Here is a 112610-nt window from a genome sequence, read left to right on the forward strand (position 1 = left end):
CACGAGCGTGTCCGAGCCCGGCCAGATGGTGCCCTCCGGGAGCCCTTCGGGCTCGCTGAGCGTGATCGGGGCGGGGGATGTCATCGGATGTCGAGCTCTCTGTTCAGCAGGCGATCGGCGAGTTTGTGTTCGGCTGGCCCGGCCGCCTTGCGGGCGTCCTCGACGGCAGTTTCATCGGCCTGGTCCAGCAGGTCGGCCAGCTGCGCGTGTGGGCCGGCGAACCGGCCGGCCCACTGCAGGGGGTCCATCTGCTCGCGTCGCTCGGCAAGCCGGTCGTGGACGAGGACCTGCAGGGGAAGGTGGCGGGGCAGGGCCCTGGCGCATTCGCAGTCCAGGCAGAGCAGGAACGAGGCCCGGCAGGGCTCCCCCGGGTTGTAGGCGCCGCCGGTGTTGTCGGTGCAGGCTCCCAGCACGGTGTCCAGCTCTCCCGCGAGCATCCGCTTGAGCACGGCCGGCTCCAGTCCCATCTCGGCGGCAGTCTCCTCGAGGTTCGCCTGGGCGTCGGCCACCTGCTCGGCGGTCATCGTGATGATCTTGGAGCGGGCCCTGGCCTTGGCGACCTCGGAGGTCAAAGTCGCGGCGACGACCTTGCGGTATTCGTTGATGTTGCCGCGGTTGCGGACCAGGTAGCGGGTCGCGGCCGTCCGCTCAGTGTGGGCGACGGGCTTTTGGTGGAGCTCGATGTAGGTGATCCGCAGCGTCTCCAGCCTCAGCGGCTGCATCGGTAGCGGAGTGTCCTCGTCGTCCGTCTCGTCCGAGGGCAGGTTCCAGGTCCTGCCGAGCTTGCTGATCAAGGCTCCGTCCGTCGGGATCGGGCGCCAGCCCCGGCCCTTGCCGCTGCGGCCTCCGCCGCTGGACATGTAGGCGACCAGGAGCCGGTTGCCGCCGGCGAAGCGCCGGGCCTGTGCCGTCAGGTCGTGGACCAGGACGTAGAGGCCGAAGGGGGTGTGCAGGATGTCCCGGGTGGCCAGCTCGTCCGGCTTCTCCGGGATGCTGATCCAGTCCGGGACCTCCGACAACGCCACATCCATGTAGGCCCGGCTCTGCCGACGTGGCTTGCGCAGGCCGACGATCGCGGTGCCCGGTCCGACACCGCCGTCGGCCCGGTGGTGGGCGGCCGTCATCTTCAAGATCGGCTCCGGGTTCTGGCCGGTCATGACGCCGAACAGCACCGCCGCGGCCGCGATCTCCTCCGGCTTGAGATAGAGCCATCCGACGACGTCCGGGATCGTGCCCTTCGACATCACCCAGGTCTCAGGGGCGAACTGAACCCTGCCGGCGGTCTTGCGCATCCGGCGGGGGACGTCACCAGCACGGTCGAGATGGTCGAGGATCTGCAGGCGTCGCCGCAGATGGATGTCGTCGCTGACGTCGAGGTCTCCCGCGCGGAACTGGGCCAGCAGTTCGCGGTTGCCGCGGATGCGGGCCTCCGCGGCCCGCAACGCGGTCCGTGCTGCCTGCGCGATCCTCTTCAGCTCGTCCCGGCTGTAGCTGTGAGACGGCTCGCTGTCGGGTCTTGACGGCATCGCGCCGGCCAGTCGGCCCGCCAGAGCGTCGCTGATGCCCGCGGTTCGCAGCAGTAGCTGCCGCACCTCCACCAGTTCATGGCGGGCGGTCTTGATGCCTTCCGCCTTGCGGTGGTCGTAGAACCCGTCGAACTGCTTGGGAGCGATCTCGGCTGCACTCTGCGGCGCCGTCTCCAGAGCCGTGAGGTAGCGGTCGAACTCCACCAGGGACCGGTAGGACTTGTTGAAGGAGTGGTGAGAGGTCAGTCCCTCGCCGGGAGTGGTGCGGGCGACCAGAGCGGCGATCATCGCCTCGCGCAGGGGCCCGGGCATGGCCAACTTCGACACGTCGTAGTCAGCGCGCTCCTCCCCGTCCTGGCTGTAGCAGCGGACGATCCGGCGGCCGTCCTCGGCTGTCATCAGGCCGTGGCGGGTCCTGATCCCCTTCGGCAGGGATGCCTTCCGTCCCCGCCGGCTCATTTGGCCACCGCCAGCGGATCGGTGCGGACCCAGGGGTGCTCGGCGAACACATTGGCCATGAACGAGGCGACCGGGAAGTCGTCAGCGTGGGCCAGCAGGACCTCCACCTCCAGTGTCTTGAAGGGCCCGAGATAGACGTTCTTGGTCGTCTCGACGCTGCGGTGCCCGAGCATCGTCTGGACCAGATGCCATGTGTTGCCGACCTCCTCACGGAAGTCGCGCTGTTCGTCCTCGGTCAGGTGCCCCAGCCGCGAGTACTTGATCAGCTTGCCGACCGAGTACCACCTCAGCGCGAAGGAGTGCCGCAGCATGTGGGCGGTGCAGCTGAAGTTCTCCAGGCCGAGCGACTCGATCCGCTTGTTCGCGACGTCAAAGGTGTGCTCCCAGCCGCCGCCGTCGCGGGGCAGGCCGTCCTCGTTCAACCACAGAGCCACCGGCTCCAGCCCCTGGTCGGTCTGCTGGAACAGCAGCTTCCGGGTCTGCGGCCCGACATCGTTCCACTCCTCCTTCCGGGAACCGCCGTCAGCCGAGGACATGGTCACCGAGTGCATGCCGTGAAGAGCCAGCACCGTGCGCCGGCCGATAATCCGCTCGTAGCGGCCAGCAGCCTGCGCCCGGCGGACCGCTGCCGCCCGGGCGCCCTCGACGTAACTCAGAACCCCACGCAGGGCTGACCTGGGCATCCAGTACTTGTGCCCGTAGCCGCCCTTCGCGCAGGCCTCGGCGAGCTCGCAGGTGAAGAAGCCCCGCCTCCGGTCATAGGCGGGCAGCTCGGGCAGCACCACGCTGGCCCACTCCGAGACGCGCAGGCCGTTGCCGTAGAGGCCGTCGCAGAACGCTCGGTCCCGCTGATCGTTGCGGCCCTTCCACCACGGGTCCGGTCGGCCCTGGAGGTCGAAGCCCCGGATGCCCAGATCAACCCAACGGGCGTAACCGCCCGGGTCGAGCCACTTGACGTCCGCGTGCCGGACGATGCTGGGCGCGTCCATTTCCGCGAAAGGGTTGAGGACCCCGAACCGCGCGGCCAGCGTGTAGAACTTCTTCAGCCCGGCCAGGTCCCGGGCGAAAGTCCCCGTCTCCACCGTGTCCTCGTTCGCGGGATCCGTCACCCGCCAGAACAGGAACTCGGACGCCACCTCGTCGTCGGCATCCCACCAGCTCACGCCCACGGTGATCAGGTAGTTCAACCACACCAACAACGAGTACGCGTAGTCCCGCTGCGTGCGCCAGGCCATCCGCCGCCACTTCGCCGAGCCCAGGCACCAGTTCACCCGCAGATCAGGCCGGCCGTCAGGGCCGATCACGAACCGCTGACCGTCCTGTACGTCCGACTTTCCCGTGCGACCAGCACGGCCGGGCAAGACCTCGCCGAGCAACTCGGCCACGGCATCCGCCGTATGACTCGGGACGTACCTGTGAAGCTGCCAACACCGGGCACTCGATTCCAACTCCGCCACATGGGTGACAACGAGCATCAGCAGCTGCAGTCACAGGACCCTCGCCGCGGCTCAGATATCACGGCTGGATGGGTCCGGCAGCGAGGAACGCCCTACTCAGTCAGACCCATCTCTCGGAGGAATTGACTGGGTCCATTATGGCCGATTTTCCCTGACTGCCACTGGACAAAGCCAGAATAGAAGATGGAAGTCCTTTTCCTCGACCGAGTGACGGCGACGTAGAACTTCCTTCGGTCTTCCGCAAGGTCCTTTGAGTTATAAGTAGACAAAAAATGCGGAATTTGCCCCTGGTCGGCCCCGAGGATGAGTGTTGCATCGAATTCGAGGCCCTTGGCGGACGACATGGTGTAAACACCCACGCGACCAGTTCGGCGCCCTCGGTCGGCCAGGGTCTGCACCGTCCAGTCTGACAGCTGACCATTGTCGACGAGCTCCAGAAGATCAGAAACTGCTGCAGAGTCCTCTCCCCGCAAAGGGTCACGGAGGGCGGCATCCATACCACTCTGGAGGATCCGTTCAACAAACAGTGCAGCCCGTTCTTCGCTATTCACCGACCGTTTAATGGCATCGATGAGCGCGAGGTCTGCAGACAGATCACCAAGTTCGGAACGAAGAATAGATCGCCACTCGGACAGCAAGTCCGAGAGTCGGAACTCTCCGTCCGGTCGGTCTTGCCGAGTTGCCCATACGGCAAGCTTCTCAATCAAGCTGGTGGCGGGGGTCGACGGGTAAGGACTTGCATTAGCACTCACCGGCACACCGAGCTTTCGGAACTCCTCCACGACGAGTTCCGCATGATTGTTAGTGGGTGTTAGAACACCAATTTCGTGAGCTGGATACCCTTCGGAGATCAATCGGGCAGCCAGCTTCCCGGCCTCCTGGCATTGACTCTTGATGCCGGCACGGCAATACATGGCATCGACGAGACCGCCGTCTGAGATACCCTCGATTCCGCGCAGGCCCAGCAATCGACTGGCTCGATCGATGATCTCACGAGCCGATCGATAGTTCTTGGTCAGCTCAATTCGCGAGACCGTCGGGTGCCTACTAACCTCATCCAACAATTCAGGCCGGGTTCCGGTCCACCCGTAGATTGCTTGGTTATGGTCGCCAACCGCAAAGAGTAGGGATCGCGTCGTTCCGTCGAAACAAAGCGATCTAATAATTCGGTCCAGCCCCGGCGAAAGGTCCTGGTACTCATCGACGTAAATCGAGGGATTCTTCGCGGTGAGGAGGGTCGGGATGAAATCGAAACCCTCCACCAACTCGACCGCCGCGGTAACGAGGATCTCGAAGTCCACGAGGCCCTCGGACGCAAGCTCCCTCTCATACGCCTGAGAAACAGCTACGACCCTCGGACCAGCAAGGTTCCATTCGTCTTCACTTGCGATCATCTTCCGGTGACGCTCAACTGTGGACCGAACATTTCTCGTGTCCGAGTTCGGCGGATAGACCTGCTTGATAGCGGCCTTGAACGCAGTTGTCTTCTCTCGACTCGTCGCAATTCGACGCATTAGCAGCTCGCCGCGCCCACACACGCCCGCGAATGGGGAGAGGATCTGCCTCATCGCAAAGCTATGAACCGTACCGAGGAAGAGATTGGCTCTCGGGGGAACCCCTAGTTCGAGTACGCGCCGTCGCAATTCTGCTGCCGCAGCGTTCGTCAACGTGATTCCAGCAGCGCCCTGCGGTGGCGTGATCGCTTGAAGATCAGACGCTATCCGGGTGGACAGCAGCTTCGTTTTGCCGCTGCCGGGGGGTGCCATCACTACGCAGTTGCCCGGAGTGTTGAAGGCTTCCCACTGGCGTTCGTTTCGCTTCAATTCTTCGATTGACGCTGCCAGCCTGCTCACTGCTGCACCAGGTAGTTGATCGAGTTGAGTACGTACAAGGGTACGTCCAGCCGACGTGAGACCAGGCTATTAGCGTATCGCCCCTTACCTCCAACCTTCTTGATCATGCCCAGGTATGCGTCATATCCCGGATCGCTTTTGCCCCAACTCTCAATATCCTTACGCGTCTTGGGGTTGACGGCGATGTCAAGGAGGGCGGAAATTCCGGCATCCAGGTTACCTGATGAGGTCAGCAGCAAGTCGTATTCGAAAGTTGATTCACCGACGAAGATTCCGGATTCCTCAGGGTTTCCAGCCTCTCCAAGCGCAGTCATGTACCGCTGCGCACGGGCGGCACCAGCGGAGCGATCGTTGCCGAGTTTGTCCTTCTGGATGTCCCCGTCGGTGATCACGGCACATGGAATCCCCAGGGCCCTACAGAATTTCAAGTACGCAAGGAAATGCGTCCCGTGGATAGCGCAGACGCTGATGCCATGCTTGTCTAGGTCGATTCCTGAATGCTCGGAAAGGGCGGGAATCAAGACCTGCTCGGCGTATCCCTCCACGAGCAGTACACGCTTCGCAAAGACAATCTCCGCTCGCGTAGCGTCAATATATCTGCTGATGTCGTCCCAGTCGTTTTCACTCAGGTCAGCATTCGCGGCGGCACGCGCTACGGTTGACCCCTCGACGTCTCGAAGCAAGATCAGGTTTCGAGGACCGACAGTGCTCACTACATGAGGGGACTGTGTTGTAATGAATACCGTCTGATCGTCGCGCGCCGACGCCAGCAGCCTCTTAAAGATAAGTCGCTGCAAATGTGGGTGCAGGTGCGCTTCCGGCTCCTCAATCGCAAGGATGAAATGCGCGATTTCCTTCAAAAGCTTTTGCTGGAGGCCCAGCTCCATCAGGGCGAAGTACAGAACGTTCAACGTCCCAAGACTTGCACTGGATAGCGGGCGCTTGGAATCACCGTCGACGAAGACGCGAAGAGTTCGAATCAGCCGCAACGGGTCGGTTGATGCCACACCGAGATCCGCCTGCATCGCCTGAGAGTTTCCCACCATCTCTGACATGAGCTCAGTGATCGACGTGCTCAACTGGCGCACCGAATCGAGTTGAGCAACCTGACCGTTGGCCGCTTCAACGGACTGCGCGATCGTATCGAGCTCGGCTGCAGTGGCGGATTCGGCAGCTGCTTCAAGTAGCTGCCTCAGGGGCGACCTGCGCCACCCAGCCACATCAGTTTCCACGTCACGCAGCGCGTGAAGGAATGCCAGATACAGATAGCCTCGATGCTCCGCCGGCATCAGGCTCTCTTCGTTTTCTCCACGAAAGATAAACCAGCCGTAGACGGGCTCATCCTCGCGCCCCGGCATGACACGCGGCGCATACTTGTAGGTTAGGCGGGCCCGAATAGGGTCACGAGCGACGATCGCGTCGGCCAAGATGGCACTGACTCTTGCATCGGACTCGAATGCAACGATCTCAACTGAAATCGAGATCTCTATGCCTTCCTTCTTCGGATCCCAGTCCTTCCTTCCCTGAGCAAGACCATCCGAGAAATCTTCACGCCGGAGCTGCCGGTCGCTGCTGGACAAGGAGGGATCAAAAAGGATTCGCAGCGCATGAGCGAGATTACTCTTCCCTGCTCGGTTCTCGCCGACCACGACATTGGCGGATCCGAGCGGGATATCCACATCCATCAGGTTGCGAAAGTTTTTCACGCTGATTCTGGAAATCTGCACAGTCCCCCCAGGTACCAGAGCGGCCGCACGTGCCGCATCCTGCGGGATCACGTTGTGCCTCAGCGAGGAGCATAGGCGTCTGGCAAGCCGCCAGGTGAGTAAATGGGAGATTCCCTCGACATGCGTCTGACCTGCATGCTCGATACCCGCACCCATACCTAGCAACAACTGTCACTGGGTACAGAACGGAACCGGCTCCGGAGATGACGACCCAGCCCTGACGGGAGAGGCCGGTGGCCAGTTCGGCGGCGGTGTGGGCGCCGTACGGGGTGCAGGCACGGGCGCCGACGAGGGCGACGGAGCGGAGGGCCCAGGTGCGCAGGTCGGCGGGGCCCCGGACCCAGAGGCCGAGGGGGCGGGCGTCCGCGAGGTCGTCGAGCTGCCGGGGCCATTCGGTGTCGCCGGGGACGAGGAAGCGTCCGCCGAGGTCACGGATGGTGGCGAGGTCGCGGGTGGGGTCGGCGGCGGTGGCGCGGAGTCGCCAGGAGGCGACGCGTTTCGCTCCGGTGCCGGGGAAGGGGTCGGCGTCCCCGTCTCCCCGGGGAGCGCGGGGAGCGGGGGCGGTGTCGAGGAGCCGGTCGAGGAAGCCGGTGGCTCCGTAGCGCCGGAGCCAGCGGCCGGCGTGCTCGTCGCCGGGTTCGACGGCGCGGCTGAGCGTGGCCCGTGCCAGCCGCTCGTCGAGGGACGCGGAGCCGGTAGTGGCGGGAGTGCCGGGGGTGCCGGGGGTGCCGGGGTGGGGGTCGGGGGTGGTCATGCGCGGTCCCCCGCTCCGACGGGCACGCCGCGGGCGATGCCGGTGCGCAGTTCGAGGGCGAGGGCGATGTCCTCGCTGTCGGGGCGGTCGTGTCCGGCGAGGTCGGCGACGGTCCAGGCGACGCGGAGGACCCGGTCGAGGCCGCGGGCGGTGAGGAGTCCGCGTTCGATGTCGCGTTCGGCGGTGGCGAGGGCCCCGGGGGCCGCGAGGTAGCGGGTGCGGAGTTCGTGCCCGGGGATCTCGCTGTTGACGTTCCAGGGGGTGTCGGCGAGGCGGGCGGCGGCGCGGTCGCGGGCTTCGCGGACGCGGGCGGCGACGGCCTCGGTGCTCTCCCCGCGGCCTCCTTGGCCGAGGAGGTCGGAGCGGGTGACGGGTTCGACCTCGACGCGGAGGTCGACACGGTCGAGGAGGGGTCCGGAGAGGCGTGCCTGGTAGCGGCGGACGAGCGCGGCGGGGCATTCGCAGCCGGCACCGTGCAGGGTGTGGCGTCCGCAGGGGCAGGGGTTGGCGGCGAGGGCGAGGAGGAAGCGGGCGGGGAGGCGGACGACTCCGGCGGCGCGGGCGATGACGACGTGCCCGGATTCGAGGGGCTGGCGGAGGGCGTCGAGGGCCTTTCCGGAGAACTCCGGGGCCTCGTCCAGGAAGAGGATGCCCCGGTGGGCGAGGGAGACGGCGCCGGGCCTGGGCAGTCCGTTTCCGCCGCCGACGAGGGACTGCATGGTGGCGGAGTGATGGGGCGCGCAGTAGGGGGCGCGACGGACGAGGGGTTCGCCGGGCGGGAGGATGCCGGCGACGGAGTGGACGGCGGTGACTTCGAGGGATTCCTGCCGGGTGAGGGGCGGGAGGATGCCGGGGAGGCGCTCGGCCAGCATGGTCTTCCCGGCGCCGGGCGGTCCGGAGAGCAGGAGGTGGTGACTGCCCGCGGCGGCGACTTCGAGGGCGCGGCGGGCGCGGTGCTGGCCGGCGACGTCGGCGAGGTCGGGGCCTTCGGCGGGGTCGGCGGCGAGTCCGGTGCCGAGGCCGGCGCCGGGGACGAGGAGTCCGGCGAGCATGGCGTCGGGCCGGCCGGCCTCGGTGGGTTCCTCCTCGGGCACCGGTTCGTCGGTGAGGACGGCGATGAGCTGGCGGAGGCTGCGGACGCCGAGGACGGACACCCCGGGGACGAGGGAGGCCTCGCCGGCGGTCTGTTCGGGGACGACGACCTGGCGGTACCCGGCGTCGGCGGCGGCGAGGACGGCGGGGAGGATGCCGCGGACGGGCCGGACGCGTCCGTCGAGGCCGAGTTCGCCGATGAGGACGAGATCGGCGATGGCGCGCGGGTCGATGCGCTCGGCGGCGCCGAGCACGGCCGCCGCGACGGCGAGGTCGAAACCCGACCCGCCTTTCGGTACGGACGCGGGGCTGAGTCCGACGGTGAGCTTCTTCTGGGGCCATTCGGCGCCGGAGTTTACGACGGCGGCGCGGACCCGGTCACGGCTCTCGGTGAGGCTCTTGTCGGGGAGGCCGACGAGGGTGAAGGCGGCGACGCCGGGTTCGAGGTCGGCCTGGACCTCGACGACGACGCCTTCGACGCCGACGAGGGCGACGGAGCAGGTGCGGGCGAATCCCATCTCAGGCCACCCCCTGGGCGTGGGTGAGGAGCGCGGCGCCGCGGCGGGGCAGGACGATGCCGATGAGGTCGATGCGGACGCCGCCGAGGGGTGCCGGGACGCCGTTGCGGTCGAGCCAGCAGGCGGCGAGGCGGCGGAGCCGGTCCGCCTTGCGGGGTGTGACGGCGGCCATCGGGTGTTCGTACGCGCCGTCGCGCCGGGTCTTGACCTCGCAGATGACGAGGGTGTCGCCTTGGCGGGCGACGATGTCGATCTCGCCGGTCCGGCCGCAGCGCCAGTTGCGGGCGAGGATGTGCATGCCGGTCGCGGTGAGCAGGCGGGTGGCCAGCTCTTCTCCGTACCGTCCGAGTGCTTGGGTCCTGTTCATGCGGTACCACCTCCGTCACCGACTGTGACGGAGCGGGTGGGACCGCGTGCGGCGCTGTGGACGGCCGGGGATCTGTGGAAAACCTGCTCACCCTTGCGGGTGAGGTCGGCTCAGCTGCCGGGGAGTTCGAGGTCGCTCTTGTTGAGCTCCTCGATGTTCACGTCCTTGAAGGTGAGGACACGGACCTGCTTGACGAACCTGGCCGGTCTGTACATGTCCCAGACCCAGGCGTCGGCCATGCTGACCTCGAAGAAGACCTCGCCCTGGACCGAGTGCACCTGCATCTCGTAGTCATTGGTGAGGTAGAAGCGTCGCTCGGTCTCGATCACGTATTTGAACAGCCCGACGACATCGCGGTACTCCCGGTAGAGCTTCAGCTCCATCTCGGTCTCGTACTTCTCGAGGTCCTCGGCGCTCATGGCATGTTCCCCTTCAGCCGTGCGTCCCCCTATTGTGCGCCAGGCGGACGCGCCCCTAAACGATTTCCGGGGCGAGAACCACCGGTGCACGCGGAGGTCCCTCGTCGAGCAGCGTACGCAGCAGCTCGGCGAGTCTGGTCGGGTACACCGTCTCACGGGCCGCCGACAGTTCGGCGGAGGTCCACCATCTGAGGCCCGCGAGGCTGCGGTTCTCCAGCTCGGTGAGGGCCTGGGGCCGGGGCGCGGATTCGGTCCTCCGGGTGCGGGCGAGGTAGTACCACTCGTCCTGGTCCCAGCGGCGCCCGTCGAAGGGGAACGAGCAGTACCGCGTCCAGAGCACGGGCCCGAGGTCGATGTCGGTGATGCCGGTCTCCTCGGCGAGCTCGCGCAGGGCCGCCTCCTGCCGGGTCTCCGCGCCCTCCAGGCCGCCGCCGGGCGTGAACCACCAGGTCTGCTCGGGGTGCTCGGGCTCGTACCCGTGCAGGAGGAGGATGCGGTCGTCGGGGTCGAGCAGGACGACCCGCGCGACCCGCCGCACCTCCACCCGCGGGCCTGCACCCGGACCGCCACCGGGCTCACCGGCCGGCTCGGCGCCGGGCCCCTGCGTCCGGCGTGCGGCGGAGTCCGTCATGTACCCACCTTCTCCCGCGCCCCGGGAGACGTGCCCGCCGGTCGGCGCTTCGTCAGCCGGCCCACCCGCCGTACCACCGGCCCGTACGCTCCCCCGGCCAGGACCAGCACGGCTCCGGCCGCGATCGCGCCCAGCAGGGGCATGACGGGCCCGGGCTCCGAGATCCCGCCGGGAAGGGCGGCGAAGCCCGTGGGGCGGTCCAGGAGGCCCTTGGCGGGCCAGACCACGGCGTCGACCCTGGCGACCACGGAGGAGCGGGGCACGGAGCCCTGTCCGGCTTCCTCCATGTGCGTACGGGAGTCGAGCGAGGTGTGCCGGTCGTCGCCGAGCAGGAAGAGGTTGCCGGCCGGGACGGAGACGGAGAACTCGGTGCCGGAAGCGATGGTCCGGCCGCCCGGTCCGGGCCGCAGATAGGGCTCGTCGACGGGCTTGCCGTTGACGGTGAGGCGGCCGTCCGCGTCGCAGCAGGCGACGGTGTCGCCGCCGACGGCGGCGACACGCTTGACCATGGGCGCGTTGCCCCAGAGGGGGTCGGTGAAGACGACGACGTCTCCGCGCCGCACCTCGTCGCCGTCGACGCGCTGGGCGAGGATCTTGGACCCGACGTCGAGGGTGGGGGTCATGGAGTCGGTGGGGACGGAGTACGGCTGGTAGAGCAGGGCTCCCCAGACGAAGCCGCCGAGGAAGAGCACACAGCCGACGGCCACGGCCAGCCCCGACAGCGCGCTGCCGAGGCGGCCGTGGCCGCCCTTGGTCCGTATGTTTCCGCTCATGTGCGCACCCCGTAGGTCTGTCGGCGGACCGTTGGTCTGTCGACGGTCCGGGACGGCACCCTACCTGCGGGTCACTACTCGGCGGTATGCCGTGCGGCGACCTTCTTCCGGCGCCACAGGACCAGCGGGAGCGCTCCGGCGAGACCGGCCGCGCCGAGCGGGGCGGCGCTCAGGGCCTTGTTGAGCGCGGGGTTGTCGAAGATGTCGGGCACCGGGAGGGTGGCCCAGCGGGTGACGGGCCAGGCGATCACGACCGCGCGCCCCACGACCTCGTCGTTGGAGACGGTGCCGCCACCGGGGAGCTGCTGGTGGAAGCGGGAGTCGAGGGAGTTCTGGCGGTTGTCGCCCATGACCCAGATGCGGTTCTCGGGGACCTTGATCGGGCCGAAGGAGTCCTGGCAGGGGACGGAGCCGGGGTAGAGGTACGAGGTCTCGTCCAGCGGCACGCCGTTGAGGACGACCTTGCCGCCCTCCTTGCAGGAGACGGTGTCGCCGCCGACGGCGATGACCCGCTTGATGAGGTCCTTCTCCTCGGCGGACGGCATGAGGCCGATGAAGCTGAGGAACTTCTGCACCACGTTGGGCGTGGGCGTCTGCTGGCCCTCGAGCCAGCCGCCCGGGTCGTGGAAGACGACGACCTCGCCGCGCTCGGGCTCGGAGCCGAACCAGGGGGTCAGCTTGTCGACGAGGACGCGGTCGCCCCGCTGGAGGGTGTTCATCATCGATTCCGAGGGGATCGAGAACGCCTGCACCAGGAAGGTCTTGATCAGCAGGGCGAGGACGAGCGCGATGCCGACGAGGAGAGGCAGTTCCTTCCAGAAGGAACGCGGCTTCTTGGGGTCCCGGCCGGGGCCGCCCGTCGTCTCGTCGCCGTCGTCCGGCGTCCCACCGTCCGGTGCCCCGCCACTCGGCGGCTGCGCCTGCCCGTCATCCGTCACGTCGTCACCCGTCGTGTCATCGCCGAAGGCCCCGCCGGCCCTCTTGTCGGGCTCATCGTGTCCGGATCGTGCGCCGACGGCCAAATCCCCCACATCCACTCCTCAGTCCGTGCGATCGCCTGCCCCGGAACAGGGACAGGCCCACCACTCCCATAACGAGCAGAAGTTCCGCAGGGGTCGGGAGCCCGGGGAATCCGTTGAGATTCCGCTGGGACACACTATGCGACGGACCGAGCGCGGACTCGGAACTCGCACTGGCGTCCGGCACGGCGGCGAACGTCTGGCGTTCCTCCAGGCCGCGCCAGTGTCCGACGGGCCAGGCGATCACCACGGCACGGCCCACGACCTGCTCCTCGGAGACGGTGCCGTGGTCCTTCTCGTCGAGGTGGAAGCGGGAGTCGGCCGAGTCGGAGCGGTGGTCGCCGAGGACGAAGATCCGGCCCTGCGGGACCTTCACCTCGAAGGGGATGGTCGACGGCTCGTTGCCCGGGTGCAGGTACGGCTCGTCGAGCGGTACGCCGTTGACGGTGATCCGCCCGTCCTTGCCGCAGCAGCGGACGGTGTCGCCGCCGACGGCGACGACCCGCTTGATGAGGTCCCGGTCGTCGGCGGAGGGCAGCAGCCCGATGAAGGTGAGGGCCTGCTTGGCCTGCTTGACGCCGACCGGGTCGTCGGCGGGCGGGGTGGTCTCCTGCTGGAGCCAGTTGCCGGGGTCCTTGAAGACGACGACGTCGCCGCGCTGCGGGCGGGATCCGAACCAGGGCGTGAGCTTGTCGACGAGGACCCGGTCGGAGATGCGGATCGTCTGTTCCATGGAGCCGGAGGGAATGACGAACGCCTGGACCAGGAAGGTCTTCAGGACGAGCGCGATGAGGACGGCCACCGTGATCAGGATGGGGATCTCGCGGATCGCGGAGCGCTGCCTGCGCCGCTTGACCTTGCGGGCGAGCCGGCGCCGCTCGGCCCGGCCCGGCAGGGGCGGGGCCTGATCGGGGCCGTGATCGGGGGTGCGCCCGCCCGGCGGTCGTCCCCGGCTACCCATGGGGTGCCGTCCCGTGTCCGCCGGCCGGTGCCGCGGGCACGGCACCGAAGGCGTCGGTCTCCTGGACCGTGGACCAGCGGCCGAAGGGCCAGGCGATCCAGTCGGCGCGGCCGATGACCTTGTCGACGGGGACCATGCCGCCGCCGGGGTTGCCGAGGTGGTCGCGGGAGTCGCTGGACTGGCTGCGGTGGTCGCCCATGACCCAGAGCTTGTCCCGCGGGACGACGATGTCGAAGGGCACGCTGGACGGCTGGTCGCCGAACATCACGTAGCGCTCCTCCACGGGGACGCCGTTGACGGTGAGCCGGCCGTTCCTGTCGCAGCAGACGACCCGGTCGCCGCCGATGCCGACGACCCGCTTCACGAAGTCGGTCTCGTCGGGTGCGGCGAGCCCGAGGGCGGCCGCCCCGTCGTGCAGGAGACCGGTGACGGGATTGCCCCGGGGCTGTTCGCGTACGAAGGATCCGGTGCCGTCGAAGACGACGACGTCGCCCCGGCCCGGCCCACTGCCGAAACGGTACGCCAGCTTGTTGACCAGGATCCGGTCGCCGACCTGGAGGGTCGGTTCCATGGAGCGGCTGGGGATCAGGAAGGGCTGCATCACGAAGTGGCTCAGGAGCAGCAGGAAGGTCACGCAGGCGGCGCCCACGAAGGCCGTGCGCCGCCAGGAGGAGGTGCTCCTCGTACTCCCGGCGTCCGCCGCCGCGTCTGCCGCGTCCCCCGCGTCCTGGGCGTCGCTCGTGTCCTCGGAAACGCGCGCGGAGCGCGACCCGTCCTCCGTACCGGAAGAGGGGTCGCGCTCCGTGTGCTGTGCTTCGGTGTCCATCGGTGGCAGAGCCTATCCGGACTGCCTGTGCGAGGGCTCGGAAGCGTCGAGCGTGCCGGGAGCCTGAGCTCAGCGGTCGCGCTTCTCCTTGATCTTGGCAGCCTTGCCGCGCAGCTCACGCAGGTAGTAGAGCTTGGCGCGACGGACGTCACCGCGGGTCACGAGCTCGATCTTCTCGAAGATCGGGCTGTTCACCGGGAAGGTGCGCTCGACGCCGACGGAGAACGAGACCTTGCGGACCGTGAAGGTCTCGCTGACGCCCGAACCCTGGCGACGGATGACGACGCCCTTGAACTGCTGGATACGCGAGCGGTTGCCTTCGATGACGCGCACGTGGACGTTCACGGTGTCGCCGGGGCGGAAGGCGGGGAGGTCGGAGCGGAGCGAACCCGCGTTGACCTGGTCGAGCAGGGAGGCCATGGAGGTCTCTTTCCTCGCTGATGCCACAGGTCATCAGCGGTACGTTCGAAGTGATTCGGAAGATCGTCCGTTCCTGGCGGCGTCGTTCCCCCTGTGGCAGGGGCGCGCGCCGGACGGACGACAGCGGCCTATTCTTCCACGTCGTCGAGCTTGCGCCAAAATCGGCCGCCGGGCTCGGGCGCCCAGCCCATCATCGAGAGGATCTCGCGGTCCTTCTTGTCGAAGGCGGCCGGGTCGCAGCGCTCGATGAGATCGGGCCGGTGGGCGGCGGTACGGCGGAAGGCCTCGTCGCGCCGCCAGCGGGCGATCTTGCCGTGGTGCCCGCTGAGGAGGACGTCGGGGATGCCCCGGCCGCGCCACTCGGGGGGCTTGGTGTAGACGGGGCCTTCGAGGAGGTTGGCCATGGCGCCGGGGGCGAAGGAGTCGTCCCGGTGGGACTCGGCGTTGCCGAGGACGCCGGGCAGGAGGCGGGCGACGGCCTCGGTGACGACGAGGACGGCCGCCTCGCCGCCGGCCAGGACGTAGTCGCCGATGGAGACCTCGTAGACGGGCATCCGGGTCGCGTACTCGTCCATGACGCGGCGGTCGATGCCCTCGTAGCGGGCCGGGGTGAAGATCAGCCAGGGTCGCTCGGAGAGCTCGACGGCGAGCTCCTGGGTGAAGGGCCGGCCGCTGGGCGTCGGGACGACGATGACGGGGCCGTGGGCGCCGCTCTCGTAGCCGTCGGCGAGCGTCTGGTCGAGCGCGTCGCCCCAGGGGTCGGTCTTCATGACCATGCCGGGACCGCCGCCGTACGGGGTGTCGTCGACGGTGTTGTGCCGGTCGTACGTCCACTCCCGCAGGTCGTGGACGTGGACGTCGAGCTGTCCGCGCGCGCGGGCCTTGCCGACGAGGGAGACGTTCAGCGGTTCGAGGTACTCGGGGAAGATCGTGACGACGTCGAGCCTCATGCCGTCGCCTCGCCGGTGCCGGTCTCCTCGCCGGTGGCGGTCTCCTCGTCGGAGCCCGCCGCGTCGTCGGAGCCCGCCTCGTCGCGGGAGGAGACGATCTCGGCGCGGTCGTCGATCAGGCCGGGCGGCGGGTCGATGACGGCCCGCTGCTCCTCCAGGTCGATCTCGGTGACGATCGACTCGACGAACGGGATCATCAGCTCGGTGCCGTCGGGGCGCTCGACGATGAAGAGGTCCTGGGACGGCAGGTGGGAGATCTCGGTGATGCGGCCGATCTCGGTGCCGTCGGCGAGCACCACGTCCAGGTCCATGAGCTGGTGGTCGTAGTACTCGTCCTCCTCCTCGGGCATCTCCGTGGGGTCGACCTCGGCGATGAGGAGGATGTTGCGCAGGGCCTCGGCGGCGTTGCGGTCGCGGACGCCCTCGAAGCGCAGCAACAGACGGCCGCTGTGCACCCGGCCGGTCTCGATGGTCAGCGGCCCGGCGGAGGCCGGGTCGGTGCGCAGTACGGCACCGGGGCCGAGCCTGAGTTCGGGCTCGTCCGTGCGTACCTCGACGGTGACCTCGCCCTTGATCCCGTGGGCGCGGCCGATCCGCGCGACTACCAACTGCACTGCTCCACACTCTCCTGTCACACAGCTCGTACGACGCGAACGACAACGGGCCGGGGTGGGCTCGTAAGCCCTCCCCGGCCCGTGCCGGCACAACTAAGGTGATGCTGCCGGCCTGCTCAGCGGACCTGGTCCACGTCGACGAGGTCGACCCGGATGCCACGGCCGCCGATGGCGCCCACGACGGTACGCAGCGCGCGTGCGGTGCGGCCGTTGCGGCCGATCACCTTGCCGAGGTCGTCCGGGTGGACCCGGACCTCCAGCACGCGGCCGCGGCGCAGGGTGCGCGAGGCAACCTGCACGTCGTCGGGGTTGTCGACGATGCCCTTCACGAGGTGCTCGAGAGCCTCCTCGAGCATGATCAGGCCTCGGTCGACTCGGTGGACGCGGCCTCGGCCTCGTCAGCCTTCTTGTCGGCCTTCTTGGCCTTCGGGGTGATGGCCTCACCCTTGTCGTCGCCGCCCTCGAGGGCCTTCGCGAACTCGTCGAACGAAGCGCGCTTGGCCTCCTTCGTCGCGGGGACGAGCAGAGCCTTCTCGGGGGCCGGGAGGCCCTTGTGCTTCTGCCAGTCGCCCGTGAGCTTCAGGATGGCGAGAACCGGCTCGGTCGGCTGGGCGCCGACGGACAGCCAGTACTGCGCACGCTCGGAGTCGACCTCGATACGCGACGGGTTGTACGTCGGGTGGTAGAGGCCGATCTCCTCGATCGCGCGACCGTCGCGGCGGGTGCGCGAGTCGGCGACGACGATGCGGTAGTGCGGCTGGCGGATCTTACCGAGGCGCTTGAGCTTGATCTTGACTGCCACTGGAGTGGTGTCTCCTGGTCTTGACGTGGTTGGGCACTTTGAGATGCCACGTGGGGTTGCGGTACTCGGATGCCCGATGGACGCGTCAGCCGGAGGAGAGAGGGGTCCTGTGCGACTGTCGAGTACAGCTAGCCATTGTGCCACACACCGCGAGGTCAGCTCGCGGCGCCCACCGTCTCCGGGATGCGGAAGGGCTTGCCGCAGCCGCCGCAGACGATCGGGGCCTGGGCGAGCACCGAGGGCACCACGCGCACGTTGCGTCCGCAGTCGCACACGGCCTTGACGCGGACGCCGCCGCCCGAGGAGCCGTGCCGGGCGGCCGGTCCGCGGAAGGAGCGCTTGGTGTCGGCCGCCGTGGCGACGGTGTGGGCCTTGAGGGCGCGCTGGAGCCGCTCGATGGTGGGGCGGTAGCGCCGCCTCGCCTCGGGGTTGAGCGTGACCAGCGAGAAGCCGCTGCTGGCGTGCGGCTCCTCGGGGTGGTCGAGGCCCATCTCCTCGGCGATCGCCAGGAATCTGCGGTTGTGATAGCGGCCGGCGCGGGAGGTGTCGCGGACACCCCGGGCGGCTGCGATGCCGTGGACTGCCTCGTGGAGCAGTCGTTCGAAGGAGAGTTCGGCGCCGCAGGCGGACGAGGACTCTCCGATCAGGGACTCGGGCGCGGCAAGATCGGGCAGCTCGGGGTGGTGCCGCTGAATGTCGGCCCACGCCTGTGCCAGCTCTGCGGCGAGAACAGGTGGTGTCGTGCTCACGTCGCGTACAACGAGCCGAAGTGCCCCCGGGTTCCATTCCGGGGCATCCCAAATATTTTGCACGTACCCGTCAGTTGCCGTTGATGTGTCGTGACGAGGGCCAGTGCGCCGATCTGCGGAGGAGCCACGCAGGGGGCGTCAAGCTGGTGCGTAGTGGCGCATACGCCCCGGCGTGTAGCCGCGGTGCGCGCGCCCCTCGGGGAACGGGCTCCCGGGCGGGCCGCGAAGCGTGGCAGGGACATTACCGGGTCGCCTCTCTTCCGGACGAATCGGTGCGGTGCGAGCACTGGACGCGGCACGGGATGCGCAGTTCCCTGGCTACGGGGGGTCGTCGTCCGAGCACGGATTGGGGCACTTTTCCATGACACCTACGCTCGTCCCGCACCACCCCGCGCGTGACTGGGCCGAGATCCAGGAACGGATGCTCGTCCCGCTCTACGAGGCGGTGTACGACCGCCTCGGCGTGGGCGCCGGGACCCGGGTCCTGGGCCTCCGCTGCGGCTCCGGCCTGGCGCTTCTCATGGCGGCGGCGCGGGGCGCCCGGGTGGCCGGCGTGGACCGGGACCACGCGCGCGTGGAGCTGGCGAGGGAACGGCTCCCCGAGGGCGTGACCGTCACGGAGGAGCCCCCCGAGGGCGACACGTACGACGTGATCACGGCCTTCCACACGACGGACGCGCTCCTGCCGGAGCTGGCGGCGCTCACCCGTACGGCCCAACCGGGCGCGACGGTCGTGCTCGCCGGCTGGGGGCCGCCGGAGCGGTGTTCCACGGAGGCGGTGCTGCGGGTCGCGGCCCGGCTCGCGGACCGCAGGCCGGGCCTCCGCACGGATCTGGAGGGGCTGGTGGCCGGGGCGGGGCTGCGGCCGGCCGGTTCGGGGCGGGTGGCCTGTCCTTTCGGGTACGCCGACGAGGGCAGCGCGGTGCGCGGGCTGCTGTCGACGGGTGCGTTCGACGAGGCGGTGCGGGCGACGGAGCTCTCCCAGGTCGAGAAGGAGATCGAGGAGGCGCTCGCCCCGCACGTGCGCGCGGACGGCACGGTGTGGATGCCGAACGTCTTCCGGTACGTCGTCGCCCGGGTGCCGTAGGGGGGTGTGACCCCCGTGCCGGTGGCCTGCGCTCTCGTGACCCGTACGCCGGCGCCCCGGACCCTCGTGACCCGTACGCCGGCGCCCCGGACCCTCGTGACCCGTACGCCGGTGCCCGTACGCCGGCGCCCCGGACCCTCGTGACCCGTACGCCGGTGCCCGTACGCCGGTGCCCCGGACCCTCGTGGCCCGTACTCCGGTGGCCGTGACGCCGGCTCAGTCCTCCCGTGCCGCGCGCGTGATGCCCGCCGCGCGGTAGGCGTCGGCCTCTTCCAGGGTCTCGTTCTCCAGGAGCGCGGCGGCCAGCGCGTCCAGCTTGTCGCGGTGCTCGTGGAGCTGCCGTACGGCGCTCTCGTAGCACTCGTCGACGATGCGGCGCATCTCCGCGTCGACGGTGTCGAGGGTCGCGGGGGCCGCCGAGAGTCCGTACGCCTGCTGGGCGTCGCCGGGGATGGCGGTGAGGCGGCCGACGAGCTCGCTCATGCCCCAGCGTCCCGCCATGCCCCGGGCGATGTTGGTGACCTGCTCCAGGTCGCTCTCGGCGCCGGTGGTGACGACGCCGAAGACGACCTGTTCGGCGGCCATGCCGCCGAGGGCGCCGATGATCCGGCCGCGCAGATACTCCTCGGTGTAGGCGTACCGTTCGGCGTCGGGGGTGGAGAGGGTGACGCCGAGGGCGCGGCCCCGGGGCACGATGGTGATCTTGCGGACCGGGTCGGCGCCGGGCTGGAGCATGCCGAGGAGGGCGTGGCCGCTCTCGTGGTACGCGGTCCGGCGCCGCTCCTCCGCGGGCATCACGAGCGGCCGTTCCGCGCCGAGCTGGACCTTCTCCAGGGCGTCGGAGAGGTCCGACTGGGTGACGGCCTTCTGTTCGCGCTTCACGGCGAGGAGGGCCGCCTCGTTGGCGAGGTTGGCGAGCTCCGCACCGGTCATGCCGGGGGTGGTGCGGGCGACGTGCTCCAGGTCGACGTCCTTGGCGAGCGGGATCTCCCGGGTGTGGATCCTGAGGATGGCCTCGCGGCCGCCCCGGTCGGGCGGGTTGACGTGCACGATCCGGTCGAAGCGGCCGGGGCGGGTGAGGGCGGGGTCGAGGACGTCGGCGCGGTTGGTGGCGGCGAGGACGATGACGCCCTCGGAGCCGGTGAAGCCGTCCATCTCGGTGAGGATCTGGTTGAGGGTCTGCTCGCGCTCGTCGTGGCCACCCATCCCGGAGCCGCCGCCGCGGGCCCGGCCGATGGTGTCGATCTCGTCGATGAAGATGATCGCGGGGGCGACCTTGCGGGCCTCGGCGAACAGCTCGCGGACCCGGGAGGCGCCGACGCCCACGATCATCTCGATGAACTCGGACGCGGAGGCGGAGAAGAACGGCACCCCGGCCTCGCCCGCCACGGCGCGGGCGAGCAGGGTCTTGCCGGTGCCGGGCGGGCCGGCGAGGAGCACACCGCGCGGCATCTTGGCGCCCATCTCGCGGTAGGCCTGCGGGTTCTTGAGGAAGTCGACGACGTCGTTGAGCTCGCCCTCGACCTCGTCGATGCCGGCGACGTCGGCGAAGGTGGTGCGCTTGGCCCCGGCCTCCAGTTCGACGGGTCTGGGCGGGGCCTTGCGGCCCAGCATGCCGCCCGCGCCCCCCATGCCGGAGCTCATCCGGCGGGCGATGAAGATCCACAGCACGACGAGCAGCAGCATCGGCGCGAGCGAGATGAGCAGGTTCGCGAGGAAGCTGCGCTCCTGGACGACCGGCTCCGCGGTGACGGTGACGCCCTTCGAGGTCAGCTCGCCCCAGAGGTTGTCGTCGGCGAACGCGGGCCGCTGGGTGACGAACTTGCTGTAGTCGCCCTTGTCGCCGTTGGGCAGGGGCTGCTTGTTCTTCAGCTCCCCCTGGATGGCGTCGCCCTTGGAGTAGATCTTGGTGACGTTCCCGGAGGTCACCTGCTTGCTGAACTCGGTGTACGAGATCGTCGGCTCGTCGCCCCGGTTGAAGAACGACAGCACGAGGTTGGCGATCAGATAGACGACCAGGGCGGTGAGGATGAGCCCTCCCCAGCCGCCGGGCATCTTCTTCCTCGCGGGCGGTGGCGGCGGTGCCCCCTCCGAGCGCCAGGGCTGGTCGGTCCGGTCGCGCGGGGGTACAGGGTTGGCCACGTGGCTCTCCTCGGGGCGGCTGTGGCCCCAGTATCGAAGAGCGGGACGAACGCGGCATCGCGGACGGTCCGGAGGGATGAAAAGGGGCCCGGGGCGGTTTCGCACCGCCCCGGGCCCCTCACGCCGTCCTCGGGCGCGCGGCCCGGTCAGGTCATCGGCTCACCGGGCACGCGGCCCGGTGAAGCCGTCAGCTCGCCGGGCGCGGGGCCCGGTCGGGCCGTCAGCTCGCCGGGCGCGGGGCCCGGTCGGCTCGTCAGCTCATGAACTTCTTGAACTCGTCCGGCAGCTCGAAGTCCTTCGGGGTCTGCCCCGGCGCCGGCAGACCGAAGGCCCCGCCCTGCTGCGCCTGGTCGCGCTTCTCGGCGGCGGCCTGCTCCTCGGCCTTCCGCTTCATCGGGTTGCCGCTCTTGCGCTTGCCCTTGGCCTGCTTGACCTGCTTCTTCTGCCGGCCGGGGCCGCCTCCCATGCCGGGGATGCCCGGCATGCCGGGGAGGCCGCCGCCCTGGGCCATGCGGGACATCATCTTGCGGGCCTCGAAGAACCGCTCGACGAGGCCCTTGACCGCGCTGACCTCGACGCCGGAGCCCTTGGCGATACGGGCGCGGCGCGAGCCGTTGATGATGGTCGGGTCGTGGCGCTCGCCCGGCGTCATCGACTTGATGATGGCGGCCGTGCGGTCGACATCCTTCTCGTCGATGTTGGCGATCTGCTCCTTCATCTGGCCCATGCCCGGGAGCATGCCGAGGAGCTTGGAGATGGAGCCCATCTTGCGGACCTGCTCCATCTGCGCCAGGAAGTCGTCGAGCGTGAACTCCTGGCCCTTCTTCGACGCGAGCTTCGAGGCCATCTTGGCGGCCTCTTCCTCGTCGAAGGTCTGCTGCGCCTTCTCGATGAGGGAGAGCATGTCGCCCATGCCGAGGATGCGGGACGCCATGCGGTCCGGGTGGAACGCGTCGAACTCGTCCAGCTTCTCGCCGTTGGAGGCGAACATGATCTGCTTGCCGGTGACGTGCGCGATGGAGAGCGCGGCACCACCGCGGGCGTCGCCGTCGAGCTTCGAGAGCACGACGCCGTCGAAGCCGACGCCGTCGCGGAACGCCTCGGCGGTGTTGACCGCGTCCTGACCGATCATGGCGTCGACGACGAAGAGGACCTCGTCGGGGCTGACGGCGTCGCGGATGTCCGCGGCCTGCTGCATCAGCTCCTGGTCGATGCCGAGGCGGCCGGCGGTGTCGACGATGACGACGTCGTACATCTTGGTCCGCGCGAACTCGATCGAGTCCTTCGCGACCTGGACCGGGTCACCGACGCCGTTGCCCGGCTGCGGGCCGTAGAAGGCCACGCCCGCGCGCTCGGCGACGACACCGAGCTGGGTGACGGCGTTGGGGCGCTGGAGGTCGCAGGCGACGAGCAGCGGGGAGTGGCCCTGGCCCTTGAGCCAGAGGCCGAGCTTTCCGGCGAGGGTGGTCTTACCGGCACCCTGGAGACCGGCGAGCATGATCACGGTGGGCGCGGTCTTGGCGAACCGCAGGCGCCGGGTCTCGCCGCCGAGGATGCCGATGAGCTCCTCGTTGACGATCTTGATGACCTGCTGGGCCGGGTTCAGGGCCTGCGAGACCTCGATGCCGAGGGCGCGCTCCTTGACCTGCTTGATGAAGGACCGGACGACCGGCAGGGCGACATCCGCTTCGAGCAGCGCGATACGGATTTCGCGTGCGGTGGCGTCGATGTCCGCCTCGGACAGACGGCCCTTGCCGCGGAGGTTCTTGAAGGTCGCTGCAAGGCGGTCGGAGAGGGTATCGAACACGGCGGTCGCGGATCCTCGGTGTCGGGGGCGGTCGGACTGCCCTCCAGGGTATCGGGCCGCTCGAAGTGTGTGTCCCCGCCCGCCGGATCCGGCGGGCGGGGGCGGTGCGGACCGGGGTTCAGCGGAGCGCCGACTCCAGCGTCCGCGCCAGGTCGATCGCCTCCTCGTCGGGCAGCAGGGAGCCGTCGGGGCGGGTCACGTACAGGGTGTCGACGGCGTTGGCGCCGAGCGTCGACACGTGCGCGCTCCGTACCCGTACCGCCGCGCCCTCCAGGGCCCGGCCGATGCGGTGGAGCAGGCCGGGCGCGTCCTGGGCGCGGACCTCGATGACGGTGGCGAGGCGGGAGTCCGCGGCGGCGACGGTGACGCGGGGCGGCGGGGCGGTGAGGCCGCGCCTGCGGGGGTAGGCGGCCTCGCGCTCGGCCAGGCGGGCGGGGATGTCGAGGGAGCCGTCGAGGGCGCGGACGAGGTCGGCGCGGAGCCGGGCGGCCTCGGGCAGGGAGCCGTATTCGGCGGCGACCCGCCAGTCGAGGACGAGCACGGGTCCCGATCCGGCGCCGAGGACGGGTGGGAGCTCGACGGCGCGGAGGTCGGCGGCGCGGACGGTGAGCCGGTGCAGGGCGAGGACGCCGGCGACGGCGGGCAGGACCCCGGGCTGGTCGGGCAGGGCGATGACGAGTTCGACGCCGACCGGTTCGGGTTCCTCCGGTTCCGCGGCGACCGGTTCGGTGTGGAGGGCGAGGACGGGTTCGCCGGTGCGCAGGGCCTCGATGGCGAGCCGTTCCTGTTCGGCGCTGGGCGCGGCGGCCTCGGGGTCCGGCGGGGTCTCCCCCGCCAGGACGCCGGCGACCCGTTTGACCAGGTCGGCGACGAGCGAGGCGCGCCAGGCGGACCAGGCGGCGGGTCCGGTGGCGAGGGCGTCGGCCTCGGTGAGGGCGTGCAGGAGCTCCAGGGTGCCGACGGTGCCGACGGCGGTGGCGACGGCGCGGACGGTGGCGGGGTCGTCGAGGTCGCGGCGGGTGGCGGTCTCGACGAGGAGCAGGTGGTGGCGGACGGCGGTGGCGAGGGTGACGACGTCGGCGCGGTCGAAGCCGATACGGGTGGCGAGGTCGCGGGCGATGGTCTCGCCGGCGACGGAGTGGTCGCCGGGCCAGCCCTTGCCGATGTCGTGGAGGAGGGCGGCGACGAGGAGGAGGTCGGGGCGGCCGACGCGGCGGGTGAGCGAGGAGGCGCGGACGGCGGTCTCGACGAGGTGGCGGTCGACGGTCCAGGTGTGGACGGGGTTGCGCTGGGGGCGGCAGCGGACGCGTTCCCAGTCGGGCAGGAGCCGGGTGATGATCCCCTCGGCTTCGAGGGCCTCCCAGACGGGGACGGTGGCCTCGCCGGCGCCGAGCAGGGTGACGAGTTCCTCGCGGGCCTCGGCGGGCCAGGGCACGGGCAGCGGGGTGGCGGTGGCGGCGAGGCGGCGTACCGCGTGCAGGGAGATCGGCAGGGCGGACTGGGCGGCCGCGGCGGCGGCCCGGAGGGGCAGGACGGGGTCGCGTTCGGGCCTGGCGGTGCGGGCGAGGACGACCTCGCCGTCCATCTCGACGACGCCTTCGGCGAGCGGGGTGCGCTCGACGGGCGGTTTCCCGGTGGCGGTCCGGCCCGCGCCGCCGCGGCCGCCGAGGAGGGCGCGGAGGCGGGGCCGGGCGGAGCGGGCCTTGAGGACGCGGTTGACCTCGCGCCAGGTGACGTCGGTGGCGTACGAGATGGTCCGGGCGGCCTCGTACACCTCGCGGAGCAGGGTGTCGGCGTCGAGGAGGCCGAGTTCGGCGGCGACGGCGTCCTGTTCCTGGAGGGCGAGCCGGTCGGTGGCGCGGCCGGTGGTGAGGTGGAGGGCGTCGCGGGCGTCGAGGAGGCGGCGGCGGGCGCCGTCGAGGCCTTCGCGGGGGGCGTCGGCGAGCCAGGAGGCGGCGACGGCACGGAGGGCCTGGGCGTCCCGGAGGCCGCCCCTGGCCTCCTTGAGGTCGGGTTCGAGGAGGAACTGCAGCTCGCCCATGCGTGCGGCGCGTTCGCGGCAGAGCGCGTCGAGCTCGGGGAGGCGTTTCGGGGCCTGGTTGCGCCAGTCGGCGAGGACGGTGGTGCGCAGGGCGGCGACGAGTCCGTGGTCGCCGGCGAGGGGCCGGGCGTCGAGGAGGCCGAGGTGGACCTTGAGGTCGTCGGCGGCGGTGGCGCGGGCCTCGGCGGCGGTGCGGACGGAGTGGTCGAGGGCGAGCCCGAGGTCCCAGACGGGGTACCAGAGGCGGTCCGCGAGGGCGGCGATCGCGGCCTTGTCGGCGCTGCCGTCGTGGAGCAGGAGGAGGTCGAGGTCGCTGCGCGGGGAGAGTTCGGCGCGCCCGTAGCCGCCGACGGCGACGAGGGCGACCCCGCGGGGTGGTGCGGCGGCCGCGAAGAGGGCGGCCAGCCAGTCGTCGGTGAGCCGGGCGAGCGCGGCACGGCGCGACGGCCCGGACCGCTCCTTCTCGTGGAGAAGGAGCAGCCGGGCCGCCGCGTAACCGCCGGGTCCCGAATCTTCGGTCTCTTCGCTGACTTCGAGGCTCGTCACCCGGCGGCTCCTTCGTTGCTCACGGTGCGTCCGGACCGCTGTCTACAGGGCGTCCGGGCCGCGTTCGCCGGTGCGGACGCGTACGGCGGTCTCGACCGGCACGCTCCACACCTTGCCGTCTCCGATCTTGCCGGTTCGGGCGGCCTTCACGACGACGTCGATGAGCTGTTCGGCGTCCTCGTCCTCGACGAGGACCTCGATGCGGATCTTGGGGACCAGGTCGACCGTGTACTCGGCGCCCCGGTAGACCTCGGTGTGGCCGCGCTGGCGGCCGTAGCCGCTGGCCTCGGTGACGGTGAGGCCGTGGACGCCGAACGCCTGGAGGGCCTCCTTGATCTCGTCGAGCCGGTGCGGCTTCACGACCGCGGTGATGAGCTTCATGCGTCCACCTTCTTGTTCTCCGTGACGGCCGGGGCGAGGGCGGCGGTGGAGCGCGAGGACGCGCCGCCGCCGGCTCCGCTGAAGTCGTACGCGGTCTCGGCGTGCTCGACCTGGTCGATGCCGGAGACCTCGTCGTCCTCGCTGACCCGCATGCCCATCGTCTTGTCGATGAGGAGCGCGAGGATCGCGGAGGCGATCAGAGAGTAGGCGAGGACGGCGACGACGCCGACGGCCTGCTTGCCGAGCTGATCCAGGCCGCCGCCGTAGAAGAGGCCCTTGGCGTCGGACTGGACGCCGCCGGTGGCGAAGAGGCCGACGAGGAGGGAGCCGAGGACACCGCCGACGAGGTGGACGCCGATGACGTCGAGGGAGTCGTCGTAGCCGAACTTGTACTTGAGGCCGACGGCCATGGCGCAGAGGAGACCGGCGATGACGCCGATGGCGATCGCGCCGAGCGGGCTGACGGCGCCGCCGGACGGGGTGATGGCGACGAGGCCGGCGACCGCGCCGGAGGCGGCGCCCAGGGTGGTGAAGGAGCCGTGGCGGATCTTCTCGTACGCGAGCCAGGCGAGCATGGCGGCGGCGGTGGCGACCTGGGTGTTGACGAACATCACCGCGCCGACGCCGTCGTCGTTGCCGAGCCAGGAGCCGGCGTTGAAGCCGAACCAGCCGAACCAGAGGAGACCGGCGCCCAGCATGACCAGCGGGAGGCTGTGCGGGCGCATCGGGTCCTTCTTGAAGCCGACGCGCTTGCCGATGACGAGGATGACGCCGAGGGCCGCGGCGCCGGCGTTGATGTGGACCGCCGTGCCGCCGGCGAAGTCGATGACGCCCATCTCGAAGAGCCAGCCGCCGGCGCCCCAGACCCAGTGGGCGACGGGGAAGTAGACGACGGTGACCCAGAGGGTGATGAAGAGGGCCCAGGCGGTGAACTTGACGCGGTCGGCGAGGGCGCCGCTGATCAGGGCGGGGGTGAGGATGGCGAACATCAGCTGGAAGACGGCGAAGACGTACACCGGGATGGTGTAGCCGTCCCAGAGCTCGGTGACGCCGATGCCGCTGAGGCCGACGTAGTCGGAGGACCAGCCGATGATCGAGCCCGAGTCGGTGCCGAAGGCGAGGCTGAAGCCGAAGAGCACCCACAGGATCGTGACGATCCCGAGGCTGATGAAGCTCATCATCAGCATGTTGAGGGTGGATTTGACGCGGACCATGCCTCCGTAGAAGAAGGCGAGTGCCGGGGTCATCAGCATGACCAGGGCGGAGCAGATGAGCATGAACCCGGTGTTGGCGGCGGACAGCTCGGGGGCGTCTGCTGCCAGGGTCGTGATGGCTGGTGCCATCGGCGTCTCCTCGTCGTCGAATGCGGCCTGTGCGGGGGCGGGGCCGGCGGGCGGCTGCGGCCGTGAGGGGTGGCCGGTTATGGGCCAGAGATTCGCGCAGGGCGGTTTCCGCCGATGCCGCTCGATGTTTCGCAGCGGTGACGAAGGGGTGGGGCGTGTTACGCGACCGTGAACGGCCGGGTCACGGCCAAGTAACGCCCCGCTCCTGTGAAGCCTCACCCGTGGCTACGGCAACCATCGACGGGCGAGCCACGACGGCGAGCAGCCACGTCCGCGAGAGCGGCGCCGGTTCAGGCGCAAAAAGAGGACCGGCCGCGCCTGGCGTCCGTGTGACCTTGCGGCGGGGGAGCCGAGTCGGGCAGTACGGGACGTCCGGCGCGGCCGGAGTACGGGTGGCGCCGGGGCGCCGGGTGGGTCAGACCGCCTCGGCGGCCTCGGGGAGCAGCTGGGTGAGCCGGTCGGTGAGGTGGACGACCTCGGCGACGTCGCTGTAGTTGCGGGCGGCGTGGTCGACGGTCTTGCGAAGTCGGGTGTTGACCCGCTCGGAGCGGATGCTGCGGGCGACTCCGAGGGCCTTCTCGGCGAGGACGACGGACTGCTCGGGCTCGCGCTTGAGGAGGTGGACGGTGGCCATGCCGATGAGGTTCAGCGCGTACGACCGCTGGTGGTCGGGGTCCTTCTCGAAGAGTTCGACGGCCCGCTCCATGACGGGTTCGGCGAGCGAGGCGTACGTCGGGGAGCGTCCCGCGACGTAGGCGAGGTCGCGGTAGGAGTGGGAGTTCTCGCCGTTGAGTTCGGCCTCGGAGAAGAAGCCGATCCAGTCGGGCTCGGGCTCGCCGTCGAGGCCGACGTCGGCGAAGGTGTCCTCGGCCATCCGGACGGCCCGCTTGCACTTGGAGGGCTGCCCCATGTTGGCGTAGGCGCGGGCCTCCATCGCATACAGCATGGCCTGGGTGCGCGCGGTGGCGCAGTCCCGACTGCCGTACTGGGCGAGATGGATGAGTTCGAGGGCGTCGTCGGGCCGGCCGAGGTGGATCATCTGGCGGCTCATCGAGGACAGGATGTACGAGCCGAGGGGCTTGTCGCCGGCTTCCTTGGCGGCGTGCAGGGCGAGCACGAAGTACTTCTGGGCGGTGGGCTGGAGGCCCACGTCGTAGCTCATCCAGCCGGCGAGTTCGGCGAGTTCGGCGGCACAGGTGAAGAGGCGCTTGGCGGTGGCGGCCGGCTGGGGCTCCTGGAGGAGGTCGGTGACCTCGTGGAGCTGGCCGACGACGGCCTTGCGGCGCAGTCCCCCGCCGCACTGGGCGTCCCACTTGCGGAACATGGCGGTGGTGGATTCGAGGAGGTCGAGCTCGATCTCGGAGAGCCGGTTGGGGCGGCGGGCGTCGGCGAGCGGGTCGGGGCGCTCGAGGTCGCCCGCGGGGGTGGGGACGAGCCAGCGCTGCATCGGTTCGATGAGGGCGGGTCCCGCGGCGAGCGACAGGGAGGAGCCCAGGAAGCCGCGGCGGGCGAGCATGAGGTCGCTGCGGGAGAACTCGCCGAGCAGGGCGACCGTCTGCGGTCCGGCCCAGGGCAGGTCGACGCCGGAGACGGAGGGCGACTGGTGGGCGGTGCGCAGGCCGAGGTCCTCGATGGCGACGACGGAGCCGAAGCGCTCGGAGAACAGCTCGGAGAGGATCCGCGGGATGGGCTCGCGCGGCTGCTCGCCGTCGAGCCAGCGACGGACGCGCGAGGTGTCGGTGGAGATGTGGTGCGCGCCCATCTGGCGCGCCCGGCGGTTCACCTGGCGCGCGAGTTCGCCCTTCGACCAGCCGCTGCGCACGAACCACGAGCCCAGCTGCTCGTTCGGGCGCTTGCCGGCGGTCGCGCCGTCCGCGGGCTTGCCGGCAGTCGTACCGTCTGCGCCGTTGCCGCCCACTGGAACGCCCCCATCCACCTGATTGCCTGCCATGTGAACCCCTACCAGAATGCCGCGTCTCGCGGCACCCGTCCGGCGTTCGTACTCCTTCGAACTGGAAACCGGGTTGCCTCCGGCATACCCGCGTGCGCAAGCGACCCCGGGCTTCGAGTACCGAAAGTAATCCTACGATCACCCCTCCACGAGGGCGATTCAAGAAACGCCACCATTCGCCACCCCTTCGAATGAACTCGCCGCCCGTGGAACGCGATTCACTTGACATGCGACGAACCGGCAGTCGGCGGACGGATGCGCGGAGAGGCGCGCGCACCGGCCCGCACCACCCCGCACACGACCGCGCGCCACCCTCGGCGACGGATCGTGACGAAGGGTGACGACGGTGCTCCGGGTCGTAACCACCGGCGCGCTCGACCCGTTGGAGGGGACATGGGTTTCACGATCGGCGGCATTCGTGAGATGCGGTCCGGCGCACGCCGCCGCGTTCGCACCACGGAGTGCACAGCGGTGGCCGAGTACACAGGACTGTGGGGCTGGGACGTGGTGCCCGGGGCGCGGGCCGTCTCCGGCCAGTGCTCCTGCGGGGATCCGGCGTGCACGGCCCCGGGCGCGCACCCCCTCTCCTTCGCGGAACCGGTCCCGGCGGGCGCCGGCCTCGACGACGCGACCAAGGCGTGGTCGGAGTACCCCGGCGCGGCGCTGCTGCTCCCGGTGGGCCGGGCCTTCGACGTGATCGAGGTCGCCGAGGCCGCGGGCCGCCGGGCGCTGGTCCGGCTCGAGCGCATGGGGCTGCCGCTGGGCCCGGTCTGCGCGACGCCCACCGGCCGGGCGCGGTTCTTCGTGGCGCCCGGAGCGGCGGCGGAGCTTCCGCAGCTGCTCTACCGGATGGGCTGGGACGACGCCGATCTGGATCTGCACTGTCTGGGGCCCGGCGCCCATGTCACCGCTCCCCCGTCGGACCTGGGCGGGCTCGGTCCGGTGCGCTGGCTGCGGCCCCCGACGCTGGACACGGCGGGCGCGCCGCCGCAGGCGCGACTGCTGCTCGGCACGCTCGCGTACATCTGCCACCGCACGCACTTCTGAGCCCCGGTACGCGGAAGGGCCCTCGCCGGACGGCGAGGGCCCTTCCGCGTGTCGTTCGAGGCGTCAGTCGCCGATCAGGGCGTCGACGAAGGCGCCCGGCTCGAAGGGCGCCAGGTCGTCCGGGCCCTCGCCCAGGCCGATCAGCTTGACCGGGACGCCCAGCTCGCGCTGGACGGCCACGACGATGCCGCCCTTGGCGGTGCCGTCGAGCTTGGTGAGCACGATGCCGGTGATGTCGACCACCTCGGCGAAGACACGGGCCTGGATCAGACCGTTCTGGCCGGTGGTGGCGTCGAGGACGAGCAGGATCTCGTCGAGCGGGCCGTGCTTCTCGACGACGCGCTTGACCTTGCCGAGCTCGTCCATGAGGCCGGTCTTGGTGTGGAGCCGGCCGGCGGTGTCGATGAGGACGACGTCGGCGCCCTCCGCGATGCCCTCCTTGACCGCGTCGAAGGCGATCGACGCCGGGTCGCCGCCCTCCGGGCCGCGGACGGTCCGGGCGCCGACGCGCTCGCCCCAGGTCTGGAGCTGGTCGGCGGCGGCGGCGCGGAAGGTGTCGGCCGCGCCGAGGACGACGGACTTGCCGTCGGCGACGAGGACACGGGCCAGCTTGCCGGTGGTCGTGGTCTTGCCGGTGCCGTTGACGCCGACGACCATGACCACGCCCGGCACGTCCGAGGGGCTCTCGGTGTGCACCGTGCGGTCGAGGTCGGGGCCGAGCAGGGTGACGAGCTCCTCGCGGAGCAGCGCGCGCAGCTCCTCCGGGGTGCGGGTGCCGAGCACCCGGACCCGCTCGCGCAGCCGCTCGACGAGCTCCTGGGTGGGAGCGACGCCGACATCGGCCGTGAGAAGGGTCTCCTCGATCTCCTCCCAGGTGTCCTCGTCGAGGTGCTCGCGGGACAGGAGCGTGAGCAGCCCCTTGCCGAGCGAGTTCTGCGAGCGGGCGAGCCGGGCACGGAGCCGTACGAGACGGCCGGCGGTGGGCTCCGGGATCTCGATCTCGGGCGCCGCGGGCGGGGCGACGACGGGGTCCTCGACGGCGGCCGGGGTCTCGACGGCCTCCTCGGCGGGGAGTTCGACCTCCTCGACCGTGCGGCGTGGTTCCTCCCGCGGCGTCTCCGCCTCCTCGCCGACATGCGGTTCGGCGGGCGGAGCGGTGATGGTCGGCGTGGTGGACGGCGGCTCGGCCGGCGGCAGCTGCTTCTTCTTGCGACCGCTGATCACGAGCCCGCTCGTCACGGCGACCGCGACGACCAGAGCGATGACTACAGCAAGGATGAGTTCCATAACCCGACCAGTATGGCGTGACCTCGCCCGCGTCCCCTCGTTCTCGCGGCGAGGGCGTGCCCCTCCGGGCCGGGCCGGTCCGCCGTTCGGCCGCACGCCGGCGGAAAGCCCCTCGGCGGCGGGGTCACCGCCCGCCCGGGATGGGTGGGGTGGGGGTGCGCGAGGCGCTCCTGGAGGGGGCGGCAGCCCCTTCTGCGGTCTGACGCACCCTTTGCTCGTTAGGGCGCGAATGTACGATGTTCGGACCCCCACACCTTCGTACGGAGTACCCCCATGCCCCACGACGCCTCCGAAGCCGCAGGCGCGACGCACGACGGCGCGATGGAGACCCGCGGTCTCGAGCCCGTCCCCGACGCCGAGCGGACCGGCCGGGTCCGCGAACTGTTCCCGACCTGGGTCGCGGCCAACATCAGTGTGCTGCTGCTCACGATGGGCGCCGGCCTGATCGTCTTCAACGGCCTGAACTTCTGGCAGGTCCTGGCCGTGGCGGTCGCCGCGCCGGTCCTCTCGTACGGGATCGTCGGCCTGATCTCGATCGCCGGCAAGCGGGGCGGCGCACCGGGGATGGCGCTGTCGCGCGCGGTGTTCGGTCAGCGCGGAAACCTTTTTCCCGGCGCGCTGATCTGGGTGGCCCGGTGGGGCTGGGAGACCATCAACGCGGTCACCGGCGCCTACGCGGTACTGACCGTGCTCGACCTGCTCTTCGGCGTGAGGTCGAACACGTTCCTCATCGTCGTGACGCTGCTCCTCTTCGTCACCTGCACCTTCCTCGTCTCGGGGCTCGGGATCAACGCGCTGCGGGTGTGCAGCAAGTGGTCCACTTACCTCTTCGGCGCCTTCTCCGTGCTCGTCCTGGCCTATCTGGTGGCGAACACCGACTGGTCGGCGGTCTTCGACAAGCCGGCCGGTTCGACGGCGATGATGATCGCGGGCATCGGCACGATCGCGGCCGGCGGCATCAGCTGGGTCCCCTCGGGTCCCGACTTCACCCGCTACCTGCCCCGTACGGCCTCGTCGAAGGCGATGGTCGGCTCCACGGTCGGCGGCGCCGGGATCGTCGTCCTGCCGATGGTCCTGATGGGCGCGGTCATGGCGGTGTCGACGCCGGACCTGGCCTCGGCGCAGGACCCGGTGTCCTTCATCGGCGAGCTGCTGCCGATGTGGATCTCGGTGCCGTACCTGGTGATCGCCCTGATCGGGATGCTGCTGATCAACTCGATGTCGATGTACTCGGCCGGGTTCACCGCGCAGACGCTGGGCATCAAGGTCTCGCGTGCCGCGGCGGTCAGCGTCAACGCGCTGATCAGCCTGATCTTCGGTTTCCTGCTCATGGTGGTGGCGACCAGCTTCATCGGCTCGTTCATCTCCTTCCTGACCCTGCTCGCGGTGGCGTTCTCGGCCTGGATCGGCGTCTTCGGCGTGGACATGCTGCGGCGCCGGTCGTACGACGCGGCGGCGCTCATGGACACGACCCGGACCAGCGCGTACTGGTACCGGGGCGGTTTCGCCTGGCAGGCGATGACGGCCTGGGCGGTCGCGCTGCTCGTGGGGCTCCTCTTCACCAAGGTCGACTGGTTCTCCGGTCCGCTCGCCTCCTCCTGGATCGGCGAGAACGGCCTCGGCTGGGCGGCGACGATCCTGGTGGCGGGCGCGCTGTACGCCGTACTGCCGCGTACGCCGGCCCAGGAGCCGGTCGAGCCCGCGGAGTCCGTCGAGGACCGCGAGACCGTTTCCATCTGACGCCACGTCAGATAACGTCCCCCTTCGCCGGTATCCCACCAGCGGAGGGGGACTTCCCATGCCGTTCAGCGTCGTACGGTTCAACCTCGTCGATCCCCGCGCGACCCCCGAGTCCCTCTCCGCCCGCTACCGGGCCGCCGTCGAGATGGCCGCGTACGCCGACGCGCACGGGGTCGACACCGTGCAGACCGAGGAGCACCACGGGGTCGACGACAACTGGCTGCCGTCCCCCTTCGCCTTCGCCGGGGCGGTCTTCGGCGCGACGAGGAGGATCGCGGTCACGGTCTCCGCGATCATCGGGCCGCTGCACGACCCGCTGCGGCTCGCCGAGGACATCGCCGTACTCGACCTGCTGAGCGGCGGACGCCTGGTGACGGTGGCGGGGATCGGCTACCGCCCGGAGGAGTACGAGGAGCGGGGGGTCGACTGGGGGCGGCGCGGGAAGCTCCAGGACCTGCTCCTGGAGACCCTGCTCACGGCGTGGAGCGGGGAGCCGTTCACGTATCAGGGCCGTACGGTACGGGTCACCCCGCGGCCCTTCACCCGGCCGCATCCGATGCTTCTGGTCGGGGGCTCGTCGCGGGCGGCGGCGCGGCGGGCGGCCCGGCTCGGGCTGCCGTTCTTCCCGAGCGCGCACCTGCCGGAGCTGGAGGCGTACTACCGGGAGCGGTGCGCGGAGTACGGCACTGAGGGCTGGACGATGATGCCGGCCGAGGTGACGCCGCTGCTGCACATGTCGGAGGACCCGGACCGGACCTGGGCGGAGTACGGGGAGCACTTCCTGCACGAGGCGCGGACGTACGCCTCCTGGCAGTCGAAGGACATCCGCTCGGCGGTGCGGTCGGCGGCGACGACGGTGGCGGAGCTGCGCGCGGAGGGGGTCTACCGGGTCGTCACCCCGGAGGAGTGCCTGGCGCTCGGTCTGGAGAGCCTGGTGCTGCATCCGCTGTGCGGCGGGATGCCGGTGGAGGAGGGATGGCGGAGCGTGCGGCTGTTCTGCGACGCCGTCCTGCCCCGGCTCACGGTCTGAGGGCGGTGGGTGCGGGTCCGGGCGCGCGGGCCACGGCCTGCGGCACCGGCTCGCGGTCCGGGGGCCACGGCCTGCGGCACCGGCGCGGGGCCACGGCGTACTGCCCCGGTCCGAGACGTGGAGCCTCGGACCGGGGCAGTTCCGTGGGTGAGGAGAGGGGCAGCGGGGGTTAGCCCATCTCCTCCAACGCCTTGCCCTTCGTCTCCTTGACGTACCTGAGCACGAAGGGGATCGAGAGCACGGCGAAGACCGTGTAGATGATGTAGGTGCCGGAGAGGTTCCAGTCCGCGAGGGACGGGAAGCTGGCCGTGATGGCCCAGTTGGCGATCCACTGGGCGGAGGCGGCCACACCGAGCGCGGCGGCGCGGATCCGGTTGGGGAACATCTCGCCGAGGAAGACCCAGACCACCACGCCCCACGAGAGGGCGAAGAAGAGCACGAAGACGTGGGCGGCGACGAGCGCCACGACGCCCTGCGTCTCGGGCAGTTTGCCGTCGACGAGGTCGGCGGAGAAGGCCCAGGCCTCGAAGGCGAGGGCGATCGCCATGCCGACGGAACCGACGAGGGCGAGCGGCTTGCGGCCGACGCGGTCGACCAGGACCATCGCGACCACGGTGCCGATGATGTTGATGATCGACGTGGTGAACGAGTAGAAGAACGAGCTCGACGGGTCGATGCCGACGGACTGCCAGAGGGTCGCGGAGTAGTAGAACGCGACGTTGATGCCGACGAGCTGCTGGAAGACCGAGAGTCCGATGCCGACCCAGACGATGGGCAGCAGCTTGAAGCGGGAGCCGACGGTGAACAGGTCCTTGAAGGTGGACTTGTGCTCGCTGCGCATGGCCGCGTCGATCTCGGCGACACGGTGGTCGAGGTCGACGCCGTGCCCCTCGACCTCGGCGAGGACCTCCTTGGCCCGGGCGGTCTTCCCGACGGAGATGAGGAAGCGCGGGGACTCGGGGATCGCGAAGGACAGCATGCCGTAGAGGAGGGCGGGGACGACCATGACGCCGAGCATCCACTGCCAGGCTTCCAGGCCGCCGATCTCGCCTCGCTGGTCGCCGTCGGCGAGCTGGAGGATGCCGTAGTTGACCAGCTGGGAGATGGCGATGCCGATGACGATCGCGGCCTGCTGGAAGGAGCCGAGGCGGCCGCGGTAGGCGGCGGGGGCGACCTCGGCGATGTACGCGGGGCCGATGACCGAGGCCATGCCGATGGCGAAGCCGCCGATCACGCGCCAGAAGGCCAGGTCCCAGAGGGCGAAGGGCAGGGCCGAGCCCACCGCGCTGACGGCGAAGAGCGTCGCGGAGATCTGCATGCAGCGGATGCGGCCGATGCGGTCGGCGATCCGGCCGGCGGTGGCGGCGCCGATGGCACAGCCGATCAGGGCGATGGCGATGACCTGGGCGAGGGTGCCGGAGCCGATGTCGTAGCGGTCGCGGATCGCCTCGACGGCGCCGTTGATGACGGCGCTGTCGTATCCGAAGAGGAAACCGCCCATCGCGGCGGAGGCCGTGATGAAGATGACGTGGCCGAGGTGGTCCGGGTGGGCGGCTCGGCCTTCGGAAGGCGGCGGCGTGGGCGCCTGCGCGGTGTTGGTCACATGGACTCCTCGGTGGGGGGCAAGCCCTTCCAGTGGCGCACAACATCACGCCGCCCACCACGTGAAGGTAAAAGCAACGTTGCAGAGACTATGCCTTCAAGTTTCTAAGTCAATAGGCGATGTCATGTGACTTAATCAGCACTATCAGATGGCTTGAGTTCAACACTTGAAGAGATGGTGAAGGTGTGTCGCGCTCAGCGCAGTCGCTGGCTGATCACCTTCGAGACGCCGTCGCCCTGCATGGACACGCCGTACAGCGCGTCCGCGACCTCCATGGTCCGCTTCTGGTGGGTGATCACGATCAGCTGCGAGGACTCCTGGAGCTCCTGCATGATCCGGATCAGCCGCTGGAGGTTGGTGTCGTCGAGCGCCGCCTCGACCTCGTCCATCACATAGAACGGGCTGGGCCGGGCCTTGAAGATCGAGACCAGCAGCGCCACGGCCGTCAGCGAGCGCTCGCCGCCGGAGAGCAGCGAGAGCCGCTTGACCTTCTTGCCGGGCGGGCGGGCCTCCACCTCGACGCCGGTGGTGAGCATGTTGTCGGGGTCGGTGAGGACGAGCCGGCCCTCGCCGCCCGGGAAGAGCCGAGAGAAGACGCCCTCGAACTCACGGGCCGTGTCCCGGTAGGCCTCGGTGAAGACCTGCTCGACGCGCAGGTCCACCTCCTTCACGACCTGAAGCAGGTCGGCCCGGGTCTTCCTCAGGTCCTCCAGCTGCTCGGAGAGGAAGCGGTGCCGCTCCTCCAGGGCCGCGAACTCCTCGAGGGCCAGCGGGTTGACCTTGCCGAGCTGGTGGTAGGCCCGTTCGGCGGCCTTGAGCCGCTTCTCCTGCTCCGAACGGATGAAGGGGCGCGGCTCGTCGGCCTCCGGGGAGTCCGTGGCCTTGGAGTCCACGCCCTCCGGGGAGTCCGCCGACTCCGCTCCCCCGACCGTCGGCGACGGCGGCACGGGCTGGTCCGGGCCGTACTCGGCGACCAGCGCGGTCGCCTCCACGCCGAACTCCTCCAGGGCCTTCGACTCCAGCTGCTCGATCCGCAGGCGCTTCTCCGCGCCGAGGACCTCGCCCCGGTGCACGGAGTCGGTCAGCTTGTCGAGTTCGGCCTTGAGGTCGCGGCCCCGGGTCCGGGCGGCCGTCAGGCCCTCCTCCCGGTCGGCCCGCGCCGCCTGCGCCACCACCCGCTCCCGCTCGGCGCGGACGAGCGACACCTCGATGTGGGCCAGGAGGCTCCGGGCGCCGGCGGCGACGGCGCCCGCGACCCGCTCCTCGTGGCGGAGCCGGGCGCGGCGCTGCTCGGCGCGCGCGCGTGCCTCCCGTTCGGCACGGGCGGCCCGGTCGAGCGAGTCGGCCCGCCCGGCGAGCCCCTTGACCCGCTCCTCATGGGTACGGACCTGGAGGCGGGCCTCCATCTCGGTCTGGCGCGCGTTGGATCCGTCGATGGCGAGCCGGTCGCGGGTGGCGGTGTCGGGTTCCTCGTCCCCGCCCTCCCCGAAGGCCGCGGCCTCCTGGGCCACGAGGAGTCGTTCGGCGAGTTCCTCCGCCTCGGCGGTCGCCTTCTCCAGGGCCTCCTGGGCGCGGGCGGCGGCGGCCGCCGTCCGCTCGGCCTCCCCGGCCGCTCCCCTGGCCTGGCCGGCGAGCCGGCCGAGCTGCTGGGCGACGGCGGACTTCTCGCGTTCGGCGGTACGGCGAAGGGCGTCGAGGTCTTCGACGAGCGCGGCGGCGGTACGGCGCCGCTCGTCGGCCCGGCTCTTGACTGCCGCCAACTCCTCGCAGCGTACGGCGAGTTCGTCGAGCTCGGCGGCGGCCTCGTCGACCGAGGCCTGGACTTCGAGGAGGCTGGGCGCTCCTGCGGAGCCGCCCTGGGCGAAGTGTGCTCCGAGCAGGTCGCCTTCGAGGGTGACGGCGGTGGACGCGGGCCGGGTCCTGACGAGTTCGGCGGCCTGGTCCAGGTCGTCGACGACGACGACCCCGGCGAGCAGCCGGCGGACGGCTCCCATGAGTTCGTCGGGTCCCCGGACGAAGTCGGCGGCGTTCGGGTGCCCCCCGGTCGCGGGGGCCCCGGTCTCTCCCGAGCGGTCGGGTTCGGGGGCGCCGGTCAGGAGCAGGGACGCCCGGCCGGCGTCCTGCTTGCGCAGCAGGCGGAGGGCTTCGGCGGCGGCGGTGGGGCCGGTGGCGGCGACCGCGTCGGCCGCGGCGCCGAGGGCGGCGGCGACGGGGATCTCGTATCCGGGGGTGACGGCGAGGAGTTCGGCGGCGGGGCCGAGGAGTCCGCTGAGTCCGGCGGTCAGCAGGGCGCCCGTGCCGTCCTTGCGGCGCAGTCCGAGGGCGAGGGTCTCGTGCCGGGCCTGGGTCGCGGCGCGGCGGCGTTCGGCGGTGGCGGCGGCCTCGCGGGCGGCGCCGAGCGCGGCCTCCGCGTCGGCCAGCTCGCGGCGGGCGGCCTCGTAGCGCTCGCCGTGCTCGGTGTCCGCGGCGTCGAGGCCGTCGACCTCGGCCTTGAGCTGCTCGTACTCCTCCTGGGCGGTGACCGCTCGCTCCCCCGCCTCGTCGCGGGCGGCGGCGAGCCGGTCGATCTCGGCCTGGGCGGAGGCGGCGCGCGAGCGGGCGGCGTTGACCTGGCCGTGGAGGCGGGCGAGGCCCTCGCGCCGGTCGGCGAGGGCGCGGGCCAGGTCCTTGAGGCGGCGCTCCTCGGACGCGAGGGCCTGTTCGAGCTCGGCGCGGTGGGTGACGGTGTCCTCCAGGGCGCGCTCGGCCGCCTCCAGGGCGGCTTCCAGCTCGGCCTCCTGCTCGCGGACGCGGGCGGCCTCGCGCTCCAGGTCCTCCGGGTCGCGGCCGCGGCGTTCCTCGGCGGGTGCGGCGGTGGCGCTCTTCACGCGCGCGTCGGCCAGGGAGACCGTGCCGCGGACGCGTTCGGCGAGCTGGGAGAGGGCGTACCAGTTCTGCTGGGCGCGTTCGAGACGGGGCACGAGCGCGCGTGCCTCGGCCTCGAGGGTGGCCTCGCGGGCGAGCGCGGTCCGCAGTTCGGCCTCGGTGGCCTCCTTGCGGGCGAGCAGGGCCGCCTCGTCGGCGACCTCCGCGGTGAGGGCCCGCTGGAGCTGGACGAGGTCGTCGGCGAGGAGGCGGAGCCGGGCGTCGCGCAGGTCGGCCTGGATGACGACGGCGCGGCGGGCGACGGCGGCCTGCCGGCCGAGGGGCTTGAGCTGGCGGCGCAGTTCGTCGGTGAGGTCCTGCACGCGCGCGAGATTGGCCTGCATCGCGTCGAGCTTCCGCAGCGCCTTCTCCTTGCGCTTGCGGTGCTTGAGGACCCCGGCGGCCTCCTCGATGAAGGCACGGCGGCCCATCGGGTCGGCGTGCAGCACGGAGTCGAGCTGTCCCTGGCCGACGATGACGTGCATCTCGCGTCCGATGCCGGAGTCGGAGAGCAGGTCCTGGAAGTCGAGCAGCCGGCAGGTGTCGCCGTTGATCTGGTACTCGCTGCTGCCGCCGCGGAACATGATGCGGGTGAGCGTGACCTCGGCGTAGTCGATGGGCAGCGCGCCGTCGGAGTTGTCGATGGTGAGGGACACCTCGGCACGGCCGAGCGGGGGGCGCCCGGTCGTGCCGGCGAAGATGACGTCCTCCATCTTGCCGCCGCGCAGCGACTTGGCGCCCTGCTCGCCCATGACCCAGGACAGGGCGTCCACGACATTGGACTTGCCCGATCCGTTGGGGCCCACGACACAGGTGATTCCCGGTTCGAACCGCAGCGTGGTGGCCGAGGCGAACGACTTGAATCCGCGGAGGGTCAGGGCCTTGAGGTGCACGCCCGGGACTCTACCGGGGCTCGCGCGTTTCACCCGCGAAGGTGTAGGGCAGATCCTCGGGTGAGGAGGGGTGGGACGGGAGGGGAACGGCGGGTGAAAGAAAGAAGGGACGCCGAAGCGCCCCTTGCATGTCTGCTCTGCCGGCGTGAGTGTTCCAGTTGGCTCGGCCGACATGAGTATCCATGCGGCTGTGCCGGCGTGAGTGGTTCCCACCTGGCCCCTCGGGGCTGGGTTGTCAGGTGAGCGCAGGCTCCGCCTGGGGTACGTCGAGGTCGATGCTGTTCAGCAGTGACTCTCCCTGGTGCTGAGCGGCGGCAGCGGCAAGCGAGTCGTTCTCGGACTGGATCCGTACCAGCTCGGATTCCAGGTCCTGGACGCGCTGCTGAAGCCGTCGCATCTCGGCGAGGAGTCGCGGGTCGGAGCCGCCGACGTAACCGAGAAGCGCCTTTGCCATGATGGATGGTCCTCCACAATGAGTGACCGACCGAAGCGGTTGGGTCGTGAGGGATTTCGCACCCGCGGTGCTCGGCAGTACTGCTTGTCGTGCCGGTTCCACTGCCAAACAGCTAAGGTGCGCGGGGCTTCCAGAGTCTCACCAAAAAGTTTGACGGTCAACACGATCACGCCCCGTTTGAAGGCCTACCGAGGAGTCCCGGGCCGCTCAGCGGGCGGCGGGGCCTCATGAACTCGGTGCCTCAGGGCGTCGCGATCATCCTTACCCGGCAGCCTTCCATGACGGGCGCTCCTTGGCAACCACCAGGCGGTTTCCCCGCCACCCGGCTGTTACCGCGCGTCCTTTCGAGGCCCCGCTCGGTCACCGGAGAGGGTGTCGGAGAGTGATCGTCAGCGGATGGCGAACCCGTCGTAGCCGCCGCGCGGGGTGGCCCAGATCTCAGTGACGCCGTCCACCCGCCCGGGTGTGTCGGCGGAGTGGAGCCAGGCGAGCAGACGGTGGCAATTCTCACGCGCCCCTTCGGCCACGACCTGCACCCGGCCGTCGTCGAGGTTCAGGGCGAAGCCCACCAGGCCGCCGATCTCCAAAGCGTTTGCCCTGGTGAACCAGCGGAAGCCCACTCCCTGTACCCGGCCGCGTACCCAGGCGGTCATCCGAACGTCGTCACTCATGCCTGCACGCTAACGGGCGGATTGCCAGATGAGCACATCGCCCCCGGCCCGCATGGACTACAGTCCCGACCGAACACGCCTCACCCGTTCGGACCCGCCCTGTTCGACCGCCGGTCCGAAACGGTACCGACAGCAAAGATCAGCAAAGGCCGCAGGGCCGGCACAGGACCACAGCAGGACCAGCAAGAGGAAGGCAGACCAGATGGGACGCCACCGTCGCGCCGGAGCCGCACCCGCCGCAGAAGACTACGCGGACGGTTCGGACCGCCGTCACCGGGGTACCCGCCGCAAGCGGCGCGCCCCCGTGCGCACCGGCCTGCTCGGAGCCTCCGCCGCCGTCGCGGTGGGCGCCATCGCCGTCGCCTCGGGCCTGCTGCCCGGCGGGGACACCTTCACGGTCGGCAGCGCCGGCACGAGCGAGCGCCCGAGCCAGTCCCGGCAGACGCCGGAGCTGACGACGCAGGGCGGGTCCACCGAGACCCCGGCCGGCGACCCGGGCAGCGCGCGGACGAGCACGAAGGCGAGCGCGGGCACGGACAAGGGCAAGGCGGCCTCGCCGTCGGCGACCCCGTCCACCAAGCCGACCCCGAAGGCGACGCCGACCCCGTCGAAGGCGCCGACCAAGGCCCCGACGAAGGCCCCGGCCAAGCCGCCGGCCCCGCGGAAGACCACGGCCGCGCCCACCACGAAGGCCCCCGCGCCGAAGCCGGAGCCGAAGCCCGACCCGACGACCGAGGCTCCGGTCGAGACGACCGCGGCGCCCTCCACCGCCGACCGCGGCGTGGCCGCCGAGGCGGAGGTCGTCCGGCTGGTCAACGTCGAGCGCGCCAAGGTGGGCTGCTCCCCGGTGACCGCAGACGCCCGGCTCGCGGCACTGGCCGGGGCGTTCAGCTCGGACATGGCGGCCCGCGGCTTCTTCGACCACACGGACCCGGACGGGGCCACCCCGTGGGCGCGCGCCGAGAAGGCGGGCATATCAGGCCTCGGCGGCGAGAACATCGCCCGCGGCCAGGCCGACGCGGCGGCCGTGATGGAGTCCTGGATGAACAGCGACGGCCACCGCGCCAACATCCTGAACTGCGACTTCACCACGCTGGGCGTAGGCGTCCACTTCGCCGACGGCGGTCCCTGGTGGACCCAGGACTTCGGCTACTGAGCCGGCGCTCCCCGCATGTCCCTTACGTGAAAGGGCCCGTCACCTTCCCGGTGACGGGCCCTTTCGCGTACGTCATGGCACGGAGCCTCAGGCGGCGGCCTTGCCCGCCGCGAAGGTGCGGGCCGTCAGGGCGACGCGGCGGCCGAGGTGTTCGGCGGTGGCGACATCGGCCTTGTGGACGCCCTCGGGGCCCAGATCGGCCGGGGTCTGGCCGGCGGCGCCGGAGAAGAAGCCGAGGCGGTTGATGTCGTTCTCGGAGGCCTCGCTGGTGTTCCAGCCGGGCTTGAGGCCGAGGTTGATCCAGTGCATGCCGTGCTGGCCGGCGAGGATCTGGAAGTACTGCAGGGTGTGCAGCTTGTCGCCGCTCTTGGAGCCGGAGTTGGTGAAGCCGGCGGCGAGCTTGTCCAGCCAGGCGTCGGCGAACCAGCGCTTCGAGGAGTCCTCGGCGAACTGGTGGAAGGCGCCGGAGGCCGTGCCCATGTAGGTCGGGGAGCCGAAGACGATCGCGTCGGAGGCGTCGAGCAGTTCCCACTCGGCCTCGGTGATCCCGTCGACCTTGATCAGGTGCACGGTGGCGCCCGCGTCGGCGGCGCCGTCGCGGACGGCCTCGGCCAGGACCGCGGTGTGGCCGTAGCCGGAGTGGTAGGCGATGGAGACGACGGGGGTGGTCACAAGGGGCTCCTCGAACGCGAACAGACCTGAGGACAGGTCTGGGAACAGGTCTGTGGGGACGTCCAGAAGTAGAGCACTAACTTTTCGACAGCGCAACCCATTGGTTAGCGCACCACTGGTAGTGAGCGCTGTGCGGGAGTACGGTGGAGAACATGACTGACGACCTCGCCTACGACGTGTTCGCGCGCGCCTGCCCCTCGCGCGGCACGCTGGAGCACGTGACGGGCCGCTGGGGCAGCCTGACCCTCGGTGCCCTGCACGACGGGACGTTCCGGTTCAACGAACTGCGGCGCCGGGTCGACGGCGTGAGCGAGAAGATGCTGTCGCAGACCCTGCACGCGCTGGAGCGCGACGGACTCGTCCATCGCGAGGCGCAGCCGACGAATCCGCCCCGGGTCGACTACCGGCTCACCCCGCTCGGCCGCGAGATCGCGGAGCGGCTGATCGGTCTGATCGAGCTGGTGGAGGGGCGGATGCCCCAGGTCGAAGCGGCGCGGGAGAGTTACGACGCGGAGCGGGCGGCCCCGGTCGGCGCCTGATCCTCGGACGCCTCAGGCACTCGCGCGCGGCGGTCGCTGGCAGCGCGGGCAGAAGTAGCTGGAGCGGTTCATCCACGCGCGGCGCCGCATCGGCGTACCGCAGCGGTGGCAGGGCTCGTCCTCGCGCCCGTAGGCGTCGAGCGAGCGGTCGAAGTAGCCCGACTCGCCGTTGACGTTCACGTAGAGGCTGTCGAAGCTGGTGCCGCCGACCTCCAGGGCCGCGTTCATCACGTCCCGGACGTGCCCGAGGAGTTCGGCCGAGCGCGGGCGCGTGAGGGTGGCGGTCGGCCGGTCGTAGTGCAGCCGAGATCGCCAGAGCGCCTCGTCGGCGTAGATGTTGCCGACGCCGCTGATCAGCGACTGGTCGAGCAGCGCCCGCTTGACCGTCGTACGGCGCAGCCGCAGCGCGCTCTGGAAGGCGGCGTCGTCGAACTCGGGATCCAGCGGGTCGCGGGCGATGTGCCCGATGACGTCCGGCAGTCCGTCGGGGGTCTGGTCGTGGAGCGAGAGTCCGCCGAAGGTGCGCTGGTCGACGAAGCGGAGCTCGGTGCCGGCCGCGCCCGTGACGGAGTCGCTGTCGGATGCGGAGAAGCGGATCCGGATCCGGAGGTGCTTCTCGTCCGCGGCGTCCTCCGGCTGGACGAGCAGCTGCCCGCTCATGCCGAGATGTCCGAGGACGGAGGTGCCGGTATCGGCGAGCGGCAGCCAGAGGTACTTGCCGCGGCGGCGCGCCACCCCGAACCGCTGCCCCTTCAGCCGGGCCGCGAAGTCCTCGCCGCCCGCCGGATGACGCCGTACGGCCCTGGGGTGCAGCACCTCGACCTCGGTCACGGTCCGTCCGGCGACCCAGCGCTCCAGACCCCGCCGTACGACCTCGACCTCGGGCAGCTCGGGCACGGGACTCCTCCGGACGTACGACTTCGACAGCGGTTCAACCCTACCGGGGGCCGGCCCCCGGGGAAGGGCGGGAGGAGGAAGGAGAAGAGGAGGGGAAAAGGCGAGAACCCCGCCCGTGGGCGGGGTTCTCGGGAAGCGAGGGTGCGGCCGTCAGGCCGACGCCCGGTGGGCGGTCGGAGAGGGGTCGGCGACCTCTCCCGTTCCCGCCTCGGCCGCGGCCTTCGCCGCCGCCGCGCGTTCGTCCGCGGCCGCGCGAATCGCGCGCCACGCGGACTCCGCCGCCTGCTGTTCCGCTTCCTTCTTGCTGCGGCCGGTGCCGGTGCCGTACGAGACACCACCGACGCGGGCGGCAGCAGTAAAGGTCTTCTCGTGGTCCGGGCCCTCTTCGGAGACGAGGTACTCCGGAACGCCCAGACCCTCGGCCGCGGTGAGCTCCTGGAGACTGGTCTTCCAGTCCAGGCCGGCACCGAGGTTCGAGGACTTCTCGATCAGCGGGTCGAAGAGCCGGTGCACCAGCTCGGACGCCGCGTCGAGGCCCTGGTCGAGATAGACCGCACCGATCACCGCTTCAAGGGTGTCGGCGAGGATGGACGCCTTGTCCCGGCCGCCCGTGCCCTCTTCGCCCCGGCCGAGCCGGATGAAGGAGCCGAGTTCGAGTTCGCGTCCCACGTCCGCCAGCGCACGCGAGTTGACCACCGCGGCCCGCAGTTTGGCCAGCTGGCCTTCCGGCAGGTCGGGGTGGGTCCGGTACAGCGTGTCCGTGACCACCAGGCCGAGCACGGAGTCCCCGAGGAACTCCAGCCGCTCGTTGGTGGGCAGACCGCCGTTCTCGTACGCGTACGAACGGTGGGTCAGCGCACGCACCAGAAGGGCGGACTCGAGCCGATAGCCGAGCCGCCCTTCCAGAAGCGTGTGGGACGAGGCATGGTCCGTCTTGTCGTCCGTCTTGCGGGACTCAGACATTGCGCCTCTCACCAGCCCAATCAGACCGAGAGGACCTGGCGCTTGTTGTAGGTGCCGCAGCTCGGGCACGCGATGTGCTGCAGCTTCGGCTCCTGGCAACGCTCACACGAAACCAGGGTGGGGACCGCAGCCTTCCACTGCGACCGGCGGTGGCGCGTGTTGCTGCGCGACATCTTCCGCTTCGGAACAGCCACGGCTACTTCTCCTGCTTCTCGGCGGCGCTTCGGACGTCCCCGTCAGAGGCTTTGCCGCTCATGTTGTCCTTCTCATCGGTTCCCAGCGAACCGGCGAGTCCCTGCAGTGCCGCCCAACGAATGTCGACGGCGTCATGGTGGTGGTCCGGGTTCTCGTTCAGGTTGGTTCCACACTCGGAACACAGACCCGCACAGTCCTCCCGGCACACCGGCTGCATCGGCAGTGCGAGCACCACCGCATCACGCAGCACGGGTTCGAGGTCGAACATGCCGTCCTCGAGGGGGATCATGTCCTCGTCTGCCTCGGCTTCGTCGTCCGCGGCCGCCTTGGAGCGGCCCCGGTCGTCGGAGTCGGGGTACGAGAACATCTCCTGGAAGTCCACATCGAGCTCCAGCTCGACGGGCTCCAGACACCTTACGCACTCCCCCTCGGCCGATGCACGGGCGGTGCCTGTGACAAGCACCCCTTCCATGACCGACTCAAGACGGAGATCGATTTCCACCGGAGCGCCCTCGGGCACTCCGATCACTCCTTCGACGCCCAGGTCCCTGGGGGCCTCGATCGAACGCGAGAGCCGCTGGAGGGCACCAGGACGCCGCCCCAGCTCGTGTGTGTCGAACACGAGGGGGTTGCGGTGGTCGAGGCGCGTGCTCAGGGCTCTTCCTGCTTTCGAATCGTGCTGCGTCGAGGAGGCTGCCTGACGTGGGCAGCGTGGATCGCGGAGATACGCGCGACCGAAGAGCCAGGATACTGGACGCTTCGCTCAGGGCCCAATCCGGGCCTTGAGGTCGTACCGACCCCCCTCTACTGCCCCTGCTCGTACCGGCGCAGCTGCTCCAGGTCGATCATGCTCGTGTCGAAGAAGCTCGTCTCGTCGAGCGCGGCGCCCTGCTGCTGGTGCCCCTGCTGCGGGACGGGCTGCTGGTACGCGTACGGGTCCTGCTGCTGGTAGCCGTACGGGTCGGCGTGCTGCGGCTGCTGCTGGTACGCGTACGGGTCGGGCTGCTGCTGGACCTGCTGGTAGCCGGCGTACGGGTCGGGCTGCTGCTGCACCTGCTGGTAGGCCGCGTACGGGTCGGGCTGGGGCTGGGACCGCTGCGGGGCGGGGATCTGGACCGGCTCCGGGTCCGCGAGCTCCGCGAGTCCGGCCAGGTAGTCGGAGTCGCTGGTGTGCACGGAGCCGCCGAGACCCTCCTGGGCGGCCATGTGCTCGCCCAGCGCGTCGGTGGCGATCCGGCCGTGCAGCTTCTGCCGGCCGCGTCCGACGGCCTCCAGGGTCTTGCTGAGCACCGCCTCGAAGGCGCCGAGCTTCGCGTCGACGTACTCGTCGGCCCGCTGGATCAGGGTCTGCGGGTCGGCGCTGTACTCGGGGGCGTCCTCGTCCGCATAACCGTTCTGGTCGAGGCCGGGGCCCCGGCCGAGGAGCTTCTCGCGGCCCCGGTCGACGGAGCCGATCGTCTTGTTGAGGACGACCTCGAAGTTCGCGAGCTTGGAGTCGACGTAGTCGTCGGCCTCGGCACGGACCTCCTCGGCCTCGCGGCGGGCCTCGGAGAGGATCCGGTCGGCCTCCTCCTGCGACAGCCGGGCGACCTGGGTGTCGGAGACGATCGAGCCGCGCTCGGCGTGGGCGGCCTCGATGATCCGCTCCGCCTCCTGGCGGGCCTGCTCGACCATGTGCTCGCGGCCGCCGATCAGCTCCTGGGCCTGCGCGAGGGAGCCGGGCAGCGCCTCCCGCACCTCTTCGAGCAGGGCGAGCAGCTCGGCGCGATTGACCACGCAGGATGCCGACATGGGCATGGAGCGGGCGCCCTGCACGGTCGCGACGATCTCGTCGAGCTTCTTCTGTACGTCCACCGGGTGCTCGCCACTCTCTACAGCTGGATGGAGACGGACGGGACGACTGTAAGGGCAGTCGGCGCCCGTCCGACACCGGGTGACGGAGCGTCAGTGATGGTGGCCGCGCGTCACTTCTGCGCCAGGCGCTCGGTGAGCCGGCCGAAGACCGCCGGGGGCACCAGGTGGGAGACGTCGCCGCCCCAGGCCGCGACCTCCTTGACCAGCGAGGACGACAGGAAGCTGTAGGTCGGGTTGGTGGGGACGAAGAGGGTCTCCACACCCGTGAGGCCGTTGTTCATCTGGGCCATCTGCAGCTCGTAGTCGAAGTCGCTGACCGCGCGCAGTCCCTTGACGATCGCGGGGATGTCGCGCTGCTTGCAGAAGTCGACGAGCAGTCCGTGGAAGGACTCCACCTCGACGTTGCCGAAGTCGGCGGTCACCTCGCGGATCAGCTCGATCCGCTCGTCGACCGTGAACAGGCCCTTCTTCGACTGGTTGATCATCACCGCGACGTGTACGACGTCGTACAGCTTGGAGGCGCGGGCGATGATGTCGAGGTGTCCGTTGGTGATGGGGTCGAATGACCCCGGACAGACGGCGCGGCGCAACTTGGGTCCCTCGCTCTCCGGTCCGGTCATCGTGCGTCTTCGCACGTAGAGGCGGCGCGACCGTACCAAAACGTTCCCTCGCCGTAACGACGGGCCCGCAGTGGTTCGAAACCGGCCGGCCAGCCGAATTCTCCGCCTCTGGTGCTGCGCTCCACGGTGACGAGGGCGTCGTCCGCGAGCCAGCCCCCCGAGCGGAGTGTGAGGAGTATCTCGCGAAGATCCTCGTCGGTGACGGCGTACGGCGGGTCGAGGAAGACCAGGTCGTACGGGTCGGCGGGCGCCGGTCCCGTCACGATCTGCTCGGCTTTGCCGGTGCGGAGTTCGGCGCCGGGCAGGCCGAGCGAGGAGATGTTCTCGCGGATGGTGCGCGCGGCGCGCGGTTCGGCCTCGACGAGGAGGGCGTGGGCGGCTCCCCGGGAGAGCGCTTCGAGGCCGACGGCGCCGGAGCCGGCGTACAGGTCGGCGACCCTGGCACCGTCGAGGGTGCCGAGGAACGCGCCCCAGGTGGAGAAGAGGCCTTCGCGCGCCCGGTCGGAGGTGGGGCGGGTGCCGTTGCCGGGCGGCACGGCCAGGCGGCGCCCGCCGGCGGTGCCGGCGATCACGCGAGTCATCGGTGTCCTCGTCCTGCGTCGTCCAGTGCGTACGTCTCAGGATATGACCGCGGCCCGCGCCGCGTGGTCAGCCCTTCTCCAGGTACTCCTCCCGGTCCTTGTCGAGCAGGGCGTCGAGCGCGGTGCGCAGCCCCGGGTGGGCGGCGAGGTCGGGGTCGGCGAGGACGAGGGCGGTGGCCTCCTCGCGGGCGGCGGCGATGACCTCCTCGTCGTCGATGACGGTCAGCACCCGCAGGGAGGAGCGGACGCCGGACTGGGCCTGGCCGAGGACGTCGCCCTCGCGTCGCTGTTCGAGGTCGATACGGGAGAGCTCGAAGCCGTCGAGGGTGGCGGCGACGGCGGCGAGACGCTGGCGGGCGGGGGTGGCCTCGGGCATCTCGCTGACGAGGAGGCAGAGGCCGGGTGCCGAGCCCCGGCCGACGCGGCCGCGGAGCTGGTGGAGCTGGGAGACGCCGAAGCGGTCGGCGTCCATGATCACCATGGCGGTGGCGTTGGGGACGTTGACGCCGACCTCGATGACGGTGGTGGCGACGAGGACGTCGAGCTCGCCCGCGGCGAAGCGGCGCATGACGTCGTCCTTGTCGTCGGGGTGCATGCGGCCGTGCAGGACGGCGATCCGGAGTCCGGCGAGGGGCCCGGCGCGGAGCTTCTCGGCGACGTCGAGGACGGCGAGCGGCGGGCGCTTCTCGGCCTCGTCCTCGGCGGACGCCTTCGCCTTCTTCCTCTGGTCCTCCTCGTCGCCGATGCGCGGGCAGACCACGTACGCCTGGTGGCCCTTCTCGACCTCCTCGCGGACCCGTTCCCACGCGCGCGCGAGGAAGTGCGGCTTGTCGGCGGCGGGCACGACATGGGTGGCGATCGGCGAGCGTCCGGCGGGCAGCTGGTCGAGGACGGAGGTCTCCAGGTCGCCGAAGACGGTCATGGCGACCGTGCGCGGGATGGGGGTGGCGGTCATCACCAGCAGGTGCGGGGGCTGCTTCCCCTTGCCGCGGAGGGCGTCGCGCTGCTCGACGCCGAAGCGGTGCTGCTCGTCGACGACGACCAGGCCCAGGTCGTGGAACTGGACCTTGTCCTCGATCAGCGCGTGGGTGCCGATGACCACCCCGGCCTCGCCGGTGACCAGGTCGAGGAGGGCCTGCCGGCGGGCCGCGGTGCCCATGGAGCCGGTGAGCAGGACGACCTTGGTGGCCCGGTCGGCGCCGCCGAGCATCCCTCCCTCGGCGAGCTCGCCCATCATCTCGGTGACGGAGCGGTGGTGCTGCTGGGCGAGGACCTCGGTGGGGGCGAGCATGGCGGCCTGTCCCCCGGAGTCGACGACGGCGAGCATGGCGCGAAGGGCCACCATCGTGTTGTGCGTCACGGTGAAGTGATCAGTCACATAAGCGTGGTCGGCATGCGCGACGCTGATGCACTGCACGGCCTTCCGGCCGACGTACTCCACGGCACGGATGCCACGCCGGAAGGTGTTGTACTTGGGCCTCGGACGCATCCGCTCGGCCTTGCGGGTGAGCCGGAACGGGGGGTACCCGTCGGGCAGAGCCACCGAGACGTTGAAGGCGGTCTTCTTCGGCAGAACCCGCGCTCGCCCGCCGAGCGAGCGTACGAGCCACGCCACGTCCTCCGCGAGCAAGCGCGAAGCGGAGCAGAGCGACACGCTCATGCCGTCCTGGTGCACGGTGCCGTCCGTGTCCAGGAGCCCTTGGAGGACCGCGAGACGGTCCTTGATCGTGGCGTTCTTGAACTGCGCGGGGATGAACTTGTCATGCGATGTGGCACCCCACAGCTCCAGGTCGCGCAGCGCTTGGATGACGGGATTCCGCGCGCCGCCCGCACGCCGGACGAGCTGGATCGTGTAGTCGCAACGCGAGCCGACCACGGGGGTGAGCCTGCAGTCCGGCTCTACGGACATCGCGACGGCGTCATGGATCTCGGCGTCGGTCGTGGAGAGCCGCAAGTTGTGCCGGAACGAGCCGTCGCCCAGGAGCACACCGAGCAGATACGGATCGAGCGGCAGTGTGGACCCGTCTCCCAGGTCGACCGGGGCGGCGGCGGGGATGTACCACTTCGAAGAGCCGTTCGCCTTCAAGAGGTCATGCCGGATCTCCCTTGTGGTCAGCACCTCGGGGGCCTGGCCGCGGTGCCATGCGCAGCTCGTTCCCACGATCCACAAATGCTCGTCGTCGCACTCCACGGCGGTTCCGTCCGAGAGGAGGATCCGCCACACCTCGCGCTCCCCTTGCGGAAAGACTCCGTCGACGACCGCGGTCTCTCCCGTGGGCACGATCACCTCGTCCCCGACCCGCATGTCGCCCATCCGTCGGAATCCCACAGAGGTCAACACGAGGGAGTCCAGGGGCTGCGCCTTGCCCGATCCGACCTCGCCCTGGAGGAGGCGGTGCATGGGGTGGTCGGTGGCGAGGTCGTCGAAGATCTCCTTGGAGACCTTCCGTTGGCCGTCGGTGAGGGTGAAGGGGAGTTTGGCGTCGAAGGCGTCGAGGATGCCCTCGGGGACGGGCCGGCGGGCGACGGCGGGGAGCTGGGTGTCGGCGTGCCGGCGGCGGGCGAGGGCGACCTGGAGGACGAAGGCCTCGTCCCACTTGAGGCGCTCGCGCGCGGTGGCGATGTCGGACTTGGTGCGGGGCCGGTGGATGAGCCGGAGGGCGTCGGGGAGCTCGGCGAGACCGCGGCCCTCGCGCAGGGCGTCGGGAAGCGGGTCGACGGCGTCGACGGCGCTGGGCAGGACGGCGTCGACGGCCTTGGCGATCTTCCAGGACTCCAGCTTGGTGGTGGCCGGGTAGATCGGGATGAGGGCCCCGGCCCAGACGTCCACGGCCTCCTCGCTGTCGCCGCGGAGGAGTTCGTACGACGGGTGGGCGAGCTGGAGGCGCCGGTTGAAGAGCGAGACCTTGCCGGCGAACATCGCGCGGGTGCCGGGCAGCAGGTCGTGGTGGGGCTTGTGCACGCCCTTGCCGAAGAAGACCAGCTGGAGGCGGCCGCTGCCGTCGGTGATGGTCACTTCGAGGCGCTGGCCGCGCCCCTTGGAGCCGTTGAAGGTGTGCACTCGGGCGTCGGCGACCTGCGCGACCACCGTGACGTGCTCGTCGAGCGGCAGGTCGGCGAGGGTCGTCAGCTCCCCCCGCTCGGCGTACCGGCGGGGGTAGTGGTGGAGCAGGTCACCGACCGTGTGCAGGTCGAGTGCCTCGGCCATGACCTTGGCGGTGGCGGGGCCGAGGGACTTCTTGAGTGGTTCGTCGAGCGCGGGCACGCGTTCCATTGCACACCACGCGACCGACAGTCGTCCCGGAGGCTGTGGACAACCACCGGGAAAAACCCCTATTCCACCCCGATGAGCAGCGGCGGCGCCCCCGCGCCCGCGTGGTACGTGGTGGTGTCGACGGCCAGGTAGCCGCGCCGGACGTGGGCCTCCAGGTCGGGGGCGAGTCCGGGCGGGGTGTCGTCGGCGACGACGAGGGTGACGAGTTCGCCGCCGGCCGAGAGCATCCGGTCCAGGACGGTGCGGGCGGTCTCGGTGAGGTCGGCGCCGATGACGGCGACGTCGCCCTCGATGAGGCCGAGGATGTCACCGGCCTGGCAGACGCCCGCCGAGGTGAAGGACTGCCTTTCGGCGACGGCGAGTTCGGCGTAGCGGGTGGCTCCGGCGGCGGCCGTCATGGCGACGACGTCCTCGTCGAAGCGCCGGTCGGGTTCGTGGACGGCGAGGGCGGCGATGCCCTGGACGGCGGCCCGGGTCGGGATGAGGGCGACGCGGATGCCCTCGGCCCTGGCGCGTTCGGCGGCGGCCGCCGCGGCCTGCCGCAGGTCGGTGTCGTTGGGCAGGAGGACCACCTCGCGCGCGTGGGCCCGCCGGATCGCGTCGAGGAGGTCGTCGCCGGCGGGCTGTTCGCCGGGCAGGGTCCGTACGGTCGTGGCGCCCGCCTCGGCGCAGAGCCCGGCCAGGCCCTCGCCGGGGACGACGGCGACGACCGCGCGCTGGGCGCGCTCCCCGCGCGCGGAGGCGGCGGACGAGTCGGCGGCGAAGTGGGTGATCCGGATGCGGTGCGGCCGTCCGGCCTCGACTCCGGCCTCGACGGCGGCGCCCGCGTCGTCGACGTGCACATGGACGTTCCACAGCCCGTCCCCGCCGACGACGACGAGGGACTCCCCCAGGGCGTCCAGCCGGGACCTGAGCAGCTCGACGGCCTCGTCCCCGGCCTCCAGGAGGTAGATCACCTCGTAGGCGGGCCCGTCCTCCGTGGGGCAGTCCTCCGGGGGTGCGGGCGTGGCCCACGTCTCGTCCACCGGCGGCGGGGCCTGTCCGGTCACGGTCTCCAGGAGGGCGCCGAGGACCGTCACGAGGCCCCTGCCGCCCGCGTCGACGACTCCGGCGCGTTCGAGGACGTCGAGTTGCCCCGAGGTGGCGGCGAGGGCGGTCCTGGCCCCCTCGTGGGCGTTCCTGGCCACGTCGACGAGCCCGCCGCCGGCGGCGCAGGCCTCGGCCGCGGCGCTCGCCACGGTGAGGATGGTGCCCTCCACGGGGTGGGCGACGGCCCGGCGGGCCGCGCTCGCGGCCTCGCCGAGGGCGCGGGCGAGGTGATCACCGTCACAGCCGTCGGCGAGGACGCCCGCCATGCCGCGGAGGAGCTGGGACAGGATGGTGCCGGAGTTCCCGCGGGCCCCGAGGAGCGCGCCGTGTGCCATGGCCCGTACGGTCTCGGCGGTGTCGGGGGTGGGCGCGGAGGCGGCGAAGACGGCCTCGACGGCCTGGTGGGCGGCCTCCGCCGTCAGGTACAGGTTGGTGCCGGTGTCCCCGTCCGCCACGGGATAGACGTTGATCGCGTCGATCTCCTCGCGCTCCCGGCCGAGCGCGTCCAGCGAGCGCGCGCACCAGGACCTGACCGCTTCGGCGTCGAGCTCGTCGAGCTCCTCGAAGGGGTGAAGGGCTCGCGACAACGGGGGGTCCTCCTTCGGCGGTGAGCTCACCGCAGGGTAGACCCGAGGTGTCCCTCCCCCAAGCTCTCGGCTTCGCTCGAGCAGGGGGACCCCCGGTGACCTGGGCCCGGGGCGAGGTCCGCCGAGACCATGGTAGTTTCGTTCCACCGAGCCAGCCGTTGTATGCTGTTTCGGTTGCCTGGTTCACACCGGGCCAATCCCCCGGCAAGCCACTTCAGACTCCTGATTCCGGTGCGCCGGATTTCACTGTAAATCTGAAGTCTTTGGAGTGACCCGTGGCTGCCAACTGCGACGTCTGCGGCAAGGGGCCGGGCTTCGGCAACAACATTTCGCACTCGCACCGCCGTACGCCCCGTCGCTGGAACCCGAACATCCAGCGTGTGCGTGCCGTGGTCGGTCGGACGCCGAAGCGGCTCAACGTCTGCACCTCGTGCATCAAGGCCGGCAAGGTCTCGCGCTAATTGCGACGTGTTCTGTCGTAGCGCAGCCCCTGCGGTTGCCTTGAAAGGCCGGTTCACCTAGGTGAACCGGCCTTTTGCCTTGCCCGGAAACGGAAGCCGGCGACGGCGGGGCCGCCGGTGATCACCGACGGCTCCCTCGGTCCCTGAACCGCCAGCCGTGGTCGACCGGCCCGATGCCCGCGCCCAGCGCGAATCCGGCGCCGATGGCCCCCGTCACATAGTCCTTCGCCTGCCGTACCGCCTCCGGCACCGGGAGCCCCTTGGCGAGCCCGGACGCCACCGCGGAGGCGAGCGTGCAGCCCGTCCCGTGGGTGTGCCGGTTGTCGTGGCGCGGTGCGCGCAGCCAGTGCTCCTCGGAGCCGTCCGTGAGCAGGTCCACGGCCTCCCGGCCGGTGGGCAGGTGCCCGCCCTTGATCAGGACCCATTCCGGTCCGTACGACAGGATCGCCTCGGCCGCGACCCGCATGTCGGCCTCGTGGACGACGTGGACGCCCGTGAGCTGTGTCACCTCGTCCAGGTTCGGGGTGGCGACCGTGGCCCGGGGCAGCAGCTTCGTACGGACGGAGTCGAGCGCACTCTCGGCGAGCAGGGAGTCCCCGTGCTTGGAGACGCCGACCGGGTCGACGACGACCGGGGCTCCGGTGTCGCCGAGCAGCTCGGCGACGGTCTCCACGAGGGTGGCCGAGGCCAGCATGCCGGTCTTGACCGCCTGGACGCCGATGTCGTCGACGACGGCCCGGTACTGGGCCCGTACGGCCTCCACGGGCAGCTCCCAGACGCCCTGGACGCCCCGCGAGTTCTGGGCGGTGACGGCGGTGAGCACGCTCATGCCGTGGACGCCGAGCGCGAGCATCGTCTTCAGGTCGGCCTGGATGCCGGCGCCGCCGCCGGAGTCGGATCCGGCGACGGTCAGCACCGGCGGGGGCGCGGAGGTCACTCGGTCTCCCCGAAGTGGTCCCAGCCGCCCACGCTGTGCCAGGGCGCGCCGTCCACGGTGACCTGCGGCAGCGCGGAGGGGTTGAGGACCTCGCCGATGACCTTCCAGCGGGCGGGCAGCTTCACGTCGGGCGGGAAGGTGGCCACGATGGCGTGGTCCTCTCCCCCGGTGAGCACCCACTGCATGGGGTCGACGCCGACGGCCTGGCCGATGTCGTTCATCTGGGTCGGGATGTCGATGAGCCCGGAGCGCAGGTCGATGCGGACCTTGCTGGCCTCGGCGATGTGGCCGAGGTCGGCGATGAGGCCGTCGCTGACGTCGCACATGGCGGTGGCGCCGAGACCGGCGGCCGCGGGACCCGCGTGGTACGGCGGTTCGGGCCTGCGGTGGGCCTCGACGAAGGCGCGCGGGGAGCGGAAGCCGCGGGAGAGCACCGCGTAGCCGGCGGCGGACCAGCCGAGCCAGCCCGTGTAGGCGACGACGTCGCCGGGCTGGGCGCCGCCCCGGGTGACCGGGTCGTGGTTGCGCAGATCACCGAGCGCGGTGATGGACACCATGATCGTGTCGCCCCGGACGACGTCGCCGCCGACCACCGCGGCGCCCGCGACCTGACATTCGTCGCGCAGGCCGTCCATGAGTTCGGTGGGCCAGGTGACGGGCAGTTCGGCCGGGACGACCAGGCCGAGGAGGAGCGCGGTGGGGACCGCGCCCATGGCGGCGATGTCGGCGAGGTTCTGTGCGGCGGCCTTGCGGCCGACGTCGTACGCCGTCGACCAGTCGCGGCGGAAGTGACGTCCTTCGAGAAGGATGTCCGTGCTGGCCACCACGCGCCGGTCGGGCGCGGAGACGACCGCGGCGTCGTCGCCCGGCCCGATCCGTACCGCCGGGGTGGAGGTGAGCCGGGACGTGAGCTCCTTGATGAGCCCGAACTCGCCCAGCTCTCCGACTGTGCCCTTCACCGCGCCTCACCTCGTGTCTTCGTGCCGGCCGGCGGGCGGGGGCGCGTCTGTTCGCGCCGCGGGTCGCGGGCCGTCACCGTGCTGGGTACCGTCAAGTAGACCGTCAACTTCTGTCCTGCGTACGCCACCCCGCGAGCGCCTCGGGACGCGCAGGTCTCCCCGCGGCCCGCGGCGACGCGGTACCGTGGCGTCCCTTTCTCCCACAAGATCCTCGTGGTCGCCCTGGAGGTTCCGTGGTTCAGGCGTACATCCTCATCCAGACCGAGGTGGGCAAGGCGTCGACCGTCGCCGACACCATCTCCAAGATCCCGGGGGTGCTCCAGGCGGAGGACGTGACCGGTCCGTACGACGTCATCGTGCGTGCGCAGGCGGACACCGTCGACGAGCTCGGCCGCATGGTGGTCGCGAAGGTCCAGCAAGTGGACGGCATCACGCGCACCCTCACCTGCCCGGTCGTTCATCTGTAGCCCCCGTCTACGCTTGGCCGGTGAAGTCTTCCCACCGGCCCTTCGGCCTGCCCGCCGCCGTCACGGCAGCCGTGCTGCTACTGGCCGCCGCCGGCTGTTCCTCGCCGGACGCCGCGGCGTCCGTCGAGGTCCCCAGCCCCCCGGCGGCGGAGGCCGCCCTCTGCCAGGACCTGGCGAAGGAGCTTCCCGGCACCGTGGTGGGGCTGGAACGGAGTGACCCGGAGCCCGGCTCCGAGTTGACCGCCGGCTGGGGTGACGGTGCGATCGTACTGCGCTGCGGGGTGCCCCGGCCCGAAAAGATGAGCGATCCCAAGGCGCAGGGCGTCGAGGCGAACGGCGTCAACTGGATGCTGGAGCGTCCCGAGGGCAGCGGGCCCCGTTTCACCACGACGTACCGGAAGACATACGTCGAGGTCACGCTCGGCGAGCAGTACACGCACGACATGACGCCGCTCGCGGATCTCGCCGATCCCGTACGGAAGACCGTGCCGTCCAGCCTCTGAGGGCGGCGGCACGGCCTTCCGGGGTGCTGGGACGGGCCCCAGGGGATCAGCGCGGGCCCGTGGAGCGGGTCAGCGCAGGCCCGTGGAGCGGGTCAGCGCGGCCTGGATGAGCCGGTCGACGAGCTCGGGGTAGCTCACGCCGCTCTCCTGCCACATGCGCGGGTACATGGAGATCGGCGTGAAGCCCGGCATGGTGTTGATCTCGTTGATGACGAACTCGCCGTCCTCGGTGAGGAAGAAGTCCGCGCGGACCAGGCCCTCGCAGGAGACCGCCTCGTAGGCGGCGACGGCGAGGCGCTGGATCTCGGCGGTGGCCTCGTCCCCGATGGGGGCGGGCACGATGCCGGAGGCCGAGTCGATGTACTTGGCCTCGAAGTCGTAGAAGTCGTGGTCCGTGACCGGCGGGATCTCGGCCGGCACGCTGGCGCGCGGCCCGTCCTCGAACTCCAGGACGCCGCACTCGATCTCGCGGCCGCGCAGCAGCGACTCGACGAGGATCTTGGGGTCGTGGCGGCGGGCCTCCTCGATGGCCTCGTCCAGGCCGGAGAGGTCGTCGACCTTGGTGATGCCCATGGAGGAGCCGCCGCGGGCCGGCTTCACGAAGAGCGGCCAGCCGTGCTCGGCGGCGAACTCGACGATCTTCTTGCGGGCGGCCGCGGGGTTCTGGTCCCACTCGCGCGGCCGGATGACCTCGTACGGGCCGACCGGGAGGCCGAAGGAGACGAAGACCCGCTTCATGTACTCCTTGTCCTGGCCGACGGCGGAGGCGAGGACGCCCGCGCCGACGTAGGGGACGCCGGAGAGCTCCAGGAGGCCCTGGAGGGTGCCGTCCTCGCCGTAGGGGCCGTGGAGCATCGGGAAGACCACGTCGACCTCGCCGAGGGCCCTCGGCACGGCGCCGGGCTCGGTGAGGACGACCTCGCGGTTGGCGGGGTCGACGGAGAGGACGACGCCGCCCTCGCCGGACTCGGCGAGGTCGGTGACGTTCGGCAGGGCGCGGTCGGCGATGGCCATGCGCTCGGGGGCGTCGGCGGTGAGCGCCCAGCGCCCGTCCGTCGTGATGCCGATGGGCAGCACGTCGTACTTGTCCCGGTCGATGGCGCTCAGGACGGCGCCCGCCGTGACGACGGAGATGGCGTGCTCGGAGCTGCGTCCGCCGAAGACGACGGCCACGCGCGGCTTGCGGGGGCTCTGGGTGTTCTCGCTCATATCGCGATGAGCGTACCTTGCGCGTCCCGAACGGCCTTGCGGCCCCGCTCCCCTCGCGCGTCCGGCCCAGCGCGGCCCGGCGACGCGTGGGTCCCTGACCGGCACCGCCCGGTGGCGGCTACCGGCGCTCGGGCTTCGCGCTGCGCGACATCAGTTCCTTGAGGGCGACGACCGGCGGCTTGCCGTCGTGGACGATCGACACGACCGTCTCGGTGATGGGCATGTCGACGCCGTGGCGGCGGCCCAGATCGAGCACCGACTCGCAGGACTTGACGCCCTCGGCGGTCTGCTTGGTGGCCGCGATGGTCTCCTGGAGGGTCATCCCGCGGCCGAGGTTGGTGCCGAAGGTGTTGTTCCGGGAGAGCGGCGAGGAGCAGGTGGCGACGAGGTCGCCGAGGCCCGCGAGGCCGGAGAAGGTGAGCGGGTCGGCGCCCATGGCGAGGCCGAGGCGGGTGGTCTCGGCGAGGCCGCGGGTGATGAGCGTGGCCTTGGAGTTGTCGCCGAGGCCCATGCCGTTGGCGATGCCGACGGCGAGGCCGATGACGTTCTTCACGGCCCCGCCGAGCTCGCAGCCCACCACGTCGGTGTTGGTGTACGGGCGGAAGTACGGGGTCATGCAGGCGGTCTGGAGGCGCTGGGCGACGGTCTCGTCGACGCAGGCGACGACGGCGGCGGCGGGCTGCCGGGCGGCGATCTCCTTGGCCAGGTTGGGGCCGGTGAGGACGGCCACGCGCTCGGCGGGCACGTCGGCGACCTCGGTGATGACCTCGCTCATCCGCTTGGCGGTGCCGAGTTCGACGCCCTTCATCAGGGAGACGAGGACGGTGTCGGGTGCCAGCATCGGGGCCCAGCCGGCGAGGTTGCCGCGGAGGGTCTGGGAGGGGACGACGAGGACGGTGAAGTCGGCGTCGTGGGCCGCCTCGGCCGGGTCGGCGGTGGCCGTGATCGCCGCGGGGAGTTCGACGCCCGGCAGGTAGTCCGGGTTGACCCGGGAGGCGTTGATCTCCTTGGCGAGTTCGGCGCGGCGGCCCCAGAGGCTCACCTCGCAGCCCGCGTCGGCGAGGATCATCGCGAACGCGGTGCCCCAGGATCCGTTTCCGAAGACGGCTGCCTTGGTCACTTGGTGCCCCCTTCGGCGGCCCTGCGCCGCTGCTCCAGGCGCGCCTTGCGGTGGTCGTACGGTTCGGCGGGCGCCTGCTCGCCGCGGATCTGCTCCAGGAGCGCGGTGATGGCCGCCATGATGACCTCGGTCGCCTCGCGGAGCACCTCGGGCGTGGGCTCGAGTCCGTAGAAGCGGGAGAGGTCGACGGGCGGACCGGCCTGGACGGTCAGCGTCTTGCGGGGGAACAGGCTGAGCTTGTTCTCCTTGGCGTACGGCGGCATCGCCAGGTTGGCGCCCCACTGGGCCACCGGGATGACGGGGGCCCGGGTGAGCAGCGCGACGCGCGCGGCACCGGTCTTGCCCGCCATGGGCCACATGTCGGGGTCCCGGGTGAGGGTGCCCTCGGGGTAGAAGGCGACGCACTCGCCGCGCTCGATGGCGTCGACGGCGGCGCGGAACGCGTCGAGCGCGTTGGTCGTCTCCCGGTAGACGGGGATCTGGCCGGTGCCGCGCAGCATCATCCCGACGAAGGGGGCCTTGAAGAGGGCCGCCTTGGCGAGGAGGCGCGGGACCCGGCCGGTGTTGTACTGGTAGTGCGCGTAGGACAGCGGGTCCAGGTAGGAGTTGTGGTTGACCGCGGTGATGAAACCGCCGTCGGCCGGAATGTGCTCCATACCGCGCCAGTCCCGCTTGAACAGAACCACCAGGGGGGGCTTGGCGATGACCGCCGCGAGGCGGTACCAGAAGCCGATTCTGCGGCGGGGCACTCGTACACCTTTCTCCGGGACTGGCTGGCAGAGGGTCAAGTGTCGCCCCATGCTCCTGCTCTGTCGAGTGACACCGTACGCCCCGGGCCCTCCTGGGGACCGCGTGGGCGGGACAGAATGGGCCGCGATGAACACGCATGCGGACGACGGCTGGTCCCTGGTCGTACCCCTGAAGCCCCTTGCCCTGGCGAAGAGCAGACTGGCCGCGGCGGCCGGTTCCCGGCTGCGCCCGCGGCTGGCGCTGGCGTTCGCCGAGGACACCGTGGGGGCGGTGCTGAACTGCCCGCGGGTACGGGATGTGGTGGTCGTCACGGACGATCCGGCGGCCGGCGAGGCGCTCGCCGCCCTGGGCGCGCGGATCGTACCGGACACCCCGGCGGCGGGGCTCAACGCCGCGCTCGCGCACGGGGTCCGTGCCGTACGGGCCCGGCGGCCGGCCGCGCGGGTGGCGGCGCTCAACGCGGATCTGCCGGCGCTGCGGCCCGCGGAGCTGGCCCGGGTCCTGGAGGTGGCCGGGAAATTTCCGAGGGCTTTTCTCGCGGATGCCGCCGAAATAGGTACGACATTCCTCTCGGCGGGTCCGGGGGTGGAATTGGAACCGGCATTCGGGGGTGCGTCGCGGCTCCGGCATTTGTCTTCGGGCGCGGTGGAAATCCTGCTGGCGGGGGTGGATTCGGTGCGCCGGGACGTGGACACCGGTGAGGATCTGGCGGCGGCCGGGGCGCTGGGGCTCGGCCCGCGGACGGCCGCCCGGTGGCTGTCGGCGGCCGGATAGGCTGCGGTCCATGCAGGCGACCGCGTTCACGTACGACTCCGAGACCCGCAGCGGCAGTGTGCTGCTCGACGACGGCACCCCCGTGGAGTTCGGGGCGGAGGCCTTCGAGGCGGGCGGGCTGCGGCTGCTGCGGCCGGGGCAGCGGGTCCGGATCGAGGCGGAGCCGGGCACGTCCGGGGCCGGCCTGCGGATCACCCTGGTGACGCTCCAGACGTTCTGACGCGCCCGGTCCCCGCAGGCGGGGGCCCGGACGCGCCGCGGGCCGGGCTCCCTGGTGGGAGCCCGGCCCGGCGGGTGTCTACCGCTCGTCCTACTTCTTGGCGGCGGTCTTCTTGGCGGTCGTCTTGCGCGCCGTGGTCTTCTTGGCGGGCGCCTTCGTCGCCGTGGCCTTCTTCGCGGCCGGCGCGGTCTTCTTGGCCGTGGCCTTGGTGGCCTTCTTCGCGGCGGCCGTGGTGGTCTTCTTGGCGGCGGCGGAGGTCTTCTTCGCCGCGGCCGTGGTGGCCTTCTTGGCCGGGGTCGCCTTCTTGGCGGCCGTGGTGGTCTTCTTCGCGGGGGTCGCCTTCTTCGCGGCGGCCGCCGTGACCTTCTTCGCCGGGGTCGCCTTCCTCGCGGCGGCCTTCTTGGCGGTGGTCGCCTTCTTGGCGGCGGCCTTCTTCACGGTGGCGGAGGCGCCACCGGTCAGGCTGCCCTTGGGGGCCTTCTTGACGGAGACCTCGCCGCCCTTGGGGAGCTTCTTCGAGCCGCTGACCAGGTCCTTGAAGCCCTGACCGGCACGGAAGCGCGGGACCGAGGTCTTCTTGACCCGCACCCGCTCACCCGTCTGCGGGTTGCGGGCGTAGCGGGCCGGACGGTCGACCTTCTCGAACGAGCCGAAACCCGTCACCGAGACCCGGTCGCCACCGACCACGGCACGCACGATGGCGTCGAGCACGTGGTCGACGGCTTCGGCGGCCTGCTGGCGACCGCCCATCTTGTCGGCAATCGCTTCTACGAGCTGCGCCTTGTTCACGTCTTCCCCTTCGGAGACATTGCCAGAACGAAAGTGTTCAAGCTTTTTCGCACGTTAGGCATGTATATACCGCAAATCAAACACGAAACGGGCTAATCACCCTAGTGCCGCAACGCGGAAGATCCGCTGCGGAGTTCTTGGTGTCAGTCGTCCTCTGGGAATCGGCCCTCGTCGAGGTCCTTCATCAACCGGTCCAGACGCGCTGCCGCGTCCTTGAGATCGTGCTTCGCCGCGGCCGTCACGACCAGCAGCTTCCGGGACAGCGCCATCCTTACGCCCTCCGGGACTTGCAGTGAGCGCACTCTTGTGTGCGCTTCCTTCAATCGGGCGGCGACTGACTCGTAGAGCTCGAGTTGGCTGTCGCGTTCCATGCACCGATTGTGCCATCTAGGGCGAGTTGTCGCCCGACAGGGTCTCAACAAGCGACTGCGCCCCCCACCGGGCGGTGGGGGGCGCAGTCTTGGAAAAGCGCTGCTCAGACCGTAATTGTACGGGGCTTGAAGGCCGGTCGTGACGCCTCATATGCCGCGATGTCGGCTTCGTTCTGAAGGGTGAGGCTGATGTCGTCGAGACCGTTCAGGAGCCGCCAGCGGGCGTTCTCGTCGAGCTCGAAGTCGGCGTCGATCCCGGCGGCCAGGACCTTCCGCCGCTCCAGGTCGACGGTGACCTCGGCGGTCGGGTCGGCCTCGGTCAGCTCCCAGAGCGCGTCGACCGTCTCCTGCGGCAGGACCACGGTGAGCAGGCCGTTCTTCAGCGAGTTGCCGCGGAAGATGTCGGCGAAGCGGGCCGAGATCACGGCCTGGAAGCCGTAGTTCTGGAGCGCCCAGACGGCGTGCTCACGGGAGGAGCCGGTGCCGAAGTCGGGGCCGGCGACCAGAACCGAGGCGCCCTGCCGCTCCGGGCGGTTGAGGACGAACTGCTCGTCCTTGCGCCAGGCCTCGAAGAGACCGTCCTCGAAGCCGTCGCGGGTGACCTTCTTGAGCCAGTGCGCCGGAATGATCTGGTCGGTGTCGACGTTGCTGCGGCGCAGCGGGACGGCCCGGCCGGTGTGCGTGGTGAAAGCTTCCATGGTTCCTCAGACCCCCGCGGTGGTGGCGACGTCGGACAGATCGGCCGGGGAGGCCAGATGGCCCAGGACGGCGGTGGCGGCGGCGACCTGGGGCGAGACCAGGTGGGTCCGGCCTCCCTTGCCCTGCCGGCCCTCGAAGTTGCGGTTGGAGGTGGACGCGGAGCGCTCACCGGGAGCCAGTTGGTCGGGGTTCATGCCCAGGCACATCGAGCAGCCCGCGTGCCGCCATTCGGCGCCGGACTCCTTGAAGACCTTGTCCAGGCCCTCCTCGACGGCCTGCAGGGCGACGCGCACCGAGCCGGGAACGACCAGCATGCGGACGCCGTCGGCGACCTTGCGGCCCTCCAGCAGGGCGGCGGCGTTGCGCAGGTCCTCGATGCGGCCGTTGGTGCAGGAGCCTACGAAGACGGTGTCGACCTTGATGTCGCGCAGCGGCTGTCCGGCGGTCAACCCCATGTACTCCAGGGCCTTTTCGGCGGCCAGGCGCTCCGAAGCGTCTTCGTACGAAGCCGGGTCGGGGACGTTCGCCGAAAGCGGCGCGCCCTGGCCCGGGTTGGTGCCCCAGGTGACGAACGGCGCCAGGGAGGCGGCGTCGATGACGACCTCGGCGTCGAAGGCCGCGTCCTCGTCGGACCTCAGGGTCTTCCAGTACGCGACGGCGGCGTCCCAGTCCTCGCCCTCGGGGGCGTGGGCGCGGCCCTTCAGATAGGCGAAGGTGGTCTCGTCGGGGGCGATCATGCCCGCGCGGGCGCCGGCCTCGATCGACATGTTGCAGATGGTCATCCGGGCCTCCATCGAGAGCTTCTCGATGGCGGAGCCGCGGTACTCCAGGATGTAGCCCTGGCCGCCGCCGGTGCCGATCTTGGCGATGATCGCCAGGATCAGGTCCTTGGCGGTGACGTCCTCGGGCAGCTCGCCGTCGATCGTGATGGCCATGGTCCGGGGGCGGGCCAGCGGCAGCGTCTGGGTGGCGAGCACGTGCTCGACCTGGCTGGTGCCGATGCCGAACGCCAGCGCGCCGAAGGCGCCGTGCGTGGAGGTGTGCGAGTCGCCGCAGACCACGGTGGTGCCCGGCTGGGTCAGGCCCAGCTGCGGTCCCACCACGTGGACGACGCCCTGCTCGACGTCGCCCAGCGGATGCAGCCGGACGCCGAACTCGGCACAGTTCTTCCGGAGGGTCTCCAGCTGTGCGCGGGAGACCGGGTCGGCGATCGGCTTGTCGATGTCGAGGGTCGGGGTGTTGTGGTCCTCGGTGGCGATGGTGAGGTCGAGGCGCCGCACCTGCCGGCCGTTCTGGCGCAGGCCGTCGAAGGCCTGGGGGCTGGTCACCTCGTGCAGCAGGTGCAGATCGATGAAGAGGAGGTCGGGCTCGCCCTCGGCGCGCCGGACGACGTGGTCGTCCCAGACCTTCTCCGCGAGTGTCCTACCCATCGCTTTCCCTCCGGCCGACGTCTACGCCGGCACAACTAGAGACCCGTTTCGCGGGCCGTTGTGCGGCCGCCTCACCAGAGTGACAAGTTCCGCAGGAAATTGAACTTGCGTTTCACAGAGTGAGACGCGAATATCGTTGCATGGACAACTCTAGCGGCGTAGGCGTTCTCGACAAGGCAGCCCTTGTCCTGAGCGCCCTGGAGTCCGGTCCGGCCACCCTCGCAGGACTGGTCGCGGCGACGGGACTCGCACGACCCACGGCACACCGACTGGCCGTGGCACTGGAACACCACCGGATGGTGGCGCGTGACATGCAGGGCCGGTTCATCCTCGGACCGCGCCTCGCGGAGCTCGCCGCCGCGGCCGGCGAGGACCGCCTGCTCGCGACCGCGGGCCCGGTTCTGACGCATCTGCGCGATGTCACCGGCGAGAGCGCCCAGCTCTACCGCCGGCAGGGCGACATGCGCATCTGCGTGGCGGCCGCCGAGCGGCTCTCGGGCCTTCGGGACACCGTCCCGGTCGGCTCGACGCTGACGATGAAGGCCGGCTCCTCGGCGCAGATCCTGATGGCCTGGGAGGAGCCCGAGCGGCTCCACCGCGGCCTCCAGGGCGCCCGCTTCACGGCGACGGCCCTGTCGGGCGTGCGACGCCGCGGCTGGGCCCAGTCGATCGGTGAGCGGGAGCCGGGCGTCGCGTCCGTCTCCGCGCCCGTACGCGGCCCGTCGAACCGCGTGGTGGCCGCCGTCTCGGTCTCCGGTCCGATCGAGCGCCTGACGCGCCACCCGGGCCGTATGCACGCCCAGGCCGTCATCGACGCCGCGGCCCGTCTCTCCGAGGCGCTCCGCCGCACCGGCTGACCTTCCGGCCCGTTCCCTGTTCGTCCCGGCCCACCGCTTCAACGCCGCAGCGGTGGGCCGGAGTTGTCCGTGCGTACGACAGTGAACAGCGAAGAAGCCCTCCCCCGAAGGGAAGGGCTTCTTCGTCTTGTACCCCCGACCGGATTCGAACCGGCGCTACCGCCTTGAGAGGGCGGCGTGCTAGGCCGCTACACAACGGGGGCCTTGCGGATCAGATCCGCGGTGCAGATGAGCTCTGCGAGCTGGCCTACCAGGACTCGAACCTAGAATGACGGTACCAGAAACCGTAGTGTTGCCAATTACACCATAGGCCATGGTGGTTGCACCGTACCCCCGACCGGATTCGAACCGGCGCTACCGCCTTGAGAGGGCGGCGTGCTAGGCCGCTACACAACGGGGGCCCTAGCGATCCCACCCGGCCGAAGCCGGGTGATGTCACCGTAGATCCACCGGGAGCTACCCAGGTGACCTACAGGATGGATCAGTACCCCCGACCGGATTCGAACCGGCGCTACCGCCTTGAGAGGGCGGCGTGCTAGGCCGCTACACAACGGGGGCTTTGTGGATGCCATCCACAGGTTGCAGATAAAGCTCTGCGAGCTGGCCTACCTGGACTCGAACCAAGACTAACGGAACCAGAAACCGTCGTGCTGCCAATTACACCATAGGCCACCGGGGCAACTTCCCCACCAGGGAGGATCTTGCTCGGCTTGCGCTTTCCGGGTTCTTGCCTTTCGGCTTGTTCCCCTCGGCGCAGGAAGAACATTACCCGAAGGTGGACGGTGCTCCAAAACGGGTATGCCCTCCCAGCAGGGCCGGAAGCTCGCGGAGGCTCGTGATCCGCTTGAGCTCGGGGCGGCCGCCGGTGTCCGCGCGGTCCAGCCAGATGCCCCGCAGCCCCGCCTCCACGGCGCCCCTGGCGTCGATGTCCGGCTGGTCCCCCACGTACGCCACCTCGCTCGGGCGCAGGTCAAGGGCGGTACAGGCGGCGTGGAAGGCCTCGGGGGACGGCTTGGCCACCCCGAGCTCCGCCGCGCACAGGACGGCCTCGAAGCGGTCCCGCACGCCCAGGACCCGCAGCTTCCGGTCCTGGTTGTGGAGGCTGGAGTTGGACAGAATCCCGTGACGATAGTCATCGGCCAGCAGGTCCAGGACGGGGAGGGTGTCGGGGAAGAGTTCCCAGGCCGCCTCGTAGTGGGAGACGTACCGCTCGAACCAGCCGTCGGCCTCCGCGGCGGTCAGGCCCGGCTCCGCCAGGAAGTCCCGGACACGCTCCCGGCGCTGCTCCTGGAAGTCGACCCCGCCGGCCTCGAAGCGCCGCCAGTGGAGCGCGGTCAGCTCCCGCCAACGACGGAGGGCCTCGTCGACGGATGCGTATCCGTCCACCAGGCCCTCGGCTGTGAGGTGCGCGCTCATGCCGACGTGGTCGGCGCGGGCGTAGTCGAAGATCGTGTCGTCGACGTCCCACAGCACCGCGCGGATGGTCATGACCCGACCGTACCGCGCGGCGGCGGTCAGGCGGGGGCGAAGCGGAAGACGCGGAAGTCGGTGACGAAGCAGACGGCCCCGCCGTCGGCGGCGCGGCCGATCCAGGTCGCGTAGCAGCCGTCGCCCCAGCCCGAGCCGAAGACGGCGACGGTGTGGCCCTCCACGCCCTCGGCGAGGAAGGCCGTCGGCCCGGGCTGCCCGCTGTCCATCGCCTCCCAGACGACGCCCTCCTCGTCCTGGGTGCCGGGGAAGGCGTGGTGCGCGGAGGCGTCCATGAAGCAGCCGACGCCGGCGTCCACGCCGTAGCCGAAGAAGTCGCCGTCGGCGAGCTCCGCCGGGTCCTGGCCGGGGACCAGAGCGGGCTCCCAGCGGACGGCGGGGGCCTCCCGGAGCACCAGCCGGGCGGCGGCGATCACACGGTTCCGGAAGGGGTGATCGACCTCGGCCACGACGGTCTGGACCGGGTAGCGCCCGGGCGGGACCGTGACGGTGAAGGGCGCGGGCCGCTCGTCGTCGTCCCCGAGGTGGACGACCGGGTCGCAGGCCACCAGCCGCCCGGTGGGAAGGCCGAGCTCGCCGAGCTCCGTCACGGTGAAGACGGCGCCTCCACTCCCGGGCGGGGCGGCGACTCCCGGCGTGAACCAGCGGGTGCAGTCCGGTGGGGTCGAGGTCATGGGCCCACCCTAGGGGGCGGATACGACAACGAGGGCCGGCGGCCTCCGCGGCCGCCGACCCTCGCTGTCGCATCCGGAAGCCGTCAGGCCGACAGCTTCGCCAGAGCCGCGTCGATGCGGGTCAGGGTCTTCTCCTTGCCCAGGATCTCCAGGGACTCGAAGAGCGGCAGGCCGACCGTGCGGCCGGTGACGGCGACGCGGACCGGGGCCTGCGCCTTGCCGAGCTTGAGGCCGTGGGCCTCGCCGGCGGCCAGCACGGCGTTCTTGAGGGACTCGGGGTCGCTCCAGTCGGCGCCTTCGAGCCTCTCGCGGGCGGTGGTGAGGAGGGCCGCGGGCTCGCCCTTCATCGCCTTGTCCCACGAGGGCTGGTCGAAGACCGGCTCCGGCAGGAAGAGGAAGTCCACGTTGGCCGTGATGTCGGAGAGGACGGTGACGCGGGTCTGGGCGTGCGGCGCGATGGCCTCCCAGGCGGTCCGGTCGAAGTCCTCGGGAGCCCAGTTGGCGTAGGGGGCCCGCAGCCAGGGCTCGCACGCCTCGGCGAACGCCTTCACGTCCAGCATGCGGATGTGGTCGGCGTTGATCGACTCGGCCTTCTTGAGGTCGAAGCGCGCCGGGTTGGCGTTGACGTCGGCGATGTCGAACTTCGCCACCATCTCGGGGATGGTGAAGATGTCCTGGTCGGCCGAGAAGGACCAGCCGAGGAGCGAGAGGTAGTTCAGCAGGCCCTCGGGGAGGAAGCCGCGCTCCCGGTAGAGGTTGAGGGAGGCTTCCGGGTCCCGCTTGGAGAGCTTCTTGTTGCCCTCGCCCATCACGTACGGCAGGTGCCCGAAGGAGGGGATCTCCTTGGCGACGCCCAGCTCGATGAGCGCCTTGTAGAGCGCGACCTGGCGGGGGGTGGAGGAGAGCAGGTCCTCGCCGCGCAGGACGTGGGTGATCTCCATCAGGGCGTCGTCGACCGGGTTGACCAGGGTGTAGAGCGGGGCGCCGTTGGCCCGGAGGATGCCGTAGTCCGGCACGTTCTCCGGGGTGAAGGTGAGCTCGCCGCGGACCAGGTCGGTGAAGGTGATGGGCTCGTCGGGCATCCGGAAGCGGACGATCGACGCGCGGCCCTCGGCCACGTACGCGGCCTTCTGCTCGTCGGTGAGGTCGCGGCAGTGGCCGTCGTAGCCGGAGGGGCGGCCGGCGGCGCGGGCGGCGGCGCGGCGCTCGTCGAGCTCCTCGGTCGTGCAGTAGCAGGGGTACGCGTAGCCGCCGGCGAGCAGCTTGTCGGCGACGTCCTTGTAGATGTCCATCCGCTGCGACTGGCGGTACGGCGCGTGCGGGCCGCCGACCTCCGGACCCTCGTCCCAGTCGAGGCCGAGCCACTTCAGGGAGTCGAGCAGCTGGTTGTACGACTCCTCGGAGTCGCGCGCAGCGTCGGTGTCCTCGATGCGGAAGACCATGGTGCCCTCGTTGTGCCGGGCGAAGGCCCAGTTGAAGAGAGCGGTGCGGACCAGGCCCACGTGGGGGTTGCCGGTCGGCGAGGGACAGAAACGGACGCGGATGTTCGCGTTAGCCACGCTTGATCACCCTATTGGTGAGAGTGCCGATGCCTTCGATGGTGACGGCGACCTCGTCGCCGACGTTGAGGGGGCCGACCCCGGCGGGGGTGCCGGTGAGGATGACGTCTCCGGGGAGCAGCGTCATGGCCTCGGTGATGTGGACGACCAGGTCCTCGATGGAGCGGATCATGTCGCTCGTCCGACCCAGCTGGCGCTGTTCGCCGTTGACCGTGGCCTGGATGGTCAGGTCGCTCGCGGCAGCGATGCTCAGGTCCGTCTCGACCCAGGGGCCCAGCGGGCAGGAGGTGTCGAAGCCCTTGGCGCGGGCCCACTGCTTCTCGCGCTGCTGGGCGTCGCGGGCGGTGACGTCATTGGCGCAGGTGTAGCCGAAGATGACGTCCTTCACGCGCTCGCGGGGCACCTCGCGGCACATACGGCCGATGACCACGGCCAGTTCGGCCTCGTGGTGCAGCTCGTTGGAGAAGGAGGGGTACTCGATGGCGTCGCCGGGGCCGATCACCGAGGTGGTGGGCTTGAAGAAGGCGACGGGGACGTCGGGGACCTCGTTGCCGAGTTCGGCTGCGTGCTCCGCGTAGTTGCGGCCGATGGCCACGACCTTGTTGGGGAGCACGGGCGGCAGGAGCCGTACCTTGCTCAGCGGGACCTTGGTGCCGCTGAGCTCGAAGTCGGTGTACGGGATGCCCTTGATGATGTCGAGGACGAGGCCGCCGGACTCGACGGTTCCCTCGCCCTCGACGGCGCCGAAGGCCACGTTGCCGTCGATGGAGAATCTGGCGATGCGCACGAGTGCTGTCGCCCCTCACTTGGTGCTGGCTGGAGTCTGACGCTCCAGGCTAACGCGGCGCGGGGCGGCCGACCGGCGATGTCACCGGGCCCGTGACAAGGATGACGCGGGTGGCTCCGGGGGTGGCGTCAGCGGGACGCGGAGGCGTACGGCTGGGGCTGGTACGGGGCCGGGGGCTGCATGAGGACGGTGCGGCGCGGGTTGGCCGTCTTCGCCGGCAGCTCGACCGCGTACTCGGGCAGCGCGACCCGGCCGAGCTCTGCGGCGTCCGAGAGGTGGACGAGGGTGGAACGGCGGGGGTTGGCCGTGGTGCCGGGCGTCGTCGTCTTCATCGCGGTGATCTGACCTTGTTCCGGAACGGGCGCCGCGTTCGGGCGCGAGGGGGTGTAATGCGTCAGGCTAAACATGCGATTCCCTTCGAATGCATGGCTAAGACATCGATCATCGTGTGAGTTTGCTCACCACGGGCGACACATTCCGGGCATTACGGACCGTCGCCTGTCGCCACGGAAAGGGACATTCCGCCACTGAATGCTCTATTCCGCTCCTGATCATGGCGACTGGGACACACGGGTACGCGCAGTCATTGGAGAGGAAAAGTCCGAATCCTCCGTGATCATCTTCTACATGGGGTGACGCTGTGCGCACGGGTTGTCATGACCCCCCCGGTGCGACACGCGGCCCTTGTTGGAGGTCCGGCACTGTGCTGGAATTCCACGCACCGCCGCGGGTTTCAAGCCGGCGCGCAGGGGGCGCAACGCAGCGCCGGCCTAGTGGCGGGGAAGGGGGAACTGCGCCGGTCACCGACGACCACCTGGGGTGCCCTCCACGCACCCCGATTGACGCCGACACCGTCCTCTCCGTTCATCCGGAAGGACGCCTGGTCCAGAGGTTGCGACGCTAGTGCAGGGACGTTTCAAGAGGGATGGCTCGGGGTCTCCCCAGGCCCGTCAGGGCCGAGCGGATGCTCCGGCGGAGCAGGAACCGCGTGCCGGGACCGACCGCGGTCCCTCGGCCTCGCACACCCCGAACCAGGGTCAGGGCCCGTCCGGCGAGGGCGATGACGGAGGCAGGCGCACGAGCGCCGCGGCCTCGTCCGCCGAGTCGTCCGACGCGCCCCCCAAGGTCCGGGCCGAGAACGAGGTCGGCCCTCGAATAGCCCTGCGCAACTGGCGCATCTCCACGCGCCTGGTCGCGCTCCTCACCCTCCCCGTGGTCGCCGCGACCACCCTGGGCGGCATCCGCATCAGCGAGTCGCTCCAGGACATGGAGCAGCTCGACCACATGCAGCTGCTCACCAAGCTGACCCGAGAGGCCACCGACCTCGCGCAGGCCCTCCAGTCCGAGCGCGACCTCTCCGCGGGTCCGCTCGCCAACAGCCGCCCGGTCAGCGACTACCAGGTCGCCAACCCGCGCCGGAAGACGGACCTCGAGTACAAGGCCTTCCTCCAGGCCACGGAGGCCATCCCGGCCACCGAGGGCGACGAGGCGCTGCGCAGCATCCGGCAGAACGTCAACCAGATCGCCTCGCAGGTCAGCGGTCTGCACACGATCCGGAGCAACGCCTACGAGAAGGACGTCTCCCACTCGGTGACGGTCGAGGCGTACAGCCGTCTCATCCGCTCGCTGCTCAGCCTGTCCCAGGACATGGCGCAGGCGACCAGCAACCCCGAGATGATCAAGCGGACCCGCGCGCTCGCCGCGTTCTCGTCCGCCAAGGAGTACGCCTCCATCCAGCAGGCGATCATCGCCGCGGCGCTGCCGCCGAGCGACCGGACCTCCGGCGACATCCAGCAGGGTGACCGCCTCTACGCCGAGGCCGCGCTCAACTCCGAGGGCCGCGAGCTCCAGTCCTTCCAGGCGATCTACGAGTCGACCGGGGGCGACGCCACCGAGCGGCTCGCGTCCCTGAACACCGGCAACCCGTCGATCACCGCCGCCGAGAAGTACGCCGAGCGTGTCCTCAACATGGACAACGCCATGAAGACCGGCCCCCGGCGCGGCCACCTCAACTTCACCGACGAGTACGGCACCAAGATCGCCACCATGAACCGCATCGAGCGCGGTCTGCTCGGCGACATGGAGAGCCTGGCCCGTGAGCTCCGCCAGGAGTCGCAGCGGGACGCCATCGTCAACGGTGCGCTGATCCTCCTCGTCCTCGGCGTCTCGCTCATCGGCGCCTTCGTCGTGGCCCGGTCCATGATCCGCTCGCTGCGCCGGCTCCAGGACACCGCGACCAAGGTCGCCCAGGAACGCCTGCCCGAGCTCGTCAAGCAGCTCTCCGAGTCCGACCCGCAGGACGTCGACACCTCCGTCGAGTCCGTCGGTGTGCACTCCCGGGACGAGATCGGCCAGGTGGCCGCGGCCTTCGACGACGTGCACCGCGAGGCCGTCCGTCTCGCCGCAGAGCAGGCCCTCCTCCGGGGCAACGTCAACGCGATGTTCACCAACCTCTCGCGCCGTTCCCAGGGCCTCATCCAGCGTCAGCTCTCGCTCATCTCCGAACTGGAGTCGCGCGAGGCCGACCCGGACCAGCTGTCCTCGCTCTTCAAGCTCGACCACCTCGCGACGCGCATGCGCCGTAATGGTGAGAACCTCCTCGTCCTCGCCGGTGAGGAGCCCGGCCGCCGCTGGACCCGCCCGGTCCCGCTGGTCGACGTGCTCCGTGCCGCCGCCTCCGAGGTGGAGCAGTACGAGCGCATCGAACTCGCCTCGGTCCCCGCGACCGAGGTCGCCGGCCGGGTCGTCAACGACCTCGTCCACCTCCTCGCCGAGCTGCTCGAGAACGCCACCTCGTTCTCCTCGCCGCAGACGAAGGTCCGGGTCACCGGTCACGCGCTGCCCGACGGCCGGGTGCTCGTCGAGATCCACGACACCGGCATCGGCCTCTCCCCCGAGGACCTCGCCGCGATCAACGAGCGGCTCGCCTCGCCGCCCACCGTGGACGTCTCCGTCTCCCGCCGCATGGGTCTCTTCGTGGTCGGCCGCCTGTCCCTGCGACACGGCATCCGCATCCAGCTGCGCCCCTCCGACTCGGGCGGCACCACCGCACTCGTCATGCTGCCGGTCGACGTCGCCCAGGGCGGCAAGAAGCCGATGCCCAAGCCGGGTGCCGGTGGCCAGGGCGCGATGCCGCCGGGTGCCTCCGCCCCGGGCGGGCGGCTTCCCGCCGGTCCCGGCGCGGCCGGTGGCCCCGGTGGACGTCCGGGCCAGGGCGGTGCGCCCTCGGGCGGCCTGCTCGGCGGCGGCGCTCCGCGCGGCCAGGTCGGTACGAGCGGTCCCCGGGCCGCGCTGCCCGCCCGTGACGGTGCGCCGCTCGGCGGCGGCCCGCAGGGCGCCCCGCAGTCCCGTACCCCGCAGCCGCAGAACGCCTCGCTCGACCGGACCGGTCAGCTGCCCCAGGCTCCGCAGGCACCGCAGAGCGGCGATCCGCTGCGGCCGGGCCCCGGTGGCGGCGGTCTCATCGGCGGTGCCGCGAGCGCCATCCCGTCCCGTACGGACGTGTGGGGCAGCCAGGGCTCCCCGCAGGCCGGACCCGGCGCCCCGCAGCACGCACCGCAGGGCGGCCAGGGTCAGGGTCAGGGCCCGGGTGCCCAGCAGACCGGTGGATACGAGTTCCCGCGCGCCGAGCTGCCGGGGGGCAACCCCCAGGCGCAGCGCCCGCAGGCGGCGAGCTGGGGCAACGACCAGGCCCAGCAGCCGGTCCGCCGCCCGCAGCAGGAGATGTCCCCGCTGGACGCCCCGCGCGGTCACGAGGACCCGGAGACGACCGGCTCGTTCGCGGCCCCGGCGCCCCAGGGCCCCGGTTCCACGGGCCAGTTCCCGCGTCCGGACTTCGGTGCGCCCCAGCGCACGCAGGGCCGCCCGCAGCAGGCCCCGCAGCAGCAGGCCCCGCAGGTGTACCAGGGCGGTGTCCAGGACCCGGCGTCGACGGCGCAGTTCCCGCGCCCCGACTTCGGTGCCCCGCAGGGCCCCGGCTCCACCGGCCAGTTCGCGCGGCCCGACGTCGGCGGCCCGCAGCAGGCGCCGCAGCAGGCCCCTCAGCCGCAGGGCTACCAGGGCGGCCAGCAGCAGCAGTTCGGCCGGCAGCCCTTCGTACCGCAGGCGCAGCAGCAGGCCCCGCAGCCGCCGGCCCCGCGCCAGCGCACCGGCGGCGACTTCGGGGCCCAGCGCCCGGAGCCGGTCCAGCCGCAGCAGCGTCAGCCGCAGCTCCAGCAGCCGCGCCGTCCGGAGGCGCTGCCGCCGGCGGGCGCGGGCGACGGCCGTACGCCGCTGTACGACACGCTCGAGACCAACTGGTTCCACCAGGAGCAGGCACAGCAGCAGGCCCAGCAGCAGACGCAGCAGCAGGCGCAGACCCCGGTCGCGCCGCAGCCGTCCGCTCCGGCGCAGCGTCCGGCCGGTGACCCGGCCGACGGCCGCCAGAACGGCGGGGCCGCCTGGCGGACCTCGCCCAACGACGAGTTGGTGCGCCAGGCCGAGCGGGTGCGCAAGCCCGCGGCCGGCGGTGTCACCACCTCTGGTCTTCCCCGGCGTGTGCCGAAGGCCAACCTCGTACCCGGGACCGCACAGGAGCAGGCCCACACGGCCGGCCCCCAGGTCTCGCGTGCACCCGATGACGTCCGCGGCCGGCTGACCAATCTGCGCCGCGGTATCCAGCAGGGCCGTCAGGCAGGTAACTCGACCACGGGTAATCACCACCTCGGTCCGAACCATCAGCAGGAGCGTTAGTTGAACGCGATGAGCCAGGCGGCGCAGAATCTGAACTGGTTGATCACCAACTTCGTGGACAACACCCCTGGGGTGTCCCACACGGTGGTGGTCTCCGCCGACGGACTCCTGCTGGCCATGTCCGAAGGATTCCCCCGCGACCGTGCCGACCAGCTGGCGGCGGTCGCGTCCGGACTGACCTCGCTGACCGCGGGTGCGTCCCGGATCTTCGAGGGGGGCCCCGTCGCCCAGACCGTGGTGGAGATGGAGCGCGGCTTCCTCTTCCTCATGTCGGTGTCCGACGGTTCCTCGCTGGCCGTGCTCGCGCACCCCGAGTGCGACATCGGCCTCGTGGGCTACGAGATGACGCTGCTGGTCGACCGGGCCGGCAGTGTCCTCACCCCGGATCTCCGCGCGGAGCTCCAGGGCAGCCTGCTCCACTAGCCGGTTGCCTCACGGAAAAACCCCACCGCACCACCGACCGACAGGGCGGTACGCCCCTCCGTACCGCCCTGGCACCGTTATCCGTCCGGCCGCCCCACCCGGCCCCCCACCGGCCCCATCAGACGGCAGAAGGTTTGCCGTCACGCCCGGAGGATTCATGACCCCGCCCCCCGCCTCTCACGATCCGTACGGCAACTCAGTCGACGAGTACGGACATGAGGGCGACCAGCCGCTGGTGCGTCCGTACGCGATGACCGGCGGCCGGACCCGGCCGCGCTACCAGCTCGCCATCGAGGCGCTGGTCAGCACCACGGCCGACCCGGCGCACCTCGCCACTCTCCTCCCGGAGCACCAGCGGATCTGCCACCTGTGCCGTGAGGTCAAGTCGGTGGCCGAGGTGTCGGCGCTGCTGTCGATGCCCCTCGGTGTCGCCCGCATCCTCGTCGCCGACCTGGCGGAGGCCGGCATGGTGGCCATCCACCAGCCGGGCAACGGAGAGACCGGCGGCACGCCGGACGTGACTCTGCTCGAAAGGGTGCTCAGTGGACTTCGCAAGCTCTAGCGGCGGTGCGGCTCGGTCGACCACCAGCGCGAAGATCGTGGTGGCGGGTGGCTTCGGCGTGGGCAAGACCACGTTCGTCGGCGCCGTGTCCGAGATCAACCCGCTGCGTACCGAGGCCGTCATGACGTCCGCGTCCGCGGGCATCGACGACCTCACGCACACCGGTGGCAAGACGACGACGACCGTCGCCATGGACTTCGGCCGCATCACCCTGGACCAGGACCTGATCCTGTACCTCTTCGGTACGCCGGGTCAGGACCGTTTCTGGTTCATGTGGGACGACCTGGTCCGCGGCGCCATCGGCGCCGTGGTGCTCGTCGACACCCGTCGTCTCGCCGACTGCTTCCCGGCCGTCGACTACTTCGAGAACAGCGGTCTGCCGTTCGTGATCGCCCTCAACGGTTTCGACGGGAGCCAGCCGTACCAGCCGGAGGAGGTCCGCGAGGCCCTCCAGATCGGTCCGGGCACCCCCATCATCACCACGGACGCCCGGCACCGCGCCGACGCCAAGAGCGCGCTCATCACCCTGGTCGAGCACGCCCTCATGGCCCGGCTCAAGTAGTCGGACGGCCGGAGCGGTCGTCATATGCCACCGCCAGGGGCGGTCTGTGTCGTTCGACACGGCCGCCCGCGCGTTCATAACATTTCGACAGAGAATTGGGGCGCCTCGGACACCCGACGCATCCGATCGGTGCCGCTGCGCTCACCTGAGCCCCGTCTTTTGACGGGGCTCGCTCTTTATGCCCGTTTTATACGAGGCGTAAGCCCGTGAAACCGGCGGCGTCCCACTGTTTGGAACCGACCCCCTTCACGTGCTGCAATTCATGAACTCCCGAGTAGTACGGCCCTGAACGAAACACCGGCACAACGTAGGTGCCGACGCCGAGAGGTTGTTGGTCGAGTGAGGCGCAGCAAGGAAAGCTCCGCGGAGCAGGAGACACGGGGCAACTTCACCCCGCCGTCGCGCATGGCGATGGCGCCCGCGGACGTGCCCGTGACGCAGCCCGCCGTGGCCGCCACCCCGGGCAGCTCCAGCAAGCTCTCGCCCCGCAACTGGCGGGTGCCCACCAGGCTGAACGCGATCCTCTGCATACCCGTGCTGGTCGGCCTCGTCATGGGCGGCTTCCAGGTCAAGGGAGCGATCGACACGTGGCAGGAGGCGCAGGACGCCGAGAAGACGGCGCTCATCGTGCGCGCCGCCTCGGAGTACAGCACCGCCCTCCTCAACGAGCGTGACCTGACCGCCGGTCCCCTGCTCGTCGCGAAGACCCCCGAGGACCGCAAGAGCGACGAGGTCACGAAGGCGTACGCCGCGACCGACGCCAGCAAGGTCAGGTTCGACGAGGCCGTCAAGGACATGCCCTCGGGCCAGGGCCTGGAGCGGCGGCTGAACCTCTTCCGGGAGGAGGAGCCGAAGCTCGACGCGCTGCGCAAGGTCGCGTACAGCCGCTCCCTCGACCCGGTGGAGACCCAGCGCGGTTACACCGGCGTCCAGCACTACCTCACCGAGTTCTCCAACGAGCTCGGCCTCGGCACCGGCAACGTCACGGCCTACGGCCGCAGCGTCTACGCCGTCCAGCTGGCCAAGGGCGCCGAGTCCCTCCAGCGCTCCATCGGCACCCAGCTCCTGGTCCGGCCCAGCCGGACCGAAGCCGTCTTCGCCCAGCAGTCCGTGGCCTTCAACTCGTACAACTACCTGGAGCAGATCGCCCTCGGCGAGTTCTCCTCCGGTGGTATGCCCGAGGACGTCGAGCTGCTCAAGAAGGTCATGAAGGGCAAGGCCACCGAGGGCGCCAAGCAGATGCAGGCCGCCGGTGTCGACCTGCCCAAGGGCAAGGACGGCTCCGTCTACTCCGGCGTCGCGTCCGCCATCGGCTCCGCCAAGACTCCCGAGGCCCTCGCCGCCCTGAAGGCCAAGGGCATCACCCCCGAGACCTGGATGGCCGTCGCCACCGCCAAGTTCGATGGCTACTCCGAGGTCGAGAAGGCGCTCGTCGACAAGGCCGTGGCCGAGGCCATCCGGATCTCCGACGAGTCCAAGACGGACGCCTGGGTGATCGGTGGCATCGTCGTCGTCGCCCTGCTCGCCGCCTTCATCCTCGCCGGGATGATGGCCCGCCAGATGAGCCGCGCGATGCAGCAGCTGCGCACCGCCGCCTTCGGCATCGCCGAGCAGCGTCTGCCGATGCTGGTCGACCAGCTGTCCCGTACCGAGCCCGGCCGCGTCGACACCCGCGTGCAGCCGATCCCGATCGACACGCAGGACGAGATCGGCGAGGTCGCCCGTGCCTTCGACCAGGTCCACCGGGAGGCCGTCCGGCTCGCCGCCGAGCAGGCCATGCTCCGGGGCAACGTCAACGCGATCTTCACCAACCTCTCGCGCCGCAACCAGTCGCTGATCGAGGGCCAGCTGACCCTCATCACCGACCTGGAGAACAACGAGGCCGACCCGGACCAGCTGGAGAACCTCTTCCGCCTGGACCACCTGGCCACCCGTATGCGCCGCAACGGCGAGAACCTCCTCGTCCTCGCCGGCGAGGAGCCGGGCCGCCGCTGGGACCAGCCGGTCCCACTGGTCGACGTCATGCGCGCCGCCTCCTCCGAGGTGGAGCAGTACGAGCGCATCGAGCTGGCGGGCGTGCCGGAGGCCGAGATCCACGGCCAGGCCGTGACCGACCTCGTGCACCTGCTCGCCGAGCTCCTGGAGAACGCCACGACGTTCTCCTCCCCGCAGACCAAGGTCCGCGTCACCGCGACCCGTCTCCCCGACGGCCGTGTGATGGTCGAGATCCACGACAAGGGCATCGGCCTCACCGCCGAGGACTTCGCGGACATCAACCACAAGCTGGCCAACCCGCCGACCGTGGACGCGGCCGTCTCGCAGCGCATGGGCCTGTTCGTGGTCGGCCGGCTCGCCGACCGCCACGGCATCCGGGTCCAGCTGCGCCCCTCGGGCGAGCAGGCCGGTACGACCTCGCTGGTCATGCTGCCGGACGCGATCACGCACGGTGGCGGTGGCGAGCAGCCGATCCAGGACGACTTCACGGTCTCGCAGATCATTCCGCAGCAGCAGCAGCAGCCGAACGCCTTCGAGAGCGCCCCGCAGCAGCAGCCGATGCTGACCGCCGCCGACCTCGGCTTCGACGACTCCCGCTACGAGCAGCCGGCCGAGGAGGAGCGTCAGCTCGACCCGGTCAACCGCTCGCTGAAGCGCGAGGGGCGGCGTGCCGCCCTGGAGGCCCAGGCGCAGACCGGCGACCGGCCGCTCTTCCGCGACGAGGCGGAGCAGCCGGACGAGTACGGCCTGCGGGGCCAGGAGTACGCGGGGCAGGGCGAGCCGCAGGGCCAGGAGTACGGCCAGGGTCAGGAGTACGGGCAGCAGCAGGGTCAGGAGTACCCGGCCGAGCAGTACGCCCCGGCGCAGGAGTACGGGCAGCAGCAGTCTCAGCAGTCGCAGGGATACGGCCAGGAGTACGCGGCCGGATTCCCGCAGCAGCAGGACGGCTACGCGTACCCGCAGCAGGGCTACGAGGCCTACCCGCAGCAGGGTTATGCGGAAGCTTCGTACGAGACCCCGGGAACCGAACACCAGCAGTACGGCAATGCGTTCGATACCCAGTCCCACCAGGGAGACTGGCAGGATCAGAGCGCTTACCAGGGCGGCTACCAGCAGCCGTTCGGAGCGGAATCGGAATCTGCTCCGAGCGCTCCCGAACAGGCCCCCGACCGCGTAGGCTTCGACCGTCCGGGTCCGACCCCGAGTGCCGCCCCGGACGCCGGTCACGCGCTGACCGACGCCGGACTGCCGCGCCGCGGCAGCGTCGCCTCGCCGACCCAGCAGGCGCCGCAGCAGCAGGCACCGCAGCAGGCGAAGCCCGCGCAGCCGGCGCAGGAGCAGCAGCAGAACGACGCCGACCCCACCGACGACTGGCGCTCGGCCAACGACGAGCGCTGGCAGCGGGCCGGGAAGCTCAAGGACCCGAAGGCGGGCGGGGTCACCTCGTCCGGTCTTCCCCGCCGGGTCCCGAAGGCCAACCTGGTCGAGGGCACGGCTGAGCAGACCCCGCAGGGCGGCCCCCAGGTCTCCCGCGCACCCGAGGACGTACGGGGCAGGTTGAGCAACCTGCGCCGCGGCGTCCAGCAGGGACGCAGCGCGGGAACGGACACGAACGGATCGGGCCTCGGCCCGGGCAGTACCTACAACCAGGAGCGTTAGTGTGAGCATGAGCCAGGCGGCGCAGAATCTGAACTGGTTGATCACCAACTTCGTGGACAACACCCCCGGGGTGTCGCACACGGTGGTGGTCTCCGCCGACGGACTCCTGCTGGCGATGTCCGAGGGTTTCCCCCGGGACCGCGCCGACCAGCTGGCGGCCGTCGCCTCCGGACTGACCTCGCTGACCGCGGGCGCGTCCCGGATCTTCGAGGGTGGTGCGGTCAATCAGACCGTGGTGGAGATGGAGCGCGGCTTCCTCTTCATCATGTCGATCTCGGACGGCTCCTCGCTGGCCGTGCTCGCGCACCCCGAGGCGGACATCGGTCTCGTGGGCTACGAGATGGCACTGCTCGTGGACCGCGCGGGCACCGTCCTGACTCCTGACCTCCGGGCGGAGCTTCAGGGAAGTCTTCTCAACTAACAGACAGACAGTGCGTTTCGCGCCACCGCCCCGTAAGGTGCGGTGGCGCGGTTCCAAGGGACATGGACCGCGAGGCAGTCGGAGGAGGAGACGTGGGAACACCACCGGGCTCAAGCCCCTACAACGGTTATGACGCGCACCAGGCGCCGCTCGGCGAGACCGCGCAGAACCGGTTCAACTTTCCCTCCACCCCGAGCAGACAGGGCGTATCGCAGCCCTATCGGCAGCCTCACGCCCAGCCCGCGGGTGCGCAGGGCTCCTCGCGTGCCCAGTCCGCCGCAGGCTCCAGCAGCTCCGGCGGCACGCACAACCCGCTGGTGCGTCCGTACGCGATGACCGGCGGCCGGACCCGGCCGCGCTACCAGCTCGCCATCGAGGCGCTGGTCAGCACGACCGCCGATCCGTCCCGGCTGCAGGGGCAGTTGCCCGAGCACCAGCGGATCTGCCGGCTGTGCTTCGAGATCAAGTCGGTCGCCGAGATCTCGGCCCTTCTCTCCATCCCCCTCGGCGTCGCCCGAATCCTCGTGGCCGACCTGGCAGAGGCCGGGCTCGTCGCCATCCACCAGCCGGGCGGCGACGAGGCCGCCGGCGGTCAGCCAGACGTGACACTGCTCGAAAGGGTGCTCAGTGGACTTCGCAAGCTCTAGCGGCGGCGCGGCCCGTTCAACCACCAGCGCGAAGATCGTGGTGGCGGGTGGCTTCGGCGTGGGCAAGACCACGTTCGTCGGCGCCGTCTCGGAGATCAACCCGCTGCGTACCGAAGCCGTCATGACGTCTGCGTCCGCGGGCATCGACGACCTCACGCACACCGGCGACAAGACGACGACGACCGTCGCCATGGACTTCGGCCGCATCACCCTGGACCAGGACCTGATCCTGTACCTCTTCGGTACGCCGGGTCAGGACCGCTTCTGGTTCATGTGGGACGACCTGGTCCGCGGCGCCATCGGTGCCGTCGTCCTGGTCGACACCCGCCGCCTCGCCGACTGCTTCCCCGCGGTCGACTACTTCGAGAACAGCGGCCTGCCGTTCGTCATCGCCCTCAACGGCTTCGACGGGAACCAGCCGTACCAGCCCGAGGAGGTCCGCGAGGCCCTCCAGATCGGTCCGGACACCCCCATCATCACCACGGACGCCCGGCACCGCGCCGACGCCAAGAGCGCGCTCATCACCCTGGTCGAGCACGCCCTCATGGCCCGCCTGCGGTAGCTGTCCCCCGGCGCCCGTACCGAAAGGCCGCGTTCCCCCTCGGGGACGCGGCCTTCGGCGTTTCCCGGACACCTGCCCGAGCCGCTGCCCGAACTGCCTTCGGCACGAGGTCTTCGGTGCGAAACCGCCACCGGGGCGGGGCTCGTCCACTACGTTGTCGGGGGGACCTCGGGGGAGGAAGCATGAGCGCGCACGACGGTACGGACCGGATCGGGCCCTTCGACGTCGTGAGCGTCCTCGGCAACGGCGGGATGGGCAAGGTCTTCCTCTGCCGGACACCCGCCGGGCAACGGGTCGCGGTCAAGGTGATCCGCGGGGAACTGGCCGGCATCCACGAGATCAGAGAGCGGTTCGCCCGCGAGGTGAACGCCCTGCTCGACGTCCACAGCCCCTACACCGTCCCGGTCTACGCCGCGGAGACGGTCACACCGCCCCTCTGGCTCGCCACCCGCTATGTGGCGGGACCCACGCTGGAGGCGAGGGTCGTCAGGGAAGGGCCCCTGTCCCTGCGGCAGGTGGCGGAACTCGGCGCCATGCTCGCGGAGGCGCTCTCCGAGGTCCACGCGCGCGGGGTGATCCACCGTGACGTCAAGCCGAGCAACATCATCCTGGAGAACGGCGAACCACGGCTCATCGACTTCGGGATCGCCCGTACGGCCGCGGGGAGGAAGGGGCTGACCCTCCCCGGCACGGCACTCGGCACCCACGGCTACATGGCCCCCGAACAACTGCTGGGCCGGGAGCCGACGCCCGCGGTCGACATGTTCGCGCTCGGCTCCGTCCTCGCCTACGCGGCGACGGGCCGGCCGCCGTTCGGAACCGGGCAGACCGCGAGCATACGGATCCTCCGGCGCCTGCCGCCCCGGCTGGCCGGCGTACCGGCGCCGCTCGCCGGGCTGATCGCCGACTGCCTGGCCACCGCGCCGGCCGAACGGCCGCTGCCCGCCCGGATGACGGCCGCGCTCGGCGCGCTCCTTGCTCCCGCCCCCGCCCCCGCCCCCGCCCCCGGGGGATCCGCCGCCGCGGGGCCCCGGCAGCCCACCGTGCCGGTGCCCGATCCCCCGCACCGCTGCCATGCGCCGGCGGCGCCCGGTGCCGGTGACCCGTGCGCGTTACGTCCGTTCGCCGCCCGGCTCCTCGATGCGGGGCTGACCCGTTCCCTCGTCCGGAAGGCGGCTCTGCACCATGCCCGCTGAACGCGCCGAACCCCTCCAGCACGTCGTCGAACTACGCGACGGCTGGGAGCCGTTGGTACGGGACTGGGCCCGCCGGCGCGGCGAACCCGTCGCCCGCGAGGACGGCGCCCTGTACCTGGAGACCACGGTGGGCGGCCCCACCGGACCCCGGCTCACCGTGGACATCAGCCGTGCGGCGGGTTCGCTCGTGGTGGCGGTCACCGACGGGACGCTGGTCCCCTCGGACCGGCTCGCGCCCACCGCGGCGGCCGCGACGGCCTGGAACTCCCGCGAGGTGACCCCCACGGCGATCCTGGGGGACGAGCGCAGCGAGGCACCGCTGCTCTCCGCCGTCCTCGCCCTGCCGCTGGCCGCGCACCTCTCGGCCGACGGATTCGCGTCCACCCTCGACGCCCTCCTCGACGCGGCGCTCCGGCTGCTGCGCGAATGCCACGACCTCGGATTCGTCCTGCGGAACACCGATGACCTCACCACGCGGGAGTGACCGGATGGAATGGGCCATCGTCCTGCTGACGGTCACGGTGCTGCCCATGGCGGCGGCACTCGCCATCATGTGGGCCAGCACGGCGTCCTGGCGGTCGGGATCGCGGGGGCCGGAGGGGCCCCAGGGTCCCCAGGGGCAAGGGGAGCCCGAGGGCCGGCGGGAAGCCGACCGGCGGCGCGGGCCCGGCCCCGGGCGGGAGCCCGAGGGGCGACGTGCGCGGGAAGGGCGGCGCGCGTCCGACCGACGCCCGGAAGCCGAGCGGCGCCCGGAAGCCGATGGGCGCCGTGCCTCCGACGAGCGCCGTGGGCCCGAGGGGCCGCAGGGGTCCGAGCGCCACGCTGGATCACAGGGGCGCGGTGGGTCCGACCCCCGGCGGGAAGCCGACGACCGTCGTGCGCCCGACTCCCGGCGGGATCCCGGGCGCACGCCCCCCGGTGCCGGGGCCCCGGAGCGCCACGGGTCCGACCGGGGCGGCGAGCCGGGGCACCGCGTCCCGTCCCCGCCGCCCCGCCTGCGGGACCACCTCGAACGGCTGGCCGACGCCACGCGCGCGCTGCTGGACGGCGCCGGATTCGTCCTGCCTCACCGCACCGGGCCGGAGCCCCACGAGGCCCCGTCCGCACAGCGGCCCCCGGAGGGCGTGCACCCCGAGAGCGGCGCCGACGGCCACGTACCGCACGCCGAACCGCGCTCGGAACCCCACTCCTCATCGCGTACCGAACCCCGACGCGCGCCGCGTCCCGAGCTCCCTCACGCCCCGCGTACCGAGCCTCCTCGCACAGCGCGTGCCGAGCCCCCTCCCGTGCCTCATGTGCCGCACGGCGCGCCTCACTCCGGCGTCCCCACCGGCGCCGGGGGCGCACCTCACGCCCTGCCGCGCGCCGAGCAGCCCGCCGAAGGCCACGAGGCACCGGTCCCCCAGCCCCACGAGGAGCCGTCCGCCCTGCCCCCGGCCGGAGTCGTCGCTCGCTCCGCTCTCCCCGGCCGCGCCGAACGGGATCCCGATCTCGACACCGTGGCACTCGGCGGAGGCCGACGGTTCGTGGTGACCGCGGCGACCTGGCTGCGCCCCGACGGCTACGTGGAGTGGGACGGCGCCCTGTGCCGCGCCCACTGGCAGGGCCCGGCGTCGGCGTATCCCCGTCCCGGTGACCTGGTCCGCGTGACGGTGACGCCGGACTCGGAACCTCCGCTGCTCCGGGCCCGCCCGCTCGACTGAACGTCCCCCACTCCGTACCACACCCCCCACGACGCATGCCCATCCGTCCCCGTCGCTCCACGGAGTAGCCGTGTTTCCCACGCCTCAGCCCGAAGAAGCCCCGCTCCCGGTGCCGTACATGGGCTTCGAGTTCGACAGCGCCCAGCGGCTGCCGCTGCTGCTCTGTCTGGACACCTCAAGCTCCCTGGGCCAGAACCGCGCCATCGACGCGCTCAACTCCGCCCTCACCGGGTGGGCGGCGAGCCTCGTCGACGACATGGCGCTCAGCGCCGCCGTCGACGTCGCCCTGATCACCTTCGGCGGGGGCGAGGGCATCACCGTCTGGCAGGGGGGCACCCCGCTCGGCGCCACCGCGCCGGAGTGGCCGCACAGTCCGTTCGTACCGGCCCACGAGTTCCGGCCGCCGCTGCTGCGCGCCGACGGTGTGACGCTCCTCGACCGGGCGCTGCGGCTGGCGATGGAGGTCGTCGCCGACTACAAGGCGGGACTCCGCACCGAGGGCCTGACCTACTACCGCCCGCAGATCTGCGTCGTGACGGACGGCCTGCCCAGCGACGAACGCGGCACCTTCTCGTACGCGTACCGCGAGCTCCTGCCCGATCTGCGCAAGGCGGAGGAGGAACGCCGCTTCCGGCTGTTCGCGGTCGGGGTCGGCGAGCGGCACTCGGGCGCGGAGGAGGTGCTGCAGGAACTGGCACCGCACTACAACGCCTGGCTGGACGGGTTCCCGTTCGCGGAGCTGCTCACCGCGATGTCGCACAGCGCCAAGGCCACCCAGGGCGGGGCGGCGGAGGCCGAGTTCCAGGAGATATTCGCCCGGCTGAAGCGCCGGCGCGGCGGCGGGCAGGTTCCGGCGTGAGGCCGGCGGACCGGCCGGCCGCCGGCTGGCGGGTACACGGTACGAGCGCCACGGGCTACCGGCACACGCGGGAGGGGACGCCCTGCCAGGACGCGTGGGCGTTCGAGGAGACCGCGTCGGGGCTCGTCCTGGCGGTCGCTGACGGCGCGGGGAGCGCGCCGCACTCCCGGGAGGGCGCCTGGGCGGCCGTGCAGCTCGCGATGCGCGCGTTCCTGCCGTTGGTCGCCCCGTGGGAGCGCCTGCCGGACGCCCACGCGCGCAAGGAGGAGCTGACCGAGGCGTTCCGTGAGGTGCGGGCCGCGTTCCTGCAGTGGTGCCAGGGTCCCCCCGGCCTCTTCGCGACCACGCTGACGGTGGTGGTCCTCGCCCGGGGCTGGCTCGGGCAGTTGTCGGTCGGCGACGGCCTCGTCCTCGTCCGCGCCGACACGAGCGCGGCCGGCTCCGCCTCGTACCATCTGCTGCCCCGCGCGCACACCGGCAGCGAGTACGCGAACGAGACCGTCTTCGTGGGTTCGCCCACCGCGCTCGCGCAGCTCCGGGTGGACTGTGTCCGCGACGACGCGATCGACGGGGTGCTGCTGTCCACGGACGGCCTGACCCACGCGCTGCTCAGGCGGGCCCCCGCCGGTCCTCCCCTGCCGCACGACGCCTTCCTCGGCCATCTCTTCGACCGGCTCGCCCGGTCCGACTACGACCACGACGAGGAGGAGCGGCGGCTCAAGGCCTTTCTCGACTCGGACCAGATCACCCGGGTGACCGGGGACGACAAGACTCTCCTGTGGGCGATACGGACATGACTGCGGCTGACAACAACGACGGCACCGACGGCGCCGACCACCTGCACGACCCCGTCCTCGCGCTCGGGGACGGCACGCGCGTCACCCGGGGCCCGAAACCGCTGGGTACGGGTGGCCAGGGCAGTGTCTGGACACTCGACGAACGCGCCGACCTCGTCGCCAAGATCTACAACAGCGCTCCCGACGACGCCCAGCTGCGTCGGCTCGCCGCGATGCTGCGGGCCGACCCGCTCGCCGGGGAGCGGCTGGCGCCCGGCCAGCCGCCCATGCTGGTGTGGCCGGTCGACCTGGTCGTGGCCGGCGGGCGGCCGGTCGGCTACGGGATGCCGCTCCTGGACCCGGCGGTGCACACCCCGCTGAACGGGCTGCTGCAGAAGAACGCGCGACTGCGCAGGTTCGACGGCAGGGCGCACTGGAAGTTCCTGCTCGGGGTGGCCTCGAACCTCGCCTACATGACGGCGGAGCTGCATCAGCAGCGCTTCGTCGTGGGCGATCTGTCGAGCGCCAACGCGGTCGTCGACCCGAACGGGTTCGTCACCTTCCTCGACTGCGACTCGTTCGCCTTCACCGACGCGCTGACCGGTGAGTCCTTCGGCAGCGACGTGTTCACGGACGACTACGCGGGTCCCGAGCGGTACTCCGGGGAGCCGCCCACCCGGCACTCGGACGACTTCGCGCTCGCCGTGCTCATCTACCAGCTGCTCAGCGCCGGAAACCACCCGTTCGACGGAGCTCCGCTGCAGGGTCTCGCCGAGGCGACCCGCAAGGACAACATCCAGACCGGAACGTCCTTCCTCGTCCACCCGGCCCGGGTACGGACACCGGCGCAGCTGCTGCCGCCCGAGGTGTTGCCGCCGCGGCTGGTGGAGCTGGCGCGCAGGGCGTTCGGCCCGGGGATCCGGGACCCTCGGCGGCGGCCCTCGTCGGCGGCCTGGCTGGAGGCGCTGGACGAGGCACGGTCGGCCGCCGTGCGGTGTGCCGACGTGCCGGAGCACCACCACAGCGGCCATCTGACCGCGTGCCCGTGGTGCGCGCGTCGGGCGAACGGACATTCCGATCCGTTCGTGGCGAGTCAGGGCCGTCCGTCGGCGGGCGGCCGGGCGGCCGGGGCGTCGACGAGTGCGGCGGCGAGCGCGAGCGCGTCCACGCGCCCGTCGCGTGCGGCGAGCGCGTCGGCGTCCCGGTCCGGGCCCTCCAGCGCGCCGCCGCGGCCCGGCTGGGCACCGCCGCGGTCCGGGCCGGCCGGCGCGTCCCGCCCGGCGGGCCCCACGCCCTCCGCTCCCCCGCCGCCCCCGCCCAATCCGTCGGGCACCGCGGGAACGAAGGCCAACGCGGGCACGAAGGCCAACGCGGGCACGAAGGCCAACGCGGGCACGACACGCCCGTCGGGCACGGACGACAAGGCGAAGCCCACCCCCGCGCCCCTCACCAAGGGTGAGATCGCGATCGGCTGCGGGGCCGTCGTGCTCCTCATCGGCATCGTGGTCGCACTCGTCTGGGGTGCCATCTCGCTCGTCCAGGCGCTGATCAACTAGGGGGTGTGTCCGGACGGCACGAAAGAGGGCCGGAACCCGGTGTCACCGGGTTCCGGCCCTCTTCGGTCGTCGCTCAGCGCCAGCTGTGCGGCGCGCGGAAGCCGTGCTCCCGCTCCAGGCGGCGCCAGCCGGCCGTGGTGCGGCCGCGGTGGCCCGCGGCGGTGTCCTCGTCGGACCGGGCGGCGGCACGGGCGAGCAGGACGGCCGTGATGGCCGCCAGCTCCTCGGGATCGGCGTGGCCCTTCTCGACACGGAGAAGGTTGGCAGGGGTTGTCACGTGGATGACTCCTCTTACTGAGGCGGGTTGCCGTGCTTGCGGGACGGCAGGTCGGCGTGCTTGGTGCGGAGCATCGCGAGGGACCTGATGAGCACCTGGCGGGTGTCGGCGGGGTCGATGACGTCGTCGACCAGGCCGCGCTCCGCCGCGTAGTACGGGTGCATCAGCTCGGCCTTGTACTCCTTGACCATGCGGGCTCGCATGGCCTCGGGGTCCTCGGCCTCCGCGATCTGCTTGCGGAAGATCACGTTGGCGGCGCCCTCGGCGCCCATGACCGCGATTTCGTTGGTGGGCCAGGCGTACGTCAGGTCGGCGCCGATGGACTGGGAGTCCATGACGATGTACGCGCCGCCGTAGGCCTTGCGCAGGATCAGGCTGATCCGGGGCACGGTCGCGTTGCAGTACGCGTACAGCAGCTTCGCGCCGTGGCGGATGATTCCACCGTGCTCCTGATCGACGCCCGGCAGGAAGCCGGGTACGTCCAGAAGGGTGATGATCGGGATGTTGAAGGCGTCGCACATCTGCACGAAGCGGGCGGCCTTCTCGGAGGCCTCGATGTCGAGGACACCGGCCAGCGTCTGCGGCTGGTTGGCGACGAGGCCGACGACCTGGCCGTCGAGGCGGGCGAGCGCACAGATGATGTTGCGGGCCCAGCGCTCGTGGATCTCCAGGTAGTCGCCGTCGTCGACGAGCTCCTCGATGACCTTGTGCATGTCGTACGGACGGTTGCCGTCGGCCGGGACCAGGTCGAGCAGGACCTCGGAGCGGCGGTCCGCCGGGTCCTCGCAGGGGACGGTCGGCGGGTTCTCGCGGTTGTTCTGCGGGAGCATCGACAGGAGGTAGCGGACCTCCGCGATGCAGGTCTCCTCGTCGTCGTACGCGAAGTGGGAGACACCGGAGACACCCGCGTGGACGTCGGCGCCGCCGAGGCCGTTCTGGGTGATCTCCTCGCCGGTGACCGCCTTGACGACGTCCGGTCCGGTGATGAACATCTGCGAGGTCTCACGGACCATGAAGACGAAGTCCGTCAGCGCCGGGCTGTAGGCCGCGCCGCCGGCACACGGGCCGAGCATCACCGAGATCTGCGGGATGACACCGCTCGCGCGGGTGTTGCGCTGGAAGATGCCGCCGTAGCCGGCGAGCGCCGAGACGCCCTCCTGGATACGGGCGCCCGCGCCGTCGTTCAGGGAGACCAGCGGGGCACCGGCCGCGATGGCCATGTCCATGATCTTGTGGATCTTCGTCGCGTGGGCCTCGCCCAGGGCGCCGCCGAAGATCCGGAAGTCGTGCGCGTAGACGAAGACCGTCCGGCCCTCGACCGTGCCCCATCCGGTGATCACACCGTCGGTGTACGGCTTCTTCGCCTCCAGGCCGAAGCCCTGGGCGCGGTGCCTGCGGAGCTGCTCGACCTCGCTGAAGGAACCAGGATCGAGCAGCAGCTCGATGCGTTCGCGCGCCGTCAGCTTGCCCTTCGCGTGCTGGGCCTCGGTCGCGCGGTCGCTCGGGCCGCGGAGGGCCTGCTCACGCAGGACGTGCAGCTCGGCCACTCGGCCACGGGCGTCAGCGGGCTCGCTCGGGATCTGGTCCACAACGGTCATGTACCGACCCTACGAAGTCGGACAAGAAAACCCCGCCGTCGACTCCGTACAGTCTCCCGTGTCGATTCCTGGTGGGGCTGGACAGAACGACGCACTGTTCAGCACGAGTCAACAGCCAGGTACCCCTCGTGTTTGTAGGGGTTCAACATAGACCTCGGTGGGCCCGGAATCGTCGGGCCTTCGCCGGCCCTCGCCGCCCACAAGGTAGCCCATGGCGCCGAAGGGCCCACGAACCCCGAAGGGTCGCGGGCCCCGTGGCTCGCGCCGCGGTCAGCCTCCGCAGTGGAAGCGGGCGCCGCCCCAGTCCGCGTGGTCGTTCCCGTTGCCGTCGCCGCCGTCGGAGACCACCAGATCGACCCAGGTGGCGCCGGTCACGTCGGCGGTGAGCGACCAGGCGGCGTCCGTGGCCCTGAGCACCGGGGATTTCACCCGCTCGGCGCCGTCGGCGAGGACGCTGAACTGGACGCTGCCCCGGCTGGTCTGGACGTCGTCCACGCCTACCTCGGCGGTCAGGGAGGTGCAGCGGCCGCCCAGGTAGTAGCGGACCTTCGCGGGCGCGTGGCTGCCCAGGCCCTTGGCGAACGTCACTCCCCCGATCCTCAGCGGGGAGCCGTCGCCGGTGCCGGTCTCGCCGTTGGAGAGGTCGCGCTCCACGGGGCCCCAGCCGTTGGTGGCCGAGGTCCAGTCGAGATCGCTGGCCCAGCTGTCGGCGGTGGGCGGCGGGGGCAGCGTACGGACGGTGGTGGCGGCGGTGAGCTTCCGCTCCCCTCCCCCGAGGACGTACGTGAGGGAGGCGTCCAGGGTGTACGGCCGGTAGGCCGCGTCCACCGGGGGCGTCACCTGCCAGGTGGCGCCGGCCTTCCCGCCCGGCGCGACCGTGCCGAGGGTGACGGGCGCGGCCGGTTCCACGGTCCAGCCCGCCGGGAGGGTGAGCTCGGCCCGGGCTCCGGAGACCTCGGTGGCCTCGTCGTTGCCGAAGGTGGCCGTGACCTGGTTCGGGCGGCCGGGCTCCAGGGCCTCGGGCGCGGTGACGGTGAGCGTGCCGCAGGCGGCGCGCTCGGCGGCCGGGCCGAGGTCGGTGACGGTGAAGGCGTCGAGGACGAAGTCGGCGCCGTCCGGGGCGTCACCGCGCTTGCGCAGACCCGTCCAGGTGTCGCCGCAGCCGGCGGTGACCGTCTCGGAGAAGTGCCCGCTGTCCCTCTGCTGTCCGATCGGGGTGCGGCGGGTCTCCACGGAGGTCCCGTTCGTCCGGTCGTATCCGGTGATCCACTCGTACGCGCCCGCGTGGCTCGACCGGTAGTCGTACTCGACGCGGTAGGTGCGACCGTCCTTCATGGGGACGGTCCAGGGCGCGGTCCGGTAGACGAGTCCGCTGTTCTCGTCGTGGGACTTGAGGGACTCGGCGCCGCCGATGACGTCGTCGATCAGCTTCCCGTTCCAGCCGGCCTGGGTGTAGGGGGCGTGGAGCTGGGCGATGTGGGTGCGCGGGTCGGTCGTCCCGCCCGCGTCGCCCTTGAGGAAGGGGCCCCAGCCCTGGTCGACGGCCTCGAAGTCCTCGTACACCACGGTCCCGGCCTGGGTGGCGGGGGCGTTGGCGACGATCCGGACGTCGTCGATCCGGACGGTGGCGGCGCTGCCGCTCGCGGCCTCGATCCGCAGCGGGGTGCTGCCGCGGGGCGGGGCGGTGAAGGTGACCTTGGCGCGCTGGAAGCGGGTGCCGTTCCAGTCGGAGGCGGCGACCCGGTCCTGGAGCGAGGACCGTTCGACGGTGACGGACCGCCCGCCGACGGAGAGGGTGGTGGGCCGGGTGGCGCCGGGCTGGACCTCGATCAGGGCGGAGGCGGTGTACCGCTCGCCCGGGGTGAGGCCGGTGATCCGCTGGCCGACCGAGGCGGTGGCGGTGCCGGAGAGCTTCGCGCTGTTGCGTCCCTGCTCGTCGGTGTCACGGGCGACGGTGCCGGTCGTGGTCCAGGAGCCGAGCTTCGCGTCGTTGAAGCCGGGGTCCTTCACCGGGGTGCCCTGGCCCCACTTCGGGGCGGGCTGCGCGGGGGCGCGGTCGGGGTGGAGGACGTAGGGCTGTCCGGCGACGGCGTCGAGAGTGATCCTCCCGCCGGTGGGGCGCACGGTGGCGGTCTTCACGCGCCCGTTGTCGGTGAGTCTGTAGACCGTGTACGAGCGGGTGCCGGCCGGGACGGACCAGGTGGTCGTGCCGCCCGCCTTGTTGTAGTGGTAGAGCTTCGTGCCGTCGGTCTTTCCGCCGGTCTTCCCGTCGGACCAGGGCAGCAGGTAGCTCTCGCCGTCGAGGACCTTGCGGCCGTCCTCGTAGAAGGTGCGGCGGCCGTCCTCGACGGTGCCGCGGACCCCGCCGGTGAAGGTGATGTCGTTGCCGTTCCAGCGGGTGATCCGCTGCTGCTGGAGGTACTTGGCGGGCAGGTTCCGCTGCCAGACGTTGGCGGTGAAGTCGTTCCAGTCGGTCTCGCCGGTCCAGCCCTCGAAGTCCACGAGGGCGGTCTGGCCGAGGACCCGGTGGTTGTTCCAGACGTCCTTCTCGCCGTTGCGGATGAAGCGCACGATCTGCGAGTTGAGGCCCTTGTTGGTGGCGCCGCCGTAGTCGAGGTCGTTGGCCCAGTGGGACCAGAGGGAGGCCCGCTCGAACTTCTCGGACCACTCGGTGGCGACGTTCCAGCCCTGCGCCTGGACGGCCCTCATCGTCTCGTCGGCGATCCAGCCGTGGGTGTAGTAGACGTCGATGTAGAGGGTGGAGAGGTTGCGGTCGGTCTCGTCGCGCAGCTGCTTGAAGCGGCGGGCGAGGTCGCCGCTGTTGATGTCGCGGCGCTGGTCGATGTAGTAGCTCTGGTTGAGCCAGTTCCAGCCGGGCTTCGTCCTGTCGACGAGGGTCTCGCTGAAGTTCCTCGCCTCGGGGTACGACTCGGTGGCGTTGACGTGGACGCCGAAGTCCGCGCCCCACTTCCGGCCCTCCTTGAGGAGGACGTTGAGGTCGGTGAGGCCCCCGGCCCGCTTGTTGTAGTTGCCGCCGTAGTCGGGGTGGGCGGAGTCGTGGCCCTCGGAGCCGTACCCCTTGAGCAACGCGAACTGGCCGAGTCCGTCGGTGGAGAGCGAGATCCGCTTGACGTCGTCCAGGGTGCGCAGGAAGGGGTGGGTGGCCTGCGAGGCGAAGTTGAACGGGATGTGGGCGACGACCCGGTCGGGGGTGTCCTCGCTGCCCGGGGCCTTGATCCCGATCGTCCGGAAGGCGATGGCGCCGTCCTGCCAGTCGGTGGTGCCGTCGGCGTTGGCGTCGGGGGTGACGACGACCTTGGCCCAGGGCAGGCTGTCGCCGCTCGCGGGCTTCGGCGCGCCCTCGCCGCGGTAGGTCCACTGGCCGGACCAGACGCCGACGCGGGTCTCGGTACCGGTGGCGGTGGTCTGCTTGCGGGCCTGGTGCCAGAAGCGGGCGCCGTCGCGGGCGGAGGCCCCGGTGGGCTTGTCGTAGCTGGAGTTGGACTCGACGGCGGCGGCGAGCCGCCCGGTGCTGACGATCGCGTAGCTCGCGCCCACCGGGGTGGTCTCGGCGGCGGTCGCGTCGGTGACCTGGGCGAAGACGTCGGCGGTGCGGGTGGAGTCCGGGTCGAGCCGGGTGAAGGCGGTCGCGGCGCCGGCGTCCGAGGAACCGACGGAGACCAGGTCGTGGCCCGGTATGTCGAGGGTGCCGACCCGGAAGCCCTCGATGTCGCGGACGGCGGTCACCCGGAACGTGGTGGCCCGCCCGTCGACGCTCAGCCGCGCGTCGATCTCGACTCCCGGCAGGTCCGGGAAGGTGAGGGTGTACGCGGCGGAGGACCCGGTCATCACGGGGGCGCCCTTGGCCCGGACGGTACGGGCGGTGCCGTTGAGGACGATCTGGGTGACCGGGGCCGTACTGCCGAGGAGCCGGGCGCCGCTCGCGCGGTCGGTGTACGAGAGGACGCGGGGGAAGTCCTCGGCGACGGCCACGGAGAGCTGCCGGGAGGCGATGAAGGGGCCGTCGGTGGCCGCGGTGCCGGCCGCCGCCGTGTCGGCGGCCGCGGGGGCGGCTGCCGCGCCCCCGGCCGTGGCGCCCTCGGCCAGGGCGGGCCCGGCCAGGGCGAACACGGCGGAGGAAGCGACGGCGAGCGCACAGGCCGCACGGAGTCTTCGCGAAGGGGGGAGGGACATGCGCTCTAGTTGGCCCCGCCCCGGCGGCACCGTCAACGAGATCGCGCCGCGCGGGCGCCTCCAGTCCAAGAACCCCCTTCGGTTAGTCCAAGTGACCGCCGAAGAGGGCTCTTTCGGACCGGAACCGCCGGTCAGCAGCCGCCGCAGTTGTAGAAGGTCACGTCCCAGTGGTTGCCCTCGTCGGCGTAGACGTTGCCCGCGCCGGACTTCCACTGCGGGGCGCCGTCACCGCGTACACCGATGTACGTGAACGTGTTCTTCACGTAGTTGGTGACGCAGGTGGCCTTGCCGAAGTCGAGCTTGTAGCCGTTCCAGTGGGAGTACGTGCCGCTCGCGTGGCCGGTCTCGGTGCCACCGGTGATGTTGAGGGCGCAGCCGCTGGCGCTCCTCAGGGTCTGGGCGCCCTGGGCGGTGGCCAGGTTGAGCTGGTCGAAGGACGTACACGTGGCGACGTTGCGGTCGGAGCAGCCGCCGGACGAGGACCAGGTGATCCCGGAGGACCGGAACATCGAGGTCGCGGTGGCGTGGCTGATCTTCGTGACGGCGTGGGCCTCGCCGGCGGCGGTGAGGACACCGACGCCGGGCGCGAAGAGCGCGCCGAGGACGAGGGCGAGGGCGGTGAGGACGGAGCGGAGCTTCATGGGGTTGCCTCCTGCTGGGGACCGTGACGGTGGGGACGGTGGTGCAGGTGGTGCCGGTGGCATGGTGCCGCAGTTCTACGCGCGTCCGCCAGAGGGCCTCCGTGGCGTGATGGCGCCGTTCGGGTGAACCTCTCGCAGAGATGTTGAATGTTGAACGGAATAGGGCTACAGTCGTTCTCGTTGAAGGTTCAACAAACACCGACAAGGAGCATGTCATGGGTCTCTTCGGCCGCAAGAACACCGAGTCCGCCGTCGCCGTCGCCACTCTCCCCGTGGACCCGGCCCTCACCGCCCTCACCGGCGCGTACACCATCGACCCGGCCCACAGCAGCATCGGCTTCACCGTCCGGCACGCCATGGTCACCAACGTCCGCGGCACCTTCGCCGAGCACGAGGGCGTCCTGAACCTGGACGGCGAGAACCCCGACGCCTCCACCGCCTCGATCGACGTCAAGATCGCCTCGATCGACACGGGCATCGCGGACCGCGACGGCCACCTGCGCAGCGGCGACTTCTTCGACGCCGAGCAGTTCCCGCTCATGACGTTCCGCTCCCTGCACGCCCAGCAGCTGGGCGGCGACAAGTACCGGATCACCGGCGACCTGACCATCAAGGACGTCACGAAGCCGCTCGCGATCGACCTGGAGTTCAACGGCTCCGCCACGGACGTGTACGGCAACGAGCGCGTCGGCTTCGAGGGCTCGGCCGAGATCCTGCGCTCCGACTGGGGCCTGACCTGGAACGCGGCCCTGGAGACCGGCGGCGTGATGGTCAGCGACAAGGTCAAGCTGAACTTCGACATCTCCGCGATCAAGAACGCCGCCTGATCCCGCCCCCCTGATCGCCGGGACCTGGGCCTGTCAGGGCCCCGAGCCCGACTCCGACGTCACACGAGCGCGCCCGCCCTCCGCTGCTGCGGAAGGCGGGCGCTCGGCGTTGCGCGCGGGGCCCGGGACGAGGGCCCTTGGTCCCCTAGCCGCGGCGCGCGGCCGCCGCGACCACCGCCGGGATCAGGCGGTCGTTCTCGGGGGCGCCGGGGCCCGCGGCGAAGCCGAAGCGGCGGCGGGCGTAGCTGTAGGCGAGGCCGGTGGCCGGGTCGGCGAAGGCCTGGGAGCCGGGGGCTCCGCTGTGGCCGACGGCCAGCGGGCTGAGCACCGGGTGGCGGGTGGCCAGCGGGACGAAGCCGAGGCCGAAGGCGTTCGTGGCGCCGGTCACCAGGTCCTGGCCGGAGGAGTGGATCCGGGCGGCCTCGGCCAGGGTGTCCGGCTTCAGGAGCGGGGCACGGCCGTCGAGCTCGCCGGCGATCGTCGCGTACATCCGGGAGAGACCGCGCGCGGAGCCGACGCCGCCGCCGGAGATCGGCGCCCGGGCCCGTACCGTACGGGAGTTGGCGTAGCCGACGATGTCGAACGGCGGGTCCGCGTGGAAGTTGAACGCGATGGCCAGGAGGCTGTCCGGGGCGATCGGGTTCTCCGCGAGCAGGGCCTGCTCCGCGGGCGTCGGCCGCATCGGCAGGGCCGTGCGGAAGCGGGGCTCCAGCTCCTCGGGCAGGCCCAGGTAGTAGTCGAGCGCGTACGGGGCGCGGACCCGCTCCTCGAACAGCTCCTGGATCGTCCGGCCGGTGGCTCGCAGGACGACCTCACCGACGAGGGCGCCGATCACGACGGCGTGGTAGCCGTGGGCGGTGCCGGGCTCCCAGAAGGGGCGCTGGCCCGCGAGCCGAGCGGCGATGAGCCGGTCGTCGGAGAGTTCCTCGGCGCTGAGGCCGCCGTCGGCGCCGATCACGCCGGACCGGTGGGCGAGCAGCTGCCGCAGGGTCAGCTTCTCCTTGCCCTCGGCGGCGAACTCGGGCCACCAGGAGGCGACCTCGCGATCGAGGTCGAGCACGCCGTCCTGCACGAGCAGGGCGGTGCCCAGGGCCATCGCGCCCTTGGAGGAGGAGTAGAGGCCGAGGAGCGAGTCCCCGTCGACCCCGTCGCCGCCCCAGAGGTCCACGACCAGCCGGCCGTGGTGATGGACGGCGAGCTGGGCTCCGCCGTCGCGTGCCTCGTTCGCCACGACGGTGGCGAACTCCTCCCGTACGGACTCGAATCCGGGCTCCACCGTGCCATGGACCCGCACCTGGACGTGACCGTCGCTCATCGCGCTGCTCCCCCTGAACGTCGTCGGCTTGTTCGGTGACTGCAACGATCAAGGGGGCGATTCCCTTCCCGACTCGCCGCGGGGCGGCCGGACATGCCGGCCGGCGGCGTTGTCAGTGGCGGCGTCTAGCGTCGGTGGCATGGAATTCCGTATCGACAGCGGTGTGTTGACCGATGCCGTGGCCTGGGCCGCGCGCGTCCTGCCGGCCCGCTCCCCCATGCCCGTCCTCGGCGGTCTGCTCCTGGAGGCGGCGGACGGCCGCCTGCGGGTCTCCGGCCTCGACCACGAGGCCTCGGCCCGGGTCGAGGTCGAGGCCGACACGGACGTCGGGGGCCGGGCCCTGGTCCTGGGCCGGCGACTGCTCGACATCTGCAAGGTGCTCCCCCGGGGCGTCACGGAGCTCGCCGTGGAGGGCGCCCGCCTCTCGGTCACCTCGGGCGGCGCCCGCTTCGGCCTCTCCCTGCTGCCGCTGGACGACTATCCGGCCCCGCCCACGCTGCCCGGGGTCCGCGGCCTGGTGGACGGGGACGCCTTCGCCGCGGCGGTCGGCCAGGTGGCCGTGGCGGCGGGCCGGGACGACTCGCTGCCGGTCCTCACCGGGATACGGCTCGCCCTGGACGGCACGACCATGACGCTCGCGGCCACCGACCGCTACCGCTACGCGGTCCGCACCGTGGAGTGGAAGCCGGCGGCGGGCGGCGGCGAACCGGCCGACGTGGTCGTCCCGGCCAAGCGCCTCACCGAGATCGCCCGCTCCCTGGCGGGCACGGGCCCGGCCCGGCTCGCCCTGGACAGCGGCTCGATCGGCTTCGAGAGCGACGGCCTGCGGACCACCACCCGCCTCCTGGACGGCCGTCTCCCCCGCCACGACAAGCTGTTCGCCCTCGGCGACCACGCCCTGGCCGCCACCGACCGGGCCCCGCTGACGGAGGCCGTGAAGCGGGTCGCGGTCGTCGCCGAGGGCGACAGCCCGGTCCAGCTCGCCTTCACCCCCACGTCGATCCACCTGCAGGCGGGTTACGAGGACGACGTGGCCTCCCAGCACCTCCCGGCCACCCTCACGGGCCCGGACACCCTCACGGTCGCCTTCAACCCCGGCTATCTCCTGGACGCCCTGACCACCCTGGACGCCCCGCGGGTCCACTTCCACCTCCTGGGCCCGGGCCAGCGGGCCCTCCTCACCGACGGCCCGGAGCCGACCCACCGCCACCTGCTGATGTCGGTGAAGCCCCTGGTCTGAGGGACCGCCTAGAACCCGCCCCCGCCTCCGAAGTCGCCGCCCCCGCCGAAGTCACCGCCGCCGAAGCCGCCACCGCCGTCGCCGAAGCCGCTGCCGCCGAAGTCGCCGGAGTCGAAGTCGGCGCCGGAGAAGTCGCCGCCCTGGAAGTCTCCGCCGCCGTACTCGGCCGCGTAGGCCGGGGTGGAGAGCATCGAGCCGAGGACGGTGCCCAGGAGGAGGCCGGGCAGGAGGCCTCCGCCGAAGTAGCCGCCGGCCCAGGGGCCGTAGGCCGGGCCCGCCTCCCAGTACGGGCGGCGGACGCCGTCCGCGTCGACCGTGCGGGCCATCGGGTCCAGGCCGTCGTCGAGGCGGGACGCGTCGGCGGCGCAGACCGGGACCTGGCGGGCGGTGCCGCCGGCCGGGGTCCAGGTGCGGTCCTCGGTGGACGGGCCGTGCCGCGGGTCGAAGAAGCAGGGAGCGCGGCGCTCGGGGAGCGGCCGGGACTCGCGACGGGCGGCCAGGACGGCGAGGGAGTAGCGGCCGTCCTCCAGGGCCGCGGTGACCGCGCGGACGTCATGGGGCCGGGCGGCGGAGGCCATCAGGGACTTCGCCTTGTCGTACGAGTCGAGGGAGCGTTCGTAGTCGCCGCGCATGGCGTCGTCGGCGCCCGCCTCGGCGGGGTGGAAGTCGAGGCGTTCGAGTTCCTCGCCGAAGGCGGTGATGTCCTCGTCGACGACGACCCGGAGCTTGTCGAGGGCGGCGCGCTCCTCGGCCTCCTTGCGGAGCCGGTTGCGGCGGACGACCGCGTAGGCTCCCGCGCCTCCGGCGGCGACCACGGCGCCGAGGGTCACGAGGCCGGCGACGGGGACGCCGCCGTCGGTGCCGACGGAGCCCCAGCCGGCGGGGGCGGAGCCGCGCAGGGTGGGCAGGGCCTGGTCGACGAAGTTGTTGAGCTCGGTGGCCGCGTCGACGCCCGGCTGGCGTACGGAGGTGACGAGGTTGCGCACGGCCTGTTCGGACATGACGGCGCGGTCGGCGCCCGCGTCGAAGCCGTCGCCGAGGCGGACCGCGTACAGGCCGGTGATGCCGGTCTGGGTCCGCAGGTTCGCGAGGAGGTCCTTCGGCGGGAACTGCGCGTTCGCGGGCAGGACCGCCACGAACAGCGGCTTGTCCGCGTCCTTGATCTTCTGGGCGAGGGCGTCCGCCTGGGACTTCGACAGCTGGTCGGCGGCGCCCGGGTCGACGTACACCGGGCCCTGTTTCAGGGCGGCGGCCGCGTCGGGTATCCCCGTGGCCCTGGCGCCCGCGGAGGGGGCCAGGACCAGGAGCAGCAGCATCATCAGCCCGCCGAGGGCCGACAGGACGGAAAGCGGCCTGGTCCTCATGGTTCGACGCTACCCGAAGCGCGACAAACAAGACATAGAGGGCTACTCGGCGGGGTCGATCCCGGCCCGCAGCACCCCGTACGTGAACGCGTCCTCCAGGGCCTGCCAGGAGGCGGCGATGACGTTCTCGCCGACGCCGACCGTCGACCACTCGCCGTTGCCGTCGCTGGTGGTGATCAGGACGCGGGTCGTGGACTCGGTGCCGTGGCGGCCCTCCAGGATGCGGACCTTGTAGTCGACCAGCTCGAACTTGGCGAGCTGCGGGTAGATCCGCTCCAGGGCGAGGCGCATCGCCCGGTCGAGGGCGTTGACGGGGCCGTTGCCCTCGGCGGTGGCGACGATCCGCTCGCCCTTGGCCCAGAGCTTCACGGTCGCCTCGTTGGCGTGGGTGCCGTCGGGGCGGTCCTCGACGATCGCGCGCCAGGACTCCGTACGGAAGTAGCGGCGGGCCCGGCCCTCGGCCTCCTCCCGGAGGAGCAGCTCGAAGGAGGCGTCGGCGGCCTCGTACGTGTAGCCCTGGAGCTCGCGCTCCTTGACCCGCTCGACGACCCGGGCCACGAGCGCGCGGTCGTCGCCCAGGTCGACGCCGAGCTCCTTGCCCTTGAGCTCGATGGAGGCCCGGCCGGCCATGTCGGAGACCAGCATCCGCATGGTGTTGCCGACCAGCTCGGGGTCGATGTGCTGGTAGAGGTCGGGGTCGACCTTGATCGCGGAGGCGTGGAGCCCGGCCTTGTGCGCGAAGGCGGAGACACCGACGTACGGCTGGTGGGTGGAGGGGGTGAGGTTGACGACCTCGGCGATGGCGTGCGAGATCCGGGTCATCTCGGCGAGGGCGCCGTCGGGCAGCACCTTCTTGCCGTACTTGAGCTCCAGGGCCGCGACGACGGGGAAGAGGTTGGCGTTGCCGACCCGCTCGCCGTAGCCGTTGGCGGTGCACTGGACGTGGGTGGCGCCGGCGTCGACGGCGGCCAGCGTGTTGGCGACCGCGCAGCCGGTGTCGTCCTGGGCGTGGATGCCGAGGCGGGCGCCTGTGTCGGCGAGGACGGTGGCGACGACGGCCTGGATCTGGGCGGGGAGCATGCCGCCGTTGGTGTCGCAGAGGATGACGACGTCGGCGCCGGCCTCGTACGCGGAGCGGACGACGGCCTTGGCGTAGTCGGGGTCGGCCTTGTAGCCGTCGAAGAAGTGCTCGCAGTCGACGAAGACGCGGCGGCCCTGGGAGACCAGGTGGGAGACGGTGTCGCGGACCATCTCCAGGTTCTCGTCGAGGGTGGTGCGCAGGGCGAGCTCGACGTGCCGGTCGTGCGACTTGGCGACGAGGGTGACGACAGGCGCGCCGGAGTCGAGGAGGGCCTTGACCTGCGGGTCGGTGGCGGCGTCGCCGCCCGGTCTGCGGGTGGCGCCGAAGGCGACGAGCTGCGCGTTCTTGAACGCGATCTCCTGGCGGGCGCGGGCGAAGAACTCCGTGTCGCGCGGGTTGGCTCCGGGCCAGCCGCCCTCGATGAAGCCCACGCCGAACTCGTCGAGGTGCCGGGCGATGGTCAGCTTGTCCGCGACGGTGAGGTTGATGCCTTCACGCTGCGCCCCGTCGCGCAGCGTCGTGTCGAAGACATGGAAGCTGTCGTCGAGGCGCTGGCTCTCGGCGTTCTCCGTGGTCATGACTGTGATGGCTCCTGTCGGATGTGGCTCCGGAAGGTCTGGATCCACTTGCCCCCATTCTCACGCGACGTCCGCTTCCGGCGTGGGTGGGGCCGGAAAACGAAAAAACCCCTCGCGGGTGCGAGAGGTCTGCGCGCGGGTCTGAGGCACGGTGTCCACTGCCGCGGGGGTCGTGCCGCGATTCAGTGGCCACTGCGGACCGGCGCGCTGCTGCCGATAATCATCGTGGTAGCGAGCACGCCGGAAGTCTGACACAGGTGGCGTCCCGGCGGGACGGGGGTCTCACGATACGGGCAGTCGCTCCGGAGAGCCGCCGGCCTGCCCGCGCTTCTGGCCGGGCACCGCGCCGCCGTCCGTCCCGACCCGGCCCAGGTCGATGTCCCTGGTCTCGCGCATCGTGAGGTAGACGACCAGGGAGACGGCCGCACAGCCCGCCACGTACCAGTAGAAGCCCGACTCGACGCCCGCGTCCTTGAACCAGAGGGCCACGTACTCGGCGGTGCCGCCGAAGAGCGCGTTGGCGATGGCGTACGGCAGGGCGACGCCGAGGGCGCGGATGCCGGTGGGGAAGAGCTCGGCCTTCACGCAGGCGTTGATGGAGGTGTAGCCGGTGATGACGACGAGCGCGAGCAGGGAGAGGCCGAGGGCCGGCCAGAAGGAGCCCGCGTGCTTCAGCATCGTCAGGATCGGCACGGTGAGGAGCGTGGAGCCCACCGCGAAGGTGATGAGCAGCGGGCGGCGGCCGATGCGGTCGGAGAGGCGGCCGGCCAGCGGCTGGAGGCAGGCGAAGACGATGAGGGCGCAGAAGGAGACCAGGGTCGCGGTCTGCTTGGGGAGGCCGGCGGAGTTGGAGAGGTACTTGGTGAGGTAGGTGGTGTACGTGTAGTACGCCACGGTCCCGCCCATGGTGAGCGCGACGACGAGGAAGGCCTCGCGCCGGTGCGCCCAGAGGGCCTTGAGGGTGCCCTTCTGCTCGCTCGCGACCCCGTCGTCGGCGGTGGTCTCGTACACCTCCGTCTCCAGCATCGTGCGCCGCAGGTAGAAGACGACGGCCGCGCCGAGGGCGCCGAGGACGAACGGGATGCGCCAGCCCCAGCTGTGCAGGGCCTCACCGGACAGGGTGTGCTGGAGCACGAGCAGCAGGCCGAGGCCGAGGATCTGGCCCGCGGTCATCGACACGTACTGGAAGCTGGAGGCGAAGCCGCGGTGCTCCGGGGCGGAGGCCTCGGTGAGGTAGGTGGCGCTGGCGGCGTACTCGCCGCCGACGGAGAGCCCCTGCAGGAGGCGGGCGATCAGGAGGACGGCGGCGCCGCCGTACCCGGCGACGGAGTAGGTGGGCGCGACCGCGATGAGGAGCGCGGAGGCGGACATCAGGGTGACGGTGAGGGTGAGGGCCGCCTTGCGGCCCTTGCGGTCGCCGACCCGGCCGAGGAGCCAGCCGCCGACGGGCCGCATGAAGAAGCCGACGGCGAAGATGCCGGCGGTGTTCATGAGTTTGGCGGTGTCGTTGCCCTCGGGGAAGAAGGCCCCCGCGAAGTAGGTGGCGAAGCTCGCGTACACGAACCAGTCGAACCACTCGACCATGTTGCCGGCGGAGCCGACCCAGATCTTCTTCCAGTGCTCTCGTCCCATGGACCGGAACCGTGCCGGAGGTGGCGCCGGGGCAACAAGGGTGCAGCGGACAACGATCCCGTGTACTTACGTGCGTTGCGGTCACGGCAGGGGACAGGCGCCGGACCGGCACCGGAACCGGCACCCGGACCGGACCGAGTGCGGCTACGGTCGCGCCAGCAGGTCCTGCTCGATGAACTCGCGTACATGCGCCAGGACTTGCTCACGGCCGGTACCGGGCACGCCCACCGCGACGTGCACGCTGAAGCCGTCCAGGAGCGCCCTCGTACGGGTGGCGAAGCGGTCCGGGTCGACGGCCCGGAACTCCCCGCGCGAGACGCCCTCGGCCAGGATCGCGACCAGGTCCCGGTGCCAGGCCCCCTCGATGGCGGCCTGGCGGATCCGGGCGTCGGCGTCGGCGTTCTGGGACCGGTTCCAGACCTCCAGCCACAGGATCCAGTGCGGATCGCGCGGCCCGTCGGGCACGTAGACGTCGACGTACCCGTCGAGCCGCTCGCGCGCGGTCCCCGGCCGGGAGAGCAGCGCGCTCCGCTCGGCACCGAGGCGCCCCTCGCTCCACTCCAGGGTCTGCAGCAGCAGCTCGTCCTTGGTGCGGAAGTAGTAGAGCAGGTGCCCGCTGCTCATCCCGACCTGCCGCCCGAGCCCGGCCATGGTCAGCCCGTCGAGCCCGCGCTCGGCGATGGTGCCCATGGCGGCGGCGAGCAGCTCCTCACGGGGAGGAGCGGCCTGGTTGCGCCGGCGTGGCGCGGAGGCCTGGGCGGCGGGGCCGGTGGGGCGGGAGGGGTCCATACGGGTCACTCGTACGTTCTACCTCATCCCCTCCCCGCCTCAGACCCTCGGCTGCTGCTGGGTGATGCAGTGGATACCGCCCCCACCTGCGAAGATCGTGCGCGCGTCGACCAGGACGACCTCGCGTTCCGGGAAGAGGCGTCGGAAGATCTCGGCGGCCAGTTCGTCGTGCGGGTCGTCGAAGGCGCAGAGGACCACGCCGTCGTTGCACAGGTAGTGGTTGATGTACGAGTAGTCGACCCAGTCGCCCTCCTCGTCCTTGAGGACGGTCGGGGCCGGGATCTCGACGACCTCCAGGGGGCGGCCCTGGGCGTCGGTCTGGCCGCGCAGGATGTTCACGTACATCCGGGAGCGCTCGTAGTCGGGGTGGGCCGGGTCCTGCTGGCTGTGGACGATGACCGTGCCGGGGCGGGCGAAGGCGGCGACGATGTCGACGTGGCCCTGGGTGCCGTACAGGCCGTAGTCGCCGGTGAGGCCGTGAGGGAGCCAGATCGCCTTCGTCGTGCCGAGCTTGGCGTGGATCTCGGCCTCGACCTGCTCGCGGGTCCACCCGGGGTTGCGGCCGGCGCCGAGCTGGACGGTGTCGGTCAGCAGGACCGTGCCCTCGCCGTCGACGTGGATCGCGCCGCCCTCGTTCACCAGGGGCGAGGAGAGGACGGGCACGTTCACCGCGTCCGCGACATGGCGGGCGATCTTCGAGTCGTGCTCCCAGCGGGCCCAGTCCTGGCCGCCCCAGCCGTTGAACACCCAGTCCACGGCGGCCAGTCCGGTGCCGTCGGTGACGAAGGTCGGGCCGATGTCCCGCATCCAGGCGTCGTCGAGGTCCCGCTCGACCAGGTCGACGTCCTCCCCCACGAGGGCACGGGCCGACTCGGCGTCGCCGGGCGCCACCACCATCGTGACCGGCTCGAAGCGGCGTACGGCACGGGCCACGGACGCCCAGGCCGTACGGGCCTCGGCCAGCTCCTCGGCGTTGGTGAACGTGGGGTTGGGGCTGGGCCAGGCCATCCAGGTGCGCTCGTGCGGCATCCACTCGGCGGGCATGCGGTAGGTCATGGTGACGGGTCCTAGAGGAACTAGAGGAACTAGAGGATCTGGCGGACTAGAGGAAGTAGAGGCGGTTGAGCGAGACGGAGTCGGCCGCCTCGGAGCGGATCGGCGCGCCGTCGAGCGAGACGAGGCCGGTCCGGCCGTCGACCTGGACGTCTCCGGTGCGGGAGTTGAGCCGCAGGTCGGCGGGGCCGATGCCGCGCGTGCCGCGCACGGGGACGCGGCGGCGCCGGGTCGGCATCCGGTCGGAACCGAGGTCGACGGCCGCCTGGGCGACGAACGCGACCGAGATGTCGGCGGGCGTGGCGCCGTGCCCGCCGAACAGCGGTCCGAGGACGAGCGGTTCACAGGTGTCGGTGGCGGCGTTCGGATCGCCCACGACCCCCCACGCGGGGAAGCCGTTCTTGATGACCATCTGCGGCTTGGCACCGAAGAACTGCGGCTTCCACAGCACGATGTCGGCCATCTTGCCGACCTCGATCGAGCCGATCTCGTGGGCGAGGCCGTGGGCGATCGCCGGGTTGATGGTGAGCTTGGCGATGTAGCGGAGCACGCGCCCGTTGTCGTCGTGCGCGCCGTCCCCCTCCATCGGTCCGAGCTCGGCCTTCATCTTCCCGGCCATGGCGAAGGTCCGGCGTACGGTCTCGCCGGCCCTTCCCATCCCCTGCGCGTCGGAGGAGGTGATCCCGATCGCGCCGAGGTCGTGCAGGACGTCCTCCGCGCCCATCGTCCCGGCCCGGATCCGGTCACGCGCCATCGCGGCGTCGCCCGGGAGGTCGGTCTTCAGGTCGTGGACGGAGACGATCATCCCGTAGTGCTCGGCGACGGCGTCGCGGCCGAAGGGGAGCGTGGGGTTGGTGGAGGAGCCGATGACGTTCGGCACGCCCGCCATCTTCAGCACGTTGGGGACGTGCCCGCCGCCGCAGCCCTCGATGTGGAAGGCATGGATCGTACGGCCGTCCAGGACCCGCAGGGTGTCCTCGACCGAGAGGCACTCGTTCAGACCGTCACTGTGCAGGGCGACCTGGACGTCGTGCTCCTCGGCCACACGGAGGGCCGTGTCGAGCGCGCGCGTGTGGGCGCCCATGTCCTCGTGCACCTTGAAACCCGATGCTCCGCCCTCGGCGAGCGCCTCCACCAGCGGCGCCGGGTCCGAGGAGGAACCCCGGGCCAGGAAGCCGATGTTGACCGGCCAGGCGTCGAAGGCGCCGAACGCGTGACGCAGCGCCCAGGGCGAGTTCACGCCGACGCCCCACACCGGACCGAACTCCTGCCCGATGACCGTGGTGACGCCGCTCGCGAGCGAGGCCTCCATGATCCGGGGCGAGAGCAGATGGACATGGGTGTCGACGGCCCCGGCGGTGGCGATCAGCCCCTCGCCGGAGACGATCGAGGTGCCGGTGCCGACGACGACGTCCACGCCGTCGAGGGTGTCGGGGTTGCCGGCCCGGCCGATCGCGTGGATCCGGCCCTCGCGGATGCCGATGGACACCTTGCGGATGCCGAGGACGGCGTCGATCACCAGCACGTTGCTGATCACGACGTCGCAGGTCTCACGGACGGCCGCGGCCTTGAGGTGGAGGCCGTCGCGGGCGGTCTTGCCGAAGCCGGCCAGGAACTCGTCCCCCGGCTGCTGGGAGTCGGACTCGACGCGGACGACGAGCCCGGAGTCGCCCAGGACGACACGGTCGCCGGCGCGGGGGCCGTGCACGGATGCGTACTCGTACGGGTCCATCACTTGCCTTCCTCGTCGGACGGGGCGTCTACGGGCGGCGCGTCCTGGGACGGGGTGTCTTCGGACGGGACCCCCAGGTATCCGCAGGCTTCCGCCCTGCGCAGGGCCTCTTCCTTCGCGCCCGGCGCGTCGAGCGGGCCGTCGACCAGGCCCGCGAAGCCGATGGCGACGCGCGCGCCGCCGATCGGTACGAGCCCGACCTCCGCCTCGCCGCCCGGGTCGAACCGGAAGGAGGCGCCGGCCGGGATGGCCAGCCGCATCCCGTACGCGGCGGCCCGGTCGAAGTCGAGGCGCGGGTTGACCTCGAAGAAGTGGAAGTGGGAGGTGACGCTCACGGGGACGGTCGCCGTGTTCCGTACGGGGAGGGTGAGCGCCGGCTCCGCCTCCGGGTGCCCGGGGCCCGGCAGCAGCGCGCCCGGCGCGGCCTCGCCCAGGCCGCCGCCGCCGATCGGGGCGGAGACGACCGCGAGCCGGGAGCCGTCGTCGAAGACCGCCTCGACATGGACCTCGGTGACCACGTCGGCGACGCCGGGCAGGACGTCGTCGGGGCCGAGGACCGAGCGGGCGGCCTCGATCGCCTCGGCGAGTCGCTTGCCGTCGCGGGCCGCCTCGCAGACCGTGTCCGCGATGAGCGCGGTCGCCTCGGGGACATTGAGCCGCAGACCGCGGGCCCGGCGGGCACGGGCGAGCTCGGCGGCGCCGAAGAGCAGCAGCCGGTCGCGTTCCGTGGGGGTCAGTCGCACGTCCGAAACACCTCCTGTTTGAGCGACACTCTAAATGTTGAGCGGCTTTCTTCCAAGCATTGACGCGGGGTACAGGCACAGGCCACATTGAGCGTCACTCTAAAAGTGCCCACCGTGGCCCACCCAGCCCGCCGCTCCCGTCCCCAGGAGTCCCCATGCCGATAGAACAGCGCGGAGTCGACACCGTCCCCGAGGCCGAACGCACCAGCGGCCCCCGGGATCTCGTCGCGATCCTGCTCGGGTCCAACCTCTGCCTGGGGGTGATCGTCTTCGGCTGGCTCCCGGTCTCCTTCGGGCTCGGGCTCTGGGCCTCGGTGACCTCCGTCGTCACCGGCACCCTCGTCGGCGTCGCGGTCACCGCCCCGCTGGCCCTGGTGTCGCTCCGTACCGCCACCAACCTCTCCACCTCCTCCGGCGCCTTCTTCGGCGTACGGGGCCGGCTGGTCGGCTCGGTGGTCGGACTGCTGCTCTCGCTGGGGTACACCGCGCTGACCCTCTGGATCGGCGGCGACGTCATGGTGGGGACGCTCGCCCGGCTGGTCGGCCTGCCGGCCGGTGGTGCCACGCACGCCGTGGTCTACGCGCTGCTCGCCGCCTGCACCGCGGTCGCCGCGGTGTACGGCTACCGGCTGCTGCTCAGGCTGAGCAAGGCGCTCGCCGTCGTCATGACCGTGCTCCTGGCCCTCGGACTCCTCGCGTACGCCGGGGACTTCACGACGGCGGCGGTGCCGGACACCCCGTATCTGCTCGGCTCGTTCTGGCCGACCTGGCTGCTCTCGGCGGTGGCGGCGGGCCTCAGCGGACCGGTCGCCTTCATCACCCTGCTCGGCGACTACACCCGGTACGTCTCGCCCGAGCGGCACAGCTCCCGCTCGGTCTGGCGGGCCACCTGTCTCGGCCTGGTCGTCGGGCTGCTGGTCCCCCAGCTCTTCGGTACGTTCACGGCGCTCGCCGCCCGCGGCGGGCTCGACTACGCGGGACCGCTGGTCGCCGCCTCGCCCGTCTGGTACCTGGTCCCGCTGCTCGTCGCGGCCACCGCCGGATCCGTCGGCAACGCCGGCCTGATGCTGTACTCGATGGGCCTCGACCTGGACGCGATCCTGCCCCGGGCCACCCGGGCCCGCGCCACGCTCGTGGTCGCGGCGGTGGCGACGGGCTTCGTCTTCCTCGGCCACTTCGCCTCGGACGCGCAGTCGGCGATGACCTCGTTCGTGCTGCTCCTCACGGCGATCGGCACGCCGTGGGCGGTGATCACCCTGATCGGCCATGTGCGCTGCCGAGGCGCGTACGACCCGGAGGCGCTCCAGGTCTACAACCGGCGCTCGCGCGGCGGGATCTACTGGTTCTCGGCGGGCTGGCACCCGCGCGCCACCGCCTCCTGGGCCATCGGCGCGGCGGTCGGCCTCGCCGCCGTGTCGACGCCGATGTACGAGGGACCGCTGCTGGCCCTGACGGGCGGGATCGACTGCAGTTTCGTGCTGTCGGGGCTCGCGGGCGGCACGCTGTACGCGGTCCTGACGCCGAACAGGGCTCCCGGGACCGTGACGGCACCGGAAGCCCTGGCACAGGCGGAGTAGGTACTAGCCCAGCTCGTGCATCCAGCCGTGGACGTCCTCGGCCTTGCCGGTCTGGACGGCGAGCAGCGCGTCGCGCAGCTTCATCGTGACCTCGCCGGGCTCGCCGCCCGACTGCCGCCACTCGCCCCGCTCGGACTTGACCGTGCCGACCGGGGTGATCACGGCGGCGGTGCCGCAGGCGAAGACCTCGGTCAGGGTGCCGTTCGCGCTGTCGGCCTGCCACTGGTCGATGGAGACGCGGCCCTCCTCCGGCTCCAGACCGAGGTCCGCCGCCAGCTTGAGCAGCGAGTCACGGGTGATGCCGGCGAGCAGCGAACCGGTGAGGGTGGGCGTGACCAGCTTGTTGCCGTACACGAAGTACAGGTTCATGCCGCCGAGTTCCTCGACCCACTTGTGCTCCACGGCGTCGAGGTAGGCGACCTGGTCGCAGCCCTTCTCGGCGGCCTCGGCCTGCGCGAGGAGCGAGGCCGCGTAGTTGCCGCCGGTCTTGGCGTCGCCGACGCCGCCGGGGACGGCGCGGACGCGGTTCTCCGAGAGCCAGATGGAGACGGGCTTCACGCCGCCGGGGAAGTACGGGCCGGCCGGGGAGGCGATGACGACGAACAGGTACTCGTTGGCCGGGCGGACGCCCAGGCCGACCTCGGTCGCGATCATGAACGGGCGCAGGTAGAGCGAGGCCTCGCCGCCGTGCGCCGGGACCCACGCCTTGTCCTGCTGGACGAGGACGTCACAGGCCTCGACGAAGGTCTCGACGGGCAGCTCGGGCATGGCGAGCCGGCGGGCGGAGGCCTGGAAGCGGCGGGCGTTGGCGTCGGGACGGAAGCTGGCGACCGAGCCGTCGGGGCGGCGGTAGGCCTTCAGGCCCTCGAAGATCTCCTGCGCGTAGTGCAGGACGTTGGTGGCCGGGTCCAGGGAGAGCGGGCCGTACGGCACGAGCTGGGCGTCGTGCCAGCCCCGGCCCTCGGTCCACCGGATGGTGACCATGTGGTCGGTGAAGTGGCGGCCGAATCCCGGGTTGGCCAGGATGGCCTCGCGCTCCGCGGCGGACAGCGGGCTGGAGGAGGGCTTGAGCTCGATCGTGGGCGTCGTCATGAGTGCGTGTCCTTCACCGGTTGTGTGGGTAGGACCGCGCGCGCACGCCACTCTCGGAGACTGCTTCGTCCCTGACGAGGTGGACGTCCGAGCATGCCCGCATGGCACGGCCCCACGTCCGATTATCGCTCGCGGGGACCGGTGCGGGAAACGGGTGAACGCGGTCCTGGGTTCGATGGGGGCACCCGGGGCCGCGCATGAGTCAGCCGCCGGGCGCTGTGGCGACCCGGCGGCTGCTGTGGGATGTCAGTGCGGCCGGGTCAGCTGGCTACTCGCGCGGCGAGCGCGTCGCCGATCTCGTCCGTCGTGCGGACGCTGTCGCCGCGCTCGGTGAGATCGGCCGCGACGGCCTCCTCGACCCGGGCGGCCTCGGCCTCGTGGCCGAGGTGGCGCAGCAGGAGCGCGACGGACAGGACGGTGGCCGTGGGGTCGGCCTTGCCCTGACCCGCGATGTCCGGCGCGGAGCCGTGGACCGGCTCGAACATGGACGGGAACTCGCCGCTCGGGTTGATGTTGCCCGAGGCGGCGACGCCGATGCCGCCGGAGACGGCCGCGGCGAGGTCGGTGATGATGTCGCCGAAGAGGTTGTCGGTGACGATCACGTCGAAGCGGGCCGGGTCGGTGACGAGGAAGATCGTCGCGGCGTCGACGTGCAGGTAGTCGGTGGTGACCTCGGGGAACTCGGCGGCGACCTTGTTGAAGGTGTCCGTCCAGAGGTGACCGGCGAAGGTCAGCACGTTGTTCTTGTGCACCAGCGTGAGCTTCTTGCGCGGGCGGGCCTGGGCGCGGGCGAAGGCGTCACGGACGACCCGCTCGACACCGAAGGCGGTGTTGACCGAGACCTCGGTGGCGACCTCGTGCGGGGTGCCCTTGCGGATGGTCCCGCCGTTGCCGGTGTACGGGCCCTCGGTGCCCTCGCGGACCACGACGAAGTCGATCTCGGGCTGCCCGGCGAGCGGGGTGGCGACGCCGGGGAGCAGCTTCGAGGGACGCAGGTTCACGTGGTGGTCGAAGGCGAAGCGGAGCTTCAGGAGGAAGCCGCGCTCCAGGACGCCGGAGGGCACCGACGGGTCGCCGATGGCGCCGAGCAGGATGGCGTCGTGCTTCTTGAGGGAGTCGAGGTCGGCGTCGGTGAGGGTCTCACCGGTGGCGTGGTAGCGCTTGGCGCCGAAGTCGTACTCCTCGGTCTCCAGCTTCACGTCCTGGGGAAGGACGGCCGCGAGGATCTTGAGGCCCTGGGCCACGACCTCCTGGCCGATGCCGTCGCCGGGAATGACTGCGAGATTGATGCTGTGAGACATGTCGGCACCCTACTCTTCGTCCCATCGTCTGACACGTCACGTCCATCATGTGGACGAAGCGCCATCCGGGTGAAGGCGTGTCAGTGGCCGGTGGAGCCGCCGTTGTCACGGCGGTCGAGGGCGCGCTGGAGGGCTGCGGCGGCGTTCTGGCGGGCCTCGTCGCTGGGACGGTTGGCGGAGTGGCGGACGCGGCGGGCGGTCTGAGTTGCCATGAGGGATCGACTCCTTGAGATCAGTGGTGATCCGATGTGCGGAGATCAGTGGTGATCGAAGGTGCCGGCAGGGGCGGGGAGCGCCGCCGCAGGGGTTGCCTGCTCAGGGGCGTCGCGCTCTCGACCGCCATTCGCTGATGAAGCGAGACGTTCGGCTTCTACAAAGCTAGGGCAGGTCCTCTCATCTGTCTCCACAATTACTCGGACTTCCTACTATCTGAGACGGCGCGGGACAGCGCGTCAGCCCGCGATGGCCCGCAGCTCACGGATCAGGGCCCGTACAACGAGGGAGGCGGCCAGTTCGGGGGTGGTGACATAGCCGACCGAGCGGGTGGGGCGCTCCGGGCCGAGATCGGTGATCTCGACCGAGGGCGGTGCTCCGACCAGGGACAGCTCCGGCATGACCGCCATCCCGAAACCGGTGCTCACCATCGAGAGCACCGCTCCGTCGTCCTCGGCCTGGACGGTCGCCGGCGGGAGCCACTCCTGCCCGGCCCACCACTCCCGCGTGTACGAGGTGCAGTTCTCCGTCCAGTCGATGAGCGGGAGCGACCGGGGCGCCGGATGGCCCGCCGGGTGCACCAGCGCGTACCCCTCCTCCACCAGGACGCCGCCCACCAGCTCCGGCGGGACCGGCGAGGTCGTGCCGAGCGTCGCGATCCCGAGGTCGGCCCGCCCGTCCAGCACCTCACCGGCCGTGCCGCGCCCCACCTCCCGTACGATCCGCACCTCGGGCACGATCCCCGGATGCCGCTCCGTCAGGCGTCCCAGGGCGCGCGGCAGCAGATGGAGCGCCGCGCTGCGGAAGGCCGCGATGCGCAGCGGCCCGGCGAGGAGCCCGGCCCCCGCTCCGAGCCCCGCGCCCGCCGCCGCGGCCGACGCCGCGCCGCGCACCTCCGAGCCCATCACCTCCAGGAGCCGCAGGACCCGCCGCGCGTACGCGAGGGCCCGCTCCCCGGCCGGTGTCGGGGTGGCGCCGGACCGGCCCCGGTCGAAGAGGACCACGCCCAGCCTGCGTTCGCTCCCCCGCACCGAGTGGGAGACGGCGGACTGGGTCATGCCGAGCGCGACGGCGGCGGCCGAGAAGCCGCCCTCGCTCGCGACGGCGACGAGGACACGCAGCTCGCGGGGCGCGAGATCGGCCATGAGGGGCTCCCACCTGTGTCTATGAGCGACTTTCATGGATGAGCCGCGGCCATCGACGCTACCCCCTGCCCGGCCGCCGGATTCCTTCCTACGGTCTGCGGCATGACGAACGACACCATGATCACCGTTCAGCAGACCGCCCGTCCGTCCGGTTTCCCCACCCCCGACCTGTTCGCCTTCGTCGAGTCACCGGTCCCGGCGCCGGAGCCCGGCACCGCCCTCGTCGAGAACCTCCTCTGGTCGGTCGACCCGTACCACCGCGAGGCGATGGACTCGGACGAGATCTGGACCCTGAACGCGCCCATGGAGGGCCGCACCCTCGGCCGGGTCCTCGACTCCCGCGACCCCGCGCTGCGGCCGGGCGACCTGGTCCTGCACCGCCGCGGCTGGCGGACCCACTCCCTGGTGTCCGCGGCCGAGGCCCGCGAGGTCCCGGACCTCGGCCCCGGCGTCCCGCTCGCCGCGCATCTGAGCCTGCTCGGCGGTACGGGCCTGTCGGCCTTCGTGGGCCTGACCCGGATCGCGCGGCTCCAGCCGGGCGAGGACCTGTTCGTCTCGGCCGCGGCGGGCGGCGTGGGCACGGCGGCGGGCCGGCTCGCCCGGCTGCTCGGCGCGGGCCGGCTGGTGGGCAGCGCGGGTTCGGCGCGGAAGGTGGCGTACCTGACCGAGGAGATCGGCTTCGACGCGGCCTTCGACCACCACGAGGGCCCGGTCCCCGAGCTGCTCGCGAAGGCGGCTCCGGGCGGGCTCGACGCGGTGCTCGACGGGGTGGGCGGCGACCATCTGGAGGCCGCGATCGGCTCGCTGCGCCCGTTCGGGCGGATCGCCTGGGTCGGCGCGGTGGGCCAGTACCACTCGCTCTCCGCTCCCCCGCCGGCCCCGCGCAACCTCTTCGACGTGGTCGGCAAGAGCCTCCGGCTCGAAGGCTTCCTGGTCCGCGACCACGCGGACGCCCTCGACGAGCTGTACGACCTGACCGTCCCGCGGCTGCGCGAGGGCTCGCTGCCGCTGGACGTGACGGTGGTGGAGGGCTTCGAGCACATCGTGAGCGCGTTCCTCGGGATGCTGCGCGGCGAGAACCTGGGGAAGATGCTGGTCGCGCGATGAGATCGGCTCCCCTATCTAGTTTGCGTTCCTACCTAGCTGGTGATGCAATGCACCCATGGCCGCAGACCGCAGATCCAGCTGGCTCAAGGGAGTCCTCGACCTGCTCGTCCTCTCCCGCCTGACCGACGGCGAGA

The 112610-nt window shown here is 71.2% G+C and carries 102 protein-coding genes, 5 tRNA genes and 1 pseudogene (2 of these 108 only partly in view); 31 read left to right on the forward strand and 77 right to left on the reverse strand.

Annotation, left to right across the window (positions count from 1 at the left end):
* From ACIP8Z_RS31500 to ACIP8Z_RS31595, 20 genes and pseudogenes are all read right to left on the reverse strand, one after another.
* Positions 1–84, reverse strand: partial view of a hypothetical protein gene (locus tag ACIP8Z_RS31500; protein WP_402089542.1) — the start only. The gene continues 2067 nt to the left of window position 1, outside the view; 84 of the gene's 2151 nt are visible here — the first part of the coding sequence; the start codon lies at positions 82–84; its stop codon lies off the left edge, out of view.
* Entirely contained in the window at positions 81–1925 is a 1845-nt protein-coding gene (locus tag ACIP8Z_RS31505) for a hypothetical protein (protein ID WP_402089544.1), read from the reverse strand. Before ACIP8Z_RS31505 ends, ACIP8Z_RS31500 begins: the two co-directional genes overlap by 4 nt.
* Before the next feature lie 56 nt (positions 1926–1981).
* On the reverse strand, positions 1982–3370 hold the full coding sequence (locus tag ACIP8Z_RS31510) for a site-specific integrase (protein WP_402089546.1): 1389 nt from the start codon (positions 3368–3370) through the stop codon (positions 1982–1984).
* 164 nt (positions 3371–3534) lie between these two features.
* On the reverse strand, positions 3535–5295 hold the full coding sequence (locus ACIP8Z_RS31515) for a UvrD-helicase domain-containing protein (protein ID WP_402089548.1): 1761 nt from the start codon (positions 5293–5295) through the stop codon (positions 3535–3537).
* Positions 5292–7178, reverse strand: a complete 1887-nt coding sequence (locus ACIP8Z_RS31520; RefSeq protein WP_402089550.1) for an ATP-dependent nuclease — start codon at positions 7176–7178, stop codon at positions 5292–5294. The genes ACIP8Z_RS31515 and ACIP8Z_RS31520 overlap by 4 nt, the downstream gene beginning before the upstream one ends.
* Positions 7179–7215: 37 nt before the next feature.
* Positions 7216–7776, reverse strand: a pseudogene (locus ACIP8Z_RS31525) (DNA-processing protein DprA); the annotation flags it as partial.
* Complete coding sequence (locus ACIP8Z_RS31530; RefSeq protein ID WP_402089552.1) at positions 7773–9386, reverse strand: YifB family Mg chelatase-like AAA ATPase; 1614 nt, start codon at positions 9384–9386, stop codon at positions 7773–7775. The gene ACIP8Z_RS31530 and the pseudogene ACIP8Z_RS31525, both read right to left, overlap by 4 nt.
* A gap of 1 nt (position 9387) precedes the next feature.
* The gene (locus ACIP8Z_RS31535; protein WP_402089554.1) at positions 9388–9753 is read right to left on the reverse strand and encodes a YraN family protein; all 366 of its coding nucleotides are present in this window, start codon (positions 9751–9753) and stop codon (positions 9388–9390) included.
* A 110-nt stretch (positions 9754–9863) separates the two neighbouring features.
* Complete coding sequence (locus tag ACIP8Z_RS31540; protein WP_005311352.1) at positions 9864–10172, reverse strand: DUF2469 domain-containing protein; 309 nt, start codon at positions 10170–10172, stop codon at positions 9864–9866.
* A gap of 55 nt (positions 10173–10227) precedes the next feature.
* On the reverse strand, positions 10228–10803 hold the full coding sequence (locus ACIP8Z_RS31545; protein ID WP_402089556.1) for an NUDIX hydrolase: 576 nt from the start codon (positions 10801–10803) through the stop codon (positions 10228–10230).
* Entirely contained in the window at positions 10800–11576 is a 777-nt protein-coding gene (gene lepB, locus ACIP8Z_RS31550; protein WP_402089558.1) for a signal peptidase I, read from the reverse strand. Before lepB (ACIP8Z_RS31550) ends, ACIP8Z_RS31545 begins: the two co-directional genes overlap by 4 nt.
* 74 nt (positions 11577–11650) lie before the next feature.
* Positions 11651–12598: a signal peptidase I gene (gene lepB / locus ACIP8Z_RS31555; protein WP_402089733.1), complete on the reverse strand. Its 948-nt coding sequence runs from the start codon at positions 12596–12598 to the stop codon at positions 11651–11653.
* Complete coding sequence (lepB, locus tag ACIP8Z_RS31560; protein WP_402089560.1) at positions 12567–13556, reverse strand: signal peptidase I; 990 nt, start codon at positions 13554–13556, stop codon at positions 12567–12569. The genes lepB (ACIP8Z_RS31555) and lepB (ACIP8Z_RS31560) overlap by 32 nt, the downstream gene beginning before the upstream one ends.
* Complete coding sequence (lepB, locus tag ACIP8Z_RS31565; RefSeq protein WP_402089562.1) at positions 13549–14382, reverse strand: signal peptidase I; 834 nt, start codon at positions 14380–14382, stop codon at positions 13549–13551. Before lepB (ACIP8Z_RS31565) ends, lepB (ACIP8Z_RS31560) begins: the two co-directional genes overlap by 8 nt.
* 69 nt (positions 14383–14451) lie before the next feature.
* Positions 14452–14802: a 50S ribosomal protein L19 gene (gene rplS / locus ACIP8Z_RS31570; RefSeq protein ID WP_015036473.1), complete on the reverse strand. Its 351-nt coding sequence runs from the start codon at positions 14800–14802 to the stop codon at positions 14452–14454.
* 128 nt (positions 14803–14930) lie between these two features.
* Positions 14931–15752: a tRNA (guanosine(37)-N1)-methyltransferase TrmD gene (gene trmD / locus ACIP8Z_RS31575; protein WP_402089564.1), complete on the reverse strand. Its 822-nt coding sequence runs from the start codon at positions 15750–15752 to the stop codon at positions 14931–14933.
* A complete protein-coding gene (gene rimM, locus ACIP8Z_RS31580; RefSeq protein ID WP_402089566.1) occupies positions 15749–16366 on the reverse strand; it encodes a ribosome maturation factor RimM in 618 nt (205 codons plus the stop codon). The genes trmD and rimM overlap by 4 nt, the downstream gene beginning before the upstream one ends.
* Positions 16367–16482: 116 nt before the next feature.
* Positions 16483–16722 carry an RNA-binding protein gene (locus ACIP8Z_RS31585; RefSeq protein WP_003980229.1) on the reverse strand — a complete coding sequence of 80 codons (240 nt, stop codon included), beginning with the start codon at positions 16720–16722 and terminating at the stop codon, positions 16483–16485.
* Between the two features lie 2 nt (positions 16723–16724).
* Positions 16725–17168, reverse strand: coding sequence for a 30S ribosomal protein S16 (gene rpsP, locus ACIP8Z_RS31590; RefSeq protein ID WP_030325634.1), 444 nt, complete (start codon positions 17166–17168; stop codon positions 16725–16727).
* A gap of 155 nt (positions 17169–17323) precedes the next feature.
* On the reverse strand, positions 17324–17917 hold the full coding sequence (locus tag ACIP8Z_RS31595; RefSeq protein ID WP_024755886.1) for a hypothetical protein: 594 nt from the start codon (positions 17915–17917) through the stop codon (positions 17324–17326).
* A 361-nt stretch (positions 17918–18278) separates the two neighbouring features.
* Here ACIP8Z_RS31595 and ACIP8Z_RS31600 point away from each other — a divergent pair, with 361 nt between their 5' ends.
* Positions 18279–19004 (forward strand): class I SAM-dependent methyltransferase, encoded by a 726-nt coding sequence (locus ACIP8Z_RS31600; protein ID WP_402089568.1) that lies wholly within the window; start codon positions 18279–18281, stop codon positions 19002–19004.
* A gap of 216 nt (positions 19005–19220) precedes the next feature.
* Here ACIP8Z_RS31600 and ftsH read toward each other — a convergent pair whose 3' ends face one another.
* The 6 genes from ftsH to ACIP8Z_RS31630 all read right to left on the reverse strand — a co-directional run bounded on the left by ftsH (position 19221) and on the right by ACIP8Z_RS31630 (position 29215).
* Positions 19221–21146 carry an ATP-dependent zinc metalloprotease FtsH gene (gene ftsH / locus ACIP8Z_RS31605; protein ID WP_402089570.1) on the reverse strand — a complete coding sequence of 642 codons (1926 nt, stop codon included), beginning with the start codon at positions 21144–21146 and terminating at the stop codon, positions 19221–19223.
* Positions 21147–21399: 253 nt separating this feature from the next.
* Complete coding sequence (gene ffh, locus ACIP8Z_RS31610; protein ID WP_402089572.1) at positions 21400–22953, reverse strand: signal recognition particle protein; 1554 nt, start codon at positions 22951–22953, stop codon at positions 21400–21402.
* Positions 22954–23071: 118 nt separating this feature from the next.
* On the reverse strand, positions 23072–25540 hold the full coding sequence (locus ACIP8Z_RS31615; protein ID WP_402089574.1) for a [protein-PII] uridylyltransferase: 2469 nt from the start codon (positions 25538–25540) through the stop codon (positions 23072–23074).
* Positions 25541–25582: 42 nt separating this feature from the next.
* Complete coding sequence (locus ACIP8Z_RS31620; protein ID WP_015036464.1) at positions 25583–25921, reverse strand: P-II family nitrogen regulator; 339 nt, start codon at positions 25919–25921, stop codon at positions 25583–25585.
* Complete coding sequence (locus tag ACIP8Z_RS31625; RefSeq protein ID WP_402089576.1) at positions 25918–27264, reverse strand: ammonium transporter; 1347 nt, start codon at positions 27262–27264, stop codon at positions 25918–25920. Before ACIP8Z_RS31625 ends, ACIP8Z_RS31620 begins: the two co-directional genes overlap by 4 nt.
* A gap of 415 nt (positions 27265–27679) precedes the next feature.
* Complete coding sequence (locus ACIP8Z_RS31630; protein WP_402089578.1) at positions 27680–29215, reverse strand: hypothetical protein; 1536 nt, start codon at positions 29213–29215, stop codon at positions 27680–27682.
* 393 nt (positions 29216–29608) lie between these two features.
* On the opposite strand from ACIP8Z_RS31630, the gene ACIP8Z_RS31635 reads away from it, so the two are divergent.
* Entirely contained in the window at positions 29609–30262 is a 654-nt protein-coding gene (locus ACIP8Z_RS31635; RefSeq protein WP_402089580.1) for a bifunctional DNA primase/polymerase, read from the forward strand.
* Positions 30263–30325: 63 nt separating this feature from the next.
* Here ACIP8Z_RS31635 and ftsY read toward each other — a convergent pair whose 3' ends face one another.
* A complete protein-coding gene (ftsY, locus tag ACIP8Z_RS31640) occupies positions 30326–31549 on the reverse strand; it encodes a signal recognition particle-docking protein FtsY (RefSeq protein ID WP_402089582.1) in 1224 nt (407 codons plus the stop codon).
* A 273-nt stretch (positions 31550–31822) separates the two neighbouring features.
* Between ftsY and ACIP8Z_RS31645 the strand changes: the two genes are divergently transcribed.
* Together ACIP8Z_RS31645 and ACIP8Z_RS31650 are read left to right on the forward strand one after the other, a co-directional pair.
* Complete coding sequence (locus ACIP8Z_RS31645; protein WP_402089584.1) at positions 31823–33289, forward strand: cytosine permease; 1467 nt, start codon at positions 31823–31825, stop codon at positions 33287–33289.
* Between the two features lie 58 nt (positions 33290–33347).
* A complete protein-coding gene (locus ACIP8Z_RS31650) occupies positions 33348–34319 on the forward strand; it encodes an LLM class flavin-dependent oxidoreductase (RefSeq protein ID WP_402089586.1) in 972 nt (323 codons plus the stop codon).
* A gap of 169 nt (positions 34320–34488) precedes the next feature.
* Here ACIP8Z_RS31650 and ACIP8Z_RS31655 read toward each other — a convergent pair whose 3' ends face one another.
* The 4 genes from ACIP8Z_RS31655 to ACIP8Z_RS31670 form a co-directional block, all read right to left on the reverse strand.
* Positions 34489–35922 (reverse strand): sugar porter family MFS transporter, encoded by a 1434-nt coding sequence (locus tag ACIP8Z_RS31655; RefSeq protein ID WP_402089588.1) that lies wholly within the window; start codon positions 35920–35922, stop codon positions 34489–34491.
* A 194-nt stretch (positions 35923–36116) separates the two neighbouring features.
* Positions 36117–39719 (reverse strand): chromosome segregation protein SMC, encoded by a 3603-nt coding sequence (smc, locus tag ACIP8Z_RS31660; protein WP_402089590.1) that lies wholly within the window; start codon positions 39717–39719, stop codon positions 36117–36119.
* Positions 39720–39954: 235 nt separating this feature from the next.
* Positions 39955–40173 (reverse strand): hypothetical protein, encoded by a 219-nt coding sequence (locus ACIP8Z_RS31665; RefSeq protein WP_015036455.1) that lies wholly within the window; start codon positions 40171–40173, stop codon positions 39955–39957.
* A 389-nt stretch (positions 40174–40562) separates the two neighbouring features.
* Positions 40563–40844, reverse strand: coding sequence for an acylphosphatase (locus tag ACIP8Z_RS31670; RefSeq protein ID WP_030325609.1), 282 nt, complete (start codon positions 40842–40844; stop codon positions 40563–40565).
* A gap of 202 nt (positions 40845–41046) precedes the next feature.
* Between ACIP8Z_RS31670 and ACIP8Z_RS31675 the strand changes: the two genes are divergently transcribed.
* Positions 41047–42000 (forward strand): CAP domain-containing protein, encoded by a 954-nt coding sequence (locus ACIP8Z_RS31675; RefSeq protein WP_402089592.1) that lies wholly within the window; start codon positions 41047–41049, stop codon positions 41998–42000.
* An 87-nt stretch (positions 42001–42087) separates the two neighbouring features.
* On the opposite strand, the gene ACIP8Z_RS31680 is transcribed toward ACIP8Z_RS31675, so the two are convergent.
* Positions 42088–42672, reverse strand: a complete 585-nt coding sequence (locus ACIP8Z_RS31680; protein WP_402089594.1) for a flavodoxin family protein — start codon at positions 42670–42672, stop codon at positions 42088–42090.
* Positions 42673–42824: 152 nt separating this feature from the next.
* Here ACIP8Z_RS31680 and ACIP8Z_RS31685 point away from each other — a divergent pair, with 152 nt between their 5' ends.
* Entirely contained in the window at positions 42825–43211 is a 387-nt protein-coding gene (locus ACIP8Z_RS31685) for a helix-turn-helix domain-containing protein (protein WP_319319785.1), read from the forward strand.
* A gap of 12 nt (positions 43212–43223) precedes the next feature.
* On the opposite strand, the gene mutM is transcribed toward ACIP8Z_RS31685, so the two are convergent.
* From mutM to ACIP8Z_RS31730, 9 genes are all read right to left on the reverse strand, one after another.
* The gene (gene mutM / locus ACIP8Z_RS31690; protein ID WP_402089596.1) at positions 43224–44108 is read right to left on the reverse strand and encodes a bifunctional DNA-formamidopyrimidine glycosylase/DNA-(apurinic or apyrimidinic site) lyase; all 885 of its coding nucleotides are present in this window, start codon (positions 44106–44108) and stop codon (positions 43224–43226) included.
* Between the two features lie 150 nt (positions 44109–44258).
* Entirely contained in the window at positions 44259–45071 is an 813-nt protein-coding gene (gene rnc, locus ACIP8Z_RS31695) for a ribonuclease III (protein ID WP_318207691.1), read from the reverse strand.
* Positions 45072–45091: 20 nt separating this feature from the next.
* A complete protein-coding gene (gene rpmF, locus ACIP8Z_RS31700) occupies positions 45092–45265 on the reverse strand; it encodes a 50S ribosomal protein L32 (RefSeq protein WP_015036448.1) in 174 nt (57 codons plus the stop codon).
* A gap of 2 nt (positions 45266–45267) precedes the next feature.
* Entirely contained in the window at positions 45268–45921 is a 654-nt protein-coding gene (locus ACIP8Z_RS31705; protein WP_383588762.1) for a YceD family protein, read from the reverse strand.
* A gap of 149 nt (positions 45922–46070) precedes the next feature.
* Positions 46071–47120 carry a cell division initiation protein gene (locus ACIP8Z_RS31710; RefSeq protein ID WP_402089598.1) on the reverse strand — a complete coding sequence of 350 codons (1050 nt, stop codon included), beginning with the start codon at positions 47118–47120 and terminating at the stop codon, positions 46071–46073.
* Between the two features lie 110 nt (positions 47121–47230).
* Positions 47231–47710, reverse strand: a complete 480-nt coding sequence (gene coaD, locus ACIP8Z_RS31715) for a pantetheine-phosphate adenylyltransferase (protein WP_187623233.1) — start codon at positions 47708–47710, stop codon at positions 47231–47233.
* Positions 47711–47736: 26 nt separating this feature from the next.
* Positions 47737–48321 (reverse strand): 16S rRNA (guanine(966)-N(2))-methyltransferase RsmD, encoded by a 585-nt coding sequence (gene rsmD / locus ACIP8Z_RS31720; RefSeq protein WP_319319774.1) that lies wholly within the window; start codon positions 48319–48321, stop codon positions 47737–47739.
* Between the two features lie 67 nt (positions 48322–48388).
* Complete coding sequence (locus ACIP8Z_RS31725; RefSeq protein WP_402089600.1) at positions 48389–51595, reverse strand: helicase-related protein; 3207 nt, start codon at positions 51593–51595, stop codon at positions 48389–48391.
* A 59-nt stretch (positions 51596–51654) separates the two neighbouring features.
* Complete coding sequence (locus ACIP8Z_RS31730; protein WP_402089602.1) at positions 51655–53271, reverse strand: DAK2 domain-containing protein; 1617 nt, start codon at positions 53269–53271, stop codon at positions 51655–51657.
* A 275-nt stretch (positions 53272–53546) separates the two neighbouring features.
* Between ACIP8Z_RS31730 and rpmB the strand changes: the two genes are divergently transcribed.
* Positions 53547–53732: a 50S ribosomal protein L28 gene (rpmB, locus tag ACIP8Z_RS31735; RefSeq protein ID WP_015036441.1), complete on the forward strand. Its 186-nt coding sequence runs from the start codon at positions 53547–53549 to the stop codon at positions 53730–53732.
* Between the two features lie 121 nt (positions 53733–53853).
* Here the strand turns inward: rpmB and thiD are convergent, their stop codons facing one another.
* Together thiD and ACIP8Z_RS31745 are read right to left on the reverse strand one after the other, a co-directional pair.
* Positions 53854–54669, reverse strand: coding sequence for a bifunctional hydroxymethylpyrimidine kinase/phosphomethylpyrimidine kinase (gene thiD, locus ACIP8Z_RS31740; protein WP_402089604.1), 816 nt, complete (start codon positions 54667–54669; stop codon positions 53854–53856).
* Positions 54666–55628 (reverse strand): thiamine-phosphate kinase, encoded by a 963-nt coding sequence (locus tag ACIP8Z_RS31745; protein WP_055598471.1) that lies wholly within the window; start codon positions 55626–55628, stop codon positions 54666–54668. Before ACIP8Z_RS31745 ends, thiD begins: the two co-directional genes overlap by 4 nt.
* Before the next feature lie 233 nt (positions 55629–55861).
* On the opposite strand from ACIP8Z_RS31745, the gene ACIP8Z_RS31750 reads away from it, so the two are divergent.
* Positions 55862–56095: an Lrp/AsnC family transcriptional regulator gene (locus ACIP8Z_RS31750; protein ID WP_015036438.1), complete on the forward strand. Its 234-nt coding sequence runs from the start codon at positions 55862–55864 to the stop codon at positions 56093–56095.
* A gap of 20 nt (positions 56096–56115) precedes the next feature.
* Complete coding sequence (locus ACIP8Z_RS31755; RefSeq protein ID WP_319319761.1) at positions 56116–56598, forward strand: DUF3515 domain-containing protein; 483 nt, start codon at positions 56116–56118, stop codon at positions 56596–56598.
* Positions 56599–56667: 69 nt separating this feature from the next.
* Here the strand turns inward: ACIP8Z_RS31755 and ACIP8Z_RS31760 are convergent, their stop codons facing one another.
* The 3 genes from ACIP8Z_RS31760 to ACIP8Z_RS31770 all read right to left on the reverse strand — a co-directional run bounded on the left by ACIP8Z_RS31760 (position 56668) and on the right by ACIP8Z_RS31770 (position 59676).
* Positions 56668–57807, reverse strand: coding sequence for a D-alanine--D-alanine ligase family protein (locus ACIP8Z_RS31760; RefSeq protein WP_319319759.1), 1140 nt, complete (start codon positions 57805–57807; stop codon positions 56668–56670).
* Between the two features lie 118 nt (positions 57808–57925).
* The gene (locus ACIP8Z_RS31765) at positions 57926–58927 is read right to left on the reverse strand and encodes an NAD(P)H-dependent glycerol-3-phosphate dehydrogenase (RefSeq protein ID WP_402089605.1); all 1002 of its coding nucleotides are present in this window, start codon (positions 58925–58927) and stop codon (positions 57926–57928) included.
* Positions 58924–59676, reverse strand: coding sequence for a lysophospholipid acyltransferase family protein (locus ACIP8Z_RS31770; RefSeq protein WP_402089606.1), 753 nt, complete (start codon positions 59674–59676; stop codon positions 58924–58926). The genes ACIP8Z_RS31765 and ACIP8Z_RS31770 overlap by 4 nt, the downstream gene beginning before the upstream one ends.
* Before the next feature lie 127 nt (positions 59677–59803).
* Here ACIP8Z_RS31770 and cofC point away from each other — a divergent pair, with 127 nt between their 5' ends.
* Together cofC and ACIP8Z_RS31780 are read left to right on the forward strand one after the other, a co-directional pair.
* Positions 59804–60451, forward strand: a complete 648-nt coding sequence (gene cofC, locus ACIP8Z_RS31775) for a 2-phospho-L-lactate guanylyltransferase (RefSeq protein WP_402089608.1) — start codon at positions 59804–59806, stop codon at positions 60449–60451.
* A 10-nt stretch (positions 60452–60461) separates the two neighbouring features.
* Positions 60462–60671: a hypothetical protein gene (locus ACIP8Z_RS31780; RefSeq protein ID WP_187623067.1), complete on the forward strand. Its 210-nt coding sequence runs from the start codon at positions 60462–60464 to the stop codon at positions 60669–60671.
* 90 nt (positions 60672–60761) lie between these two features.
* Here ACIP8Z_RS31780 and ACIP8Z_RS31785 read toward each other — a convergent pair whose 3' ends face one another.
* From ACIP8Z_RS31785 to leuC, 4 genes are all read right to left on the reverse strand, one after another.
* Positions 60762–61460, reverse strand: a complete 699-nt coding sequence (locus tag ACIP8Z_RS31785; protein ID WP_402089610.1) for an HU family DNA-binding protein — start codon at positions 61458–61460, stop codon at positions 60762–60764.
* 143 nt (positions 61461–61603) lie between these two features.
* A complete protein-coding gene (locus ACIP8Z_RS31790; RefSeq protein WP_024755921.1) occupies positions 61604–61831 on the reverse strand; it encodes a hypothetical protein in 228 nt (75 codons plus the stop codon).
* Positions 61832–61935: 104 nt separating this feature from the next.
* Positions 61936–62529, reverse strand: a complete 594-nt coding sequence (gene leuD / locus ACIP8Z_RS31795) for a 3-isopropylmalate dehydratase small subunit (protein WP_319319747.1) — start codon at positions 62527–62529, stop codon at positions 61936–61938.
* Between the two features lie 6 nt (positions 62530–62535).
* Positions 62536–63960 carry a 3-isopropylmalate dehydratase large subunit gene (leuC, locus tag ACIP8Z_RS31800; protein ID WP_402089613.1) on the reverse strand — a complete coding sequence of 475 codons (1425 nt, stop codon included), beginning with the start codon at positions 63958–63960 and terminating at the stop codon, positions 62536–62538.
* 140 nt (positions 63961–64100) lie between these two features.
* Here leuC and ndgR point away from each other — a divergent pair, with 140 nt between their 5' ends.
* Positions 64101–64817 carry an IclR family transcriptional regulator NdgR gene (gene ndgR, locus ACIP8Z_RS31805; RefSeq protein WP_015036427.1) on the forward strand — a complete coding sequence of 239 codons (717 nt, stop codon included), beginning with the start codon at positions 64101–64103 and terminating at the stop codon, positions 64815–64817.
* 130 nt (positions 64818–64947) lie between these two features.
* On the opposite strand, the gene ACIP8Z_RS31810 is transcribed toward ndgR, so the two are convergent.
* The 10 genes from ACIP8Z_RS31810 to ACIP8Z_RS31855 all read right to left on the reverse strand — a co-directional run bounded on the left by ACIP8Z_RS31810 (position 64948) and on the right by ACIP8Z_RS31855 (position 69657).
* Positions 64948–65020: transfer RNA gene (locus ACIP8Z_RS31810), tRNA-Glu, on the reverse strand.
* A gap of 39 nt (positions 65021–65059) precedes the next feature.
* Positions 65060–65131, reverse strand: a tRNA-Gln gene (locus ACIP8Z_RS31815).
* A 14-nt stretch (positions 65132–65145) separates the two neighbouring features.
* Positions 65146–65218: transfer RNA gene (locus tag ACIP8Z_RS31820), tRNA-Glu, on the reverse strand.
* An 84-nt stretch (positions 65219–65302) separates the two neighbouring features.
* Positions 65303–65375 (reverse strand) — tRNA-Glu (locus ACIP8Z_RS31825).
* 42 nt (positions 65376–65417) lie between these two features.
* Positions 65418–65489: transfer RNA gene (locus ACIP8Z_RS31830), tRNA-Gln, on the reverse strand.
* A gap of 93 nt (positions 65490–65582) precedes the next feature.
* Positions 65583–66305: an HAD family hydrolase gene (locus ACIP8Z_RS31835; protein ID WP_402089615.1), complete on the reverse strand. Its 723-nt coding sequence runs from the start codon at positions 66303–66305 to the stop codon at positions 65583–65585.
* Between the two features lie 26 nt (positions 66306–66331).
* Positions 66332–66979, reverse strand: coding sequence for a DUF4241 domain-containing protein (locus ACIP8Z_RS31840; RefSeq protein WP_402089617.1), 648 nt, complete (start codon positions 66977–66979; stop codon positions 66332–66334).
* Between the two features lie 83 nt (positions 66980–67062).
* Positions 67063–68538 carry a glutamate--tRNA ligase gene (gene gltX / locus ACIP8Z_RS31845; RefSeq protein WP_402089619.1) on the reverse strand — a complete coding sequence of 492 codons (1476 nt, stop codon included), beginning with the start codon at positions 68536–68538 and terminating at the stop codon, positions 67063–67065.
* Complete coding sequence (locus ACIP8Z_RS31850; RefSeq protein WP_055598481.1) at positions 68531–69325, reverse strand: fumarylacetoacetate hydrolase family protein; 795 nt, start codon at positions 69323–69325, stop codon at positions 68531–68533. The genes gltX and ACIP8Z_RS31850 overlap by 8 nt, the downstream gene beginning before the upstream one ends.
* A gap of 128 nt (positions 69326–69453) precedes the next feature.
* Positions 69454–69657, reverse strand: coding sequence for a hypothetical protein (locus tag ACIP8Z_RS31855; RefSeq protein WP_030325552.1), 204 nt, complete (start codon positions 69655–69657; stop codon positions 69454–69456).
* A 571-nt stretch (positions 69658–70228) separates the two neighbouring features.
* Between ACIP8Z_RS31855 and ACIP8Z_RS31860 the strand changes: the two genes are divergently transcribed.
* From ACIP8Z_RS31860 to ACIP8Z_RS31905, 10 genes are all read left to right on the forward strand, one after another.
* Positions 70229–74056, forward strand: a complete 3828-nt coding sequence (locus ACIP8Z_RS31860) for a nitrate- and nitrite sensing domain-containing protein (protein WP_402089622.1) — start codon at positions 70229–70231, stop codon at positions 74054–74056.
* A gap of 9 nt (positions 74057–74065) precedes the next feature.
* On the forward strand, positions 74066–74479 hold the full coding sequence (locus ACIP8Z_RS31865; protein ID WP_030325548.1) for a roadblock/LC7 domain-containing protein: 414 nt from the start codon (positions 74066–74068) through the stop codon (positions 74477–74479).
* A gap of 157 nt (positions 74480–74636) precedes the next feature.
* Positions 74637–75041 (forward strand): DUF742 domain-containing protein, encoded by a 405-nt coding sequence (locus ACIP8Z_RS31870; RefSeq protein ID WP_030206207.1) that lies wholly within the window; start codon positions 74637–74639, stop codon positions 75039–75041.
* On the forward strand, positions 75022–75603 hold the full coding sequence (locus ACIP8Z_RS31875) for an ATP/GTP-binding protein (protein ID WP_055602619.1): 582 nt from the start codon (positions 75022–75024) through the stop codon (positions 75601–75603). The genes ACIP8Z_RS31870 and ACIP8Z_RS31875 overlap by 20 nt, the downstream gene beginning before the upstream one ends.
* A 339-nt stretch (positions 75604–75942) precedes the next feature.
* Positions 75943–79257, forward strand: a complete 3315-nt coding sequence (locus ACIP8Z_RS31880; protein ID WP_402089625.1) for a nitrate- and nitrite sensing domain-containing protein — start codon at positions 75943–75945, stop codon at positions 79255–79257.
* Between the two features lie 7 nt (positions 79258–79264).
* Positions 79265–79678: a roadblock/LC7 domain-containing protein gene (locus ACIP8Z_RS31885; protein ID WP_026057603.1), complete on the forward strand. Its 414-nt coding sequence runs from the start codon at positions 79265–79267 to the stop codon at positions 79676–79678.
* Positions 79679–79770: 92 nt separating this feature from the next.
* A complete protein-coding gene (locus ACIP8Z_RS31890; protein WP_402089627.1) occupies positions 79771–80325 on the forward strand; it encodes a DUF742 domain-containing protein in 555 nt (184 codons plus the stop codon).
* Positions 80306–80887, forward strand: a complete 582-nt coding sequence (locus tag ACIP8Z_RS31895; protein WP_015036414.1) for an ATP/GTP-binding protein — start codon at positions 80306–80308, stop codon at positions 80885–80887. The genes ACIP8Z_RS31890 and ACIP8Z_RS31895 overlap by 20 nt, the downstream gene beginning before the upstream one ends.
* Before the next feature lie 182 nt (positions 80888–81069).
* Entirely contained in the window at positions 81070–82083 is a 1014-nt protein-coding gene (locus ACIP8Z_RS31900; RefSeq protein WP_402089629.1) for a serine/threonine-protein kinase, read from the forward strand.
* Positions 82073–82567: a hypothetical protein gene (locus tag ACIP8Z_RS31905; RefSeq protein ID WP_402089631.1), complete on the forward strand. Its 495-nt coding sequence runs from the start codon at positions 82073–82075 to the stop codon at positions 82565–82567. The genes ACIP8Z_RS31900 and ACIP8Z_RS31905 overlap by 11 nt, the downstream gene beginning before the upstream one ends.
* A gap of 343 nt (positions 82568–82910) precedes the next feature.
* Here the strand turns inward: ACIP8Z_RS31905 and ACIP8Z_RS31910 are convergent, their stop codons facing one another.
* Complete coding sequence (locus tag ACIP8Z_RS31910) at positions 82911–83270, reverse strand: hypothetical protein (protein ID WP_402089633.1); 360 nt, start codon at positions 83268–83270, stop codon at positions 82911–82913.
* A 99-nt stretch (positions 83271–83369) separates the two neighbouring features.
* Here ACIP8Z_RS31910 and ACIP8Z_RS31915 point away from each other — a divergent pair, with 99 nt between their 5' ends.
* The 4 genes from ACIP8Z_RS31915 (at position 83370) to ACIP8Z_RS31930 (ending at position 86977) form a co-directional block, all read left to right on the forward strand.
* Positions 83370–83786, forward strand: coding sequence for a hypothetical protein (locus tag ACIP8Z_RS31915; RefSeq protein ID WP_402089635.1), 417 nt, complete (start codon positions 83370–83372; stop codon positions 83784–83786).
* 70 nt (positions 83787–83856) lie between these two features.
* Complete coding sequence (locus ACIP8Z_RS31920; protein WP_402089637.1) at positions 83857–84645, forward strand: hypothetical protein; 789 nt, start codon at positions 83857–83859, stop codon at positions 84643–84645.
* Positions 84642–85442: a PP2C family serine/threonine-protein phosphatase gene (locus tag ACIP8Z_RS31925; RefSeq protein WP_319319717.1), complete on the forward strand. Its 801-nt coding sequence runs from the start codon at positions 84642–84644 to the stop codon at positions 85440–85442. The genes ACIP8Z_RS31920 and ACIP8Z_RS31925 overlap by 4 nt, the downstream gene beginning before the upstream one ends.
* Complete coding sequence (locus ACIP8Z_RS31930; protein WP_402089639.1) at positions 85439–86977, forward strand: hypothetical protein; 1539 nt, start codon at positions 85439–85441, stop codon at positions 86975–86977. Before ACIP8Z_RS31925 ends, ACIP8Z_RS31930 begins: the two co-directional genes overlap by 4 nt.
* 73 nt (positions 86978–87050) lie before the next feature.
* Here the strand turns inward: ACIP8Z_RS31930 and ACIP8Z_RS31935 are convergent, their stop codons facing one another.
* From ACIP8Z_RS31935 to ACIP8Z_RS31950, 4 genes are all read right to left on the reverse strand, one after another.
* Complete coding sequence (locus ACIP8Z_RS31935) at positions 87051–87254, reverse strand: acyl-CoA carboxylase subunit epsilon (RefSeq protein ID WP_030320260.1); 204 nt, start codon at positions 87252–87254, stop codon at positions 87051–87053.
* A gap of 14 nt (positions 87255–87268) precedes the next feature.
* Positions 87269–88852, reverse strand: a complete 1584-nt coding sequence (locus ACIP8Z_RS31940; RefSeq protein WP_402089641.1) for an acyl-CoA carboxylase subunit beta — start codon at positions 88850–88852, stop codon at positions 87269–87271.
* Between the two features lie 270 nt (positions 88853–89122).
* Entirely contained in the window at positions 89123–93046 is a 3924-nt protein-coding gene (locus ACIP8Z_RS31945) for an endo-alpha-N-acetylgalactosaminidase family protein (RefSeq protein WP_402089642.1), read from the reverse strand.
* Positions 93047–93177: 131 nt separating this feature from the next.
* The gene (locus tag ACIP8Z_RS31950; protein WP_384918108.1) at positions 93178–93687 is read right to left on the reverse strand and encodes a hypothetical protein; all 510 of its coding nucleotides are present in this window, start codon (positions 93685–93687) and stop codon (positions 93178–93180) included.
* Between the two features lie 215 nt (positions 93688–93902).
* Between ACIP8Z_RS31950 and ACIP8Z_RS31955 the strand changes: the two genes are divergently transcribed.
* Positions 93903–94514: a YceI family protein gene (locus ACIP8Z_RS31955; protein WP_402089645.1), complete on the forward strand. Its 612-nt coding sequence runs from the start codon at positions 93903–93905 to the stop codon at positions 94512–94514.
* A 145-nt stretch (positions 94515–94659) separates the two neighbouring features.
* Here ACIP8Z_RS31955 and ACIP8Z_RS31960 read toward each other — a convergent pair whose 3' ends face one another.
* Positions 94660–95829, reverse strand: a complete 1170-nt coding sequence (locus ACIP8Z_RS31960) for a serine hydrolase domain-containing protein (RefSeq protein WP_402089646.1) — start codon at positions 95827–95829, stop codon at positions 94660–94662.
* A gap of 139 nt (positions 95830–95968) precedes the next feature.
* Between ACIP8Z_RS31960 and dnaN the strand changes: the two genes are divergently transcribed.
* Positions 95969–97069 (forward strand): DNA polymerase III subunit beta, encoded by a 1101-nt coding sequence (gene dnaN, locus ACIP8Z_RS31965; protein ID WP_402089648.1) that lies wholly within the window; start codon positions 95969–95971, stop codon positions 97067–97069.
* An 8-nt stretch (positions 97070–97077) separates the two neighbouring features.
* On the opposite strand, the gene ACIP8Z_RS31970 is transcribed toward dnaN, so the two are convergent.
* The 7 genes from ACIP8Z_RS31970 to ureA all read right to left on the reverse strand — a co-directional run bounded on the left by ACIP8Z_RS31970 (position 97078) and on the right by ureA (position 106041).
* Complete coding sequence (locus ACIP8Z_RS31970) at positions 97078–98433, reverse strand: hypothetical protein (RefSeq protein WP_402089650.1); 1356 nt, start codon at positions 98431–98433, stop codon at positions 97078–97080.
* 42 nt (positions 98434–98475) lie between these two features.
* Entirely contained in the window at positions 98476–100092 is a 1617-nt protein-coding gene (cimA, locus tag ACIP8Z_RS31975; RefSeq protein WP_402089652.1) for a citramalate synthase, read from the reverse strand.
* 282 nt (positions 100093–100374) lie between these two features.
* Entirely contained in the window at positions 100375–101724 is a 1350-nt protein-coding gene (locus ACIP8Z_RS31980; RefSeq protein WP_402089654.1) for an MFS transporter, read from the reverse strand.
* A gap of 144 nt (positions 101725–101868) precedes the next feature.
* Positions 101869–102513, reverse strand: a complete 645-nt coding sequence (locus tag ACIP8Z_RS31985; RefSeq protein WP_402089736.1) for a TetR/AcrR family transcriptional regulator — start codon at positions 102511–102513, stop codon at positions 101869–101871.
* Between the two features lie 39 nt (positions 102514–102552).
* Complete coding sequence (locus ACIP8Z_RS31990) at positions 102553–103569, reverse strand: agmatine/peptidylarginine deiminase (protein ID WP_402089656.1); 1017 nt, start codon at positions 103567–103569, stop codon at positions 102553–102555.
* 46 nt (positions 103570–103615) lie between these two features.
* Positions 103616–105298, reverse strand: coding sequence for an urease subunit alpha (locus ACIP8Z_RS31995; RefSeq protein WP_402089658.1), 1683 nt, complete (start codon positions 105296–105298; stop codon positions 103616–103618).
* On the reverse strand, positions 105298–106041 hold the full coding sequence (gene ureA / locus ACIP8Z_RS32000; RefSeq protein WP_402089660.1) for an urease subunit gamma: 744 nt from the start codon (positions 106039–106041) through the stop codon (positions 105298–105300). Before ureA ends, ACIP8Z_RS31995 begins: the two co-directional genes overlap by 1 nt.
* Before the next feature lie 155 nt (positions 106042–106196).
* Between ureA and ACIP8Z_RS32005 the strand changes: the two genes are divergently transcribed.
* Positions 106197–107618, forward strand: a complete 1422-nt coding sequence (locus tag ACIP8Z_RS32005; RefSeq protein ID WP_402089662.1) for a cytosine permease — start codon at positions 106197–106199, stop codon at positions 107616–107618.
* 3 nt (positions 107619–107621) lie between these two features.
* On the opposite strand, the gene ACIP8Z_RS32010 is transcribed toward ACIP8Z_RS32005, so the two are convergent.
* From ACIP8Z_RS32010 to ACIP8Z_RS32025, 4 genes are all read right to left on the reverse strand, one after another.
* Entirely contained in the window at positions 107622–108710 is a 1089-nt protein-coding gene (locus ACIP8Z_RS32010; RefSeq protein ID WP_073912751.1) for a branched-chain amino acid aminotransferase, read from the reverse strand.
* A 260-nt stretch (positions 108711–108970) separates the two neighbouring features.
* Positions 108971–110011 carry a 3-isopropylmalate dehydrogenase gene (locus ACIP8Z_RS32015; RefSeq protein WP_402089664.1) on the reverse strand — a complete coding sequence of 347 codons (1041 nt, stop codon included), beginning with the start codon at positions 110009–110011 and terminating at the stop codon, positions 108971–108973.
* Positions 110012–110091: 80 nt separating this feature from the next.
* The gene (locus tag ACIP8Z_RS32020) at positions 110092–110223 is read right to left on the reverse strand and encodes a hypothetical protein (protein WP_260461862.1); all 132 of its coding nucleotides are present in this window, start codon (positions 110221–110223) and stop codon (positions 110092–110094) included.
* Positions 110224–110463: 240 nt separating this feature from the next.
* Positions 110464–111369, reverse strand: coding sequence for a LysR family transcriptional regulator (locus ACIP8Z_RS32025; RefSeq protein ID WP_402089666.1), 906 nt, complete (start codon positions 111367–111369; stop codon positions 110464–110466).
* A 102-nt stretch (positions 111370–111471) separates the two neighbouring features.
* On the opposite strand from ACIP8Z_RS32025, the gene ACIP8Z_RS32030 reads away from it, so the two are divergent.
* Together ACIP8Z_RS32030 and ACIP8Z_RS32035 are read left to right on the forward strand one after the other, a co-directional pair.
* Positions 111472–112476: a zinc-binding dehydrogenase gene (locus ACIP8Z_RS32030; RefSeq protein ID WP_402089668.1), complete on the forward strand. Its 1005-nt coding sequence runs from the start codon at positions 111472–111474 to the stop codon at positions 112474–112476.
* 55 nt (positions 112477–112531) lie between these two features.
* On the forward strand, positions 112532–112610 hold the 5' portion of the coding sequence (locus tag ACIP8Z_RS32035) for a PadR family transcriptional regulator (protein WP_383869599.1). 263 nt of this gene lie beyond the right edge of the window; the window shows 79 of its 342 coding nt (coding positions 1–79); it begins with the start codon at positions 112532–112534; its stop codon lies beyond the right edge, outside the window.

The sequence above is a fragment of the Streptomyces sp. NPDC088553 genome (assembly GCF_044752965.1).
GTDB lineage: Bacteria > Actinomycetota > Actinomycetes > Streptomycetales > Streptomycetaceae > Streptomyces.

Bases quoted from the DNA above. Each gene is read 5' to 3' on its own strand.
- ACIP8Z_RS31505 (WP_402089544.1), bottom strand. From the start codon at position 1,925: ATGACAGCCGAGGACGGCCGCCGGATCGTCCGCTGCTACAGCCAGGAC.
- ACIP8Z_RS31520 (WP_402089550.1), bottom strand. From the start codon at position 7,178: ATGGGTGCGGGTATCGAGCATGCAGGTCAGACGCATGTCGAGGGAATC.
- ACIP8Z_RS31530 (WP_402089552.1), bottom strand. From the start codon at position 9,386: ATGGGATTCGCCCGCACCTGCTCCGTCGCCCTCGTCGGCGTCGAAGGC.
- ACIP8Z_RS31535 (WP_402089554.1), bottom strand. From the start codon at position 9,753: ATGAACAGGACCCAAGCACTCGGACGGTACGGAGAAGAGCTGGCCACC.
- ACIP8Z_RS31540 (WP_005311352.1), bottom strand. From the start codon at position 10,172: ATGAGCGCCGAGGACCTCGAGAAGTACGAGACCGAGATGGAGCTGAAG.
- ACIP8Z_RS31545 (WP_402089556.1), bottom strand. From the start codon at position 10,803: ATGACGGACTCCGCCGCACGCCGGACGCAGGGGCCCGGCGCCGAGCCG.
- lepB (WP_402089558.1), bottom strand. From the start codon at position 11,576: ATGAGCGGAAACATACGGACCAAGGGCGGCCACGGCCGCCTCGGCAGC.
- lepB (WP_402089560.1), bottom strand. From the start codon at position 13,556: ATGGGTAGCCGGGGACGACCGCCGGGCGGGCGCACCCCCGATCACGGC.
- lepB (WP_402089562.1), bottom strand. From the start codon at position 14,382: ATGGACACCGAAGCACAGCACACGGAGCGCGACCCCTCTTCCGGTACG.
- rplS (WP_015036473.1), bottom strand. From the start codon at position 14,802: ATGGCCTCCCTGCTCGACCAGGTCAACGCGGGTTCGCTCCGCTCCGAC.
- trmD (WP_402089564.1), bottom strand. From the start codon at position 15,752: ATGAGGCTCGACGTCGTCACGATCTTCCCCGAGTACCTCGAACCGCTG.
- ACIP8Z_RS31585 (WP_003980229.1), bottom strand. From the start codon at position 16,722: ATGCTCGAGGAGGCTCTCGAGCACCTCGTGAAGGGCATCGTCGACAAC.
- ACIP8Z_RS31600 (WP_402089568.1), top strand. From the start codon at position 18,279: ATGACACCTACGCTCGTCCCGCACCACCCCGCGCGTGACTGGGCCGAG.
- ACIP8Z_RS31620 (WP_015036464.1), bottom strand. From the start codon at position 25,921: ATGAAGCTCATCACCGCGGTCGTGAAGCCGCACCGGCTCGACGAGATC.
- ACIP8Z_RS31625 (WP_402089576.1), bottom strand. From the start codon at position 27,264: ATGGCACCAGCCATCACGACCCTGGCAGCAGACGCCCCCGAGCTGTCC.
- ACIP8Z_RS31630 (WP_402089578.1), bottom strand. From the start codon at position 29,215: ATGGCAGGCAATCAGGTGGATGGGGGCGTTCCAGTGGGCGGCAACGGC.
- ACIP8Z_RS31635 (WP_402089580.1), top strand. From the start codon at position 29,609: ATGGGTTTCACGATCGGCGGCATTCGTGAGATGCGGTCCGGCGCACGC.
- ftsY (WP_402089582.1), bottom strand. From the start codon at position 31,549: ATGGAACTCATCCTTGCTGTAGTCATCGCTCTGGTCGTCGCGGTCGCC.
- ACIP8Z_RS31645 (WP_402089584.1), top strand. From the start codon at position 31,823: ATGCCCCACGACGCCTCCGAAGCCGCAGGCGCGACGCACGACGGCGCG.
- ACIP8Z_RS31650 (WP_402089586.1), top strand. From the start codon at position 33,348: ATGCCGTTCAGCGTCGTACGGTTCAACCTCGTCGATCCCCGCGCGACC.
- ACIP8Z_RS31665 (WP_015036455.1), bottom strand. From the start codon at position 40,173: ATGGCAAAGGCGCTTCTCGGTTACGTCGGCGGCTCCGACCCGCGACTC.
- ACIP8Z_RS31670 (WP_030325609.1), bottom strand. From the start codon at position 40,844: ATGAGTGACGACGTTCGGATGACCGCCTGGGTACGCGGCCGGGTACAG.
- ACIP8Z_RS31675 (WP_402089592.1), top strand. From the start codon at position 41,047: ATGGGACGCCACCGTCGCGCCGGAGCCGCACCCGCCGCAGAAGACTAC.
- ACIP8Z_RS31685 (WP_319319785.1), top strand. From the start codon at position 42,825: ATGACTGACGACCTCGCCTACGACGTGTTCGCGCGCGCCTGCCCCTCG.
- rnc (WP_318207691.1), bottom strand. From the start codon at position 45,071: ATGTCTGAGTCCCGCAAGACGGACGACAAGACGGACCATGCCTCGTCC.
- rsmD (WP_319319774.1), bottom strand. From the start codon at position 48,321: ATGACTCGCGTGATCGCCGGCACCGCCGGCGGGCGCCGCCTGGCCGTG.
- ACIP8Z_RS31725 (WP_402089600.1), bottom strand. From the start codon at position 51,595: ATGGAACGCGTGCCCGCGCTCGACGAACCACTCAAGAAGTCCCTCGGC.
- ACIP8Z_RS31760 (WP_319319759.1), bottom strand. From the start codon at position 57,807: ATGAGCGAGAACACCCAGAGCCCCCGCAAGCCGCGCGTGGCCGTCGTC.
- cofC (WP_402089608.1), top strand. From the start codon at position 59,804: ATGAACACGCATGCGGACGACGGCTGGTCCCTGGTCGTACCCCTGAAG.
- ACIP8Z_RS31780 (WP_187623067.1), top strand. From the start codon at position 60,462: ATGCAGGCGACCGCGTTCACGTACGACTCCGAGACCCGCAGCGGCAGT.
- ACIP8Z_RS31790 (WP_024755921.1), bottom strand. From the start codon at position 61,831: ATGGAACGCGACAGCCAACTCGAGCTCTACGAGTCAGTCGCCGCCCGA.
- leuD (WP_319319747.1), bottom strand. From the start codon at position 62,529: ATGGAAGCTTTCACCACGCACACCGGCCGGGCCGTCCCGCTGCGCCGC.
- leuC (WP_402089613.1), bottom strand. From the start codon at position 63,960: ATGGGTAGGACACTCGCGGAGAAGGTCTGGGACGACCACGTCGTCCGG.
- ndgR (WP_015036427.1), top strand. From the start codon at position 64,101: ATGGACAACTCTAGCGGCGTAGGCGTTCTCGACAAGGCAGCCCTTGTC.
- ACIP8Z_RS31835 (WP_402089615.1), bottom strand. From the start codon at position 66,305: ATGACCATCCGCGCGGTGCTGTGGGACGTCGACGACACGATCTTCGAC.
- ACIP8Z_RS31840 (WP_402089617.1), bottom strand. From the start codon at position 66,979: ATGACCTCGACCCCACCGGACTGCACCCGCTGGTTCACGCCGGGAGTC.
- ACIP8Z_RS31855 (WP_030325552.1), bottom strand. From the start codon at position 69,657: ATGAAGACGACGACGCCCGGCACCACGGCCAACCCCCGCCGTTCCACC.
- ACIP8Z_RS31865 (WP_030325548.1), top strand. From the start codon at position 74,066: ATGAGCCAGGCGGCGCAGAATCTGAACTGGTTGATCACCAACTTCGTG.
- ACIP8Z_RS31870 (WP_030206207.1), top strand. From the start codon at position 74,637: ATGACCCCGCCCCCCGCCTCTCACGATCCGTACGGCAACTCAGTCGAC.
- ACIP8Z_RS31885 (WP_026057603.1), top strand. From the start codon at position 79,265: ATGAGCCAGGCGGCGCAGAATCTGAACTGGTTGATCACCAACTTCGTG.
- ACIP8Z_RS31900 (WP_402089629.1), top strand. From the start codon at position 81,070: ATGAGCGCGCACGACGGTACGGACCGGATCGGGCCCTTCGACGTCGTG.
- ACIP8Z_RS31905 (WP_402089631.1), top strand. From the start codon at position 82,073: ATGCCCGCTGAACGCGCCGAACCCCTCCAGCACGTCGTCGAACTACGC.
- ACIP8Z_RS31930 (WP_402089639.1), top strand. From the start codon at position 85,439: ATGACTGCGGCTGACAACAACGACGGCACCGACGGCGCCGACCACCTG.
- ACIP8Z_RS31940 (WP_402089641.1), bottom strand. From the start codon at position 88,852: ATGACCGTTGTGGACCAGATCCCGAGCGAGCCCGCTGACGCCCGTGGC.
- ACIP8Z_RS31945 (WP_402089642.1), bottom strand. From the start codon at position 93,046: ATGTCCCTCCCCCCTTCGCGAAGACTCCGTGCGGCCTGTGCGCTCGCC.
- ACIP8Z_RS31950 (WP_384918108.1), bottom strand. From the start codon at position 93,687: ATGAAGCTCCGCTCCGTCCTCACCGCCCTCGCCCTCGTCCTCGGCGCG.
- ACIP8Z_RS31955 (WP_402089645.1), top strand. From the start codon at position 93,903: ATGGGTCTCTTCGGCCGCAAGAACACCGAGTCCGCCGTCGCCGTCGCC.
- ACIP8Z_RS31960 (WP_402089646.1), bottom strand. From the start codon at position 95,829: ATGAGCGACGGTCACGTCCAGGTGCGGGTCCATGGCACGGTGGAGCCC.
- dnaN (WP_402089648.1), top strand. From the start codon at position 95,969: ATGGAATTCCGTATCGACAGCGGTGTGTTGACCGATGCCGTGGCCTGG.
- ACIP8Z_RS31970 (WP_402089650.1), bottom strand. From the start codon at position 98,433: ATGAGGACCAGGCCGCTTTCCGTCCTGTCGGCCCTCGGCGGGCTGATG.
- cimA (WP_402089652.1), bottom strand. From the start codon at position 100,092: ATGACCACGGAGAACGCCGAGAGCCAGCGCCTCGACGACAGCTTCCAT.
- ACIP8Z_RS31980 (WP_402089654.1), bottom strand. From the start codon at position 101,724: ATGGGACGAGAGCACTGGAAGAAGATCTGGGTCGGCTCCGCCGGCAAC.
- ACIP8Z_RS31985 (WP_402089736.1), bottom strand. From the start codon at position 102,513: ATGGACCCCTCCCGCCCCACCGGCCCCGCCGCCCAGGCCTCCGCGCCA.
- ACIP8Z_RS31990 (WP_402089656.1), bottom strand. From the start codon at position 103,569: ATGACCTACCGCATGCCCGCCGAGTGGATGCCGCACGAGCGCACCTGG.
- ACIP8Z_RS31995 (WP_402089658.1), bottom strand. From the start codon at position 105,298: ATGGACCCGTACGAGTACGCATCCGTGCACGGCCCCCGCGCCGGCGAC.
- ACIP8Z_RS32005 (WP_402089662.1), top strand. From the start codon at position 106,197: ATGCCGATAGAACAGCGCGGAGTCGACACCGTCCCCGAGGCCGAACGC.
- ACIP8Z_RS32010 (WP_073912751.1), bottom strand. From the start codon at position 108,710: ATGACGACGCCCACGATCGAGCTCAAGCCCTCCTCCAGCCCGCTGTCC.
- ACIP8Z_RS32015 (WP_402089664.1), bottom strand. From the start codon at position 110,011: ATGTCTCACAGCATCAATCTCGCAGTCATTCCCGGCGACGGCATCGGC.
- ACIP8Z_RS32020 (WP_260461862.1), bottom strand. From the start codon at position 110,223: ATGGCAACTCAGACCGCCCGCCGCGTCCGCCACTCCGCCAACCGTCCC.
- ACIP8Z_RS32025 (WP_402089666.1), bottom strand. From the start codon at position 111,369: ATGGCCGATCTCGCGCCCCGCGAGCTGCGTGTCCTCGTCGCCGTCGCG.
- ACIP8Z_RS32030 (WP_402089668.1), top strand. From the start codon at position 111,472: ATGACGAACGACACCATGATCACCGTTCAGCAGACCGCCCGTCCGTCC.